The sequence below is a fragment of the Streptomyces sp. NPDC050560 genome (assembly GCF_044457285.1).
Lineage (GTDB): Bacteria > Actinomycetota > Actinomycetes > Streptomycetales > Streptomycetaceae > Streptomyces.
In genome coordinates, this window is the sequence record NZ_JBITGT010000010.1 from 171552 (window position 1) to 286894 (window position 115343).

The following is a 115343-nucleotide window of genomic DNA, read 5'->3' on the forward strand; positions in this document are numbered from 1 at the left end:
GAGACCGACCGCTGGGGCGCCCACGTCGCCACCGCGGACCACGCCGCGGTGCCCCAGGTGGTCTTCACCGACCCCGAGGCCGCTTCCGCGGGCCTCACCCTGGCGGAGGCCGAGGCCGCGGGCCGCCGGGTGCGCGCGGTCGACCAGGACCTCGGGGCGGTCGCGGGCTCCGCGCTGTACGCGGACGGCTACCGGGGGATGGCCAGGATGGTCGTGGACGAGGACACCCGCACCCTCGTCGGCGTCACCTTCGTGGGCCCCGGCGTCGGCGAGCTGATCCACTCGGCCACCGTCGCCATCGCCGCCGAGGTCCCCGTCGACCGGCTCTGGCACGTGGTTCCGTCCTTCCCCACGATCAGCGAGGTCTGGCTGCGGCTCCTGGAGTCGTACCGCGACGGCTCCTGACCGGTACGCGCCGGTGCCGCGCTCCCCGGGGGGGAGGGGAGCGCGGCACCGGCCGCCCGGTACGGGGAAGCGGCGGCCCCGGATACCGCCCTCGCCGCCGCCCCGTTCCCTGCGAACCGCCGCCGCCCGGGCGCCCGCGGTCCAGGGCCGGGCGTGCTTGTCACACGCGCGCTTGGCGCGCCCCTCACACGGCGTCGGAGAGCGCCGCGGCGAGCCGCAGATGCCCCCTGGCCTCCTCGTCACGGCCCATGCGCTCCAGCGTCCTGCCGAGCATCAGGCGCGCGTAGTCCTCCACCGGGTCGCGCTCCAGCACGGCCCGCAGCTCGGTCTCCGCCTTCGCCAGGCGCGCCGAGTGGTAGTAGGCGCGCGCCAGCAGCAGGCGGGGGCCGGTCAGCCCGGGCTCCTCCTCGACCAGGCCGTGGAGGATTCCGGCCGCGATCACATACTCCTTGGCGTCGAAGAACTGCCGCGCCCGCTCCCAGCGCTCCGCAGGACTCCCGTGCCCGTAGTACGTCTCGTCCACAGCTACCTCCTTGTCGTGTCCCCGACCAGAACAGCGGACGGTGCCGCCGCATTCCGCCCCCTCCCGCGCCGCGCGTTCAGGCGCCGCCGCCCCCGCGTTCACCGCCGACCGGGCGGACGGCCTGCCCGGCGCCCACCCGCCGCGCCTCGAAGCCCGCCCCCGGGCCGGGCGGTGGCGATCTCCTCGACTTGGGCCAGCGCCGCGTCCGCCGCCTGCACCGCCCCGGGCAGCGCCACCCGCCGCACCACCGAGCAGGACACGTCGCCCTCGTTCCACTGCTCGCCCGCGAGCTGCGCCGCCATCACGGCGTACCCCCGCGCGAGGACGGCGAACGCCGCGGCGCACGCCACCGCCTCGCACGCCCCCGGTGCGGCCCGCCGCGCGGCGGCCGAGGCGGCGGCGGTGAAGTCGGCCAGGGCGCACAGGATCTCGTGGTCGAGGGAGCGGAAGTACACCTGCCCCGTGCAGTCGAGGACCCGCGAGAACCCCAGGTGCTCCCGCACCCGCCGCTCCACCCGGGCGAGCGCGGCCGTGTCGCCGCCGAGGAGGTCGAGCATGTCCTGCGCGGTGCCGACGGGACCCTTGATGCCGCGCAGCGGATACCGCTCCAGCACCGCGCCAAGACGCCTCCCGGCCGAGTCGAGCACGGCGGCGGCCTCCCCGCGGCCCCGCGGCGGCGGCCCGGACGCGTGGCCGAGCAGGGCCACGAGGCCCGCGGCACGCCCGCCCAGGTGCGCCAGCGACATACGGACCCGGGCCTGCATGACGTTGTCCGTGATGTCGCACGACGTCAGCCCCTTGTGGATGTGCTGGTGCCCCGCCAGCGCGTTGAACTCCTCAAGGCGCGCCTTGAGATCGTGCCGGGTGTGCCGCTCCCGCCGCCGGATGGCGTCGAGGTCGACAAGGCCCACCACGCGCGCATAGGCGGCCAACGCCCCGGCGGGCACCGCGAGACCCTCCTCGCACTGGGCGCGCAGCACCGTGAGCCACAGCCGCCGCTCCAGCACCACCTGGGTGCGCGGCGACCAGATCCCCGTGACGGCGGCCGACACGTACTCGCAGGCCAGCACGTCGGGCGGGGCGGAAGGCGGCGGCACACCCCCGGCCTGCTGCGGCGGGTGTCCGGGGACGGAAGGCATCACCATGCTTGCTGCTCCGGGTCGCGGCGAAGGCGCCCGCAGGGGGGCGGCGCGCCGGGGTGCGGACCTGACCTACCCCGCCGCCCGCGGCCCGCGTCCACTCACAGGAGTGGAGTGGAGGCGAAGCGGCCCCGCCCGGGAGCGCGGACGTCATGGTGCGTGGGCCGCGCGCCCCCCTGTCCGGGGGAACGTCGCAGCCGAGGGGCTTGATTTCCCACAGGTGCGCGCAGACTGCTCCTGACGTGCCCTGCCGGGGCGTCGCCCCACTCCCCCCATGCCCGCCGCCCCGGGCGCCGCGGTCGCGGCCGCGCCGCCCTGCTCCCCGCGTGGACGGCGCGGCCCGGTGGCCCGCGTCCGCGCCGCGCCCCCGACGGGCGGGCACACCCGACCGTACGTGTGGAGGTTCCATGCCCGAGACCACGACACCGGTGGACGCCACCGCGCGACCACCCACACAGGCCGCGCAGGGGCCCGACCCGCGCGCCCTCTGGCCCGCCCTCCAGAGCGCCCGCCGCGAGCGCCGCGACCGGCTGCTCGCCCCCGTCGCGGAGGTCGCCGGGAGACCCGCGGCGCCGCGCCACCTCACCTGGGTCGGCGACCTCCAGCAGGGCGACGGCGGCAAGGGCGCCATGACCGACAGACTGGCGGCCTTCCACCACATCACCGCCCGCGTCCAGGGCGGCGACAACGCCGGGCACACCACCGTCTTCCAGGACGGCCGCGGGGACACCCGCGTCCTCAAGAGCCACCTGCTGCCCTCGGGGCTGCGCCACCCCGGGGTGTTCGGGGTGATCGCCAACGGTGTGCTCGTCAACGCCGAGACCCTCGCCCACGAAGTCGCGGGATTCCGCGCCGGGCTGCCGCCCCTGCGCGGCAGACTCCTGCTCAGCGACCGCGCCCACCTGGTGCTGCCCCTGCACCGCGAGGCCGACGGCCGCCAGGAGGAGGAGCGCGGCAGCGCGCACGCCATCGGCACCACACGCCGCGGCATCGGACCCGCCAACGTCAGCAAGGCCAACCGGATCGGCATCCGCGTCGGCGACCTGCGCGACCCCCGGCTGCTGCGCCGCCGGGTGGAGCAGAACGTCCGCTTCTTCGGCCTGCCCCGCGAGCGCACCGACGAGCAGGTGGCCTGGCTCGGCCACCACCGCGACCTGCTGCTGTCGCTGGCGGGGGACTCGGTGCTGCTGCTGCGCGCCGCCGCGGACGCCGGCTACTCGATCGTGCTGGAGGGCGCCCAGGGGCCGATGCTCGACATCGAGCACGGGGTCTACCCGTACGTGACCACCTCTCCCACCGCCTTCTACTCCGTCGCCGGCGGCACGGGGCTCGACGCCGCCGCGGTCGACCACCGTATCGGCGTGCTGAAGGCGTACCAGACCATGGTGGGCAACGGCCCGTTCGTGACCGAGGACCACGGCGCCCTCGGGGACCGGCTGCGGGAGGCGGGGGACGAGTTCGGGACGACGACCTCGCGGCCCCGGCGGTGCGGCTGGCTCGACCTCGTGCACGCCCGCTGGGCCGTCGAACTCAACGGCTACTCCAGCGTCGTGGTCACCAAGCTCGACGTCCTCGACGGGTTCGACCGTATCGGTCTCTGCGTGAGCTACGAGCCCGCCGCGGGCGGCCACGGCGAGTTCCGGCCCGACCACGCCTACCTCGGCGGCTGTGCCCCGGTGTACTGCTGGCTGCCCGGCTGGCGCACCCCCACCAAGGGCGTGCGGCGCCAGGCCGACCTGCCCGTCGAGGCCCGCGGCTTCCTGCGGTACGTGGCCGACTACCTGGGCGTCGAGGTGACCGCCGCCGGGGTGGGCCCCGCCGAGCAGGACATCGTCGTCACCCCGGGCGGCGAACTCGCGCGCCTCATGGCACCGGCCGCCCCGGGACCCGCCACCCAGCCCGCCGCGGGCGGCTCCGTGCCGGGCCCTCGCCGGGTGGCCGCCCCGTGACCGGGCCGCCCGCCAGCCCGCGGGGACACGGCCCCGCCGACGCCCCAGGCCCCGCGGACGGCGCGGGCGCGCCCGCGCCCCGCAGCCTGTGCGTGTTCTGCGGCGCCAGCCCCGGCACCGACCCGCGCCACCTGCGCACCGCCGCCCTCCTCGGCGCCGAGTGCGCGCGGCGCGGCACCCGGCTGGTGTACGGCGCGGGCGGCATCGGCGTCATGGGCGCGCTCTCGGACGCCGCCCTGGCCGCGGGCGGCACGGTGGTGGGGGTGATCCCCGAGGCGCTGATGGCCCGCGAGTTCGGCCGCGCGGACCTGACGGAGCTGCGGGTGGTGCGCTCCATGCACGAGCGCAAGACCCTCATGCACCGCCTCAGCGACGCCTTCGTCGCCCTGCCCGGCGGATACGGGACGCTGGAGGAGCTGTTCGAGATCACCTCCTGGGCCCAGCTCGGCCTGCACCGCAAACCGGTCGTGCTGCTCGACGAGGCCGGCTTCTTCGACCCCCTGACCCGCATGCTCGACCACGCCCGCGACCAGGGCTTCGTCTCCCCGTCCGAGCGGCGGCTCGTGCGGCGCGCCGCCACCGTCGAGGAGGCGCTGCGGCTGGCCGCCGCGGGAGCGCAGCGGGACGGCGGCGCACCGCCCGGCCCCCTGACGACGGACCAGACGTGACCCCGCGGCGGCCGGAACACCCGCGCCCGCCCCGGCACAGGGCCACCGCGCCCCACCCCGACGACGGAGGAACGCCCGTGTCCGCACCACCACCGCGCTTCCCCTTCTCCTTCCGCGGCGACCGGCTCGCCCCCGAACTGGCCGCGATGGCCGCCGCCGGGCCGGTCGGCCGGGTGACCACCAACACCGGCGACACCGCCTGGCTCGTCGCCGGGTACGAGGAGGCACGTGCGGTGCTGCGCGACCGCCGCTTCAGCCTCGGCCGCACCTCCGACCCCGACTGCCCCCGTCAGGACCCGCTGCTGCCCCCGCCGACCGTCACCGACACCATCGGCCACTTCCGGCGGTCCGGCACCCTCGCCGCACTCCACCGCGGCGTCGGCCCCGAACAGGAGCACCTGACGCGGGCCAGGACCGCCGAGACGGTCCGCGCGGTCCTGCGCCCGTTCCTCGCGGGCCCCGGGCAGCCCGCCGACCTCGTCGCCGGATTCGTCGTCCCGGTCTCCCGCGCCCTCACCTTCGCGCTGCTCGGACTCACCGACGACCCCGGCCTCGACCACACCACCCTCCTCGGCATCTTCCGCACCGGCGCCGCGTCGGAGCACAGCGTGCCCCGGGACTGGGACGCGGGCCGCGCGTACATGTACGGGCAACTGCCGCGGCTGCGCCGGGAGGGCGGGGGGCTGCTCGGCAGGCTCGTCGGGCCCGCGGACCGCTCGGGCGCCCTCACCGAGGAGGAGCTTGCCGACCTCTTCCTCTTCCTGCTCATCTCCCAGTACGGCAACCCCGCCACCTTCCTCGGCGCCGCCTGCGTCGCCCTGATGCGCCACCCGCGGACCATGCGGCGGCTGCGCCGCTCGCCCGGGCTGATGCCCCGCGCGGTCGAGGAACTGCTGCGCTGGACCGTCTTCCTGGGCGACGGCCTGCCCCGTATCGCCCGCGAGGACGTCACCGTCGGCGGCGTCCGCATCCGCCGCGGCGAACTCGTCCTCGTCTCCACCGACGCCGCCAACCACGACCCCCGCGTCTTCCCCGCGCCCTGGCGTCTCGACATCGACCGCGACCCCTGCCCCCACCTGCGCTTCAGCGACGGCCGCCACCGCTGCCCCGGCAGGTCCCTCGCCGTCTTCCAGGCGTCGGTCACCCTGCGGACGCTGCTTGAGGAGACCCAGGAGCTGACGCTCGCGGTGCCCGCGGACGACATCGACTGGCACTCCTACCACGCCATCACCCTGCCCCGCTCCCTGCCGGTGCGCTGGCGCGCCACCCCCCACGGGCCCGCGGCCCACGGCACCGCCCCCCACGACACCGCGGCCCCCACGCCGCAAGAGGCCCCACACCACTGACCCCGCGCCCCGCCCCCACCGGCCGGGTCCGGCCGCCCCGCACCCGCACCCACCTTCCGGAGGAACCATGCTCCCCGCCATGTCCCGCGCCCAGCGCGAGCGCTTCCTCGCCGGGACACACGTCGCCGTCCTGGGCGTGACCGACCACAGGACCGGAGGCTCCGCGCCCCTGCTGACCCCGGTCTGGTACGCGTACGAACCCGGCGGCGAGGTGCTGGTGCAGACCGCGCGGACGGCCGTCAAGGCCCGCCTCCTCCGCGCCGCGGGGCGCTTCAGCCTCTGCGTCCAGGACGAGGGCGCGCCCTACCGCTACGTCAGCGTGGAGGGACCGGTGGTGGGGGAGCGCGACCCGCTGCCGGAGAGCGTGCGCACCACCCTCGTACGCCGCTATCTCCCCGAGGAGCAGGTCGCGGGCTACCTCGAAGCCACCGCGGGCCAGCTCGACGAGGACGTGCTGTTCCACATGCGCCCCGAGCGCTGGCGTACCGCGGACTTCGCCGCCTTCGCCACCCGGTTCTCCTGACACCGCGCCGCCCGCCGGGCGCCCCGCGGCCCACCGGGGAGAGCCCCGCACCCCTTCCCGCGCTCCACGAGAGAGGCCAGACACACCCATGCCCAGCTCCTCCTCGCCCTCCCCGCCGACCGGCCGCGCCCCCACCGCGCCCGCGCTCCCCGGCTACGCCCAGGCGCGCCACCGGCGGCTGCACGAACTCTTCGACGCACGCGCCGAAACGCTCGGCCCCGCGACCGCCGCCCGCCACCACGGCAGGGAGATCAGCTACGCGCGGCTGCGCCGGGACGCCGACACCCTGGCCGCCCGCCTGGTACGGGCCGGGGTCACCCGGGGCACCCCCGTCGGCGTCTGCGGGCGCCGCTCCCTCGAAGCGCTCGTCGCCTTGCTCGGCACCCTCAAGGCGGGCGCCTGCTACGTGCCCCTCGACGACGAGCTGCCGCCCGCCCGGCTGCGGGCCATGGCCGAGGACGCCGACGTGCGCAGCGTGGTCGTCCTGCCGGGCAGCACCTGCCGGGTCCGCGGCGTCAAGGCCCGCGTCGACCTGCCGGGCCTCGACACCGACGCCGCCGACAACACCGACGCGCCCGCGCCCGCGGCCCCGTATGTCCCGGGAGCCGCCACCGACCTGGCGTACGTGATGTTCACCTCCGGCTCCAGCGGCCGCCCCAAGCCCGTCGCGGTGCCGCACCGCGGAGTGGTCCAACTCGTGCTGTCCGAACCGGAACTGCCGCCGCCCGGCCCCGACGACGTCGTCCTGCACGGCTACGCGCTCTCCTCCGACGCCTCCACCATCGAGATCTGGGCCGCCCTCCTCGGCGGCGCCCGCCTCGAACTGGCGGACCGCGAGGAACTCGTCTCCCCGCCCGCGCTCGCCCGCCGCCTGGGCGGCGTCACCGTCGCCTACCTGACCACGGGCGTCTTCCACCACATGGCGCGCTCGGCGCCCGCCGTCTTCGACGGGCTGCGGCTGCTGACCTCAGGCGGCGAGGCCATGGACGCGGAACTCGCCCGCACCGTGCTGCGCACCTGCCCGCGCACCACCCTCGTCAACTTCTACGGCCCCACGGAGAACTCCGTGGTCTCCACCTTCCACCGCGTCGCGGAACTGCCCCCCGACGCCGTCTCCGTCCCCATCGGACGCCCCTACGGCGCCGCCACCTGCCACGTTCTGCGGCCCGACGGCACCGCCGCGCCCGACGGGGAGCCGGGCGAACTCGCCGTCGGCGGCGACGGCCTCGCCCAGGGGTACGTCGGTGACACCGGGACCACGGAGGAACGGTTCACCCGGGTCCCCGCCGCGCCCGGCGCCCGCGTCTACCGCACCGGCGACCGGGTGCGCCGCCGCCCCGACGGGCTGCTCGAATACCTCGGACGGCTCGACCGCCAGGTGAAGATCCGCGGCCACCGGGTCGAGCCCGACGAGGTGGAGGCACGGCTGCGCAGCCACCCGGACGTCGGCGAGGCCGTCGTGGAGCCCGCAGCGAACAGGACCGCCCTCCTCGGCTACGTCACCCCCGCCGTCCCCGGCCGCACCCCCGACCCCGGGCTGCTGCGCCGCTACTGCGCACAGTGGCTGCCCGCCGCGTGCGTACCGCGGCTGACCGTCCTCGACAGGTTCCCGGTGACCGGCGCGGGAAAGGTCGACCGCAAGGCGCTGCTGGCACGCGCCGACTCCCCGCGGCCCGCGGTCCCTGCGCCCAGGGCCGCGTCCGAGCCCCCGGCGGGCGGCCCCGGGCCCGACCCGCTCGCCCTGCTGCTCGCGGAGGTGTGGACCGAGGTGCTGCGGGTCACGCCCGCCTCCGGCGACAGCTTCTTCGACCTCGGCGGTGAGTCGCTGCTGGCCGCCGAGGTCGTCAACCGCACCCTCGCCGCCGCCGGACTCGAACCCGTCCACGGCACCGGCCTCGTACGCGCCCTGCTGGCCGAGCCCGCCTTCGGCGCGTACGTACGGGCGGTGGCACGCGCCGCCGCGAAGACCCAGGCCGTCGACCCGGGCGGAGGCGTCGACTTCGCCGGGGAAGCGGACCTCGGCTTCCCACTCCCTGAACCCACGGGACCGCCGCCGCGGCCGGGCAGCCCCGCGGAGGTGCTGGTCACCGGGGCCACCGGATTCGTCGGCGCCTTCCTCCTCGACCGGCTGCTGCGCACCACCGACGCCCGCGTCCACTGCCCCGTACGCGCCCGCGACCCCGAGCACGCCCGCCGCCGGCTGCTGGGCACCCTCGACCGCTACGGCCTCGACCCGGCGCCCGCGGTGCCCGGCCGCGTCGTCGCCTTCCCCTGCGACCTCACCGCGCCGGGACTCGGCCTCGACCCCGCGCACCAGGGGTGGCTGAGCGGCCACCTCGACCTGATCCTGCACAGCGCCGCCCAGGTCAACTTCCTCTATCCGTACACCGCGCTGCGCGCCGCGAACGTCGGCGGCACCCGGGAGGTCGTACGGCTCGCCGCGCCCCGCAGGGTGCCGGTGCACTTCCTGTCCACCGTCGCCGTGCTGGCGGGCTTCGGCACCGCGGGGGTGCGCACGGTGGGCGAGGACGACCCGCTCGACCACGCCGACCGGCTCACCATGGGCTACGCCGAGAGCAAGTGGGTCGCCGAACGCCTGCTGGCGAACGCCGCGCGGGCCGGCCTGCCCACCGCCGTGCACCGGCCCTACGAGATCACCGGGGACACCGGCAGCGGCGCCTGCAACACCGAGACCGCGATCTGCTCCCTGTTCAGGATGGTGGCCGAGACCGGCAAGGCGCCCGACATCGCGCTGCCGATGGACTTCGTGCCCGTCGACCACCTCGCCGCGGCCGTCCTCCACATCGCCACACGGCACCCGGCCGACGGCCGCACCTACCACCTCACCAACCCCCGCCCCGCACTGCTCGGCGACGTCCTCGACCGCATGGAGCGGCTGGGCTACACCCTGCACCGGCTGCCGTACGCCGACTGGGTCGAGGAGTTGGTGCGGCACGTCGCCGCCCACCCCACGAGCGCCACGGCGCCCTTCCTCTCGCTCTGCGTGGACCGCGGCAGGGGAGCGGAGATCTCGGTGAAGGAGATGTACCTCCAGGACGTCTTCCCGCGGCTGTCCAGGACCAACACCGACGCCGCCCTGTCCGGCAGCGGACTGGTCTGCCCGCCCGTCGACACCCGGCTCATCGACCACTACCTGCGCTACCTGCTCGCCTCCGGCTATCTGCCGCCGCCCCGCTGACCCCAAGAGAACCGGCCGCCCGCCCGCGCCGCCGGGCGGGCCCCGCCGGAGGAGAGGAGGACCCGGTGAACCGACGCGACGCGCTGAGACGGGCCGCGGCGGCCGGTGCCGCGGCCCTGCTGCCCACCGCGGCGTACCCCGCGGTCTCGCACGCCCACACCGAGCGCTACCTGGGCCGCACCATCCGCATCGACACCCCGCACGGCACACCGCGGGTGACGATCGACGGCCGCGAGCTGGAACTGATGGCGATGGGCCCCGACGCCTACCTGTCCCCGCTGTGCCACTACGCCCTCGACCGTGACCCGGTGACGGCCGCAAGGCGCGCCGTGCGACGGCTGCGCGGTGCCGGGCTGCTGCGGCCCGGCGACGGCCGCCCCTGGCCCGAGCTGCCGGGCCCCACCCGGATCGAGCCGCGGGCCCGCCCCCACGTCCGCAGGAACTACCTGGAGCTGACCGCGGAGGAGCGGCGCCGCTTCGTCCGCGCGGTACGGGAGACCAAGCGGCGCGGCAGCTACGACACCCTGGTCGCCGCGCACATCCGGGTCAACTCCGCCGACTACATCCACCACGACCACGGCTGCCGCACCGCCCACCTCTCGCCGTCCCTGCTGCCCTGGCACCGGCAGTTCCTGCTGCTCTTCGAGCGGGCGCTGAAGGAGGCCGACAGCTCGGTGAGCCTGCCGTACTGGGACTGGACCAGGGACCGCGGCGCCGGATCGCCGCTGTGGGCCGACGACTTCATGGGCGGGAACGGGCGCCCCGGCGACGGGCGGGTGACCACGGGCCCGTTCGCCCGCCGCCACGGCTGGCGGCTCGGGACCAACGTCAGGCCCACGGGCGACGAGGTGCCCTGGCTCAACGGCCACTACACCGAGGACGACCGCGACTTCCTGGTGCGCGACATCGGCCCCGCGGGGACGCTGTCCACCGCCCGGCAGTTGGCCGACACCCTGGCGCTGCCGGTCTACGACTGCCCGCCCTGGAACCACCTCAGCGGCCAGGACGCCCCCTACCCCAGCTTCCGCAACCACCTGGAGGGCTACGCGCGCTTCCCCTGGGAGGCGTCGTTCGGCAAGCTGCACGCCGCCGCGCACGCCTTCGTCGGCGGCCACATGGACTTCATCGGCTCCCCGAACGACCCCGTCTTCTTCCTCCACCACTGCTTCATCGACAAGATCTGGGCGGACTGGCAGCGCCTGCACCCCACCGTCCCGCACTACCTGCCCCGCCACCCCACCCCCGACGTGCCGGGGCTGCACACGCCGCTCGCCCCCTGGCACACCATGACCCCCGCCGACCTGCTCGACCACACCAGGTTCTACCGCTACGACACCTGACACCGGCCGCCCCGCAGGAGCACCGGCGGCCGGTTCAACGCGCCCGGCCCCGGCGCTTCGACGGCGCCCGCGAACGGGGCGGCGCGCCGGTCGACTCGCGCTTCAGGAGGGTGCCGGACACCACGATCTGGGTGGGCCGCTCGCGCGGGTCCACCTGGTCGAGACGGCTGACGAGGAGATGCGCGGCGAGCAGCCCCAACTCCCTGATCGGGAACGCGTACGTCGTCACCGGCGCCTGCGCGACCTGGTACCAGTCGGGGTCGCCCATCCCGGCGAGGGAGAGCTGCCGGGGGATCGTGACGCCCCTGCGCCGGGCGGCGAGCAGCGCCCCGAGCACGAAGTGGGAGCTGGCCGCGATGACCGCCGTGGGCGCGGGCCGCAGGTCGAGGAGTTCGTCGAAGCCGCGCTCCCCGCCGGGGACCGAGTACTCGCGGTGCACCACGCGCAGCAGCCCGGGGTCGCGGCCCGCGGCCCGCAGCGCGTCGAGCGCCCCGTTCACCCGGCGGCGGGTGGTGCTGTAGCCGCGCGGGCCCGCGATCATCCCGATCCGCTCGTGCCCCAGGCCGACCAGGTGCTCGGCGATGCGGTGCGCGCCGACGTCCTCGTCGTGCACGATCCCGTCGAACGGCGAGGACGTCGTGCGCCGGAACAGCTCCACCAGCGGCACGTCGGCCGCCCGCTCGTCCACGGTCACGGGCGTCGTCGCCGACGACGGCACGTAGAAGATGCCCGCGACGTGCTGCTCGTAGAAGTGCGCGAGGCAACGCCTGTCGGTCTCCCGGTCGTTGTTCGTGACTTCGAGCAACAGCCCGTAGCCGAGGTCGCGCAGCCGGCTCTGGAGGACGCCCGCGATGCCGTAGTACGACGGGTTGAACACATCCGGGATGATCAGGCCGATGGTGTTGCTCCTGCTGCTGCGCAGTCCGCGCGCGAGCGGGTTGGGCCGGTAGCCCAGCTCGTCGGCCAGCGCCCTGATGCGCTCCCGCAGCTCGGCCTCGACGTACGGATGCCCGCTGAGGGCACGGGACACCGTCGAGGCGGAGACCCCGGCCAGACGGGCCACCTCGCGCATGGTCGTCATCTGCAAACGATACCAGGGGCGTTGCAGAGTCATCGATCTTGACGAATTGACGGCGCACAAACAGACTCCGTTTCATGGCCGCCGATCAGAATGTCGATGACATGTATCGAGCGAAATCCAGCAGATGGGAATTCAGACCCCGTACCAAAGGCTCTGCAAGTTCCGCGGGAGCGCGTGCCGTCGCGTATTTCTTTTCGCTGCCCTCCGCCGTGCTGGTACTGCTTTTCGTCTTCGTGCCACTCGTCATGGTGGTCGTGCAGAGCCTTCAGCACGTGGAGACCGGCAGTGTCGCGGGACCGTACGCCGGATTCGACAACTTCGCCTGGGTCCTCACCGACGGCTATTTCTACCGGGCCCTCGCGAAAAGCGCGGTATGGGTGTTCGGCGGTTTGATCCTTGAGTTCCTGTTCGGGCTGCCGGTCGCGCTGTTGCTGCACCAGAGCTTCCGAATGCGTTCGCTGGCGCGTGCGCTGGTGCTCTTTCCCTATCTGCTGCCGTCCGTCGTCGCGGTGATCACATTCCGTTTCATGTTCCAGGACCTCCTCGGCATCGTGAACCGGGTCCTCATGGCGCTGCATCTGATCGCGGAGCCCGTCACCTGGCTCGGCGACCCCACGCGGGCGATGCTGATGGCGGTCCTCGTGAGCGGCTGGAAGTTCTTCCCGTTCGTGGTCATCGCGCTGCTCGGCGCCCTCCAGTCGATCCCCGACGACCTCTACGAGGCCGCGGCGGTGGACGGGGCCGGCCGGCTGCGCCGGTTCACCAGCGTCACCCTGCCGCATCTGATGCCGGTGCTGCTGCTCGTCGGACTGCTGCGCACGATCTGGAACTTCGACAAGTTCGACGTGGTGTTCATGCTCACCGGGGGCGGTCCAGGCGACGCCACGACGACCGTTCCCGTCGCGATCTACCGGACGGCCTTCCAGGACCTCGACACCGGGCGGGCGGCGGCCATGGGCATCACCCTGTTCGCCATGCTCATGGTCCTCGCGGGGGTCTACCTCTGGTTGATGCGCAGAGCCGAGGAGAAGATGTGATGACCGCATCCGCGTGGAACGTGCGTTGGCGCGGCAGCCGGGCCGTTGAGCGGACCCTGCTCCATGTGTGCGTGGTGGCCGTGGTCCTCGTCGTCGCCCTGCCGCTGCTGTGGATGACGCTGTGCTCGCTGAAGTCCACCCGCGAACTCGTCGGCAGCCCGCCCACCGTGCTGCCCGCGCAGTGGACCATGGACAACTACCGGAGCCTGTTCACGACGACGACGTTCGGCACGTTCTTCGTCAACAGCGCGCTCGTCGCCGTCGGCACGACCGTGATCTCGGTGGTGATCGGCAGCCTCGCCGCGTACAGCATCACACGGTTCAGGTACCGCGCCACCTCGCTGTTCGCGAAGGGCATGCTCCTCGCCTACATGACGCCCTCGGTGCTCATGGCGACCCCGCTGCTCATCGTCCTGCTGAAGCTCGGCCTCGTCGACAGCAGGATCGGCCTGATCGTCGCCGACACCACCTTCACACTGCCGGTCAGCGTGTGGCTGATGCGGTCGTACTTCCGGGCGATCCCCGTCGAGTTGGAGGAGGCGGCCATGGTCGACGGGTGCGGGCGGCTGCGCGCGCTGATCAGGGTGACGTTCCCGCTCGCCATGCCGGGGGCGGTCTCCGTGGCCCTGTTCGTCTTCGCGCACGCGTGGAACGAGTTCCTGTTCGCGCTCATCTTCATCGCCTCGGCCGGCAAGAAGACGCTCCCGGTCGGCATGGAGGAACTGCTCACCCAGAACCAGGTCGAGTACTGGGGCGTGCTGCTCGCGGGCGGTGTGCTGATCACCCTGCCGGTGATCGTGCTGTACGCGGCGCTGCAACGGAAGATCGTCGCCGGGCTCGGCGCGGGCGGGCTCAAGGCGTGACCGGGGACGAGCACCCGGCGGACCAGAGGACAACACGACCGACCGGTCACCGACTGAGGGGAACCGAGGACGAGATGGGAACGCGGATCGAACGGGCCGAGGCCGTCGCCGTCGAGGTGCAACTGCCGGCGACCTTCCTGGGCAGCACATACTCGGTGCCCACCCGCAACACCGTCATCACCAGGCTGCACACCGACGACGGCCTGGTGAGCCAGGTCTACAACGGCGACCCGCCATCGGCCGCGCGGACCATCGCCCACACCGTCACCGAGGAACTCCTGCCCGCGCTCGTGGGCCGGAGCATCTTCGACCACCGGGCGCTCTGGGCGGCCATGGGCGACCGGGTCAGGCACATGCGGGACAAGGCCGTCGGCATGCAGTCCGTCGCCTGCCTCGACACCGCCCTGTGGGACCTCAAGGGCAAGGCACTCGGCACCAACGTGGCCTCCCTGCTCGGCGGGAACGCGACGTCGGTGCCCGCGATGGCGATCGCCGGGTACTACGCCGAGGGCAAGACCCTCGACGACCTCGCGGAGGAGATGCGCGGGCTCGGGGCCGCGGGCGTCGCAGGGTGCAAGGTGAAGGTCGGCGGGCGCACCCCGGCCGAGGACGCCGAGCGCGTCGCCGCGGCACGCGACGGCGGCGGCCCCGGGTTCGCCCTGGCGGTGGACGCCAACCGCGGCTGGACGGTGCGCGAGGCCGCCGACTTCGCCGCGCGCATCGCCCACCTGGACATCAAGTGGTTCGAGGAGCCCTGCCACTGGTACGCGGACGGCGAGTGGATGGGGCAGCTCGCCAGGCGCTGCCCCCTGCCGATCTGCGCCGGTCAGAGCGAGATCAGCAGCCATGGTATGCACCGGCTGTTCGCCGCGGGCGGTGTGGACGTGATGAACTTCGACGCCTCGGAGGCCGGGGGCCCCAGCGAGTGGCAGCGCGCCCACGCGGTGGCGGGCATGTACGGCGCCGGGGTCGGGCACCACGAGGAACCGCAGATGGCCATCCAACTCCTCGCGTCCACCCCGGCACGCACCTATGTCGAGTGCTTCCCCGACCCGGACCGCGACCCCGTCTTCGCCCACATGATGACCGCGGGGCCACGCCTCGGCGACGGTGTGATCTCGGTGCCGCAGCGCGACGGGTTCGGCCTTGAGTTCGACGAGGACTTCGTCGGCCGGCACACCGTGGAGGTGTGCAGGTCATGACCGCGGTGACGCGGCGCCGCTTCCTCACGTCCGCGGGCGGCGCCGCGGCCGGCGGCGCGCTGGCCGGCTGCGGCACCCTCGCCGGGGGCGGGAAGGGCACCCTGCGCTTCTTCCACAACGAGACCGACCCCGCGACCGTGTCGTTCTTCCACCGCGCGATCGCGGCCTACGAGCGCGACCACCCCCGCGTCCACGTCGAGATGGAGCTGGTCAGCACCGACGGGCGCCTTCAGCGGCTGCTCAGCATGCAGGCCATCAGACGGCTGCCGGGCATCTTCAAGATCCTGCCGGAGGAACGCCACATGTTCGCGAAGAAGGGCATGCTGGAGCCCCTCGACGACGTGGTGGACCGGATCGGCAGGGACGACTTCGTCGAGCACGCGCTCATCCCCATCGACGGCGTCATCTACGACATCCCGTACACGCTCGACCCGTTCAGCGACTACTGGTACCGCGACGACCTGCTCACCGCGAAGGGCCTGCGCCCCGCGACGACCTGGCGCGAGTTCGCCGACTCCTCGAAGGAGCTGCGCCGCGGCGCCAAAACCTACGGCACCGCGATCCCGGCGAGCATCGGCAGGGCGGGGGACATCTTCTTCGCACAGGTCCTCTGGTCCCAGGGCGGCACGTTCTTCGACAAGGACTTCGCCGTCAGTCTCGACCGCGGCGACGCCGCCGTACGGGCCCTGGAGATCGTGCGGGACCTCGCCGCCGCGGCGCCGCCCGGCATCAAGTCGTACTCCTACGACGACATGGTCAGCACCTACGTCAGCGGCCAGATCGCCCAGGTCGTCTACGACCCCGGGGTCGTCACCACCGCGCAGAGCACCGCGAAGGACATCCTCGCGAAAACCAGGACGGGCCCCCTGCTCATCGGCGACTCCGGAATCGGAATCGGCTACCAGAACCCCAACCTCTTCACCATCTCCACCAAGGAGTACGGAAATCCGGACGTCCCGGTCGCCAAGGACTTCCTGCGCCACGTCCTCACCGGATCGCGCGCGCTGGAGTTCAGCCTCACCGACTACCCGAACTACGTGCCGCCGCTCGCCAGCATCCAGAAGGAGATCTCCCGGACGAAGAACGTGCTGAACGACGCGTACGGTCCGCTCGTCAAACGGGCCTTCGACCTGCGCAACACCATGGATTTCACCAGGGAGGCCGGGGCGCGCGTGGTGGACGGCGCGCTGGTGACCACCGGCACCGTGAATCCCCACAGCCGCTTCATCAGCGACCGGTTCATCGGCGCGAACCTCATGCAGGAGGCGTTCTCCACGCACACGTCATTGCGGCAGGCAGTCAAGAAGTGGGCAGACGAACTACGGAAGGCGGTAGACGAGTGACTGGAGCGTCGGGGACCGAGGGACTGTCGGTACGCCGCAGGCTCGGGGGCGCGCCGAGCGGCGAGATGGCCGAGTTCGTGTTCGGGCCCTCGGTACAGCGGCAGTTGACCTACAACGCGGTCCACGAGGTGGAGACCCACCTCGCGCACGTGCTGATGCTGGTACGGCAGGGCATCGTCCCGCCCGACGCAGGCGCGGCCCTGCTCGGCGCCCTGGTGCGCCTGGAGGACGGCGGCCGCGCCGAGGTCACCGTCGACGGCACCGAGGAGGACCTGTACACCTATGTGGAGCGGTGGGTCATCGGCGAGGTCGGCGGCTACGCGGGCGGCATGCTCCAGACCGCGCGCAGCCGCAACGACCTGCACACCACGGCCTGGCGGATGGCGCTGCGGGAGCGGCTGCTCGCGGTGTGGGACGCGCTGGCGCACCTGCGCGAGACGCTGCTGCGGCTGGCGGACACCCACGCCGAGACGGTGATGCCCGGGTACACCCATACCCACCACGCGCAGCCCATCACCTTCGGCTACTACCTGCGCTCGTTCGTCGAGGTGCTGCTGCGCGACGGCGAGCGTCTTGTGGGCGCGATGAGCCGGGTGAACCTGTCGCCGCTCGGCTCGGCGGCGCTGTCCGGGACCTCGTTCGACATCGACCGCGCGTTCACCGCCGACCTTCTGGGCTTCACGGCGCCCCTCGACGTCTGCTACGACGGCGTCGCCTCCCGCGATGACGGCTACGAGGCCGCGGGGCTGCTGTCGGGGCTGTGCGCCTCGCTGTCCAGGCTCGCGCTCGACATCCAGCTCTGGTGCACCAAGGAGTTCGGATTCCTCGAATTGAGCGACGAGTTCGGCGTGGCCAGCAGCATCATGCCGCAGAAGAAGAGCCCGGTCGCGCTGGAGCGGGTCAAGGGGCTCTGCGGCTCGGTCATCGGCAACGGCGTCGGTGTGCTCGCGTGCGCGAAGAACACCTCGTTCGCCGACGTCAACGACGGGGCGACGGAGGTCAACGGCCCGCTGATGGAGGCGGCGGTGGGCACCCGCATGGCGCTCGGGCTGCTGTCCGGCATCGTCGGGACGCTGTCGGTGCGCCCCGAGCGGATGCTCGACGAGGCCGCGAGCGGCTTCGGCACCGCCACCGACGTCGCGGAACTGGTGGCCAGGACGGGCGGGTTGTCGTTCCGCGTCGCGCACAACATCGTCGGTGTCGCGGTGCGCCGTGCCCTCGCGGCGGGCAAGGAGGCCAGGGAGCTGACGCCCGACGACCTCGACGCGGCGGGCGCGGAGGTGACCGGCTCCCCGGTCGGCGTCCCCGAGGCGGACCTCGCCGTCGCGCTCGACCCGGTGCACAGCGTCCAGACGCACACCATGCTGGGCGGCCCCGCCCGCGCCCCGCTCGCGGACATCGCCCGCAGGCAGCGGGCACGGGCCGACGCCCAGCACACCGAGATGGCCGCCACCGCCGACCGGGTCGACGACGCACGCGCCAGGCTCTGGTCGCTGGCCAGGCAAACGGCGGCGTGAGGCGCGATCCGGCCGCGGACGGGGACGGGTCCGCGGCCCGGGCCGTACGGGTCACCGTGCGGCGAGCGGCCGCCGCCCTCGAACCGCTCCGGGCCGCGGTGCGAGGGCACGGGCTCCACGTCGTCGGCAACGGGCGGCGGCGCGGCGGGCGGACGGGTCAGTTCGCGAGTGCCCCGTACTGTCGGCAGGCGAGCGGCACGAAGACGAGGGTGAGCAGGGCGGGCCAGATCAGGGCCAGGGCGATGGCGTGGTCGGCGGCCCAGCCGCCCGTGTTCCAGCCGGGGTTGCCGAACAGCTCCCGGATCGCGGTAGCGGTGGCGGTCAGGGGGTTCCAGGTGGCGATGGCGCCGAGCCAGCCGGGCATGGTGTCGGGGGAGACGTACACGCTGGAGAGGAACCCGACCGGCCAGACCACGACCTGTACGGCCACCGCCGACTCCGGTGTCCTGAGCAGGAGCCCGAGGTGGACACCGACCCAGGTGAAGGCCCACCGCAGCCACAGCAGCAGCCCTGCGGCGGCGAGGGCCGGGGCGAGGCCGCGCTCGGGCCGCCAGCCGACCAGCAGCCCTGTGCCGATCATGACGGCCAGGCCGACCAGGGCGTTGAGCATGTCGGCCGCGCTGCGACCGGCGAGCGCGGGTGCGGTGCCGACGGGCAGGGAACGGATGCGCTCGGTGACGCCCTTCGCGGTGTCATGGGCCACCGAGACGACGAGGGATTCGAGCCCGAACAGCATGGTCATGGTGAGCATGCCGGGGATGAGGAAGTCCATGTAGTCGCCGCCCGGCAGGGACATCGCCCCGCCGAAGAGGTAGCCGAACATCAGCACCATCAGGACGGGGAAGAGGAAGCCGAGCAGGATCGACACGGGGCGTTGGCGCCAGTGGGTCAGGATGCGGCCGGCCAGGGTGGCGGTGTCCCGCACGGCGCTCGCGCGGTGCCCGGACGGTGCGGTGATCGCGGCGGTGGGCGCGCTCATGCGGTGATCTCCTCGTCCTGCGGGGGTGTGACGGTGGGGTGTTGTCCTGTGAGGGCAAGGAACACCTCGTCGAGGGTGGGCTTGCGCACGGCGGTCTCGACACGGTCGGGGCCCACACGCGCCTTCAACTCGTCGGGCGTTCCCTCGGCGACGACACGGCCGGCGTCGATGAGCGCCAGCCGGTCGGCGAGCCGGTCGGCCTCCTCCAGGTACTGGGTGGTGAGCAGCGCGGTGGTGCCGGCCGCCACGATCTCCTTGATCATGGTCCACACCTCGTTGCGCGCCCGCGGGTCGAGACCGGTGGTCGGCTCGTCCAGGAAGAGGACCCGCGGCGAGAGGATGAGGGCGGCGGCGAGGTCGAGGCGGCGGCGCATTCCGCCGGAGTAGCCGGCGACCGGCCTGTCCGCGGCGTTGGTCAGCCCGAAGCGTTCGAGCAGTTCGCCGGCCCGCCGCCGGGCGACCGCGGACCGCAGGTGGTACAGCTTGCCGAACAGGACCAGGTTCTGCCGCCCGGTGAGTATCTCGTCCACCGATGTGTTCTGGCCGACGAGGCCCATCCGGTAGCGCGCCGGGCCCGGGTCGGCCAGCACATCGCATCCGGCGACGCGGACCTCGCCCGCGTCGGGGCGCAGCAGGGTGGTGAGGATACGGACGGCGGTGGTCTTCCCGGCCCCGTTCGGCCCGAGCAGCCCGTACACCGTGCCCGTCCGCACCCGCAGGTCCACGCCGTCGAGCGCCGTCCTGCCCCCGAAGCTCTTGCGAACGCCGGTGGCCTCGATCGCCCAGTCGTTCTGGGCCCGCTCCGATATTTCTTCGTATGGCATACGGAGAACCATAGCGCAACATCGTACGCCGTACGAAGCGGTGTAGTCTGACGCCCATGGCGACGGAAGAGGGCAAGGGCGCGACGGACCCCGCGCGGACGATCGCGACGCTGTGGGGCACCCGGCAGCCACCGCGCCGCGGCCCCCGGCACACCCTGACCACCGGGCAGGTCGTCGCCGCCGCCGTCGAACTCGCCGACGCCGACCAGGATCTCGGCCTGCTGTCGATGCGGCGGGTGGCGGAGGCCCTGGGGGTGGGCACGATGTCGCTCTACACCTACCTCGCGTCCCGTGACGAATTGCTCGAAGTCATGCTCGACACCGTCTACGCCGAGGCCGTGACCGAGTTCGGGACCCGCCCCGAGGACGAGGGCTGGCAGGACGGCCTGCGCCGCGTCGCGCGGGTGAACTGGGATCTCGCGCTGCGCCACCCCTGGGTGCTCCAGATCTTCACGGGCCGCCCCCCGCTCGGCCCCCACACCGTCGCCAAGTACGAACTGGAGCTGGGTGTCATCGAGGGTATCGGCCTCGACGACATCGAGATGGACGCCGTCCTCACCCTGGTGCAGACCCATGTCGAGGGCGTCGCCCGCCGGCGGGTGGAGGCGGACCGCGTCGTGCGGCGCACCGGGGTCACCGACGCCCAGTGGTGGGAACGCGTCGCGCCCCCGCTCTCCGAGGTCCTCGACCCCGCACGGTTCCCGCTCGGCTCGCGGGTGGGCCAGGCCGCGGGCGAGGCCCACCAGGCCGCCCACAACCCCGAGCACGCCTACCGTTTCGGCCTCGAACGGCTGATCGCCGGCATCGAGGCCCTGACCGCCGACCGCGGCCGCGAGACCGCCGACTAGCCGGACAGGGCCAGGTACTTGACGGCCGTCAGCTCGTCCAGCGGGTGCTCCGCCACCCGCCGCGCCAGGGCCATCGCCGCAGCCGCCACCTCTGCGGCCGGTACGACCCTGTTGACCAGGCCGTATGTGAACGCCTCGCGGGCGTCGAAGCGGTCGCCCGTGAGGGCCCAGCGGGCGCCCGCCGGGTGGGAGGTGCCCAGCTCTCCCGGCGGGCAGTTGACGGGGATGCCCCAGGCGACCTCCGGCAGGCCGAACACCGCGTCCTCCGCGACGACGCGGAGGTCGGTACGGAGCATGAGGGTCAGGCCGCCGCCCAGGCAGTAGCCGCGCACCGCCGCGATCACCGGCTTCCACAGCGGCTGGGCCCTGTCGGGGCGCACCGCGGCCCGCGGCTTCGCCAGATCCCCCAGCGGCGGCGGGTGCGGAATGGTGTCCTTGAGGTCGGCGCCCGTGCAGAACGCCCGCTCGCCCGCCCCGGTCAGCACCACGGCCCGCACCCGGTCGTCCTCGCCCGCCTCGCGCCAGGCCGCGGAGAGGTCGCGGTAGTCAGGACCCGTCAGGGCGTTGAGCCGCTCGGGCCTGTTGAGCGTGAGGGTCAGCACCGGGCCTTCCCGGGTGACGTCGATGGTCATCGCACCGCTCCTTCCGCGGGGCACGCGCGGGCGCGGCCCCGGATCACTCCGGCAGTGTGCGCCCTCTGGGCAGCGCCTCGGCCGCGAGTTCCCCGCCCGCGAGCGCCCCCGGCTCCTCGGGGTCCTCCGCGCCCAGCGCCTCGCTCAGCCGCTTGCAGACCGCGAGCAGCCGCTCCGTGGGCTGCGAGGGGCCGGGCTCCGGCAACTGGGAGACCGTGCCGAGGATGCTGACCGCGCCCACCAGCTCCCCGGCCTGGAACACCGGCGCCGCGTACGCCCGCAGCCCCGACAGCACCTCCGTGTAGGCGAGCCCGTCCCGGCGCACCGCCTCCAGGGTGCGTTCCCGCTCCGCGAGGTCCGCGGCCGGGTCCTGCTGGCTGTCGAACCGCTCCCGGGCGGTCGGCGAGAACGCGAGGAAGACCTGCCCTGCCGCCGAGTCGAACGCCGGAAGGTGGGAGCCCTCGCGGATCTTCAGCGACACCAACTGGTCGGTGTTGTCGTTCTCCCGCACCACCAGCGGCGCGTCCCCGTCCCAGATGGTCAGCAGCGCCGTGACCTGGGTCAGCCGCACCAGGCGCTCCAGCAGCGGGCCCGCAAGCTCCGCGAGCGGCAGCCCGTTGAGCGCCACGGCGCCGAGCCGCACCAGTTTCGGGCCGAGCCGGTAGCGGCTCCTCCTGGTGTCGTAGGAGAGCATGCCGGTCTGCCGCAGCGAGTGCGCGTACCGGTGCAGGGTGGTACGCGGCCACGGCAGCAGTTCCTGCATCTCCGCGAGGGTCAGCGTGGCCCGCCGTGAGGTGAACAGGTCCAGCACCGCGATGCTGCGCTCCACACTGAGCAGCGGGTCGCCGCGTCCGTCCGCCATGCCTCGTCCTCCTCAAGCCCCGCGCACCGCACGGGCCCGTCGCGTACCGCCGTGACCAGAGGATAGGCGAGCCGGCGCCCGGCTCCCGCGGGGCACGTGCGCTCACCGCGCCACCTCCCCTGAAGGCCCCGGGACCTGCCCGGAAGGCGCCGGGTCGGCCGCAAGACGCCCGGGCAGCGCCTTGCGGTCGGTCTTGCCCGCCGGGGTCTTCGGGATCGCCGCCACGAACCGCAGGGTGCGCGGCAGCTTGAAACCGGCGAGCCTCGCCCGCAGGTGCGCGGTCAGCGCGTCCTCGGTGAGTGTCGAGCCGGAGGCGCGCACCACCAGCGCGGCGACCCGCTCGTCCCACTCCTCGTCCGGCACCCCGAACACCGCGCAGTCCAGCACCTCGGGGTGCTCCACCAGGGCGGCCTCGACCTCCTTCGGGAACACGTTCTCGCCCGCGGTACGCACCATGTCGCGCAGCCGCCCGACGATGCGCAACTGCCCGTCCGCGCCCTTGACGCCCAGGTCGCCGGTGTGCAGCCAGCCGCCCTCGAACGCCGCCGCGGTGGCCCCGGGGTCGTCCAGGTAGCCGAGCATCACGCTCTCGCCGCGCACGCACACCTCCCCGGTACGCCCGTCCTGCACCGGCCGCAGCGCGGGATCGAGCAGCGCCACCGTCACCCCCGGCACCGGGGTGCCGACCGCGTCGAGGGTGTCGGGTACGGCGTCCTCGGGGCGCAGGGTGGCGATGAAGGAGCCCGCCTCGGTCTGCCCGTACACATGCTCAAGGCGTATATCGCGGGCGCCGCGCTCCTCGAACGCGGCCACCGCCCGCGGCACAAGACGGCTCGGCTCGTAGCTCGCGTACATCAGGCGCCGCAGCGACGCCAGGTCGGTGCGGCCGAGCCGGGGCGCGTCGAGCAGCCTGGCCAGCACCAGCGGCACCGCGAAGAGCGAGGTGCAGCGGTGCCGCTCGATCAGCGCGAGCGCGGTGTCGGGGTCGAACTTCCGCATCAGCACCGCCGAGCCGCCCGCCAGCAGATACTGCTTCAGGAAGTCCCAGCCGCCGGTGTGGTAGAGCGGCTGGTAGGCGAGCAGCCGGTCGTCCGGGCGCACCCCGGACGCCAGCGCCGCGCCGAACGCGTCGCCCAGGCTGCGCCGTTGGGAGAGCACCGCCGCCTTGGGGGCGCCCGTGGTGCCCGAGGTGAACAGCAGCAGATGGGGGCTGTCGGGGCCCACCTCGGGGTCGGGCGCGCCCGCACCGGCCGGGAGCGCGGCCCCCGCGGCGGCGACGCAGTCCGCCCAGGTGGTGTCCTCGCCCCCGGTGAGCATGGTGGTGTCCGCGCCGCAGTGGTCCAGGGCGGCGGACAGCACCTCGGCGCGCTCCGCGGAGCCCGCCGCGAGCACCGGGCGCGCCATGCCGAGCGGGACCGCCAGCTCCGCCGCGGTGAGCCGGGTGCTCAGCGGTACGAGGACGGCGCCGATGCGCGCGGTGGCCAGGTAGAGGGCGACCATGTCGGCGCACGGGTCCTCGGCCACCGCCACCGGGTCGCCCGTGTGCACCCCGAGCGCCCGCAGCCCGCGCGCCAGCGCGGTGACCCGTAGGTGCAGGGCGCCGTAGGTGTGTTCCCCCGCGTCGTCGATGAGCGCGGTGCGCTCGGGCCGCCACTGGGCCTGCGCGGCCACCAGGTCCGCCAGGGTGGGCGGCGGCGGTGCGCTCCGCGGGCGTGCCACCCGGGCGGCGATGCCCGCGGGGACCGGTAGCGGCAGGGCGGGGGAGTGGGTGTCACGGGGGCCCGGCACGGCCGCCTGCGGTGTGCCGCGGGCCGGGGCGCCGCCCTCGGGTGCGTGCGGCATCGTCACCGCCCCCGGAACTCGGCGGGGCGGCGCTCGGCGAAGGCCCTGACGCCCTCGGCGAAGTCCTCGCTGTCCTGGAGCAGCCGCACCATGGCGTCCTCCAGGCGCAGCCCGGCGGCGGTGTCCATGTCCCCGGAGCGCAGTGCCAGCTCCTTGGTGGCCTGCACCGCCATCGGGGCGTTGCGGGCGATGCGGTGCGCCAGGCCGAGCGCGGTGGGCAGCACCTCGTCCACCGGGACGACCCGGTTCACCAGGCCCCAGCGCAGCGCGGTCGCCGCGTCGATCCGGTCGCCGGTGAGCAGCATCTCCATGGCGAGCGCGCGCGGCAGTTGCTGCGCGAGGCGCTGGGTGCCGCCGCAGCTCGCCAGGATGCCGTGGCCCACCTCGGGGGTGGCGAACGTGGCCTGCTCGCCCGCCACCCGCAGATCGGTGGAGAGCAGCAGCGTCAGACCGCCGCCGAGGCAGTAGCCGTTGACGGCGGCCACCACCGGCTTGAACAGGTCGAGGCCGCGGTCGGGGCGCAGCTCCACGCCCGGGTTCCACAGGTCGCGCAGCGGATGCGGGCGGGGCAGGAAGTCCTTGAGGTCGGCCCCGGCGCAGAACGCGCGCTCGCCCTCCCCGGTGAGTACGGCGGCCCGCAGCGCGTCGTCGTCGCGAATCTCGATCCACGCGTCCCGCAGCGCGTTCAGCGTGGGCATGTCCAGGGTGTTGTGGCGCTCGGGGCGGCGGATGGTCACGACGGCGACCTGTCCTTCGCGGTCGAGGGTGATGCTCATCGGTTGGCCTTTCGCTGGGCCGTGGTGTGTGCTGCCGCGGCCTTCGGCGGTGTGCGGTGCGGGGTGTCCGGTGTCTCAGCGTCCGCTGTCGTGGAAGCGTCCGGGGCGCTCGTCGTGCCCGGTGCGGGCGCGCAGTTCCGCCTTGCGTATCCGCTGGGTGTGGGTGCGCGGCAGATCGTCCACGATCTCGACGTAGCGCGGCACCATGAACCGGGGCAGCTCCGCGCGGGCGTAGGCGGCGATGTCCGCGGCGAGCCCACCGGGCACCGCGTCCGGGGCGTGCCCGGCGCGCGGCACCACGAACGCCTTGACGTCGTGCTCGCCCCACGGCGACGGCACCCCGATCACGGCCGCCTCCGCGACCGCCGGATGCCCCCCGAGGGCCGCCTCCACGTCGGTGGAGCAGATGTTCTCGCCGCGACGCCTGATGGCGTCGCCCGATCTGTCCACGAAGTAGACCCAGCCCTCGGCGTCGCGGCGGCAGCGGTCCCCGGTGTGGAACCAGAGGTTGCGGGTGGCGTCCGCGGTGACCTCGGGGGCGCCGAGGTAGCCCGCGGTGATCTCCCAGGGGGAGTCGGTGCGCACCAGCAGCTCGCCGGTCTCGCCGTCGGGCACCTCGTGGTCGTCCTCGTCGACGATGCGGATCTGCGCGCCGGGGCGCGCACGGCCGCAGCTCCCCTCGGGGCCGAGTTCCCAGCCGCTGACCACCGGGCAACTGACCTCGGTCATGTTGAACGCGGTGGTCAGCCGCACCCCGAAGCGGGCCGCGAACGCCGCGCGGTCGCGCGGGAAGGGGGCCACGAAGACGTTGCGGAGCGGGTTGTCCGCGTCGTCGGGGGCCTCGGGCACCGACTCCAGGTAGCGTGCCGCGCTGCCCGGCAGCAGCGTCGTCGTACAGCCGTGGGCGCGCACGTCCGGCCAGAAGCCCGAGGTGCTGAAGCCGTCCCTGGTGACGGCGCGGGCGCCGGTGAGGGCCGCCGCGTACACCGACAGCTTGCCGCTGACGTGGAACAGCGGCACCGGCACGTACCAGTGGTCGTCGGGGCCCGCCTCGTCGAGCGGGATGCACCAGAAGGCGGAGCGTTCGAGCTGCCGCCAGGGGATCATGACGCCCTTGGAGCGCCCCGTGGTGCCCGAGGTGTAGACGACGGTGGCGACGGTGTGCTCGCGCAGCTCCGGCTCGGGCGGCGGCGCGGTGTCCGCGGGCGCGGTGGTGGCGGGGCCCGGGGTGCCGTCCGGGCCGCCCGCGCCGGTGAGCACCGTCGGCAGCGCGGGCCCGGGGAGTTCGCCCGGTGCGAACCGCCCGGCCCAGCGGGGGTGCACGGCGGCCGCGGCGGGTGCCGCGTCCGCCACCACGCCCGCGAGGACCCGGCCGTGGTAGGCGGTGTTCAGCGGCACCTCCACCGCGCCCAGCCTGGCGACGGCCATCCACACCACCAGCGCCTCGGGCCCTGTCGGGAACATCGTCACGACCCGGTCGCCTGCACGCACCCCCGCGGTGTGCAGCGCGCCGCGCCACCGGCCGACCAGTTCCTCGAAGCGGGCGTAGGTGACCGGGCCCTCGGCGGTGTCCTGGACGAACACCGCCCCGGGGTCGGTCGCGGCACGCTCGCGCAGCAGTACGGGCAGCGGTACGGCCTCCGCGGTGTGGTCACCGGCGCGCGGTGCGGTCCCGGTCACGCGGTCACCTCCGGTGCCTGGTAGGGGGCGGCGGCGTCGGCCGCGTCGAGCAGCGCGTGGGCGGCGGGGGAGCGGTGCTCGTCCCACAGGTGCCCGACGAGCCCCGCGGCCCGCGCCACCAGCGCGATGCCCCGGCACACCTGCCAGGGGATGCCGACCCCGGTGAGCAGCACCGCGGACGCGCCGTCGACGTTCACCGGCAGCGTCCTGCCGACGACCCGCTCGGCGTGCCGCTGGAGCAGCAGGAACCGCTCGCGCGGTACGGGGTCGAGCCCGGCGGCGTCGGCGACCGCGAACAGCCGCGCGGTGCGCGGGTCGCCGCCGGTGTGCACGGGGTGGCCGAGCCCCGGCAGCCGCCCGCGCCGTGCGCGTGCCTCCTCGGCGAGGTGGCGCGCGTGCTCCTCGGGGTCGCCGTCGGCCGGCCACTCCTGGAGGAGCCTCGCGGCGCCGTCGAGCGCGCCGAGGAAGCGGTCGCCCGCGCCCAGCAGCCCTGCCGCGACCGCCCCCTGGAGCGCCCCGGGGGCGCCCAGGTCGGTGAGCCTCGCGGTGACCGCGGTGGCGGTCATGCCGTGCTCGGTGAGGGCGGTCAGCACCGCGTCGAGGGCGTCCCGGGCGCCGGGCTCGGGCAGCTCCCCGGTGATCTCCAGATGCAGCATGTCGGTGAGGGTGACGGAGCCGATGAGTTCACGGGCCAGGTCACGGCCCTTCACGGTGATGCCGTCGGGTGTGACGGCGGCCATCGTCTGGTGCGGCTGAGGCATTGCGGGTTCCTTCTGCGGGTGGGGTGGTGAAGGGGCGCGGCCCGGCTCACGTGCGCGCGGCGGGTTCCGGCGCGTCGGCCGCCGCCGCCCGGCTCCCGAGCTGGGTCCTTACCGACATCGACTCCCAGGCCGCCCGGTCGGGGCGCGAGCGCCCGAGCAGGGTGGCGAGACAGGCGATGAGGAACCCGGCGGGGATGGAGATGACGGCCGGGTAGTCCAGCTTGATCACGGCGTCGTCGTGCAGCCAGGTCGGCGAGAGCGCGATCACCACGATCGACACCAGCAGCCCGCCCAGCAGCCCCACGACCGCGCCGCGCGCGGTGAACCGCTTCCAGAACAGGGTCAGCAGGATCACCGGCAGGTTGGCGCTCGCGGCGACCAGGAAGGCGAGCCCCAGCAGGAAGGTGATGTTGCGGCCCGAGCCGATCGCGCAGGTGCCGAGGGTCGCGAGGACGCCCATGGCGACCGCGGTGATCCGGGCGACGGCGGGCTCCTGCCGGCGGGCCTTCGCGCTGCCCCGGTGCAGGCTGCCGGTCCACAGGTCGTGCGCCACCGCGCCGGAGGCGGACAGCAGCAGCCCGGAGACCACGGCGAGGATGGTGAGGAAGGCGACCCCGGAGATCACCGCGAGGCTGATGTCGCCCCAGGCGGCGCCCGCGCCGCCCGCCAGCTCCCGCGCCAGGATCGGGGCGACGAGGTTGCCGCCCGCGCCCGCGGCCTCCTTGGCGGCGGCCGAGTTGAGCAGCGCCCTGGCGCCGAAGCCGATCACCACGACCAGGCCGAAGAAGACGCCCATGACGCCGATGGCCCAGCCGAGCGAGCGGCGCGCGGTGTGCCCGTCGCGGACCGTGAAGAAGCGCACCAGGACGTGCGGGAGGCCCGCGGTGCCCAGCATGTAGACGAGGCCGTACGAGACGATGTCGGTGCGGTCGAGCGCGCCCTGGTGGGGCAGCAGCAGCCCGGGGCCGCGGATGGCGTCGCCCGCGGGGGTCCTGCCGGTGGCGGTGTGCAGCAGCCCGCCGAAGTCCCAGCCCGCGTGGGCGAGTACGGCGCCCGACACCACCAGCGCGGCGACCACCAGCAGCAGCGCCTTGACGATCATCACCCAGGTGGCGCCGAGCATCCCGCCCAGGGCCACGTACACCGTCATGAACAGCCCGGTGATCAGCACCGCGGTGGTGAACGAGAGCCCGGACAGGGCCTGCAACAGGGTTCCGGCGCCGACCAGTTGGGCGAAGAGGTAGAAGAACGACACCACGATGGTGTTCACCGCGGCGGAGCCGCGCACCCCCTCGCCCCTGAAGCGCAGCGACAGTACGTCGGCGAGGGTGTAGGCGCCGGAATTGCGCAGCCGCTCCGCGAGCAGGAACAGCACGGGCAGGAACGAGAACAGCGCCGCGAGCAGGATCAGCGTGCCGTCGAAGCCGGTGAGGAAGATCAGCCCCACGGTGCCGAGGAAGGTGCCCGCGGACATGAAGTCGCCCGCCACCGCGAGGCCGTTCTGCGGGGAGCCGATGCCGCGTCCGGCGGCCCAGAAGTCGCCCGCGGTACGGGTGCGGCGCCCGGCCCTGACGATGATGGCCAGCATGGCCACCACCAGGACGCCGAAGACACCGAGGGTCAGGCCGTGGTTCATGTGTCCGACCCCTCCGCCCGGTGCGCGCCGCCGCCGTCGCCTGCGGCGAGGCGCTCTGCCGCGTCGGCCGCGACCGCGTCCTGGAGCGGCACGATCCGCCGGGTGGTGACCCGGAGGTACACGGCCACCAGCGCGAACGCCACGGCGGTCAGCACCAGGTAGGCCAGCAGCCCGCTCGACCCCACCACCGAGAGCGGGGTGGAGAGAGAGCCGGGGCCGAGGGCGACCCAGAGGAAGAAGCCGAGGTAGACCGCCAGCGTGACACCCGTGAGCCACCAGGCGAGACGCCCGCGCTCCCGGCTGAGCCGCTGGAAGTCCTCGGAGGCGTACACGGCGTGTACCGCGTCCGTCTCGGGTGGCTCGTGCGGGGGCACGGCCGGGGCGCCGGATGCGCCGCCGTTGTCGAGGCTCATGGAAGTCCCGCCCTTCTGAAGCATCCTTGCTCCTGCGGTGTTCCGGATTATGGGATGTCATCCCGTCATCCGGTTTCACGACCGTAATGCGGCCGATCTGGGCCGTCAAGGGACCCGGGCAAGGTCCGTTTTTTCCCAGGTGAGCGAGGGAATGGCAGCCGAAGGGCAAGACATTCGCCGCAAAACACACCATTTTTCAAGGCCGCCGCGCCCGACACACGGTGTGGACATACGAGGGCCCACGGTGACGGGTGCGGTTTCGCGCCGCCGCGCGGGTTACGGGGGCGGGGCCCCGTCCTTGATCGTCCGGAGCCGGACGCGGAGTGCGGATGCCAGGCACGCGCGGACGCGGAGTACGGCGGATGCGGAGTGCGGATGCCCGTGACGCGCGGATGCCGGGCGCGCGCGGATTCCCGGCGCCACCGCGCCGGAGTGCCTTCAGGCTTCCGTCGGGCGCGGCAGGGGCCGTGGCGGCCAGGTGGCGAGGGGCGCGAGCCGCGGCCAGCGCGCGTCGGGGGCCGGGCGGGGGAGGAGCCAGGCGCACATCGCGGGTGCGAGCGCCCCGCATCGCTCGGGTGCGCAGTGGGTCGCACCGCGGACGGCCCGTGCGGTGGTGCCCGGCGGCCGGGCATACGCGACCCGCCGGTGCCCGGCATGTCGGGCACCGGCGGTCAGCAGCTCACCCCCGTGGGGCCGTGAAGCGGATTCTCCGTCCGGTCAGCGCACCCGCCCGCGTGGTTTGAGCGGTGTCGGCGGCATCTCGGGTGCCGGCAGCGCGGCCCCGTCGTACCCGGTCACCGCGCCGAACCGGGTGCCGTTCGTCCAGTCGTCCCTGGCCGTCTCGATCTCCTCCTGGGAACGGGCGACGAAGTTCCACCACATGATCAGCTCCTCCGCGAACGGCTCGCCGCCCAGCAGCATCACCGCGGCGTCCGACTCGGCGCGCAGGGGCAGTTCGGTGCGGCCCGAGCCCAGGTAGAGCATCGAACCAGGCAGCACCGGCACGTCGTCGACCCGTACCTCGCCCGCCATCGACAGCACGCCGTACTCGAAGTCCCGTACCAGCGGCAGGGCGGCCGTCGCCCCGGCCGCCAGGGCGAGGTCGGCGCCGACGATGGGGGTGTAGGCGGTGCCGGGGGAGGCGGCGCCGTCCAGGTCGCCCAGGATGACGGTGGCACTGAGTCCCGGCGCGGTGACCACGGGCAGCTCGGTGTGGAGTTCGAAGTGCGGCTCCGTATGGCGGTCGGAGTCGGGGAGGGCCACCCAGAGCTGTGCGCCGTGCAGGAAGCGGGCGTGGGAGCGCGGGCTCTCCTCGGAGTGGCTGATGGCGCGGCCCGAGGTCATCAGGCCGAGCTGCCGGGGGCGGATGGTGGCGAGGCTGCCGAGGGAGTCCCGGTGCAGCACCTCGCCCTCGTGCAGCCAGCTCACCGTCTGGAGCCCCATGTGCGGGTGCGGCGGCACCTGCATGCCCGGCTCGTCGGCGATGTCGTCGGGTCCGTAGTGGTCGACGAAGGCCCAGGCCCCGATCATGCGGCGTCCCAGGTTCGGCAGCAGTCTGCGCACCTCGGTGGCCTCGCCGAGCTGCACCTTCCGGGGGCTCAGCAGCTCGCGGACGGGCTCGGCGACGACGAATCCACGCCCGCCGCACAGGCTGGGGGAGGGCCGCTGGTCAAGGTTGCTCATGTCCCCAACGTAGCCCGGTGGCCGCGTCCGCGGTACGAACCCCGGCTGACCGGTCCGTACCGGGACGGTGCGGTCTGCGCGCGCGGAAGCGGACGCGGCCGCCGCGTGCGGGCACCAGGGTGACCGACAGCAGCCGTGCGGGCTCCGGGGGGCCGGCCGGTTCGGGGACGGCCGCGGCGAGGACCTCGGTCAGGACGGTCTCGATCTCCAACTGGGCGAGGGAGACACCGATACAGCGCCGGACGCCGCCGCCGAACGGGGTCAGCGCGTAGGGCGCGGGGACGGTGCCGAGATGGCGTTCCGGACGGAAGGCGTCGGGTGCCGGCCACAGTTCGGGGTCGACGTGGGTGAGGGGGAACAGCGCGGCCACGAAGGCGCCGCACGGGACGGGCCTGCCGCCGAGTTCGGTGTCGTGTGCCGCGGTGCGCATGGCGTTGTAGACCGCGGGGCGTATCCGGCCCGACTCCTTGACGACCGCCTTGAGCAGCCGGTCGGAGCCGCCGTCGAGGTCGGCGACCAGGTCGTCGCGGGCGCCCGGGTGGTGGGCGAGCAGGTGCAGGGTCCAGGCGATGGTGGTGGCCGTGGTCTCGTATCCGGCCAGGACGAGGCCGGTCAGCTCGTCGAGGAGCTGGGCGTCGTCGAGGCCCGCACCGTCCTCGTCGCGGGCGTCGAGCAGCAGCGACAGGACGTCGTCGCGGTGGGAGCGGTCGGGGGCGGCCCTGCGCGCGGCGATCTCGTCCCGCGTCAGGTCGCGTACGTGTGCGCGCAGCCGGTGGAAGCGGCCGCCGGGGGAGAGCGCTCCGAGGTCGCGGCGCAGCGGCGCGGGCAGGAAGAGCACGGCGATGTTGCCGGTGGCGACGAACGCGTTCAGGGCGTGCCGGAAGGCCGCGACCCTGGCCGGGTCCGCGAGGCCGAAGACGACCCTGAGGATGATGTCGAGGGTCAGCCGCTGCGCCCACGGCCGCACCGGCGCCCCGTCCCCGGACAGCAGGGCGGGCAGGCGGGCGCGTACGAGCCGCCTCACCCGCCGGGCCCAGGCGGCGATGCGGGTGCCGTGGAAGGGCGGGAGCAGGAGTCTGCGGTGCTGGAGGTGGCGGGGCGGCGGGGTGCAGATCAGGGAGCGGTGGCCGACGGCGGGGGCCAGGAGCGCGGCGGCGTCGCCTCCGGTGAAGCGGTCGTGGTCGGTCAGTACGGCGCGGTTGGTCGCAGCGTCGGCCGCGCAGACGAGGGCGCCGCGGTAGGGGAAGGCGCGCACCGAGAAGACCGGTCCGTGGCGCCGCCGCAGCGCGCGTGTGAAGCCCAGGGGGTCGAGGAGCATGCTGACGGTCTGCACGGGGCGCGGGGTGCGGGCGGCCGGGGGGAAGCGCCGGGGGTCCCAGGGCGGTTCCCTCGTGAACGCGTCGCTCATGGCCGGTTGTCCCTTCCGCGGGCGGTTCGGTGGGGCGGTTCAGGGGCCGGGCGGTGGCTGCCGCCAGGGGCCCGCGGGGTCGTCGTGGGCGGCGGCGTAGCGGTCGGTGGCGATGGGGGCCTGGAGGAGGGTGTCGGGGAGCGCGAACGCCTCGACGAGGGTGAGCGCGTGGGGTGCGAGGTCCGCGCCGACGCGGTCGGCGGCGGGGGTGAGCGCGTGCACGTCGGCGGCGGTGAGGCGGCCGTCCGCGAGCAGGAGTCCGGTGTGCGGTGCGAGGGCGCGCAGTGCGAACAGCCGGAAGACGCGGGTGAGCAGGTCCCGGGTGGCGTGGTGGCGCACGCGTTTGGCGGCGGTGAGGAACGCCTGTGCGGCCCGGCGGGTGGCGTGGGCGGCCACCAGGTCGAGGGCGGGGTTCGCCGCGTGGTTCCACTGGGCGAGCGGGCTCTCGCCCGGTCTGTCGAGGTGTGCGCGGGCCCGGCCCAGGCAGTCGAGTTCGCGGTGGACGAGGAGGTCGAGCAGGGCGGTGGGAGCGGTCGCGGTGCCGGTGCGCGGCCCGGGTGGCGACGGGGGTGTGTAGCCGCGCCCCGTGAGCATGTCGGCGGCGGCCCGCTGCCAGATGACGAGGTTGTCCCCCTCGGCGGTGATGGCGCCCTCGATGGCGGCGAGCAGGTCGACGACGCGGTTGGCGGAGAGCAGGCCTTGTGCGCCGCAGCGCTCCCTGCACTCCATGGCGATGTCCCTGGAGCGCCAGGTGATCCAGCCCTTGGCCGCCGCGACCAGCAGCCGCGCCGCGTCGGCGGCCGGTCCTGCCGCGTCGTGGTCGAGGGGGGCGCGGGTGGCCTCGCGGAGCAGGAAGGTGGCCGCGTAGGCGTCGGCCAGGGCGCCCAGGAGCCTGGTGTGGTGGCTGCGGTAGGCGAAGACCGGCACGTCGGGCCCGTGTCCTGGGGCCCGGGTGCGGCGCCTGTGGCCGTACCGCACGGCGATGGTGAGGCAGCAGCGGGCCCCGGCGAGGGTGGCGGCGCTGAGGCAGAGCTTGCCGGCGGTGACGCGCTGGATGGACGCCAGGAACCGGCCGCCCCTGCTGTCGACGGTGCTGTGGAAACCGCCCTCCGCGGTGATGTCCCCGTGGCCGCCGCCGAGCAGCGCGGTGCGCGGCAGCGTCACCTGGTCGAAGGAGGTCATGGCGTGGTCGACGGCGGAGCCCGGTGACTCGGAGAGCGGGCGTATCCGTACGCCGGGCGCGGGCCCCCGCTCGTCGCGCAGGGGCACAAGGAACAGGAAGACGCCCCGGTCCTCGCCGCCGACGAGGAGCCTGGCCGCGACGAGGCCGCTCTTGGCGCCTCCGGCGGGGCCGGTGTTGGGCATGAACTTCTGGGCGCGCGGCGAGGGGGTGTGCAGGACGATGCTGTCGCTGTCGTGGTGGTAGGTGGCGGTGGTTTCCAGCCGGGCGGCGTTGTTCCCGAAGCCGAGTTCGGTGATCAGCACGGCGCCGTAGCGGCTGAGCCGGGTGAACGGGGTGCGGTCGACGGTGCCCCGGGGATCGAGGCGGAGCAGGCTGCCGAGGAAGAGGTTGTAGTGGACGGTCGCGAGGGTGGTCAGGCTGCCGTCGACGACTCCCAGCCACTCGTGCAGCGACACAAGACGGGCGGTGTCGGCCACCAGGTCCTCGGGGGAGTCCACGTGGTCGTTGAGGGCGCGCAGGCGCGCGTAGGCGAGTCCCGAGCGCTCGGTGGCGGAGAGGCCGCCGCGGTAGCGGAAGATCTCACGGTCGAGAACGGCCGTCCAGGGGCGGTGCAGATCGTCGAACCGGCCGTCGAAGAGCACGTCGGTGAGTAAGGGCGCGCGCGGCCCTTCCTCGGCGCCGCCGGGGCCGTCGGACGGTGTGTGCGCTCCGGCGGCGGCGAGGGCGGGGGAATCCCGGTCGAGTGCGCCCATGTGTCACAGGGCGCCGAAGAGGAGACGGCTGGTGTTCCCGGTGTCGTCGCCGCGGTAGTACTCGGCGACGGCGGTCATCAACTGGTCCTCCGTCACCTGGCCGCTGTCGCCGGTCAGTCCGTCGAAGGTCCGGCCCGCCTCGGCCCCGGGGACGCCGATGGCGGCGAAGGCGGTGATGAAGTCGGTGCGTCCGACGACGCCGTCGTCGTCGCGGTCGGCGACGCGGAAGCCGGTCCTGTAGAGCGGGGCGATCAGCGTGTCGAAGTCGCTGCTGACCTGGTGGAGGGCGCCGAGGAACTCCTCCTTGTCGATCACCCCGTCGTCGTTGCGGTCGGCGGTGTCGTAGAGCGAGCGCCAGTAGTTGTCCATCTCGGCGCTGTAGCGGCCGCCCTTTTCCGTGCCCTTCTCGTCGAAGGCTTCGAGGACGCGGTCGGCCATGAGCGTGAAGTCGTCGGCGGCGATGACACCGTCGCCGTTGATGTCCAGCAAGGAGAAAAGCTTTTCGTACTTCTGGTCCAGCAGTACGCCCATTTTGCCCTCCAGTGCTGATGTGTCCCCCGAGACGGATTTGAGAGTACCGTCGAGCGATCGGGTGAATCCAGCGGGCATATAACGCTCTTTCGAGTGAAAGCCCGGTGCGTTTATCGCATAAATCAGGACCGCTTTTCCCGGGTGTTCCGAGGCCGGGGAAAACCCGGAAATCGACCCCCGATCCGGCCTCCTGACGCGCGGTCACCGCCCGGCGTCCGGAAATGGCGCGTTTTAAGTCAGTCGCTTGACGCGTGTTGAGGCGGAGGCGTTCACTGATCAACAGGCACCGGAACGGGACGCTCCGCTGCCCCCGCGGCCACCGACGGCCGCGATCGCGCCGCAGACCGGAGGGAGTCGGCCGTGAGCCCCGAGCACACCGAGGTCACCACCGCCCACGAGGGCGGTACACCGGACCCCGGCTACCCCTTCCCGCTGCCGACCGCGCTCGACGCGCCCCCGGCGTGGGAGCGGCTGCGCGGCGGCTGCCCCGTGGCGCCCGTGCGCTTTCCCAGCGGCGACGGCGCGCTGCTGCTGACCCGGTACGACGACGTGAAGCGGGTGCTCGCCGACCCCCGCGCCACCCGCGACATGGCGGCCGACGACGCCGCGCGGATCACGGCCACCGAGACCGGCGGCGTCTTCAACGACTCCATGGCCACCTCGCTCGCCGCGGCGGGGCACCTCCGCTGGCGCCGCATGCTGAACCGCTGGTTCACCGCCAAGCGCGTGGCCGCGCTGCGGCCCGGCATGGAGACCATGGCGGAACGCCTGGTGGACGCCATGCTCGCGGACGGCGCCCCCGCCGACCTGAAGGCACGCGTGGGCTTCCCGCTGCCGGTGTGGGTGATCTGCGACCTCCTCGGGGTGCCCGAGGCCGACCGGGACCGCTTCGCCCACTGGTCGGACATGATGCTGAACCTCGACCGGTACCGGCAGGAGCAGATCGAGGCGGGCGGCGCCGAGTTCCGCGCCTACATGGCCGCACACATCGACGCCAAGCGCGACGCCCCAGGGGACGACCTGCTCGGCTCCCTGCTCACCGCGGCCGACCCCGACGGCGCGGTCCTGACGGACGATCAGCTCATCGCCACCGGGCAGGCGTTGCTCATCGCAGGACACGAGACCACCGCCAACATGATCGGCAAGATGATGGCGATGCTGCTGGCCGAGCCCGCCCGATGGCGCCGCGTCACCGCGGACCCGACGCCCGCGCTGGTGCGCACCACCGTCGAGGAGATCCTCAGGTACGACGCCAACGCCGGTTTCGGCATGCCCCGTTACCTCACCGAGGACATCGAGGTCGGCGGCGCCGTACTGCCCCGCGGTGCCACCGTGGTGTGCAGCATGGCCGCGGCCAACCGCGACGACGCCGCCTTCGAGGACGCCTCGGCGCTCCGCCTCGACCGCACCCCCAACCCCCACCTGACGTTCGGCGTCGGCCCGCACTCCTGCCTCGGCCAGTCCCTGGCCCGCACCGAACTCGCCACCGTCCTCACCGTCCTCGCGCGCCGTCTGCCGTCGCTCGCCCTCGCGGTGCCCGCGGACGAACTGCGCCCCGTCGAGGGACTGCTCGTAGGAGGTCTGCGTGAGTTGCCCGTACGGTGGTAGGCGTGCAGGCCAAGACGAACCGGGCGGCCGAGACCCGCCGAGCGATCCTCACCGTGGCGGAGCGGATGTTCGCGGAACACGGTGTGTTCGCCGTGTCCAACCGCCAGATCAGCGAGGCGGCGGGCCAGGGCAACAACGCCGCCGTCGGCTACCACTTCGGCACCAAGACCGACCTGCTGCTCGCCATCGTGCGCGAGCACGGGGAGCGGGTGCGCGGACTGCGCGAGGAGATGCTGGACCGGGTCGGCGACTGCGACGACCCACGGCACTGGCTGGCCTGCCTGGTCCGCCCGGCCACCCTCCACCTCGCCGAACTCACCCCGCCCACCTGGTACGCCCGCTTCTGCGCCCAGCTCATGACCGACCCGGTGCTGCGGCGGCTCGTCGCCGACGAGACGTTCGGCCCCTCCACGGAGCGCACCGTCAGCGGCCTCAACCGCTGCCTGCCCGCGCTGCCGCCCCCGGTACGGCTCGAACGCGCCGACATGACCCGTCTCATGCTCGTCCACATGCTCGCCGAGCGGGAGCGCGCACTCGCCGACGGGCTGCCCACCGCACGGCCCGACTGGGAGTCGTTCACCGGCGGCCTCATCGACGCCCTCATCGGCCTCTGGTTCGCCCCCGTCGTCACCGGCCCCTGAACCCCCGCCACCCCGCACCCACACCCCCGCCCGCGGCGCACCGCCGCGGCCCCAGGGCCCGCCCGCACACCGGGCGCGAGCCCCCGCAGGCGAGCCCGGACACCCGGGCGGCCCGAGGAACACCCGCGAAGACCCGAGGAGAAACGGATGAACGTCACCGTGGACCAGGACCGGTGCTGCGGCGCAGGCACCTGCGTGCTGACGGCGCCCGACGTCTTCGACCAGCGCGACGAGGACGGCGTGGTCGTCCTCCTCGACGCCGCCCCCGGCACACCGCTGCACCCCGCGGTCCGCGAGGCCGCCCAGGTGTGCCCGGCCGCCGCCATCGCGGTGAGCCCCGCGTGAGCGCCACGGACCGCGTCCTGGTGGTGGGCGCGTCCGCGGCCGGACTCGCCACCGCGGAGGCGCTGCGCCGCCTCGGCCACCGTGGCCCGCTCACCCTCTGCGGCGCCGAGCCCCACCTCCCGTACGACCGCCCCCCGCTGTCCAAACAGGTACTCGCCGGCGACTGGGAGCCCGGCCGCGCCCGGCTGCGGCCCCCCGACACCCTCGCCGCCCTCGACGCCGGGTTACGCCTCGGCGACCCCGCCGTCGCACTCGACACCGCGGCCCGCACCGTGCACACCGCGAGCGGCGCACGGCTCACCGCCGACGCGGTCGTCCTCGCCACCGGCGCCGCCGCCCGCCCCCTGCCGGGGCCCACCCCCGCCGGAGTACACACCCTGCGCACCCTCGACGACGCCCTCGCGCTGCGTGCCGCGCTGCTCGCCGGGCGGCGGCTCGTCGTCGTCGGCGACGGGGTGCTCGGCTGCGAGATCGCCGCCACCGCGCGCGGCATGGGACTGCACGTCACCCTCGCGGGCATGGGCCCCGCGCCCATGGCGGACCGGTTCGGCCCCGTCGCCGCCCGGTACCTGGCCGACCTGCACCGACGCGGCGGAGTCCACCTGGAGCCCGGCGTGAGCGTCGCAGGCACCACCGAGACCCGCGGACGCGTCAGCGGGGTACGGCTCGCCGACGGGCGGGTGCTGCCCGCCGACGTCGTCGCCGTCGCCATCGGCGCCGTGCCGGGCACCGGCTGGCTCACCGGCAGCGGCCTCGACACCGCCGACGGCGTCGGCTGCGACACCCACTGCCGCGCCGCCGACGGCATCTGGGCGGTCGGCGACGTCGCCCGCTTCCCGCACCCGGAGCACGGCACCCCGCTGCGCCTGGAGAACCGCACCAACGCCACGGAACAGGCGCTGCACGTCGCACGCGCCGTCCTCGGCGACACGAGGCCCTACCGCCCGCTGCCGTACTTCTGGACCGACCAGTTCGGCGTCCGCGTGCAGCTCTACGGCACACCCGGGCCGCTGGACGCGACCGAGGTCGTCGAGGGCGACCCGGCGGCCGGACGCTTCGTCGCCCTGTACCGGGCGGGCGCCGCCGTCACCGGTGTCCTCGGCTGGCGCATGCCGAAACAGGCAAGACGCCACGCCCAGGCGCTCATCGCCCCGGCGGGAAGACCCGCCGCCGCGCCCTCCTGAGCCGTACCGGCTCTCCCCCACCACGCTGCCGTACGGGGTGCCGCCCCGTGCGCGGTCCCGGCTGCCCGCAGCCCCGGCCGCACCCGCCCGGCACCCGAGCCCACCCCCCGAAAGGCAGGACGACACCACCATGACCGAGACCCTCGGCATCCACGGGCCCGAGACGGCCCCCGCCTTCCCGATGAAGCGCGCGAGCGGCTGCCCGTTCGACCCGCCGCCCGAGCTGACGGAGCAGCAGCGGCGCGGCCCCCTCACCCGGGTCGACATCGGCGAAGGCCGTATCGCCTGGCTCATCACCGGCTACGAGGACCAGCGGAAACTGCTCTCCGACCCCCGCGTCAGCGCCGACTTCACCAAACCCGGCTACCCCAGCCCGGTCAAGCGCACCAGCCAGACGAGTTCGGTCGGGTTCATCCTCATGGACGACCCGGAGCACGCCAGGCAGCGCCGCATGGTCACCGCCCCGTTCGCGGTCAAACGCATAGCGGCGATGAGGCCGCGGGTCCAGGAGATCGTGGACGGCCTCATCGACGAACTCCTCGCGGGACCGCGCCCCGTGGACCTGGTGCAGGCGTTCGCGCTGCCGGTGCCCTCGCTGGTGATCTGCGAACTCCTCGGCGTCCCCTACGCGGACCACGACTTCTTCCAGGCCAACAGCAAGGTCGTCATCAACCGCGAGACCTCGGCCGACGAGCGCGACGCGGCGTTCGCCCGCCTCGGCGACTACCTGCGCGACCTGGTCGGCGAGAAGCAGCGCGCCCCGGGCGACGACCTGCTCAGCGAGCTGGCCGAGCGGGTGGACGCGGGCAGCCTCACCCGTGAAGAGGCGGCGGGCATCGGCGTCCTGCTGCTCATCGCCGGCCACGAGACCACCGCCAATATGATCGCGCTCGGCACCCTCGCCCTGCTCGAACACCCCGACCAGCTCGCGGCGTTGCGCGACAGCGACGACCCCGCGCTGGTCTCGTCCGCCGTCGAGGAGCTGCTGCGCTACCTCAGCATCGTGCACAGCGGGCGGCGCAGGGCGGCGGTCGAGGACATCGAGTTCGCCGGGCAGACCATCAGGGCGGGCGACGGCCTGATCTTCCCCACCGACATCGGCAACCGCGACCCGTCCGTCTTCTCCGAGCCCGACACCCTCGATGTCACCCGCGACGCCCGCCGCCACGTCGCGTTCGGCTTCGGCGTCCACCAGTGCCTCGGCCAGACCCTGGCCCGCATGGAACTCCAGGTCGTCTACAGCACGCTGTACCGGCGCATCCCCGCCCTGCGCCTCGCGGCGTCCGTCGAGGACATCCCGTTCAAGCACGACGGCGCCGTGTACGGGGTGTACGAGCTGCCGGTGACCTGGTGAGCGCGGCCGCCGACCGCGCCGCAACCCCCCTCATCCACGGAGCGTGACATGAAGGTCCATCTCGATCAGGACAAGTGCGTGGCGTCGGGGCAGTGTGTGATGGCCGCCCCCGACGTGTTCGACCAGCGCGACGAGGACGGTGTCGCCGTGCTCCTCACCCCCCTGCCGGCGCCGGACACGGAGGACGACGTCCGCCAGGCCGTCGCCGTCTGTCCCGCCCTGGCCCTGCGGGTGACGGACTGAGCACAACGGGCGCCCGCCGGACAGGAGTTGCCCGGCGGGCGCCCGGAAGCGGGCCCCTGGCCGCCGTCGCGGCTCAGGTGCAGGCGAACCGGTTGAACGGCACCTCGTAGCTGGCGTGCGGGTGCCGCTCGGGCGCGCCGTGGTGGCCGCCCGCCGTCGCCCGCGCGGTCACGGTGGCGGTGCCGGTCTCCGTGGTGGGCAGCCCGGAGGGGAACGACGCCGAGACCTCGCGGCCCGGGCGGACGCCGGTGAAGGTCCGCTCGCCGTACGGGGTACGCAGCGTGAGGGAGGCACGGTACGGCGACGCGTTGCGGGCACGCACCGAGACCCGCGTCCCGCCCCTCACACACGCGGTGAGCGCGCTCGAACGCACCGCCACCGCGCCCGGCGGCCGCTCGTGTCCGGGGAGCACCGTCACCGTGAACGCCTTCGCCGGGGCGACGTTGCCCGCGGCGTCGGTCGAGCGGTACTCGACGCGGTGGGTGCCGTAACCGGGCAGCCGCTCGGCGAACGGCGAGGTGGAGAGCCCCCCGGTGCCGAGGTTGCCGTAGATCAGGTCGTCGACGTTTGTCCCCTTCGGGGTGAACAGGAACGGCTTCGCACTGTCGGTGGGCCAGCCGAAGTAGTGGAACCACCCGTCGCCGTCGACCCTGAACTCGGAGGTGAGGGCGCCGGGTTGGTCGTCGTGGGCGGCGAGCGCCAGGCTGAAGGAGCCCCTGACGGTGTAGTGCGGCGTCCCGTCGGCGTTCCGTGACTTCTCCACCGGCCGGGACACCGTGTAACCGGTGGTCGCCGCCGTGTTGTCGACCGTCCACCGCCGGGTCTCGGGAGCCGCCTTCCGGTCGCGCGGATCGCTGACGGCGGCCTCGACGGTGTGCGTGCCCCGGGAGAGCAGGAGGGAGCCGAGGGCGAGTGAGGTGGTGTGGCCGACGACGCGGTGGTCGAGGCGCCAGGTGATGCCGAGGGCGTGGTCGCGCGGATGGCCGGGGTCCACCCACAGCACGTCGGTGGCGCCCACGGGGGCTTCGCCGGGGGTCGCGAGCGTGATGCGCGGGCCGGGCCGCGCGCCGCCGGGGCCGCGCGACGCCCCGACGGTCCACTCCCGCACGGCGGTCATCCTGTCGCTGTCGCGCAGCGCCGGGTCCCGGACGAAGCCGGTGTCGTCGACGACCTTCACCCGCACCGTGTCGCCGGGGCGCGCGTGCAGCTCGCGCAGGCCGACGCTGCGGGCGCCGCGGGCGGCGCGCACCTCGCTGCCGTCGACGCTCCAGGAGACGTCCAGCTCGTGGTCGACCGGGTGCACGGTGTCGACCCACAACTCGTTGTCCCCGCCCACCGGCCGGTCCACCGGGGTGGAGTCCTCGACCAGGTCGACGGCGCCGGAGAGCCCGGCGGTCATCTGCTCCCTGCTCACCTGGTCCATGGAGTAGCCGAGGGTCTTCATCATGGAGTGCTGACTGGGCCGCCAGACGCCCTCGGTGTAGTACATGCCGCCCTCGAAGCGGCCGATGGTGCCGCCCGACTCGCTGCGCTCCCCGAGCCAGCGCCACCACTTGGCGTGCCGGTCGCGCATCTGGTCCTCGGTCAGCAGCGTGTGGTGGACCGAGTCCGGCTCGCCGCCGGTGTACGTGCCGCTGCTCTCGCCGCGCGAATAGTAGTCGTACTCGTCCTGGAGGCCACCGAAGGAGTGGCCGAGTTCATGCGGGGCGATCAGCGCGGACAGGGAGTTGCCGCCGGTCGCGGTGGCGTACGAGCCGCCCGCGCCGCCGTAGGTGTCGCTGTTGGCGAGGGCGAGGACCTGGTCGGCCCGCGGCGCGAGCGCGGCGTACTTCTGCGCGGCGTCGTCGTCCATCACCAGCAGCCGCTGGATGCCGGAGTCGGAGCAGCCGCTCCACAGCTTCATGCCGAGCGGGGTGTCGCGCCGCGGGGAGTCCACGTCGGGGTCGCAACTGATCCCCGACTCCTCGGACGGTGTCTCCACCACGTACACGTTGATGTAGTTCCGGTAGCTCTTGTACGGCTGGAGGCCCCACAGCACGTTGAGCTGCCGGTCGACCTGGTCGAGGAACGTCGGCATCTCGGCGGCCGTGTAGCCGTCGCCGAGCACCACGAGGTTCCAGCGGTTCGCGGGGTCGCCCGTGACCTGGACCGGGACCACCTTCGCGTCGTCGGCGGCCGTGGCGCCCTTCCGTCCTGTCCCGGCGGACCCGTCGAGTGCCGGCGCCCCCGGCGCCCCCGCCAGCAGGGCGACGGCCAGCGCCGTCGTGACAAGCGATGCCAGCAACCGTCTCACCAGGAACACCCCTCGACTCGTGCCGCGGCCCGCCGGGCACACCGCCGTCGGCGGGCCCCGGGCGTAAGTGAAGTGACGCGGAATCACTCATGTGATCGATTCAAGCTAGAGGGTGTGCCCGGGCCTGACAAGGCGCGTCCGCGGCCACCGACGGTCACGGGGCCGGGCCCCCACCGCCACGGGGCCGCGGGCTCCCGGCCGCCGGGCGCCCCCGGTCAGCCGGGCAGTTCGCCCCCGGTGGCCTTGAGCCGTACGCCCGTCGCCCCGATCTCCCGGGCGCCCGCCATCAGCGCGGCGAGCGTACGCGCCGCTGCGGCGTGCCCGAGCCCGTGCGGCGGCCGGATGTTGGAGACGCAGTTGCGCGCCGAGTCGGGCACCGGTGGCCTGGGCGACCAGGTGAGGTAGGCGCCCAGGCTGTCGGCGCTCGACAGCCCAGGGCGCTCGCCCAGCAGCACAAGCACCATCCGCGCGCCGAGCGCCCGCGCCACATGGTCGCCGAGCGCCACCCTGGCCTGGGTGGCGATGACCGGGGGCCCCACCGTGGTGCCCGCGGGCAGCGCCGCGAGCAACTGCCGCAGCACGGCGAGAGCGTGGCGGTGCACCGCGGTCGCCGAGAGCCCGTCGGCCAGCACCACCATCAGGTCGACGGGCCCGTCGGGCGCGGGCAGCACGGTGTCCTCGGCGAGCCGCCTGCCCAGGTCGGGGCGGGTCAGATAGGTGGCGCGGTCGGGCGCGGCCGACGCCACCCGCACCGGCGCGGGCAGCCCCCGACCGGCGGCCACCTCCGCGGCGGCGGCGAGCAACGCCTCGGCGTCCAGCGGGAGATGGACCGCGTCGCGGGCGAGCGCGTGCGCCGCGTCCGCTTCGAGCACCGCGCGCGTGGGCACCCCGTTGCCCGCCCGCCCGAGGCCGATCCTGGCGGGCGTCGCCCGGCGCAACGGCTCCCAGAAGCCCCCACCCGAAGCACCCGAGGCACCGGACACGCCCGAGACACCTGACGTATCCGAGGCACCTGACGCACCCGGGGCCGCCCCGCCGCCTCCCGCGCTCCCGGCGCTCATGCCGCGCCTCCCGTGATCGCGCGCAGGGGCGAGGACGCGGGATCGACCTCGGCCACCCCGCCCTGCGCGTCCAGCAGCCCCACCCGCGCCAGCCACTCCTCGAACTCCGGCGCGGGGCGCTTCCCGAGCACCTTGCGCACGTACAGGGCGTCGTGGAACGACGTCGACTGGTACCCCAGCATCACGTCGTCCGCGCCGGGCACCGCGATCACGAAGGTGCAGCCGGCCACCCCGAGCAGCGTCAGCAGGGTGTCCATGTCGTCCTGGTCGGCCTCGGCGTGGTTGGTGTAGCAGACGTCCACGCCCATCGGCACCCCGAGCAGCTTGCCGCAGAAGTGGTCCTCAAGACCGGCCCGCACGATCTGCTTCCCGTCGTACAGGTACTCGGGCCCGATGAACCCCACCACCGTGTTGACGAGCAGCGGGTCGAAGGCGCGCGCCACACCGTACGCACGCGCCTCCAGGGTCTGCTGGTCGACGGGGCGCCCGCCGGTGCCGAGGTGCCCGCCCGCGGAGAGCGCGGAGCCCTGCCCCGTCTCGAAGTACATGACGTTGCCCCCGACGGTGCCGCGGCCCAGGCCCTCGGCGGCCGACCTGGCCTCCGCGAGCACCGGGAGCGCCACGCCGAAGCCCGCGTTCGCGGCCTGGGTGCCCGCGATCGACTGGAACACCAGGTCGACGGGCTCGCCCCGGGCGATCAGGTCGAGCGTGGTGGTGACATGGGTGAGCACACACGACTGCACCGGGATCGCGTAGCGCTCCCTGACCTCGTCGAGCAGCCGCAGCAGCCGCGCCACCGTGCGCGGGTCGTCCGAGGCCGGGTTGACGCCGATGACCGCGTCGCCCGAGCCGAGCAGCAGCCCGTCGAGTACGGCGGCGGCCACCCCCTCGTGGTCGTCGGTGGGGTGGTTGGGTTGCAGCCGGGTGGCCAGGGTGCCGGGCAGCCCCAGCGTCGTACGGAACGCCGTGGTGACCCGGGCCGCGGCGGCGACCGCGATCAGGTCCTGGTTGCGCATCAGCTTCGAGACCGCCGCGGCCATCTCGGGGGTGAGCCCCGGCGCGAGCGCGGCAAGCGCCGCGGCGGCGCCGGGGCGCGCGGCGAGGTCGAGCAGCCACTCCCGGAAGCCGCCGACCGTGAGGTGTGAGACGGGCGCGAACGCGTCGGCCCGATGCCCGTCGAGGATCAGCCGGGTCACGTCGTCGGACTCGTACGGCACCGGCGGCTCGTCGAGGAAGGCGGCGAGCGGCACGTCGGCCAGCACCCATCGGGCCGCCGCGCGCTCGGCGCCGCTCAGCGCCGCGCACCCGGCGAGTACGTCGCCCGAGCGGTGCGGCGTGGCCTTCGCCAGCACCTCGACGAGCCCGTCGAACTCATACGTGTGCCCGTGCAGGGCCTGCTTGTGGCGCACGACTCCTCCTCGCTGCCCGTCCCGCACCGACGCGGGACGTCGATGTTTCCACGGGAGGCGCGCGAACGCCCGCGCGACACCGGGCCACCGGCGCCCGCGGGCGCGCCGGGCTCAGCGCCGCGGCAGGGAGCGCAACTGCTCGGCGAGCGGCCCGAGGCCCACGTCGGCCCTGCGCTCGTCGACGGTCTCGGGGGATCTGATCTCGTACGGGCGCATGGTGCCGGGGTTGATCCGGGTGCCGTAGAACTGCGGCTGGCCCAGCTCCACCGCGCAGTGGTCCGCGATGAAGGCGTGGTGCACCGCGGGGCAGAGCCCGTCCGCCGCCGCGTCGGCGACCAGGTCGCGGCAGCGGACCTGGAAGCCCAGGTCGCCCGCGTGCAGCAGGATCATCAGCGCCGCGGTGGAGGCGGGCTCGCCGACCAGCGCCGCGGTGGGCCAGCCGTACTCGGCGACCGCGGCCTTCAGCGCCGTGCCGTTGTCGCCGCGGCAGCGCTCGATCATCCGGCGCACCCCGGCGGGCACCGGGCCCGGCTGGTGGGCGCCGAGCGTCAGCACCCGGTCCTCCTCCGCCCGCCGCAGCAGCTCCGCGGCGAGGGAGGCGGGCGGCCGCCTGCCGGCGTCGGGACGCGTCATGGCGTCGGTGCCCGCTGCCGTGCTCACAGGCGGTCCTTCGCGCTCAGCGAGAACCACACCTTCTTGCCGACGGAGCCGGGGTCGGGCGGCGCGGTCCCCCAACTGTCGGCGAGCGCCGAGACGATGGCCAGGCCGCGGCCGGACTCCGCGCCCTCGTCGGCGTCCCGGGAGCGCGGCAGCACGGGGGACGGGTCGGCCACCGACACCCGCAGCTCATGGCAGCAGAACTCGACGGTGACCATGATGAGGACGGGGCGCCCGCGCCCCGCGTGCCGCACCGCGTTGGCGAACAGCTCGTCGGTGGCGAGGACCGCGGCGTCCAGCAGGTCGGGCGCCCCCCACTGCCGCAGCCGGTCCGCGACCAGCCGCCGTACGCGGGACGCCTGGGAGGGATGGGCGGGGACCGCGCTGTGTACCGTGCGCGGCCTGCTGACCGGGATCAAGAATGCCCCGCCGTTCCGCCTGGCAGGGCGGCGCGTGGCCGCCGCCTGGCTCCCGTCCCGGCGCCGGCCGGGGCCCCAGGCCGCCGGTGGCGGGGCGTTCTTGCAGCCGTCATGGATGATCCTTCGGGTGGCATGGTGGGGGAGCGGAACCGGTGAGGGTCCCGACCGAAGCCAACACCTGAGACCCGGAGCGCTGCCAGGGGGTGTTCGGGTTGTCCGGTTGCTGAGGCGTAGTGGTTGGGGGGCGCGAGGCGCCTGGCGATGTGTTTCGATGACCGGGTGGACACCAGCGAGCGGCCGTCCGGCGACCCGCGGGGCCCGGCGCGCCTGCCAGGACTGGCGGGAAGACGCGTCCTGGTCACCGGCGGCAGTCGCGGGCTCGGCGAACAGATCGTACGACTCCTGCTGGCCACGGGCGCCCGGGTGGCGACCTGCGCCCGCGGCGCCGAGGGCCTCGGGGCGCTGGCGGCGAGCCTCGGCGCGGGGGAGCGGGCGCGGCTGCACACGGAGGCGCTCGACGTCACGGAGCCCGGCCGCCTCGAAGCGTTCGTGCACGGTATGAAGAAACGTTTTGATGGTGTTGACGGCGTAGTGGCGTGTGTGGGAGGAGCCCGCGGCGGGGACCTCGGCGCCTCCACCCCCGAGGACTGGGCCGCCACCTGGGACCTCAACGTCGGGCACACCACCCGGCTGGTGCGCGCCGCGGTGCCGCACCTGCGGGCCGCGGGCGGCGGCTCGGTCGTGGTGGTCGCGTCCATCTCCGGCTGGAAGCCGGGACCCGGCGCCCAGTACGGCGCCGCCAAGTCCGCCCAGATCCATCTGACCGCCTCCCTGGCTCGTGAACTGGGTCCCGACCACATCCGGGTGAACGCCGTCTCGCCCGGCTCGATGCTGGTCCCGGGCCGTCGCTGGGACCGGATGCGCCGCGAGGACCCGGCCGCCTTCGCGGCGTTCCTCGCGGCCGAGCTGCCGGGCGGCGCGCTGGTCACACCGCTCGAAGTGGCCAGGGTGGTCGTGTTCCTGCTGTCCGACTGGGCGAGCGGGGTCTCCGGCGCCCATCTGCCCGTCGACCGGGCGCAGAACGCGCCCGCCCCCGACGGCTACTGACCGCTCGGCGCGCATCAGGCCGCCGCCCCGAGCACCGGCCGCGCCGCGCGCACGAACTCCTGCACCGAGGGCTCGGCGCGCCGCGGCGTGAGCCGCGCCCTGAAGTCCCTGAGCGCCTGCACCGACCGCTCGCTGTGTACGGAGCCCAGCGCTTCGAGCGCCTCGGTGGCGGTGCCCACGGCCTCGTCCAGCCTGTTCTGCTGGAGCTGCGCGGTGGCGAGCACCGAGCGGCTGATGGCCTGCCGCCGACGGCGCCCCGCGTTGGCCCGCACCGACTCGGCCGCGGTGCGCTCCGCCTGCTCGCCGAGGCCCAGGTCGCGGAAGCAGGCCGCGGCCTCCGCCTGAAGGTAGTGGTGGTCGAGGAAGCGCACCCACGGCGACTCCTGCGCGGGCCCCGGGCTGCGCTCCCACTCCCGCTCGGCCGCGCTCAGCGCGCGTGTCGTCTCCGGCTGGTGCCCCAGGGCGGCGTGCCCGCGTGCCGCCATCGCGTACAGCCGCATCAGACCGAGCGGGCTGCCCGAGCCGCGCGCCGTCGCGATGCCGACCCGGGCCAGCGCCACCCCCTCGTCGGGGCGGCCGAGCCCGGTGGCGAGGTGGGAGAGCCCGGCGAGTATCTGCCCCCCGAGCACCCGGTCGTGGCCCTCCGCGCACAACCGCAGACCCTGGATCATGTACCGCTGCGCGAGGCCGTACTCGCCGGTGTCGTACGAACTCCATCCCGCCATCGCGGCCAGCCGCGCCGCCGCCGCGAACAACTGCCGCTGCTGCCCCGCGGGCATGCCGCGGCGCTGGAGCATCGGGACGACCTCGGTCGACAGGTAGTGGACGATGCTGGTGCGCACACCGCCGCCGCCGAAGCTGTTGTCCATCTGCTCGAACATGCCGATCATCGCGCGCACCTGCTCGACCGGGCCGCCGTCGGTGACCGCGGTCAGGACGGCGCCGCCCGCCTGCTCCTGGTCGGTGCGCTCGTGCAGCCAGAGCAGCCACTCGCGCTGGGGCACCGCGAGCGCCGCGGCGACGAAGGGCACCGAGCCGAGCAGGGTGCGCCGGGAGATGTCGGTGGAGCCGAGTTCTGCCAGGGTGTGCAAGGTCTCCGCCACATCCTCGCGGTAGGCGAGTGCCCGGCCCACGACCGGGCGCTGCTGGTCGGAAAGGAAGCCGAGGTCGGCCGGTGTGACGGCGCGCCCGAGCCGGTCCGACAGCACCGCCGCGATCAACTCGGGTGTGGTGCCCCGGGGTTGCTGGCCCTGGAGCCAGCGGGTCACGGACGCCTTGTCGTAGTGCGGCTCCGCGCCCTGCCGGCGCCCCAGCTCGTTGACCCGGTGGGCGAGTGACGCGTAGGAGCACCCGGCGTCTCTGAGAGCCGCCGCCAGCGCGGTGTTGGGCGCCACCGCGCCCTTCGCCGGTCGCGTGGTCCGTCCGTTGGTCGCCGTGGTCATCCAGATATCGCCCTCGTGGTCGTACGCGGCCGGGTCCTCCGGGCCCCGGCCCGCCTCCGGTTGCCGCTGCGCCGACCCCCGAACTCGGCGGTGTGCCAACGGGCCCCCGGGGAGCGTGCGTTGGTAACCGCCTACGGCGCAGTGTGCAACAGGTCACTCGATCACTATGATGGCGGACAAGTGCGATCCGCAAGCAGCGTTCTGATAATTTCAGGTTGAACCGCAACGGGACTGTTTGGCGCAGGTACGGCGTGGCACACTGGCACGCTGTGACACCAGGACCGGGAGGCAGCACGTGAGCGAAGGCCGCTCCGGTGGCAGTGCTCCCACCGTTCTGCGCATGGTCCTCGGCAAGCGCCTCAAGCAGTTGCGGGAGCAGGCCGGGGTCTCGTTCGAGGAGGCGGCGCGCACCATTGACGTCACTCCTCTGACGGTGCGCAGGATAGAGAAGGCCGAGGTCGGGCTGCGCCTCCCGTACGTGAAGGACCTGCTGACCGCATACGGGGTCGACGAGAAGGAGCGCGACGACTTCCTCGTGATGGCGAGGAAGGCCAACGAACCCGGGTGGTGGTACAAGTACCGCGATGTGCTGCCCGACTGGTTCAAGGCGTATGTGAGCCTGGAGAGCGAAGCCACCGTCATCCGTATCTACGAACCCCACTACGTCCCCGGCCTGTTCCAGACCGAGGAGTACGCCACCGCGCTGCTGCGGGTGGGTTTTCCCAACGAGAGCGAGGAGGGCATCGCACGCCGGGTGGACCTGCGGATGCAGCGCAAGGGCCTGCTCGACAAACCGGAGTGCCCGGCGATCTGGGCCGTGCTCGACGAGACGGTCCTGCGCAGGCCGGTGGGTGGCGCCGAGGTGATGCGGGCTCAGATAGACCGTCTCCTCGAAGCGCTCGACCTCCCCAAGGTGCGGGTGCAGATCATGCGGTACGCCGCCGGGGCGCACCCCGGTGCCTTCGGGCCCTTCCACTACTTCCGCTTCGGTTTCACCGAACTGCCCGACGTGGTCTACACGGAGGACCTCGCGGGGTCGGGTTACTACGACCGCCCCGGTGAGGTCGTCGCCTATCTCGAAGTCATGGACCGGATGGCCGTGCAGGCCGAGCCGGTCTCACGGACCAGAGACATCCTGGCCGAAATGCGTAAGGAGTTGTGATCATGTCAGAGGACTCCATTTACAGCGGCATGCCCGCGGGCGACCTCGGGACCGAGGGCTGGCACAAGCCCTGGAGCGGTACCAACGGCGGAAGCTGTGTCGAGGCGAAGCGGCTGCCGGACGGCGGTGTCGCGCTGCGCCAGTCCACCGACCCCCAGGGCCCCGCCCTCGTGTACACCCGCAACGAGATGGTCACCTTCCTCGAAGGCGTGAAGTCGGGCGAGGCCGACTTCCTCATCGCCTGACACCGCCCGGCGACCGACCGCCGCCCGCTCCTCTCCCCTTTTTCCCGCCCCTCCTCTCTTTCCCCTGCCCGTTTTCGCGGGCCGGGGCGCGGGGGCTGGGGGCCGTGGGGCGGGCGGCGGCCGTCGTCACGGGGGTGGTGAGCGGGGTGTGCTGCACTACGCCCGCACAACCGGACAACCCCCCGAGCGCCTGACGGACGGACCGCTCCGGTGGCAAGACTGGGGTGGTGACCACCCGATGGCCGACCCACAGCCCGTACGGCACACCCGGGGCGGTGTGCGGCACACCGCCGCCGCGCACTACCGCCGCACCGCACCGGCGTGTGTCGTGAACCTCCTTGACGCCACGGCCAGTTGCCGCACCCTCCTTGTCGAGGGCCCCGCGGGGCCCGGCAGGGACGCGGTGCTCGCCGAGCTGTCCGACGCCGGCTTCACGGTGCTGCGGCCCCCACGCGAACTCGACCGCCTCGACCCCGCACGCTCCTACCGCGAACTCCTCGACACGCCGGGCCGCATCGCGCTCGACGGCGGTCCGCTCAGGGAGTTGGTGTACGGCCCGCTGCGCCGCGGGCGCGCCAGGGTCACCTGGATCGAGGCGCTCGACTTCGCGGACGCGGTCGCCGAGCGCGACGGCGCCCTCGTCCATGTGCCCGGCGCCGACCCGGCCGAGGGCGCTTCGAGCGGCGAGGAGGCGGCGGCGCAGCACGCCTACGAGCGCGCCGCGACCACCCTGGCGCAACATCTGCCCCTGGTCACCGTGGCCTCGGGGGAGTGCGCGGCCCAAGACGGCCGCACCGCACTGTCAACCCCGGGTTGACACCACGCAAACTGTCAACCTATGGTTGACGCATGGAAAAGCCGACTCCCGTCTCGAACTCCGTACGCCTCGACGACCTCATCCAGGCCATCCGCACCGTCCACACCGACGCGCTCGACCAGCTCACCGACGCGGTGCTCGCCGCGGAACACCTCGGGGAGGTCGCCGACCACCTCATCGGGCACTTCGTCGACCAGGCCCGCAGGGCCGGCGCCTCCTGGAGCGACATCGGCAAGAGCATGGGGGTGACCCGGCAGGCCGCCCAGAAGCGGTTCGTGCCGAAGGGCTCCGAGAGCGACCTCGACCCCTCCCAGGGGTTCAGCCGCTACACCCACCGTGCGCGCAACGTCGTGGTCGCCGCCCAGAACGAGGCCAGGGCCCAGGGGCACGACAAGATCCGTACCGAGCACCTGGTCATCGCCCTGCTCACCGAGCCCGAGGCGCTGGCCGCCCAGGCCATGGTGGGCCAGGGGGTGGCGCTCGACGCCGTACGGGACGCGGCACGGGCGACCCTGCCGCCCGCCGCCCCCAGCCTCCCCGCGCTGATCCCGTTCTCCGCCGACGCCAAGAAGGCGCTCGAACTCACCTTCAGGGAGGCCCTGCGGCTCGGGCACAACTACATCGGCACCGAGCACATCCTGCTCGGGCTCCTCGAACAGGAGGGCGGCGACGGTGTGCTGACCGGGCTCGGCATCGACAAGGCCACGCTCGAAGGCCAGATCAAGGACGCCCTCGCCAAGATCATGGAGGACCGCGCCAAGGGCTCGGCCTGATCCGCCGCCCCGCCCCACCGTCCCGCCCCGTGTGCCCGTGCGGGGCGGTCGGCGTGCACGCGCCCGACGCCGCCCGACGTCACGCGCGGCGCACCGTACGCAAGCCCTTTGCATGGGATAGCGATTTTGCGCGCAAAAATAAGAAAGTTGCGCTGAATCATAGACTCCCTGCATGGAGGGTCCCTACTCTCTGCCTCGTCCGCGCACCCCACGAACGCAAGGACGTAGGCCAGTGATCCCTCTTCCCGGACGGCGCCGCGCCCGCGGCGGCGCAGCGGCGGCAACCCCCCTCGTCGCACTCCTGTGCACCGCCATGACGGCCACCGCCGTGCTCGTCGGCGTCGCACCGGCCGCGCACGCGGCGGCGGTGCCCACCCTCAACCCCACCCAGGTGCCGGGGCGCGGCGCCACCGTGCCCTTCGTCGAGCAGGAGGCCGAGTACGCCGACACCAACGGCACCCTCGTCGGGCCCGACCGGCTCTACACCAAGCTCCCCTCGGAGGCGTCGGGGCGGCAGGCCGTCACCCTCGCGCCGGGCCAGTACGTCGAGTTCACCCTCACCGAGCCCGCCGACGCGGTCTCGTTCCGCTACTCGCTGCCCGACAGCGGCGACGGCGCGGGACAGGACGCCACCCTGGACATCAGCAGCGGCGGCAGCACCCTCAAGAGCGTGCCGGTGACCTCCAAGTACGCCTGGTTCTACGGGGGTTACCCCTTCAACAACAACCCGGGCGACACCAACCCGCACCACTTCTACGACGAGGCGCGCACCCTGCTCGGCACCACGCTCCCGGCAGGCGCCAAGGTCCGCTTCCAGACCCCGTCGGACGCGCCCGCCCTCACTCTCGACCTCGCCGACTTCGAGGACGTCGCCGCCCCCGCGCCGAAGCCCTCAGGAGCCCTCGACGTGGTCGCCGACTTCGGCGCCGACCCCACCGGCGCCGACGACTCCACCGCGCAGATCCAGCAGGCGGTCGACGAGGGCGCCGCCCAGGGCAGGGAGGTGTACATCCCCGAGGGCACCTTCCAGGTGCGCCGGCACATCGTCGTCGACCACGTCACCCTCGGCGGCGCCGGGCCCTGGTACAGCGTGCTCACCGGCCGCGACCCCGACGACCGCACCCAGGCCGTGGGCGTCTACGGCAAGTACGCGGCCGACGGCGGCAGCAGCGACGTCCACCTCAAGGACTTCGCCATCATCGGCGACATCCGCGAACGCGTCGACGCCGACCAGGTCAACGCGATCGGCGGCGCCCTGTCCGACTCCACCGTCGACGACATCTGGATGCAGCACACCAAGGTCGGCGCCTGGATGGACGGCCCGATGGACAACCTCACCATCGAGAACTGCCGCATCCTCGACCAGACCGCCGACGGGGTCAACTTCCACACCGGGGTGACCAACTCCCGGGTCACCAACACCTTCGTCCGCAACACCGGCGACGACGGGCTCGCCATGTGGCCGGAGAACACCCCCAACGTGAAGGACGAGTTCACCCACAACACCGTCGTCCTGCCCATCCTGGCCAACAACATCGTCACCTACGGCGGCAAGGACATCACCCTCTCCGACAACGTGATGGCCGACACCGTCACCAACGGCGGCGGCCTCCACGTCGCCAACCGCTACCCCGGCGTCAACTCAGGCCAGGGCACGGCCGTCTCCGGCACCCTCACCGCCGCGCGCAACACCCTGATCCGCACCGGCAACAGCGACTTCAACTGGAACTTCGGGGTCGGCGCGCTCTGGTTCGACGGGCTCAACGAACCCATCGACGCGCGCCTCGACATCAGCGACACCGACGTCCTCGACAGCTCCTACGAGGCGATCCAGCTCATCGAGGGCGCCACCGACGGCCTGCACTTCAGCAACGTCGCCATCGACGGCACCGGCACCTACGCCCTCCAGGTCCAGGCCCCGGGCACCGCCTCCTTCGACCATGTCACCGCCACCGGCGTGGCCCAGGAGAACCCGATACACAACTGCGTCGGCGAGGGCTTCAACATCACCCAGGGCGAGGGCAACTCCGGCTGGTACACCGACCAGCCCGAGTGCACCGGCACCTGGCCCGCGCCCCAGTGGACGTACGACGGCCGCCCGTCCGGCTCCTGACGCCCCGTCAGGCCGACCGCACACCCGCGGCGGCGCGGACACCCGGCACACCCCGGGCGCCCGCGCCGCCGCGGTGTCGCCGACAGCCGGTCAACTCCCCAGCGTGGCACGGAGCGAGGGCTGGAGGCGGTCGCCGTGGGCGCGCACCATGTCGTCGCACAGCTCCCAGATCCGCTCCACCGGCAGCGCCGCCGCGGTGGCCGGGTCGACCATCGCGGCCTGCCGCACCGCACGCGGGTCGTCCTCGACCGCGGCCCTCACCACCAGGTCGTTCATGCTCAGATACGTGCGGTTGAGCGCGGCGCACTGCGGCGGCAGCGCGCCCGCCCTGGTGGGTGCCACCCCCGCGCCGTCCACGAGGCAGGGCACCTCGACGGTGCCGTCGGCGGGCAGGTTCTCGATCAGGCCGTGGTTGGGGACGTTGCCGTAGACCGTGCGGGGCGTGCCGGTGGTGATGCTGTGGATGATCTGCGGCGCGTACTCCATGGTGGCCTCCACGGACAGCGGCCGCCCCGCGGCGAGCGCGTCCCTGGTCCGCTCGTACTCGGCCACGTTGTCGTCGACGATGCCGAGATAGGCGCCCACCGGCAGCCGCAGCCGCTCGACCTCGCTGTCGTGGTGGAGATACCAGGGCACGTACTCGGACGAGTGCTCCGACGTCTCGGTGGGGTAGTAGCCGAGCCGCCGGTACATGTCGACGCGCACCCGGCGCCGCAGCCCGGGGTCCCTCTCGACCGCGGCGTCGAGCAGTGGGTAGAGATCCGTGCCGTCCCGCTCGAAACGCAGCACCCACGCCTGGTGGTTGACGCCCGCGGCCCGATAGGTGACGTCCTCGTACTCCACCCCCACCAGGTCGGCGAGCCCCCGCATCGTCCAGTACACCGAGTGGCACAGGCCCACCACCCGGGTGAGGCCCGTGGCCCGGGTGAGGTACTGCACGTTCATCGCCATGGGGTTGGTGTAGTTCAGCAGCCAGGCGTCGGGGCAGACCGCCGCGATGTCCTCGCCGAGGCCCTTCAGCAGCGGGAACGTGCGCAGCGCCCGGAAGACGCCCCCGATGCCGAGGGTGTCCCCGATGGTCTGCCGCAGCCCGTGGCGTGCCGGGACCTCGAAGTCGGTACGGGTCGCCTCGCCCATGCCGACCTGCACGATGTTGATGACGAAGTCGGCGCCCTCCAGGGCCGGACGGCGCTCGGCGTGCGCCGTGACGGTCGGCGCGGCGCCGCGCTCGCGGGCCAGGACGCGCGCGGCGCCCTCCGCGGTGGCGAGCCGCTCGGGGTCGATGTCGTGCAGCGCGACATGGACGTCCCGCAGCTCCGGGAAGGCGAAGATGTCCGCCAGCAGTCCCTGGGTGAAGACGACGCTGCCCGCGCCGATGAAAGCGATCTTGGTGGTGCTCATGAGGGGTTCTCTCTGTTGCGGGTGGTGACGGCCGCGCGGGCCTCGTCCCAGGTGGGCTGGGCGGCGGTGCCGCCCGGTGCGCGGGTGGAAAGGGAGCCGCAGACGGCGGCGAGCGCGAGCGCGTCGGCCGTGGGCAGCCCGGCGAGGAAGGCGGCGACGAAGCCCGCGTCGAAGCTGTCGCCCGCGCCGACGGTGTCCACGGGGCGCACCGCGAGCCCCGGCGCCCGTACCGGGGCGTGCCCGTCGTGCGCGAGGCCGCCCGCGGCGCCGTCCTTCACGGCCACCAGCGGCCCGCGCGCCGCCAGCGCCCCGGCGGCGGCCTCGGTGCCGGACACCGCACCGCCAACCAGCGCCCGTGCCTCCGCCGCGTTCGGCAGCAGGATGTCGATGTGCGGCAGGACCGCGGCGAGGCCGTCCGGGTCCCAGGCCCCCGCGGGGTCGTCGTTGGTGTCGAGGGAGGTGGTGGCGCCGTGCCCGTGCGCGGTGCGCAGCAGTCCTGGCAGCGCCGCGGCCAGCCGGGGCAGCAGGAAGTACGAGGCCGTGTGCACATGCCGGCTTGCGGCGAGCAGCCGGGGCGGCACGTCCTGGGGCCCCGTCGCGGCCAGGGTGCCGGGCGCCGTGAGGATGGCCCGGTCGTCGCCGCGGGTGAGGACGGCGGTCAGCGGGGTGGGCAGCCCGGGGTCGACGCCGAGCGCGCCGGTGTCGACGCCACGCGCCGCCAGCGCGTCCCGTACGAACCGGCCCGCGCCGTCGTCCCCGACCCGCGCGGCGAGCGCCACCCGAAGACCGAGCCTGGCGGCCCCGCAGGCCATGATCGCGGCAGAGCCGCCGAGGGTGAGCCCGCCCGAGGCCACGAGCTGTTCGCGCTGCCCGAAGGCGAGCGGTGCGTCGAGGGGGCCGAGGACGACGTCGGGGTTGGCGTCCCCGACGACCAGCAGATCGAAGTCGTGCGGCATCCGTGTTCCTGAGGTGGGCCCGGGGTGTCCCGGGAGTGCGGTGCGGCGGGCGGGCGTACGCGCTCAGCCCTTGAGCCCGCTCGACGTGATGGACTGGATGAAGGTCTTCTGGGCGAAGAGGAAGGCAAGCAGCACCGGCAGCACGGTGATCACGTTGCCCGCCATCACCGCCGACCAGCGGGTGTGGTGCTGCCCCTGAAAGGTCGTCAGACCCAGTTGCAGGGTGTACTGGGCGTCGTGGTTGATGGCGATCAGCGGCCAGGTCAGATCGTTCCAGGTGGTGAGGAACGTCAGCACCGCGACCGTGCTGAGCGCGGGCCGCGACAGCGGCAGCACGATCCGCAGCAGCACCCGCAGCCGGGAGCAGCCGTCGATCCACGCCGCCTCCTCCAGCTCCCTCGGCAGCGACAGGAAGAACTGCCGCAGCAGGAACACCGCGAACGGGGTGACCAGCGACGGCACGATCAGCGCGCCCAGGGTGTCGATGAGCCCCAGCCGCTTCATCACCAGGAACGTCGGGATCATCGTGAGCTGGAACGGGATGGCCATCGTCGCCAGCATCAGCACCAGCAGCGCGCGGGAGCCGGCGAACCGCATCCGGGCGAAGGCGTAGCCGCCGAGCGAGCCGAGCAGCAGATTGGAGACGACCGCGACCACGGAGACGAGGAACGAGTTGGCGAACCAGCGCGGGAACATCGCGTCGCCCAGCACGAACCGGTAGCCGTCCAGATGGATGCCCGAGGGCCACAGCGCCGGGGGAAAGCGGTTGATCTCCGCGTCGCTCATCACCGAGCTGACCAGCAGCCACAGCAGCGGCAGCGCGAAGAGCAGCGCCATCGGCGCGAGCAGCAGGTGCCAGGCGCTGAACGGCAGCCTGCCGCGGCGGCGGCCGGGCTGCGCGGGGGAGGCGGCGCGCTCCCCGGCCCGCGCGGGCGGTGCGGCGGTGGCGGTCATCGCGCGACCCCCTCGGCGCGCGCCCCGGGGCGCCTCCTGGCCAGCCGGGTGCCGACCCCGACCACCAGCAGCGCGAGGGCGAGCACATAGGCCGCGGCCGCCCCGTAGCCGGCGGTGAAGTTCTTGAACGCCTGCTCCCAGACGAAGTACACGATGACCGTCGTCGAGCCGAGCGGCCCGCCCTTGGTCGTCACGTACACCAGGTCGAACACCTGGAGCGAGTTGATGATCTGCCACAGCACGAGGAACACGGTGACGGGGGTGAGGGTGGGCAGGGTGACGTGCCGCAGCAGGTTCCACCTGCCCGCGCCGTCGAGCCGGGCCGCCTCGACGAGCGAGGCCGGCACGTCCTGGAGCGCGGCGAGGTAGACCACCACGCAGAACCCGGTGCCGCTCCACAGCGAGATCACCAGCAGCGCCGGCAGCGCCTGCCCCGGATCGGTCAGAAAGCCCTGCGGGGACACCCCGAGCTTGTGCAGCACCGAGTTGGCCGCGCCGAACTCGGGGTCGAGGATGAACGAGAACAGCACCCCCTGCGCCGTCGCCGAGACCACGAACGGCACGAACACCAGCGTCCGGTAGAGCCCCACCAGGCGGATGCGCCGGTTCAGCACCATCGCGAGCAGCAGCCCGAGGCAGATGCTCAGCGGCACGTACAACGCCGTGAACAGCAGGGTGTTGCGGACCGCTTGCCCGAAGTGCGGGTCCTGCGCCAGCGCGCGGTAGTTGTCGAGGCCGACCCATCTGCTGGGCGTGACCAGGTCGTCGGCGCGGAACGACAGCAGCAGCGACCACACCACGGGCACCACGCTCAGCCCCAGGATGACGAGCACCGACGGCGACACGAAGCCCCACGCCACCGAGGTCTCACGGCGCCGCCTGCGGCGTCTGGCGCGGTCCGTGAGCCGGGCGCGGTCGGTGTCGGTCAGGCTGAAGGGGGCGGGCACGGGCGCCATGGGGTCGTTCCTCTCGACGTGCTGTCAGCGCGGGATGATCAGTGCGGCGTTGGCCTCGTCCGCGCAGGTGCGCAGCGCCTTCTGCGGGGTGCTCCTGCCGAGGAGCACGGCGGTGACGGCCTGGCCGAGCGCCTGGGAGATCTGCGGGTACGCGGGGTGCACGGGTCTGACCCGCGCGGTCTCCAGCGCCTTGGTGAACACCGGGAGCCCCGGCACCTTCCCCTCCTGGGCCCGCCACGCGGGCAGCGCCTCGGTGCGCCTGCTCAGCGGCAGGCTCCCCGCGTCGATGTCCCAGCGCACGTCCTGCCCGGGCTGCATCAGCCACCGCACGAAGGTGCGCGCGGCCTGCACCCTGGCCCGGCCGTTGTCGAACACCGTCCAGGTGTCGGGCCCCGAGATCGTGATCGGGCGGCCGCTGTAGCTCGGCAGCGGCACCACCTCGTAGTCGACCTTCGCCTCCCGGATGACCGGGAGCTGCCAGGGCCCGGTGACGACCATGGCCATCCGCCCGGACGCGAACACCTGGTACATCTGCTCGCTGCCGGACTTGGGGTCGATGTAGACGCTCTTGTCCCGGGCCAGGGTCGCCACCGTCTCCAGCGCCCTGGCCCCGGTCTTCTCGAACCCGATGCTTCTGCCGTCCCCGCCGACCACGTCCCCGCCGAGGTCCCACACCATGGGCCACAGCCGCCACACCGTGTCCTCGTCGCCCGTGCCGGGCCAGCCCGTGCCGAAGACGCCCTTGCCCGAGTCGGTGAGCTTTCTGGCGGTGCTGGTGAAGTCGTCCCAGGTCCAGCCCGCCTCGGGCAGCGGCAGACCGGCCTCGCGGAACAGCTTCTTGTTGCAGACCACCGCCAGCGCGTCGAGCACCGCGGGGGTCGCGCGTATCCGGCCGTTGAGCGTCATCGCCTCGCGGGCCGAGGGCCAGTAGCTGGTCCACGGTACCGGGGACGCGCGCACCATGTCCGTCAGGTCCACCACCGAGGGGCTGCGGGCCACGTTGGCCAGGTCAGAGCCGAAGATGTACGCGATGTCGGGGAAGGCTCCGGCGGCGAGCGCCGCGGTGATCTTCTGGAGCATCGCGTCGGCGAGCACCCCGCCGCCCGGCCTCACCCGGATGCCGGGGTGGGAGCGGTTGAAGTCCGCCACCAGCGCCTCGATCGCCTTGCGGCCGGTCTCCTGCTGCCCGTGCCACAGCTCCACCGTGACCCGCCCGTCGGCCCCCACCCCGTCGCTCCCGCCGCCACCGCCGCACCCGGCGAGCGCTCCCGGGGCGGCCGCGCCCAGGGCGAGGGCGCCGCCGCGCCGCAGCACGGTGCGGCGGGCGGGGGCGGCGGGGCGGCGGTGGCCGGCCATCTGGACCTCCAGGAAGGACGCGCCGGACGGGTCCGGCGGGCGTGGTGCGAGGGGTGGTTCAGCAGGTCTCGCGGACGTAGCCGTCGCTGCCCGCGGGGAGCACGTCGAGGTCGCGCCTGACGATGCTCAGCTCGCCGCCCCAGCCCTGGCAGGCCGCGGCGAGGCCCTTCGCGGTGTACTCGATGTCGATGACGTGGTTGCCGAAGGCGTCGGTGTAGTCGCCGCACTCCTTCCACTGCCCGCACTCCTCGGCGACCGCGAAGTCGAGCCCGGTGGCCCCGCGGTCGCCCGCGAGGTCCGTGGTGTTCTTCTGGGCCGCGGCGAGGCCGCGCTCGTGGGCGTGCGCGGACAGCAGCGCGATGTACGACTCGGCCTCGTCGGAGGTGAGGTACTCGGGGAAGCGGTCGTAGGTGTCGTAGTTGTCGGGCTCGATCGCCTGGAAGCCCTTGTCGGCGCAGGAGTCGATCCACTCGCCGACCTTGTCCGCGATCCGGCGGCGCTTGTCGGCGGTGCGGATGTCGAGGACGGCCTCGTCCCAGTCGTCGTCGTACACGACGTTCCCGTCCGCGTCCCGCAGCAGCAGGTCGGAGTCCCAGTCGGACTCGGCGCCCTCCTGGGCCTGGAAGGCGTTGACGTAGCAGATGTTGTACAGCCCGGCCGCCGGGTCGGCCGAGTGGTCACGGCTGACGACGGTGACTCCGGCGGGCGGCGGGTAGGCGGCGCCGATCTGGTAGTCGAAGTCGGCTCCCGCCGGGGGGAGCGTCACCGCTTGGGGGGCGGCCACCGCGTCGGAGGAGAGGGCGAGGGCGAGCGCCACTCCCGCGCCGAGGGCCGCGGCGGCCAGGCTGCGGGGGGCGCGGGACGGGGGGATGCGATCGATGGTCATCATCGAACTCCGCGGTATGGGGGTACGGCCCCGCCTCGGACGCGGATGGCGGTCCTGGCGACTCGGTCCGGGCTCGCGGCGCGGTCGCCGCATACCGGCTGGGCGTACATCTGGCGCCGGATGTTCATATCCGACATGGCGAGGACTAAAGCAAGCACAATTGACCATGTCAAGGGATCGCACGTGCGCGGTGAACCAGAAACAAGCCCGTAACCCGCGCGGCTATGCTCAAGAGATGCTGAAACCTGAGCGCCATGCCCGGATTCTTGAGCATGTCTCCGAGAGAGGCAGCGCCGACGTCAACGAGCTGTCCCGGCTGCTCCAGGTCTCCGGCGCCACCGTACGGCGCGACCTCCAGTACCTCGACGAGCTGAACCTGCTGCGCCGCACCCATGGCGGCGCCGCCGTCGGCAGCTTCAGCCTCGAAGTGCCCGTGCAGCACCGCGCGGAGCGCCGCAAGCCGGAGAAGCGCGCCATCGCCAGGGCGGCGGCCGATCTGGTGCCCGACGGCGCGGTCGTCGGCATGACCGGCGGGACCACCTGCACCGAGATCGCCCGGGTCCTCGCCGAACGCGGCCCGATCACCATCGTGACCAACGCGGTCAACATCGCGGCGGAACTGGTCATGCACCGGGACGTCACCCTGGTCGTGGTCGGCGGCAACGCCCGCCCCGAGAGCTACGAGCTGGTCGGGCCCATCGCCGAGAAGACCCTCGCCGACTACCACACCGACATGACCTTCCTCGGCGTGGACGGCATCAGCGCGAGCCACGGCTGCACCACGCACGACCAGCTCGAAGCCGCCACCGACCGGGCCTTCGCGGCGAGCAGTTCGAGCACCGTCGTGGTCGCCGACCACTCCAAGATCGGCCGGGTCACCTTCGCCAGGATCTGCCCGCTGACCGGCGTGCGGGACCTGGTCACCGACGGTGCCTCGCCCGAGCCCGAGCTGGCCGCGATCTCGGCCGCCGGGGTCCGGGTCACCGCGGTCTGACCAGGCCGCGCGACGGCCCGCGGGCGCCGGACGCCCGCGAGGAGCCAGGGCGCGTGAGCGAAACCGCACCCTGCTGCGCAAAAATGCTCATGAGCGGCCTTGAATGCTCAGATACTTGCGCTTAGGCTTCCACAGGACTTCAGGAGCGCCGGACCGCCGCACCCCGTACATCCTCGGACCCGGCCATCGCTCCACCACCGTCATCCGGGGCACCGCCCGTATCCGTCTTGAGGGGCTGAGGACCGTGCACGAACTGCGCATCGGCGTCGTGGGCTGCGGCCAGCGCGCCCCGGTCGCGGCGCTCGCGAACCGGCCGGGCACCGCCCGCGTGGTGTCCTGCGCGGACCCCTCGGCGCGCGGACGCGCCGACGCCCGCGCCCTGTTCGGACCCGACGCCGCCCTGCGCGCAGACCACCGCGACATGCTCGGCGACGGACTCGACGCCGTCTTCGTGCTCACCCCCGACGACCTGCACACCGGGCCCGTGCTCGACTTCCTCGACGCGGGCGTCGCCGTCTTCGTCGAGAAGCCGCTCGCCATCACCCTCGCCGACTGCGACCGGATGCTGGAGCGCGCACGGGCCACCGGCACCCGCCTCTACGTCGGTCACAACCTGCGCCATCTGCCGGTGCTGCGCAGAATGCGGGAGCTGATCGACGAGGGCGCGATCGGGCGGGTGCGCGCCGTGTGGTGCCGTCACTTCGTCGGCCACGGCGGCGACTTCTACTTCAAGGACTGGCACGCAGAGCGCGCCAGGACCGGCGGCCTGCTGCTCCAGAAGGGCGCCCACGACCTCGACGTCATCCACTGGCTCGCCGACGGCTACTCCCGCGGCGTCACCGCCCTCGGCGACCTCGCGGTCTACGGCGCGAGCGAGCGCCGCACCGCCCCGGCCCCGGCCGACCCGGACGGGACGGCGCCGCGGATGCCGGACTGGTACGACCCGGGCCTGTGGCCGCCCACCGCGCTGCGCGGCCTCAACCCGGTCGTCGACGTCGAGGACGTCAGCATGATGCTCACCCGCCTCGACAACGGCGTCCTCACCAGCTACCAGCAGTGCCACTTCACCCCCGACTACTGGCGCAACTACACCGTCATCGGTGACGAGGGGCGGATGGAGAACTTCGGCGACGGCGTCGACGACGACCGCGCCGAGATCAGGGTCTGGAACACCCGGCGCTCCGGCTACCGCGCGGACGCCGACCTGGTCGAGCGCACCGCCCCCATGGGCGGCGGCGGCCACGGCGGCGCGGACGGCGCGCTGGTGGCCGAGTTCCTGCGGTTCGCCGCCGAGGGCGGCCGCACCGACACCTCGCCCGTGGCCGCGCGCGAGGCGGTCGCCGCCGGGCTCGCCGCCACGGAGTCCCTGCGCGCGGGCGGCACCCCGGTACGGGTACCCGCGCCCGACCCCGCCCTCGCCCGCTACTTCGCCGGCCACCAGCGGGAGCCGCGCCCCGGCCCCCCGCCGCCCGCGTGAGCACCCGCCGCCCGGGCCGCCCGCCCGCGCCCACCACCCCCGTACGCCCCGTACACCTCGTACGCCCCCGCAAGCCACCGCACAAGGAGCACCCCATGTCCTTCAGCGACGAAGAGATCGCCCGCCAGCCAGAGGCATGGCGCAAGGCGGCCACCGCCGCCTCCGCCGCAGGCGCCGTCTTGCCCGCGCCGGGGGAGCGGGTCGCCGTCGTCGGCTGCGGCACCTCCTGGTTCATGGCCGAGGCGTACGCGGCCCTGCGGGAGTCCCGCGGCCTCGGCACCACCGATGTGTTCGCCGCCTCCGAGTTCCCCCGCGGCCGCGACTACGACCGTCTTGTCGCCATCACCCGCTCCGGCACCACCACCGAGATCCTCGGGCTCCTGGAGGACAGCAGGGGCCGCTTCCCCACCACCGCGCTCACCGCGGACACCGGCACCCCGGTGGTGGACGCCGCGGACCACGTCGTCGACCTCGGCTTCGCCGACGAACGCTCCGTGGTGCAGACGCTGTTCGCCACCACCGCGCTCACCGTGCTGCGCAGCGGCCTCGGGGAGGACGTCGAACCGCTCGCCGCCGCCGCCGAGTCGGTGCTCGCCGCGCCCCTTGACGACCGGTGGGTCGCCGCCGAGCAGATCACCTTCCTCGGCCGCGGCTGGGCCCACGGCGTCGCCCGCGAGGCCGGCCTGAAGATGCGCGAGGCCGCCCAGGCGTGGACCGAGGCGTACCCGAGCATGGAGTACCGGCACGGCCCGATCAGCATCGCCGCCCCCGGCCGCCTGGTCTGGCACTTCGGGCCGGACGCCGCCGGGCTGCGCGCCGACGTCGAGCCCACGGGGGCGCTCTTCGTGGACCACCCGGAGGACCCGCAGGCCGACCTGATCCGCGTCCAGCGGCTCGCGGGGGCCGCGGCCCTCAGCCGCGGCCTCGACCCCGACCGCCCCCGCAACCTCACCCGCTCGGTCATCCTCGCCGGTGGCGCGGCCGAGGGGAGCGGCACGCCGTGCTGAGCACCACCGCGGACCTCGTCGGCGAGGCCGCCGCGGCGGGCACGGGCGTCGCCGCGTTCAACGTGATCCTCCTCGAACACGCCGAGGCGATCGCCCGCGCCGCCGAGACCACGGGGCTGCCCGCGATCATGCAGATCAGCCAGAACGCGGTGCGCTTCCACGGCGACGTCGCCCCGCTCGCCGCCGCGGCACGGGCCATCGCCGAGGCGAGCGGTGCCCGGCTCTCGCTCCACCTCGACCACGTCGAGGAGGAGGCACTGCTGCACCGCACCGCCGAGTGCGGGGCCAGCTCCGTGATGTTCGACGCCTCGAAGCTGCCCGACGAGGAGAACACCGCCGCGGCCCGGGCCGCCGCCGCATGGGCCCACGCGCGCGGGCTTTTCGTCGAGGCCGAACTCGGCGAGATCGGCGGCAAGGGCTCCGCGCACACCCCCGGGGTGCGCACCGACCCGGGCCAGGCGGCCGAGTTCGTCGCCGCGACCGGCGTGGACGCGCTCGCGGTCGCCGTCGGCAGCAGCCACGCCATGCGGGAGCGCACCGCCGCCCTCGACCTCGCACTCATCGCCAGGCTGCGGGACGCGCTGCCCGTCCCGCTGGTGCTGCACGGCTCCTCCGGCATCCCGGCCCCGGCGCTGCGCGCCGCCGTCGAGCACGGCATGACGAAGATCAATATCGGGACGCTGCTCAACATCGCGCTCACCGGCCCGATACGGGCCGTCCTCGCGCGCGACCCCGACGTCGTGGACCCCCGCCGCTATCTGGCCGGGGCCCGCGACGCGGTGACCGAGGCGGTCGCCGACTGCCAGCGCGCGGTGAGCGGACGCGGCTGACACCGCTACGCGCGCGGGGACGGGCGGCGGCCCTCGGCCCCCGGTGGCACCCGGCACCCGGAAGGCGGCGCGGTACTCGCCCGGCGTGATGCCCTGCCTCCCCGCTGGCGAAGACTTTTTCCACCGTCCCCCCGCCGTCGCGAACCGCCCCGCCGTCGCGAACCGCCCCGCCGCGACGGGCCGAAACCCGCTGCGCGGGCCCGCCCCACCCGTCCGCGCCCCCATGCCACGGGGCGGCCGTCGTCGCCCGTCCGCGGGGTCCCCGCGCGTATCGGCCGCGCCGCCGTGCCGCCCCCGCCGCGGCGGCCACGGGCACCCCGCAGCGCCCCGTTCCGGCGCCCGCGCCGGACGGTGCCCGCCGTATGAACTCTTGTCGTATGCGATTGGATGTGCTTGCATACAAATGCCTACGGAGTGACCCGTGGATGCGCGAACCGGCTCCAGGGAGGCGGTCCATGAACGGCACCACAGTCCCCATCCAGCCAAAACGCCGCCGGTGGCGCGTCCCTCGCCCCGGCCCCCGGTTCCTGATCGGCCTCGCCTCCCTCGTGGGAGTGCTCGCCCTGTGGCAGGTGCTCGCCGAGGCCGGGGCCCTCACCCCGCTCTTCTTCAGCTCCCCCGCGGCCGTCGCGCGGGAGGCGGCCGACCAGCTCGGCGGCGGCGAATTCTGGGACCTCGCCGGGCGCAGCGCCCTGGAGTTCGCCATCGGCTTCGGCCTCGCCGCGGTCGTCGGGGTGACGCTCGGGGTGTGCGCCGGCTGGTTCCGCGGCTTCGGCTACTTCGTCGAGCCCTGGCTGAACTTCTTCTACGCGCTGCCGAGGATCGCGCTGACACCGCTGCTGCTCATCGCGTTCGGCATCGGGCAGACCGCGATCATCGCGGTGATCTTCCTCGGGGCGGTCTTCGAGATCACCCTGAACACCTCCAACGGGGCCCGGGTGGTGGACCGCAGACTCCTCGACGTCGCCCAGAACTTCGGCGCCGGCCGCCGGCGCGTGTTCACCGGCATCGTCCTGCCGAGCGGCGTCCCCTTCATGATCGTCGGTCTGCGGCTCGGCGTGGCCAGGGCGCTGATCGGCGTCGTCATCGGCGAACTCTTCGCCGGCGGCGAGGGGCTCGGCCAGGAGATCTCCCTGGCCAGCAACGCCCTCCAGACCCCGGAGGTGCTCTTCATCACCGTCTTCTTCCTGCTGATCGCCATCGTGATGACCGAGGGGCTGCGCCGCGTCGAGCGGATGCTCGGCTCCTGGCGCAACGACATGGGAGGTGTCCGCTGAGATGAGCAGGGCCGTCGAAGAGACCGGCACACCCGCCGCCCCGGCACCAGGACCCGCGGGCCTCGTCGCCCGGGACGTCTCCGTCACCTACACCCGCAAGCGCACGGGGGAGCAGGTCAGGGCGGTGCAGGGCCTCGACGTGGCCGTCGCGCCACGGGAGTTCCTGAGCATTGTCGGGCCGAGCGGCTGCGGCAAGTCCACCTTCCTCAAGGTGGTCGCCGGGCTCGCCGAGCCGAACGCGGGCTGCATCACCCTCGCGGGCCGCCCGCTCGCCGAGGCCGCCGACCGCAGGGCCATGGTGTTCCAGGACGCCTCCCTCTTCCCCTGGTACTCGGTGCTGCGCAACCTCACCTACGGCCTTGAGTGCCGCGGCACCCCCGCCAAGGAGGCGCGCTCCGCGGTGCGCCCGCTGATCGGCAAGGTCGGCCTCACCGGCTTCGAGAAGCACTACCCGTACGAGCTGTCGGGCGGCATGCAGCAGCGGGTGAACCTGGCCCGCGCGCTCGCCGTCGACCCCGAGATCCTGCTGATGGACGAGCCGTTCGCCGCGCTCGACGCCCAGACCCGCGAGATCATGCAGGCCGAACTACTGCGCATCTGGACCGAGACCCGCAAGACCGTGGTCTTCGTGACCCACCAGATCGACGAGGCCATCTACCTCTCCGACCGGGTCGTCGTCATGAGCGCGCGCCCCGGCCGGATCATCCTCGACGTACGCGTCGCACTGCCGCGCCCCCGGGGCCTCGACATCAAGGAGACACCCGAGTTCCAGGCCCTGCACCGCCAGATCTGGGGCCTGCTCGAACAAGAGGTGCGCGCCAGCATGCGGCTGCGGGACCGGGCATGAGCGGCACCGTGGCCACCCGCGGGAGCGCGCCCCGCCGACCCCTCGGTCTCCGCGGCACCCCCGCGGAGAAGGGGCGCTGGAAGCGCCCGGTGTACGGGCTGCTCGGCGTCGTGCTGCTGCTCGGGGTCTGGGAACTGCTCGCCAGGGTCGGGGTGGTCGACGCCCTGCTCTTCAGCAGGCCGAGCGATGTCGCCGGCTCCTTCGCCACCGCCGTGGGGCAGGGGGCGGTGGTGCACGACATCGGGGTGAGCGCCGTCGAGATCGTCTGCGGGCTGCTCGGCGCCGTCGCCGTCGGGGTGCCCGTCGGCGTCCTCTGCGGCTGGAACAAGTGGGTCTTCTTCGCCGTCGACCCCTGGCTCACCATCCTCTACGCCCTGCCGATCGTCGCCCTCGCGCCCCTGATGATCAACGTCGTCGGCATCGGGCTCGGCGCGAAGGTGCTGCTCGTCTTCCTCTTCGCGGTGTTCCCCGTCGCCATCAACACCCTCACCGGGGTGCAGGCCACGTCCAACCAGTACCTGGGCGTCGCCCACGTGTACGGCGCGCGCCGCGCCATGGTGCTCCGCTCGATCCTGCTGCCGGGCGCCCTGCCCTACATCCTCACCGGGCTGAGGCTCGCCGGGGGCCGCGCCCTGGTCGGCATGGTCGTCGCCGAGTTCACCGCCTCCGAGGAGGGCATCGGCTTCCGCCTCCAGGTGGCGGGGTCCAGCCTCCAGACCGGGCTGCTGCTGTCCCTGGTCGTCCTCCTCGGCCTCGTCGGCGTCCTCTACAGCGCCGGCATCCGCGCCCTCGACAACCGGCTGTCGGCATGGCGGCGCGACCGGTGACCCCGCCCGACCCCGGCCGACCGACCCGTACCGCCGCCACCGGCAAGGGAGCCAGCATGAGCAGGCCACGGACGGCCCGCACCGCCGCCGTCGCGGGCGCCCTGGCGGCCCTCCTCGCGGCCGCCGGATGCGCCAAGCCCGACGGCGGCCCCCCTGGCCCGTCGCGGGGCGGCCTCCCGGGACCCGAGATGACCTCCATCACCATCGGCGTCTCCTCGGCGGACCCGCACCAGTTCGCCCTCCAACTCGCCATCGACCTCGGCATCTTCAAGAAGTACGGGATCAGGGCTGAGGGCCGGCTGCTCAACGGGGTGCAGCCCACCACCCAGGCGCTGCTGTCCGGGCAGCTCGCCGCCGCCACCGACAACTCCACCGCCACCATCACCTCGCTCGCCACTTCCCGCCCCCTCGTCGACGTCGGCGTCACCATCAACGCCTTCCCGGACGTCATCTACGGCGGCAAGGGCATCGGCAACGCCGCTGACCTGCGCGGCAAACGGGTCGCCATCAGCCAGCTCGGCGGCCAGTCCAACAACGAGGCGTTCATCGGCATGCGCGAACTCGGCCTGAAACCGGGGGAGTTCCACCTCACCCAGGTCGGCTCCCAGGGCGCCAGGATCTCCGCACTCGAAGCCGGGACCGTCGCCGCCGCACCCGCCGACCCCGGCCTGGACGCCGAGTTGGCGAAGTCCGGCATCAGACCCCTGATCGACCTGCGCGAAGCCGAGGACCGGGTGCCCGGCTCCAACATCGAGATGCAGCGGTCCTTCACCCGGAAGTACCCCAACCTCACCACCATCATCGTGGCCGCCGCCCTGGAGGCGGTGCAGCGGGAGTTCACCGACACCGACACCGTCGCGCACCTCTACGCGAAGTGGGCCAAGATCAGTGACGCGGAGTCCCGCAAGCAGTGGCACGACTACCTCGGCGCCCACCTCGCCCAGCGCGACCTGCGCGCCCATGTGCCCGGCTATGAGCTGGCGAAGCAGGTGCTCACCGACTACAACCCCGACATCGAGCACGTCGACGCCTCGAAGTCGTACGACGGACGGTTCGTCGACCGGCTCCAGCGGCTCGGCTTCCTGAAGAGAGTCGGGGTGCCCGGCGCCTCCTGAACAGGCCCGCGCCCCGTCCCCCCACCCCGTACCCCCGGCGTGCGCACCCGCCGCGCAGGAAGGACCGTACGACATGGCACTTGAGACGTTCTCCCGCTCCCTCACCGTGGCCGCCGCGAGGCCCCGGGCCTGGGAGGTCCTCACGGACGTCGAGACCCTGGCGGGCTGGGTCGGCATCGTCCACGACGTCACCGAGCTGAGCAGGCTGGAGAAGTACCGCGCCGTGCTCCAGGACCGGGTGGGGCCCTTCCGCCTCACCGCCCGCCTCGCCGTCTCCGTGGCGGTCGAGGAGGAGGGCCGCCGCATCGCCGTGACCGCCTCGGGCCGCGACCGCGCCGTCGACTCCCGCATCAGCGTCGACGCGGTGCTCGAACTCGCCGACTCCGGCACCGGCACGGCCCTCGACGTACGCGGCAAGTACCAGGTCACCGGCAAGGTGGCCGCCATGGGCGGCGGCATCGTGCGCAAGAAGGCCGACCGCATCCTGGAGGACTTCTTCAGCAGCGCGGAGAAAGCGCTCGGCTGACCGCACCCCGCCGCGGACACCCACGCCCCCACCCACTCCAGGGAGCCACCATGCCAGAACCCGTGGACCTCCACCGGCTCACCGCCGCCCTCGGCGACGGCGAACTGGTCGAGACCGGCGCGGACTTCGCCCGCTCCATCCCCGAGGACTGCCTGATCGCCCGGCTCGGCATCGCCCTGGCCCGGGTCGGCAGGGGCCGCGCCGAGGCCACCATGACCGTGGCGCGCCACCACCTCAACCAGCGCGGCGTCGCCCAGGCGGGCGCGGTGGTGGCGCTCGCCGACGCCGCCGCCGGCTGGGCCAGCTACTCCGCCGTGCCGCACGGCGGCTTCACCACCCTCGACCTCACCACCCACCTGCTGCGCCCCGCCCGCGAGGGCGACCTGCTCACCGCCACCGCCACCCCCGTACGCCTCGGCCGCACGGTGCAGGTCATCGACGTCCTCGTGACCCGCACCGGGGACACCGGCGGGGCCGCGCCCCCCGCGGTGGCGCGCTTCACCTGTAGCCAGCTCGTACGAGAGGCGGTACGGCGTTGACGCGCACCCATGCCACCCCCCACCCACCTGGCACACCCGACCCCCTCGGCGGCCTGATGCGGCCGCTGCCGGAGCGCACCGTCCCCGCCGTCCTGGCCAGGGGCGCCGCCCGCCGGCCCGACAAGGCCGCCGTCGAGACGGAGACCGGCACCCACACCTACCGGAGCCTGTACGAGGACGCCCGCCGCGTCGCCGCCGGGCTCGCCGCGCTCGGCGTCGGCGCGGGCGACACCGTGGCGCTGATGCTGGGCAACACCGCCGAGCACGTCCTCACCTGGTTCGGCGCCTCCTGCCGCAACGCCGCCGAGGTGCCGCTGAACACCTCCTTCACCCCCACCCAGCTGGCCTACGTACTGGCGCACAGCGCGGCACGGGTCGCCGTCGTCGACGCCGAGTACCTGCCGCTCTTCGCCGAACTCACCACCGCCATACCGGCGTTGGAAACCCTCGTGGTCTGCGGGGAGGGCGCCGCCGACATCCCGGGCGCCCCCTGGCGCACCGTGCCCTTCGCCACCCTGCTCTCCCACGCCCCCGCGCAGCCGTCCCCCGTGGGCCCCGGAGACACCCTCGGCATCCTCTACACCTCGGGCACCACAGGCATGCCGAAGGGCGTCGTGGTCAGCCAGGCGCAGACGTACGGGCGGATGTGGCCGGGCGGCCCCGGCACCCCCACCGCCGACGACCGCACCCTCGTCGTGCTCCCGCTCTACCATGTGATCGGCCAGTGCCGTGGCCTGTACAACACCCTCATCGCGGGCGGTACCGCCGTACTGCGGCCGAAGTTCTCCGCCTCCCGCTTCTGGGACACCTGCCGCGCGCAGCGCATCACCTTCGCCCCCCTCGTCGGCGTCATGGTGTCGTACCTGCTCGCCAGGCCCCAGGGCGCCGACGACCGCGACCACCCCGTGCGGCATATCGCGCTCGGCACCACGAGCCCCGAACTCGACCGCTTCCGCGAGCGGTTCGGCGTCCCACGGCTCTCCGTCAGCTACGGCCTCACCGAGGCGGGCGGCGTCCTCGTGGGGGAGGCGGAGACGGCCGGCTGCGGCAGGCTGCGGCCCGACTTCGACGCCCTCCTCGTCGACGAGAACGACCTGCCCGTCGCCCCGGGCGAGGTCGGCGAGCTGCTGCTGCGCTCCCGCGAGCCCTGGGGCACCATGACCGGCTACCACAAGATGCCCGCCGAGACCGCGGCGCGCTGGCGCAACCTCTGGCTGCACACCGGCGACCTGATGTGGCGCAGGGACGACGGCACCTACATGTTCTCCGGGCGGCGCTCGGAACGGATCAGGGTACGCGGCGAGAACGTCTCCCCCTCCGAGGTGGAGCGCGAGCTGGCCGCCCACCCCGCGGTGGCCGAGTGCACGGTGCTCGGGGTGCCCGCGGACGGCGCAGACGCCGCGGTGGGGGAGCAGGAGGTAATGGCCGCGCTCGTCGCCGCGCCGGGACACACCGTCGACCTCCCCGCCCTCGTCGCCCATCTGGAGCGCAGCCTGCCGCCGTTCGCGGTGCCCCGCTACTTCAGGCTCTACGACCGGTTGCCCCGCACCGACGCCACCCACCGGGTACGGCGCTCCGCGATCGCCGCGGAGCCGAGGACCACCGCATGGGACAGGCGGGCCCCGGACGGGCCACGAGCGCGCGCCACCCGCTGACAGGACCGCAGGAGAGGAAGACACACGCATGGACGCACTGGTCATCGGCGGCACGGGCCCCACCGGCCCCTTCATCATCGAGGGCCTCGTCGCGCGCGGCTACACCCCGGTCATCCTGCACCGCGGCACCCACGAGGTCGACTTCGCCCGGCCCTTCGAACACCTCCACGCCGACCCGCACTTCGCCGAGCCGGTGCGCGAGGCCCTGGCGGGGCGCACCTTCGACCTGGTCATCGCCTCCTACGGGCGGCTGCGCCTGCTCCTCGACCCGCTCGCGGACCGCACCGGCCGGCTGATCACCATCGGCGGCACCGTCTACCGCCGCACGGAGCTGTCCCGCGCCGCGGACGAGACCGCGCCGCGGGACCTCGGCCACAAGCTGGTCGCCCGCGTCCAGGAGACCGAGGAGGCCATACTCGCCCGCCACGCCGACGGCACCTTCAACGTCACCCACCTGCGCTACCCCAACCTCTACGGGCCCCGCCAACTCGCCCCGCGCGAGTGGAGCGTGGTGCGCCGCATCCTCGACGGCCGCACCACCGTGCCGGTCATGGACGGCGGCCTCACTCTGGAGAGCCGCGCCTACGTGGAGAACGCCGCCCACGCCGTCCTGCTCGCCGTCGACAGACCGGAGGCCGCCGCGGGCCGCGTCTACCACGTGGCCGACGAGGTCACCCCCACCGACGGCGAACGCGTTCACGCCGTCGCCCGCGCGATGGGCGCCGAGATCGGGCTCGTCAGCTACCCGCCCGAGGCCGGGCGCCCCGCGCACTTCTGGGGCGGCGGCCGCAACCTGGAGTCGATGGGCAGGCCGGGCCCCCCGCCGACCCACCACAAACTCCTCGACACCACCCGCATCAGGACCGAACTCGGCTACCGCGACCCCGTCGGCTTCGAGGAGGCCATGGCCCGCACCGTCGCCTACTACCGCACCCACCCCCTGGAACGCGGCGGCGACGACGAGGCACGCATCGGCGACCCCTTCGACTACGAGGCGGAGGACCGCTTCATGCGCGAACTGTCCCGCTTCACCGCCCGCACCGGGAGCCTGACCTTCGACGGGGTGACGCTCCGGCACTCCTACGACCACCCGAAGCAGGCGACCCCCGCGCCGGAGAGGGGGAGGTGATGGCCCGTGTCGTCAGGCCCGCCACCCTCGCGGAAGCCGTCGCCCTCGTACGGGACTCCGACGGGGACGCCAAGTACCTCTCCGGCGGCACCGCGCTCGTCCTCCTCGTCAGCCTGCGCACCCTCAGCCCCACCACCCTCGTCAGCCTGCGCGGCATCGACGACGTCCCCGGCCTGCGCACCGTCGCGGAGCGCGACGGCGTGCTGCACGCCGGGGGAGGGGTGACCCTCGCGGAACTCGCCGCCCACCCCCTCGTACGGCGCAGGCTGCCGGGGCTCGCCACCGCCGCCGACGTCGTCGGCAACATCCGCATCCGCAACTGCGCCACCGTCGGCGGGATGCTCGCCGAGGCCGACTACGCCTCCGACCCCCCTGCCATGCTGACCGCGCTCGACGCCCGGGTGCTCGTCCACGACGGGGAGCACGAACGGGCCGTGCCCGCCCACGAGTTCATCACCGACTTCTACACCACCTGCCTCGAACCCGAGGAGGTCGTCACCGGCGTCACGGTCCCGCTGCCCGACGGCGACGCCCGGTCGGTGTACCTGAAGTTCTCCAGCAGGTCGGCCGAGGACCGCCCCTGCGTCGGGGTGGCCGCCGCCGCCACCTTCGAAGGCGACGACGTCACCGCGCTGCGCGTCGTGGTGGGCGCGGTCGCCGGGTTCCCCCAGTGGTTCCCCGAGATCACCGCCCCCCTCCTCGGCGCCCCGCTGACCGCCCCCGCGGTGCGCTCAGTCGCCGACGCCCACGCGGACGCCGTCGACCCGGTGGACGACCTGCGCGGCTCCGCCTGGTACCGGCGCGAGGTGGTCAGGGCCCAGGTCGCACGGGCCCTGACCGCGCTGGGCACGGGGGAGGCGCCGTGAACGGTTTCGGGGACACCGCGGCCCGCCACGACGGGCCCGAGGAGCGCCGGGTGGCGGGCGACGCCGTCGACCGGGTCCGCGGCACCTTCCCGTTCGCCGTGGACCGCGGCGTCGAGGGCGCCGCCCATGTGTGCGCCGTGCGCAGCCCGGTGGCGCACGGCCGACTCCTCGGCATCGACACGGCCGACGCGCTGGACGCGCCCGGGGTGCTCGCCGTCATCACGGGCGAGGACGCCCGCGCCCTTCTCGGCGACGGCCTCTTCCACGGCGAGAACCGCGCAGACCAACCGGTCCTCGCCGTCGACCGGGTGCGCTACGCGGGCGAGCCGATGGCGCTCGTGGTCGCCGGGACCAGGGCGCTCGCCGAGAGCGCCGCCCGCGAGGTGGACGCCGACATCGAGGAACTCGACCACGTCGTCGACCAGGACGAGGCGGCGGAACCCGGCGCCCCGCTCCTGCACGACGCCTGGCCGCTCAACGACTGCGGCTCCTACGACCTCGTGCTCGGCGACGCGCGCACCGCGATGGCGGGCGCCGCCCACGTCCACACCCGCACCTACCGCTCACCCACCGCGAGCCACGCCGCACTGGAGCCCCATGTGGCGACCGCCCGCTGGAGCGGCGGGAACCTCGACGTGTGGACCGGCACCCAGGCGCCCTACGTGGTGCGCGACCGGCTCGCCGGGATCTTCGGCACCGAGCCCGGGCGGGTGCGCATCACCGCGGACAACATCGGCGGCGGCTTCGGCTCCAAGCTCGACATCCGCCTTGAGGCCATGGCCGCGCTCGCGGCCCGGATCACGGGCCGGGCGGCCCGCATGGAGATACGCCGCGACGAGGTGTTCGCCACCGCCGCCAAACACGCCGCCACCGTCACCGTCACCACCGGCGCCGACGAGGACGGCAGACTCGTCGCCCGCATCATCGACATCGTCTACAACGCCGGTGCCTACGCGCTCACCACACCACGCTCCATCCGCTCCGGGATGATCCGCTCCCCGGGCCCGTACCACATCCCGAACGTGCTGGTGCACGCCGTCGGCCGCTACACCAACACGGTGCCCACGGGCCCGTTCCGCGGCGCCATGACCGGGCAGGTGTGCTGGGCGGGCGAGAGCGCACTCGACGAGCTGGCCCAGGAGATCGGCATCGACCCCTGCGAGCTGCGGCGCCGCAACGTCCTGCGGGACGGCGACCGGTTCGCCACCGGCGAGGCCATGCACGACATGCGCTACACCGACCTCCTCGAAGCCGTCGCGACCGGCATCGGCTGGGACACCCCGCTGCCCCCCGAGCGCGACGGCGTCGCCCACGGGCGCGGGATCGCCCTCGTCATCAAGAGCACCCGCACCCCCTCGCGCTCCGAGGCCGACGTCGTGGTGGACGGCGAGGGGCGGGTCGCGATCCGCACCAGCTCCGTCGAGATGGGCCAGGGCGCCCACTTCACCCTGACCGAGATGGCGGCGCGCGTCCTGGGCATGGACCCGGCGGAGGTCGCGGCGACCGTGGTGGACACCGCGCACACCCCCTTCGACACCGTCACCAGCTCCAGCCGCACCACCCTCGCCATGGGCCTCGCCGTCGAGGCCGCCGCCCGCGACCTGCGGGCCCGTATCGACGAGGCGTACGCCGAACTCACCGGCCTCAAGGGCCCGTTCACCCACCGCGCAGGCGGGGTGGAGGGCGTGGGCCCGGCGATGACGTATGCGGAGATCATGCTCAAGAGCCGGCTGCCCGGCCTCACGGGACACGGCGAGTACCGCACCCCGAAGGGCTACGGCGTCCTCGACCCGGTCACCTCCCAGGGGCTGCACACCGTGAGCTGGCACCAGGGCGCGGTGGGTGTGGAGGTCGCCGTGGACACCAGGACAGGACGGGTCCGCGTGGTGCGGGCGCACGGGGCGTCCTTCGCGGGGCGCGCCATCGACGCGGAGCGGATACGCAAGCAGACCGAGGGCGGCATGATCTTCGGCATGGGCCAGGCGCTCATGGAGGAGGTCGTCTTCGACGGCGGCGAGCTGGCCAACGGCAACTTCTCCGACTACCAGCTCCCCTCCATCCTCGACACCCCCACCGCCCTCACCAGCACGCTCTTCACCGACGACGCACCGGACGCCACCCCGCACGGCGTCGGCGAGAACACCGTCCCGCCGATGGCGCCCGCCGTCGCGGGCGCCGTGTACGCGGCGACCGGCGCCAGGGTCCGGGAGCTGCCGCTGACCGGCGAACGCGTCCTGCGCGCCCTCGCCGCCGCCCGCGAGGGGAGCAACGACCAGTGATCACCGTTGAGTTCACCTTCAACGAGAAGCCGGTGTCGGTCACCGTGCCCGAGGACGAACTGCTCCTCGACACCCTCAGGGACCGCCTCGCCACCACCAGCGCCCGCTACTCCTGCGGTATCGGGGTGTGCGGCGCGTGCACCGTCACGATGGACGGCAGGGCGGTCAGCTCCTGCCTCCAGCTCACCCAGATGGCCGCGGGGCGCCGGGTGCGCACCGCCGACCACGTGCTGGACGAGGACGGCACGGGCCGCGCGGTGCGCGACGCGTTCGTACGGGCCCGCGCCTTCCAGTGTTCGTACTGCATCCCCGCGATGGCCCTCACCGTCGCCGCCGCGCTCGACGACGACCCGGGCGCGGACGCCGGGGCGCTGCGCCGCCAGCTCGCGGGAAACCTCTGCCGCTGCGGCAGCTATCCGCAGATCGCCGAGGCCGTCGGCGACCTCACCGCACCCAAGGAGAGCACATGAGTCGGCTGCGCGTCACCGTCGCCACCGGTGACTACGACATCACCAGGCCCCTGCTCGACGGGGCGCTCGCCCCCGCGGGGCTCGACCTCGTCGGCGTCACCATGCCCTCGCCGCAGCGGCACTGGCGGATGCTGACGCACCGCGAGTTCGACGTCGCCGAGCTGTCCCTCGGCTCGTTCTGCGCCCGGCTGAGCCGGGGCGAGGACGACCTCGTGGGCCTGCCCGTCTTCCCGCACCGGCGCTTCCGGCACGGGTACGCCTTCGTCTCCGCCGCGTCCGGCATCAGGGCCGCCGCCGACCTCGCCGGCCGCACTGTGGGGGTGCGCAGTTGGCAGACCACGGCGGGGGTGTGGCTGCGCGGCATCCTGGAGGAGTACCACGGGCTGCCGCTCGACTCCGTGCACTGGCTCGCCCAGGACGGCGAGGACGTCCCGCTCGACCTGCCCGACGGCCTGGAGCTGACCAGGGTGGCCGCGGGCGAGAAGGTCACCGACCTGTGCGCCGCGGGCCGCATCGAGGGCCTGATCTATCCGGAACTGCCCCGCCAGGTGCTCGCGGGGGACGGCACCATCGAGCGCGTCTTCGACGACCCCAAGGCGGCCGAGCAGGACTACTTCCGGCGCACCGGCATCTTCCCCGTCATGCACGTGGTCGCGGTGCGCGCCGAGTTGGTGGAGTCCTATCCCTGGCTGCCGCGCACCCTCTGCGAGGTGTTCGAGGAGTCGAAGCGGCTCGCCCTGCGGCGGCTCGACAACCCCCGCACGGTGAGCCTGGCGTGGCTGCGCGCGCTCCAGGAGGAGGAGCGGGAGCTGCTCGGCCCCGACCCCTGGCACTACGGCGCCGACGCACTCAACTACCGCACCCTGGACACCTTCCTCGGCTACGCACGCCGCCAGGGCGTGACCGCCCGCCCGCTGAGCGCGGCCCAGCTCTTCCACCCCTCGGTGCGGGAGCAGATCCCCGCCTACGTGTGACGCCCCCCCGGGGCCTGCCGCCGACCGGCCGGTGCGAGGGGCGTTCATGTGCCCGTCGGGTGAACGGACTTGGCCTGCGGTGGATCTGACGCGCTGTCGGCCGGTGCCGTAGGATGCCGAGCCGGAAGCACGTCCTCCCACCGGAGGTGGTGGCATGACCGGCCGGCCCGTACCGCGGCCCACCGTCGACTCCAGCAGGCCGCACCCGGCGCGGGTCTACGACTGGCTGCTCGGCGGCAAGGACAACTACCCCGTCGACCGTGAGCTGGCCGGGCGGCTGCCGGAGCGCGCCCGCCGCGGCTGCGTCCTGAACCGGGAGTTCATGCACCGCGCCGTCGCCTGGACGGCCCGCCAGGGCGTCGGGCAGTACCTCGACATCGGCACCGGCATCCCCACGCCGCCCAATCTGCACCAGGTCGTCCAGGAGGTCATCCCGTCGGCCCGCGTCGTCTACGCCGACAACGACCCGCTGGTGATGCGGCACGCCCACGCGCTGATGATCAGCACCCCCGAGGGCGCCACCGACTACGTCGAGACCGACGTCCGCGAGCCCGAGCGGATACTGGAACACGCGCGCGGTTTCCTGGACTTCGGGCGTCCCGTCGCCCTGTCGATGATCGCGCTCATGCACTTCATCGTCGACGAGGACGACCCGTACGGCGTCGTGCGCACCCTGACCGGCGCCCTCGCGCCCGGCAGCTATCTGATCCTCACCCACGGCACGCACGACTTCCACCCCACCACCGCGGGCGACTTCGACCGCACCTACCGCGACGGCGGCGGGTCACCCCTCCAACTGCGCAGCCTCGACGAGGTCAGGCGCTTCTTCACCGAGTCGGGCCTCGATATGGTCGAGCCGGGCGTGGTCGAGGCCACCCGCTGGTACAAGGAGGCCCCGATAGCCCACGAGGGGAACATGCTCTACGTCGGTGTGGGGCGCGTCCCCGGCTGAGCGGGGGCGGGCGGCGACAGCAGCGCGGCGCCGCGCTCGGCGGCCACCACGTCCGCGTACTTGAGGTCCATGTCGAGCAGCGCGATGTCCCCTGAGGCCGTGACGCGGTCGAAGCAGCCGTCGGAGACGACGGCCACCGGGAAGTTGTACGAGAAGGCGTCGACGACGGTGGCGCGCACACAGCCGCTGGTGGTGCCGCCGCACACCACGAGGGAGTCGGTGCCCAGCTCGACGAGGCGGCTGAGCAGCGGGGTGCCGAAGAACGCGCTCGGCTTGGTCTTGCGCAGCACCGTGTCACCGGCCTCGGGCGCGATCGGCGGCACGATCTCGTGCACGTCCTCGGTGTCCTCGTGGGCCCGCCGGTTCTTGGCGGCCCAGCGTCCTGGGCCCGAGGCGCCGCCCGTGGTGCCCCGGGTGTAGATCACGGGCACACCGCCCGCGCGGGCCGCGGCGATGAGCCGCTCGATCACCGCGACCGCGTCCCAGGCCGACTGCCCGCTGCTGTTGCGGAAGCGCACCATCGAGTCGAGGATCGGCTCGGGCCGGTCGCCGCAGAACGCGACGGTGACGTCCACCACCAGCAGCGCGGGCCTGCTGCCCGGGCTGCCCTCCCTGCCGAAGCCGCCCGCCGCGATCACCTCGCGGTCCAGGTCGGTGAGGTAGGAGTCGTACGCGCTCGTGTCCATGCTGGCCCTTCCGGTCCTGGGGACGGGAGGGCGGCGCGCTCAGGCGTCCGCTGCGCCGGTCCCGTCGTCGTCTGCGTACATCAGGAGGCGGGTGTTGCGGGCGCCCGTCATATGGTGCTCCGCGATGCGGGCGGCGCGCTCGCTGTCGCCCTCCTTGATCGCCTCGATGAGCCGGCTGTGCTCCTCCAGCACGGTCTGCCAGCGGTTCTGGTAGGTGAGGGTGGTCTTGCGGTAGCGGATGAGGTGGGCGTGCAGCCGCTTCAGCAGGTCGATGAGCGTGGCGTTGTGGCTCATCGACCAGATGACCTCGTGGAACTTCCGGTTGGTCGTCGCGAGGCGGTCGGGGTCGTCCGGCGGGATGCTCTGCATCGTCTCGTGCAGTTGCTCAAGGCGCATCAGGTCGAGGGCGGTCCGCTTCTCGGCGGCCGAGCGCGCCGCGGCGGTCTCCAGGATGATACGGACCTCGTAGATCTCCAGGATCTCCTCGGGGCTGCGCCTGCTCACCTGCATACCGCGGCTGCCGCGCTCCACGAGGCCGTCCTGTTCGAGGCGGCGCAGCGCCTCGCGCACCGGGGTCCGGCTGATGCCGAACTGGGCGGCAAGCGCCGTCTCCACCAGGGACTCACCCGCGGAGTACTCCCCGTTGATGATGCCCTCGTGCAGGCGCGCGTAGACGCTGGATGTCACCCTGCCTCCTCCTGTCCGGCTGACGAGAGCGGTCATGTCTCGTCGGTCCACTGGTAACTGAGCCCGCGTCACATGAACTGCCGCGCCTGCGGAACACCCACCCGGTGGGGCGTGCCGGCCCGCACACCACAGGGCGTTTCGCCAGTGTAAACGACCGTGTGCCGGTGTATCCACTGCGGTCCACGGCGGCACCGCGCACCGCCGCCGCGGCACCGGGCGCCCGCGCCGTCGGCCGACGGCGTCAATGTACCGGTCGACGTGCCCGCCGCCCGCCTCCGTCCCGCCGTGGCGGTGCCCCCCGCCGTGCGCCACCTCCTCCCTCCCGCACCCTCTCGGTGTTGTGCACTAAGGTATACACTTGCATCCTGGTGAATGTCATCCGCTGTCGAGCAGGACGTATCCACGCCTCTGGGGTCGGAGATCTATGTGCGCGCATATCAGTGACGGCCTGCCGGTACGCGAGAAGGACACCTCAGGGCCGCCGGTCGGCCAGCCACCGCCGCCCTGGGCCACGGCGCCCTGGGACCTCGTCGTCATCGGCGGCGGGAACGCCGCGGTGGTGGCCGCCATGGCCGCGGGCGACCTCGGCGCCCGCGTCCTCGTCGTCGAGCGCGCCCCCCGGTGGCAGCGGGGCGGCAACACCCGCCACACCCGCAACATCCGCTGCGTCCACACCAAGGACGACTTCAACACCGGCGACTACGGCTTCGACGAGCTGTGGGGCGACCTGTGCAAGGTCGGGGAGGGCCCTGCCGACGAGCGGCTCGCCCGCTTCACCGTCGCCGACTCCGAGTCCGTCCTGCCCTGGATGCACGCCCACGGCGCCCGCTGGCAGAAACCCCTGCACGGCACGCTCCACCTCGGCCGCACCAACCGCTTCTTCTTCGGCGGCGGCAAGGCCCTCCTCAACAGCTACTACCGCGAGATCGACCGGCGCCCCGAAATCAGCGCCGTATACGAGGCGAAGGTCGAGGAGTTCGAGTTCGAGGGGCCCCGCTGCACCGCGGTGCTCGTCGCCCACGGCGGCGCCCTGCACCGGGTGCGCGCCAAGGCGGTGGTGTGCGCGAGCGGCGGCTTCGAGGCCAACCTGGAGTGGCTCAGACGCTACTGGGGCGACGCCGTCGACAACTACGTGATCCGCGGCACCCCCCACAACGACGGCAACGTCCTCGCCCTGCTCTACGCGGCGGGCGCCGCCAGCGCGGGCCAGGAGCGCGGCTTCCACGCCATCGCCCTCGACGCCCGCGCCCCCCGCTTCGACGGCGGCATCGCCACCCGGCTCGACACCGTCCCCTTCGGCATCGCCGTCAACACCACAGGGCGCCGCTTCCACGACGAGGGCGAGGACGTGTGGCCCAAGCGGTACGCGAGCTGGGGCCGCCTCATCGCCGACCAGCCGGGCCAGTACGCGGTGTCGCTCTGGGACGCCAAGGTCAACCACCTCTTCCTGCCCCCGATGTACGGCGTCGAGCGCGCCGACACCATCGCCGAACTCGCCGGGCGCATGGGGCTCGACCCGGACACCGTCGGCCGCACCGTCGACGAGTACAACGGCGCCGTCGTCCCCGGCGGCGCCTTCGACCCCGCCCTCCTCGACGACTGCCGCACCAAGGGCCTCACCCCGGCCAAGACCCACTGGGCGCAGCGGCTCGACACACCCCCGTACTACGCCGTCGGGATGCGCCCCGGCATCACCTTCACCTACATGGGAGTCGCGATCGCCCCCGACGCCCGGATCAGGCGCGAGGACGGCACCCCCTTCGACAACGTCTACGCGGCGGGAGAGATCATGTCGGGCAACATCCTCAGCACCGGCTACATGGCCGGATTCGGGATGACCATCGGCAGCGTCTGGGGCCGCCAGGCCGGGACGGAGGCCGCGCGCCGTGTCCTCTGACACCGGGGTCCCCACCGCCCAGGGCCGCACCAGGCTGCCCCTCGTCTTCGAGGAGGCCGGACGGCAGCTCGGCATCTGCAACGCCTGCCGCTACTGCGAAGGCATGTGCGCGGTGTTCCCCGCGCTCGAACGCCGCACCGTCCTCGGCCGCGGCGACATCAGCCAGATCGCCAACGTCTGCCACGACTGCCGCGCCTGCTTCGACGCCTGCATGTACAGCACCCCGCACGAGTTCGGGCTGAACATCCCCCGGGCGCTGAGCGCCGTACGCGCCGAGGACTACCGCCGCTATGTGTGGCCGCACCGCGTCCCCCGGCTGCTGCGCGGCTGGCCCGGGGTGTTCTCCGGCGCGTTCGTCGCCTGCGTGGTGGTGATCCTGCTCGCGGCGGCGCACACCGGCTGGCGGGGGCTCGTCACCGACGGCTCGGGCGCCTCGTCCCCGTACGACCTCATCGCCTACGGCCCGCTCCTCGCCCTCATCCTGCTGCCCGCGCTGTACTCGGTGCTCGTCATGCTCGGCGCCGCGCGCGCCTACTGGCGCGAGGTGGGCGGCGCCCCCGACGGGCTGAAGGGCGGCGCCGTCGCGCGCGCCGTCTGGTACGCGGCCACCCTGCGCTATCTGCGGGGCGGGGGAGAGGACTGCTACTACCCCGAGGACGAGAAGCCGTCCGCGGGCCGCAGACGGCTGCACGCGCTCGTCATGTACGGCTTCGGGCTCTGCATCGTCTCCACCTCGGCCGCCGCCGTGATGCAGGACTTCCTCGGCGTCGAACCGCCCTACGACGTGTTGTCGGTGCCGGTGGCCACGGGGTTCGTCGGCGGTGTGGGGCTCGTCGTCGGGAGCGCCGGGCTGCTCATGCTGAAGGCGCGCTCCTCCGCCGTCACCTCGTTCGCGCAGATGACCGTCAAGGACTACGGGCTGCTGGTGGCCCTCACCTTCCTCGCCCTGAGCGGGCTGCTCACCCTGTTCGTGCGCGCCACCCCCGCCTACGGCCTCGTCTACCTGGTCCATCTGGCGTCGGTGGCGCTGAGCTTCGCGGCGGCGCCGTACAGCAAGTTCGTGCACCTCGTCTACCGCTTCCTGGCACTGGTCAGGGACAATCTGGAGAGCGGGCGGACGTGACGGCGCGCGGGCGCGCCCCGCGCCCCGCGGGCGGCGCACCCCCGGCCGGCACCCGGCACCCGAGGAGGACCGCACGATGTGGGCCCAGCGGATGAGCGCCCCCGGGGTGTTCGAGACGGTCGACGCGCCCGCCCCCGGCGAAGTCCCCGACGGCGGAGTGCTGCTGCGCACCCTCGCGGGCGGCATCTGCGGGAGCGACGTGCCGAAGGTGCTCGGCGTCAAGGGCGCCGTCCTCGGCCCCCGGGGCGAGTTCGCGCCCGGCCGCCCCGGCTACCCGCTGCACGAGGTGGTGGGCGAGGTGGTCGCGAGCCGCTACCCCGGGGCCGCCGTCGGCAGCCGGGTCGTCGGCTGGGCGGCGCGCTCCGACGCCCTCGCCGAGTACGTGCTCACGGACGGCGAGCAGGTCCATGCCTACCGCCCAGGGCTCGCACCGTCCACCGCGGTGCTGCTCCAGCCGCTGGCCTGTGTGCTGTACGCGCTCGACCGGGTGCCGGTGGCGGGGCGCGACGTGGCCGTGCTGGGCGCGGGGCCGATCGGGGCGCTCTTCGCGCACTGCGCCAAGCGGGCCGGCGCCCGCCGGGTCACCGGTGTCGACCCCGTCGACCGCGCGTCGCTCCCGCCGCTGCTCGGCTTCGACGAGACCGTCCGCACCACCAGCGGCAACTGGGCGCGCCACCTCTCGCAGGGCGAGCGACCCGAGGTGGTGATCGAGGCGGTGGGACACCAGGTGTCCACCCTCGACCACGCGCTGCGCGCCGCCGCACCCGGCGGCACCGTCCTGCACTTCGGCATCCCCGACGACGAGGTGTACCCGCTCAACATGGAGCTTCTGATGCGCAAGAACCTCGCCCTTGTCGGCGGGGTCACCCGGGAGCGCCGCCGCAGCCTCGCCCGCGCCGACCGGCACCTCGCGAGCCACCCTGGCCTGCCCGCGGCCCTGGTCACCCACCGCTTCGAACGGGCCACCGTACAGCGGGCGTTCGACGTCGCGGTGCGCGCCTCGGCCGACCGGATGAAGGTCGTGCTCGACCTGGCGGAGTGAGACGGAGGACACAAGGGCGGCGCCACGCGAGAGCGCGGCGCCGCCCGCCCGTGCCAGCCCCGGGGCGCTACGCCCCCTCGCCCCCCTGCCCCTGCCCGTCGCGCTCCCGCTCCTCGCGGCGCGCCCGGCCCTCCCTGATCAGCCGCCACACCCGCTCAGGCGTCAGCGGCAGCGTGTCGGGCCACACCCCGGTCGCCTGCTGCACCGCCGCCGCGACCGCGCCGCCCACCGGGATACGGGCGCCCTCGCCCACGCCCTTGGCGCCATAGGGGCCCGTGCCGTCCCTGCGCTCGAAGATCACCGAGTCGAAGCGGCGGGGGATGGCGTCGATGTGCGGCACCCGGTACTCGATCAGATTGGGGTTGCGCAACTGCTCGCCGTCGTAGACCAGTTCCTCGCTGAGCGCGCCGCCGATGCCCTGCATCGCGGCACCGAGGTCCTGGCCCTCCACCCCCACCGGGTTGATGGCGAAGCCGACGTCGGCGACGGTGACGAGCTGGTCGACCCGGGTCTCGCCGGTGTCGGGGTCGATGTCGACCGTGACCCCCACCATCCCGATCTCCCAGAACGAGGGCTGCTTGGCCAGCTCGCCCTCGCGGCGCACCACCCCGTGCCCGGTGATCTCGCCGCCGCCACCGCCGTACCACTTCTTGACGACGGGCCCGTAGCCCTCGGCGCGCCCGTCCTCGTGGACCAGCCGCCCGTCCTCGCACCGCACGTCCTCGATGTCGCAGTCCCAGTTGGCCGCGGCCATGGAGCGCAGTTGGCGCACCGCGTCGGCGCAGGCGCGCTGCACCGCGAGCCCGGTCATGGTGGTGGTGCGGCTGCCGCCGGTGGTCCGCTCGAAGGAGGTGCCGGCCGAGTCGGACTGGAAGACCCGCACCCGGTCCATGTCGAGGCCCAGCTCCTCGGCGGCGATCTGGGTGAGTACGGACCTGCTGCCCTGCCCCATCTCGGTGGAGCCGCTGAGCACCAGCGCCGAGCCGTCGGGGGAGATCTTCACCTGGGCCGTCGAGGTCGGGTAGGCGCCGCCCTCGTTGGCGCCGCAGCCGTACCCCTGGCCCTGGAGGACGCCCTCGCGCGGCTCGATGCGCACCAGCTCCACCACCTTCGCCCAGTCGTCGCCGAGGTCGGCGTCCATGGGCCGCTTGCCCCTGAGGAAGGTCCCGCCGCGCGGCACCAGGTTGCGCGCCCTGATCTGGTCGCGGCCGACGCCGAGTTCGTCCGCCGCCTGGTCCATGTTGGTCTCCCCCGCCAGGTTCACCTGGAAGGCGCCGAGGGCGCGGTAGGACGAGGCGGGGACGGTGTTGGTGTACACCAGCCTGCCGCGCACCCGCAGGTTCGGGATGCTGTACGGGCCGAAGCAGCGGTGCACCGCCTTGGAGAGCACCGTGGAGCTGTTGTCGATGTAGGCCCCGGTGTCCATCACGATGTCGACGTCCCTGGCGAGCAGCCTGCCGTCCGCGTCGAACGCGCTGCGCACGACGGTGGCGGCGGAGTCGGCGCGCGTGGTGTAGATGGACTCCTCGACGCTGAGGTCGAGTTTGACCGCGCGCCCCGCGAAGTGGGCGCCGACGGCCGTCAGCGGCTCGACCTTCGTATACGACTTGGAGCCATAGCCGCCGCCGATGTACGGCACCGTGATCCGCACCTTGCTGTGCGGCAGGTCGAACACCCGCGCAAGATCCTTGATCACCATGAAGGGGTGCTGGGCGGTGCTCACCACGTCCAGGTAGCCGTCGGTGAAGCGGGCGCTCGTGTTGTACGGCTCCATGGCGTAGGCGTAGAGCGGCGGGTGGTAGGTGCGGGTCTCGACGACCCGGTGGGCGGTGGCGAACGCGGCGTCCACGTCGCCCCATTCGAGCCCGAGGGTGTTGGCGACGTTCGGCTCCTCGGGGGAGCGGGTGACCTTGACCTGGCTGACGGAGTCGCCGGTGTAGGTGTCCTCGTGGATGACGGGGGCGCCGGGGCGCAGCGCCGCGTCCGCGTCGAGCGCCGCGGGCAGGTCGTCGTACTCGACCTCGACGAGCCGGGCCGCGTCCCCCGCGCGGTGCCGGTCGGTGCCGATGACCAGGGCGACCGGCTCCCCGTAGTAGCGGACCTTGTCGATCGCGAGGACGGGATGGTCGGGGACCATGTGCCCGAAGCGGGGGAAGAGCCCTCCGAGGTCGCCGCCGGTGACGACCGTGACGCAGCCCGGCGCCTCCAGCGCGGCCTTGGTGTCCACGGACCTGAGCGACGCGTGCGCCCGGTCGGAGCGCACCACCACCGCGACCAGGGTGTCGGGCAGGGTGACGTCGATGGAGTAGCGGGCGTCGCCGGTGACCTTGGCGCGCGCGTCGACGCGCTCGACCGGCTTGCCGACGTGCCGGAACGGCTCCCCGTTCGCCTTGCGGTGGCCGGCGCCCGCGGGGTGCCTGGGTCCTGGGGTGTGGGTGCCGGCGCGGCGCCGCGCCGCCTGCTCCACGGCCTCGACGATGGGCAGGTAGCCGGTGCAGCGGCAGAGGTTGCCCTCAAGCTCGTGCAGGATCTCCTCGCGGCTCGGGTCCGGGTTGCGGTCGAGCAGCGCCTTCGCCGCCATCACGAAGCCGGGCGTGCAGTAGCCGCACTGCATGGCCGTGCAGTCCACGAACGCCTCCTGGACCGGGTCCAGGGTGTCGCCGTCCGCCAGGCCCTCCACGGTGGTGATCTCGGTGCCGTCCGCGTCGGCGGCGAGCACCGTGCAGGAGCTGACGGGGCGGTCCCCGCACAGCACCGTGCAGGCGCCGCACACCTGCGACTCGCAGGAGACCTTGGTGCCGCGCAGGCCCTGCCGCTCGCGCAGGAACTCCGCCAGCGTCAGCCGGTTGGGCACGCTCTCGCGGACCCGGCGGCCGTTGACGGTGGTGTCGATCGGTGTCTCAGTCACCGTGGGTCTCCCTCATCGTCCGCGCGGCGCGGGTGATGAACACGCCCGCGAGGTGCCGCTTGTACTCGTCGGACCCGTTCAGGTCCTCGATGGTCTCCACCCCGGGCAGGAGCGCGTCGGTGTCGACGGCGTCGGGCGCGGGCGCCGTGAACGTCTGGGGCCGCTCCCCGACGGCCCCGAGCACGATGCCGAGGCCGTCGTCGGGCCGCGACCTGTCCCAGGTCATGGCCACGCAGACGGTGGGGTACTCGGTCGGCTGGTGGCGTACGTAGACCTGCGCAGCGGGCGCCCGGGGGACCCGCACCGCGACCAGGATCTCGCCGTCGTCGAGGTCGGAGTCCATGGCGCCGAGCACCACGTCGCCCACCGGCACCGTCCTGGTGCCTTCGGCGGACCGCAGGACCAGCTCGGCGCCGAGCGCGAACAGCGCGGTGTTGACGTCGGATCTGGGGTCGGCGAAGCAGATGTTGCCGCCGATGCTGCCGGTGGCGCGCACCCGCATGTTGCCGAGCCCGGCGCAGGCGGCCGCGAGGATCGGGGCGGCGGCGCGCACCTCGGGGGAGGCCGCTATCTCGCGGTGCCGGGTGGCGGCGCCGATGGTCAGCCCCTCCTCGCCGGCGGTGACACCACAGAGTTCCGGGAGCCGCTTCAGGTCCACGAGCAGCGGCGGCGCGATCAGGCCGATCTGCATGGCGGCGACCAGCTCGGTGCCGCCGACGTACGGGACACCTCCGTCGGCCACCTGCCGCATCGCCTCGTCGAGGGTTTTCGGACGGGAGAGTTCGAACGCGGGGATCACGGCGACCGGCCTTTCAGGAGGGGCTTCCGAGGGAATGACCAACGGGGAGAACACACATGGGCCCGCTCGTATACACATGTACACGGTAGATTCCGGAGGGGCGTGCGGCAAGGGTTCTGCGCGGGTCGGGGCGACCGGTCGAGGGGTGGCGTCCCGCCCTACGGAACCCGGCGCCCCGGCCGTGTGGCGCCCGTGTTACGAGCACCGCTCCGGCCTTGTTGCGAGTATTGACAGGGTGACCGGCATTCGAAAGTATGCAGTCGTGTACAGACTGACTGTATACCAGTGTGTGCAGTAGGCGCGGAATTCGTCGGTGCGCCTCGGTATTCGCCGGTGTCAGGCACCGCTCGTCGGCGTTCCCGGGCGGTCGGCGGCACCGGCAGACACGAGTGCGCGGGCGACCGCCCGCCCCCACGAGAACCGTCCCCGTGACACGAAGGACCACCGTGTCACGGCGGGACGCATAAACAGGACGTACATAACGGAGGGTTGCATGGGAGTTCGTTCCCGGTGGTCGAAACCCGGCGGCACGCGCCGCGGCCCCGTAGGGATCGCCGCCGCCGCGCTCGTCCTGGCGCTGACGGCGGGCTGCGGTGCGGGCCCCAATTCCGTGGACGCCGCCTCGGGGTCCTACAAGGACGCGGTGTCACGCACCAACAAGGAACTCACGGACGTATACCGCCAGATCAAGGGGCTCGACCCCGCCGCCAGGAAAAAGAAACTGATCGAGCTGGCCGGGCGGGAGGGCGGCGACATCACCTGGTACACCGCCGCGGCCGACGACGACACCACCCCCCTCATCAAGGAGTTCAAGAAGGAGACGGGGCTGACCGTCAAGGTCTACCGGGCCTCCTCCGCCACCGTCCTCGCCAAGTCGCTGGAGGAGAAGAAGGCGGGCCGGGTGCGCGGCGACATCCTCAACTACTCGGGCCTCGACCCCACCATCGGCGCCCACCAGGGCATTTACGCGCCCCTGCACACCATCTACGCCGACCGCATGGTCAAGGGCACCGTCCACACCAACTGGATCGCCGACCAGCTCTACCCGTTCGTCGTCGCCTGGAACACCGACAAGGTGAAGCCGTCCCAGGTCCCCAGCACCCTCAAGGACGTCCTCACCCGCTTCGGCGACGGCCAGCTCGCCTTCGAGTCCACCGACTCCAACTGGCTCTTCGGCGTCGTCCAGGAGCTGAAGCGCGAGGGCATGACGGAGAAGGCCGCCATCGACCTGGTCGCCGACGCGGCCCGCAAGGGCGTCCCCGTCACCGGGCACACCCTCATCTCGGAACTCCTCTCCTCCGGACAGTTCTCCGCCGCCGCCATGACCTACCACTACCGCTCCGCGCGCCAGCACCAGGACGGCGCCCCCGTCGCCTGGGAGCCGCAGCCGCAGCCGGTCATCACCACCGTCTCGGGCACCGCGATCTCGGCGACCACCCAGCGCCCCGCCGCCGCCCTGCTCTTTCTGGAGTTCCAGCTCACCGGCGAGCAGAAGTACTGGGAAACGGCGGGCCGCACCACCACGAACACCGACTACTCAGGCGGCATTTCACAGACCAAGTACCACCTCGACCTCATCGACGACGAGACCCTGTACAAGAACCTGTCGAAGTGGGACAAGCTGTATGCGGACATGATGCAGTCGTCGGGACGCCCGCCGCGCGAGTAATCGCGACGCCCACGGAACACCCAGGAAACCACCGCACCGCGGCTCGGACAAACACCGGGAACCCCGTGGAGAAACCGCCCGGAAAGGGCTCTTAGAAAGGCGCAATGGAGGCGTAATCCATGTCCGTCACGGAACTGACGAAAACTCCGGCGCCGACCAAGCAGGCGCCGGCCGCGAGACGCCGACCGAAACAGGCGACTTCGCGTTATGCGCTGCTCGCCGTGGTCGTCGTGGTCATCGGCTGGTTTGTCATCAACCCGCTCGTCTATCTCTTCCGCGGCACCTTCCAGGGCGGCCACGGGGAACTCACCACGCATTACCTCACCGACGCGTTCGGCGCCGGCGGCACGGGCGCCATGCTCCGCGACACCCTGATCTTCGGCGTCGGCGCCGCCGTCTTCGCCACGGTCGTCGGCTCCGCCCTCGCCTTCCTCGTGGCCCGTACCGACGTCCCGCTGAAGAGCCTGGTCACGGCCGCGTCCCTGGTGCCCCTGATCATCCCCGGCATCCTGCACACGGTCGCCTGGCTCATGCTGCTCAGCCCGAAGATCGGCACCCTCAACCCCTGGCTGAAATACGTCGGCCTCGGCGGGCTCAACGTCGGGTCGATGCCCGGCATGATCTTCGTCCAGGGGCTGCACACCGTCCCGCTGGTCTTCCTGCTGATGCTGCCCGCCTTCAAGGCCATGGACCCCTCCCTCGAAGAGGCCGCCGCCATCTCCGGCTCCTCGGTGGGGGAGTCCCTGCGCCGCGTCACCCTGCCGATGGTGCGCCCCGCCCTCTGGGCCGCGCTGCTCATCGCCCTCGTCACCAGCATCGAGGGCTTCGAGGTGCCGCTCGTCCTCGGCAGCCCCGAGGGCATCAACGTGCTCTCCACCAAGATCTGGTTCGAACTGCAGACCTTCCCCGTCGACTACGGCGGCGCCGGCTCGTACTCCATGCTGCTCATCGTCATCACCCTCGCCGGCAGCTACCTCTACAACCGCTTCTCCCGCAACGGGCGCAAGTACCAGACCGTCACCGGCAAGGGCTACCGCCCCCGCACCATCGGCCTCGGACCGCTGCGCTGGGTCAGCGCCGGCTTCGTCGGCGTCTACTTCCTCCTCGCCGTGCTCGCCCCGGCCCTCCTGCTGCTCTACGTCTCCGTCCAGCCCTTCTACCGCCGCCCCAGCCTCTCCAACCTGGCCCACTCCAGCTTCTCCAACTACACCAAGCTCTTCGACAACCCCGTCGCGCCCCGCGCCCTCGAACACTCCCTGCTGCTGAGCGCCGGAGCCGCCACCCTCGTCATGCTCTTCATGACCCTCGCCGCCTGGGTCGTCGGACGCACCAGAATCCGCGGGCGCTGGCTCGTCGACGGACTCTCCTTCACCCCCATGGCACTGCCGGGGGTCGTCCTCGGCGTGGCCCTGATCTTCGTGTACCTGCGCTCCCCGATCCCCGTCTACGGCACCATCTGGATACTGCTGCTCGCCTACGTCACCAAGTACATCCCCTACGGCATGCGCTACACGTCGAGCGCCATGGTGCAGATCGGCCAGGAGCTGGAGGAGGCGTCCGCGGTCTCCGGCGCCGGGCTGCTGCGCACCCTGCGCCGCGTCGACCTGCCGCTGCTGCTGCCCGGACTGCTCAGCGGCTGGATCTTCATCGTGGTCTCCGCGATGCGGGAGCTGTCCACCTCGCTGCTCGTGTACTCGCCGGGGCACGAGGTGCTGCCGGTGCTCATCTGGTCCCAGTACTCGGACGGCCAGTTCGGCGCCCTCGCCGCGCTCGGCGTGGTGATGATCGTGATCCTCGTCCTGCTGGTCTTCCTGCTCCTCGCCATCGGCCGCAGGACCAGGGGCGGCATCAGCCTCGACGCCATGTGACACCCACCGCGCCCCCGCCGGAGCACCCCGCGGGGGCCACCGCACCCCGCCCCGCGCCGTGCCCCTTCCCTCCCCCTCCCCTTCCCACCCTCTCGACCGGCCGCGCACGCCGCCCTGACCTCAGCCTTCGGAGCACCTGATGCTGGACATAGAGAACCTGGTCAAGATATACGCGACCTCGCAGAAGAAGCGGTTCGGCAGGGAACGGGCCGTGGACGACGTCAGCCTCACCGTCGGCGCGGGCGAGTTCTTCACCCTGCTCGGCCCCTCAGGATGCGGCAAGACCACCCTGCTGCGCTGCGTCGGCGGCCTTGAGGACCCCACGTCGGGGGCCATCAGGGTGGGCGAGCGCACCCTGTTCTCGTCCGCCGACGCCACCAACGTCGCCGTCAACCGCCGCGAACTCGGCATGGTCTTCCAGTCGTACGCGATCTGGCCGCACATGACCGTATTCGCCAATGCCGCCTACCCCCTCACCGCGGGCCGCCGCAGGGCGTCCAAGGCGGAGATCGCCGAGGAGGTGGGCCGCACCCTGGACGTGATGGGCCTCGGCGAACTCGCCGACCGCCCCGCCACCGCGCTCTCCGGCGGCCAGCAGCAGCGCCTCGCGCTCGCCCGCGCCCTCGTCCACCAGCCCCCGCTGCTCCTGCTCGACGAGCCGCTCTCCAACCTCGACGCCAAGCTCCGCCAGAGCATGCGCGGCGAACTCATGCGGCTTCAGAAGGAGATGGGCCTCACCGTCCTCTACGTCACCCACGACCAGAGCGAGGCGCTCGCGATGTCCTCCCTCATCGCCGTGATGAACGAGGGCCGTGTCGAGCAGATCGGCACCCCCAGGGAGATCTACGAGCGCCCCACGAGCTGGTTCGTCGGCGACTTCGTCGGCTCCGCCAACTTCGTCGACGGCGTCGTCGGCGAGAGCACCGACGCGGGCCTGTGCACCCTGGAGACCCCGCTCGGGGCCCTCACCTGCGAGCCGGGGAACACCGTCCACAAGGGGCAGAAGGGCAGGGCGCTGCTGCGCCCCGAGCGCATCGGGCTCGCCGCCGCCGACCCGGCGGCCGACCCCAGGCGCCGCGGCGTGGTGCGCAGCGCCGTCTACGAGGGCGACGGCGTCGACTACGAGATCGAGGTCGCCGGGCAGTTCCTCAAGGTCCGCTCGGGGCCGCACGCCTTCTACTCCGGCGGCGACGAGGTCACCCTGCGCTGGTCCGACGAGCCCTGCGCGCTCGTCGACCACGCCGCCGGCTGACCGCACCGCACCGCACCGCACCCCGCGCCGCCCGCGGGACGCGCCGAGCGCGCACCCCGCCGCCGAGAAAGGAACCGCCCATGACCGAGCCCCGCGTCTGGGACCCGTACCTGACAGCACAGGACCGCGCCCACACCCGGCGCCAGCAGCGCGCACCGCGCGGCACGGGCGAGCACCCCGCGCTCATCCTCGTCGACGTCTACGCCCGCGCCTTCGGCGACCGCCCGGAACCGCTCCTCGACACCCTGGAGCGCTGGCCCAACAGTTGCGGGCTCGCCGGCTGGGAGGCCCTGCCGCACCTCGCGGCCCTGCTGGAGGCCGCCCGCGCCGCGTCCGTCCCCGTCGTCCACATCACCGCCGACGCCGCCGTCCCCGCCTGGCGCGCGGCACGCGGCGGCGCCGCCCCCGACCCGCGGCAGCTCGAAGCGGGCTACGCCATCAAGGAGGAGGTCGCGCCCCTGCCCGGCGAACCCGTGCTGCGCAAGGCCGCCCCCAGCGCGTTCTTCGGCACTCCGCTCGCCCCGCTGCTGCGCCAGTGGGGCGTCGACGGGGTGCTGGTCGCGGGGGAGACCACCAGCGGCTGCGTGCGCGCCACCGTCGTGGACGCCTGCTCCCACCGCTTCGCCGTGACCGTCGTCGAGGAGTGCGTCTTCGACCGCACCGAGGCCGCCCACGCGATCAACCTCTTCGACATGGCGCAGAAGTACGCCGACGTACGCGCGGTGCAGGACGTCACCGAGGAACTGCGCACCCGCTTCCCCCGAAAGGACGGCTGATGGGCGCCACCCACACCCCGCTCGACCTCACCCTGGCCCTCGGCGCCTCCGACCTCAACAGGGCCCTGCTCGACGGCGCGGTGGGCATCCAGGGCGCGGGCGTGCGCTGTCTCACCTTCCCCTCGCCCGAGCGGCACTGGCGGATGTTCAGGCGCGCCGAGTTCGACGTCGCCGAGGCGTCCTTCGGCGCCTACCTCTCCGTGCGCGAGAAGCGCCCCGAGGAGTTCGTCGCCGTACCGGCGTTCCCGCACCGCCGCTTCCGCCACTCCTACGTGTTCACCGCGGCCGGCTCGCCGCTCGCCTCGCCCGCCGAACTCGCCGGGCGCCGCGTGGGGTTGCGCACCTGGACCAACACCGCCGGGGTGTGGACCAGGGGCATACTCCAGGACGAGTACGGGCTCGACCTGCGGGGCGTGGAGTGGGTGGTGCAGGACGCCGACACCGCGGGGGAGGTCCCCGACGGCTTCCGTATCACCCCGGTGCCCGAGGGCCGCACCGTCGTCGAGATGACCGCCAAGGGCGAGATCGACGCGCTCGTCTACCCGGAGCTGCCCGACGTCCTCGACACCCCGGGCGGCCTGCGCAGGCTCTTCGCCGACCCGGGAGCCGAGGAGCGGGGCTACTTCGCCCGCACCGGCATCTTCCCGATCATGCACACCGTGGTGTTGCGCCGCGAACTCACCGAGAAGAACCCCTGGCTGCCGTACGAGACGCTGCGCGCGTTCCGCGCCGCCAAGGACAGGGCGCTCGCCGAGGTCGCCGACCCCCGCAGGACCTGCCTGGCATGGGCGAGGGACGCGTACGAGCAGCAGGTCGCGCTGATGGGCCCCGACCCCTGGGCGTACGACGTCGAGGGCTCGCGCGCCGCCGTCGCCACCCTCGCCCGTTACGCCGTGGAACAGGGCATCGTACGGCGCGCTCCCGAGCCCGAGGAGCTGTTCCACCCGGGGACGCTCGACGAGCCGCCCGGGTACGTCCGGCGGTGACCGGCGTCACCGCCCGCTCCGCGCGCGGCGGGCGCGTCAGACGGCTCGCCGGGCGCTGCGGGCTCGACTCGCACTGGGCGTTCGTCTCGGCGCTCACCCTGGTCTACTGGCTCGCCCCGCAGTCGGTGCGGGTGTTCTACCCCCTCAGGCTCCAGCAGCTCGGCGCCTCCGACCTGGTCATCGGGCTCGCGGTCGCGTCCTCGTCGGTGGCGGGGCTGCTGCTCGCGGTGCCCTCCGGCTACCTCCTCGACCGCTTCGACCACCGCCGGGTGCTGATCGCCACCACCGCGGGACTCGCCGTCACCAGCGCCCTGTTCGCCTGGGTGCCCTCGGTGCCGCTGATGGTGGCCCTGATGTTCACCCAGGGCATGTTCCAGATGTGGGTCTGGCTCGTGCTCCAGGCGCTGATCACCGGGGTCGGCACCGGGCCCAGGGGCCGCCGCCAGCTCTCGATGTTCTCGCTCGCCTGGGGCGTCGGGCTCGCGGCCGGGCCCTCGGCGGGCGCCTGGGTGTACGGCGCCTGGGGGTTCGCCCCGGTCAGCCTGGTGTGCGGGGCGCTGTGCGCCGCCGGGGTGGGAGCGGCGTACTTCGTGCCGTGGCGGGGACGCCGTGCCGAGGGCGGGGGACCGCTGCGGCCACCGGACGACACCGCGGAGGAACCGAAAGACACCGCGGAGGAACTGAAAGACACCGCGGAGCGAGCGGACGGCTCCGCGGCGCAGGGCGACGCACGGAAACCCGGCCGGGCGCCGCGCACACCGCCCGCCGAAGCCGCGGACGGCGCGCGGGAGTCCGGTGGCGCGGACCCGGCGCCGGACCCCGGCGGACCCGATGCACCGGTGCACGGCGGCGGCTTCGCCGCCAGCCTGCGGCACACCTTCGGCGACGCGGTGGTCTTCGGGGTGATGGTGTCGACCTTCGTCAACAACTACGTGCAGTCCCTGCGGCTCTCGTTCTACCCGCTCTTCCTCGAACGGGAGGGTGTGCCCGTCGGCTTCGTCGGTGTGCTGCTCTCCTGCCTCGGCGGCTCCTCGCTCGGGGTGCGCATCGTGCTGCCCGCGCTGGTACGGCGCCTCGGGCATGTGCGGCTGCTGCTCGGCGGCACCTGGACCGCCATCGCGGGCATCGCGGTGACCCCGCTCAGCACCGACACGGCGGTGCTGGTCGTGGGCGCCCTGATGATCGGCTGCGGCCTCGGCACCAACCCGCCCATCACCGTCAACCTGCTCGCCGCCGCCGACCACGAGAACCACGGCCTGGCCGCCGGGTTCCGCATGGTCGCCAACCGCTCGGCGCAGGTGGTGCAGCCCGTCGTCTTCGGCGGCCTCGCGGGCGCCGTCGGCCTCGCCGCCGCCTTCCCCGTCTCCGGGCTGCTGCTCGGCGCGGGCACCGTCTGGATGGCACGCCGCCTCGCCAAGGCGGGCATCACATGACGGGCCATCAGAAAACCGCCATCACCACGCACTTGACCCACCGACCCGCAGAGGCGAAGGAGGCCCGGCCGTGCTGACCGTCTACGTGGGCGCCGCGGCCCGCACCTTCCACCACGGCACCGCACACCACCTCCCCAGGGCGGTACTGGTGCGCGACGGCCGCGTCGAGGGCTTCGCCGACCCCGACCGCAGGGACACCAGGGCCGACTGGGGCGGCGCCCGGGTGCACGACCTCGGCGGCGCCGTGCTCGCGCCGGGCTTCTTCGACGCGCACAACCACCAGCCCAGCGCCGCCCGGGACCGCGGCCAGGTCCGCACCGCGCACGTCACGGGGCTCGACGGGCTGCGCGCCGCGCTCGCCGCCGCCGCCCGGGAGCGCAGGCCGGGGGAGTGGATCTCCACGGAGCACCCCCTCACCCTCTCCCAGCTCGACCCCCCTGAACTGCCCACCGCCGCCGACCTCGACCCCGTCACCCCGCACCACCCGACGGCCGTCCGCTTCGGGGCGCACACCATGGTGCTCAACACCCGGGCCCTGCGCCTGAGCGGCCTCGCGGCGCTGCCCGCCGACCCGCCGGGGGGCGTCCTCGACCGGGACCCGCACACCGGCGCACCGCTCGGCCCGGTGCGCGAGTACGGCGCGCTGCGGTACGTGCTCGCCCACCTCACGGGCCCCGACGACCTGCCCGCCGCGCTGCGCGCCACCCAGCACGAGTACGCACGCGCCGGTATCACCGCTCTCCGGGTCACCGGCTTCCGGCCGGGCGACCGCGAACTCTACGAGGCGCTGCTCGCCGCCGACGGCCGGCTCGCCCACCGGGTGGCGGGCGGCCCGCGCCTCGACCCCACGACGCCGCTCGCCGAGCGGCTCGCCGCCGTCGACGCCTGGGACCCGGCGGGCCCGCACTCCGAGTGGCTGCGCCCCGACGCCGTGAAGATCTTCGTGGACGGTGGTGTCGAGACCGCGCTCGACGGCACCACCCACCTCTTCACGGGCCCCGGCGACCTGCTCACCCTCGTCCGGCACGCCGTGGCACGCGGCTGGTCGGTGGCCTGCCACGCCGTCACCGCGGACGCCGTCGGCCTCGCCCTGGACGCGTACGAGAGCGTCGGCGGCCCGGCGCCCGGGCGGCGGTTCGCCGTCGAGCACGGCTTCCTCGCCACCCCCGCGCAACTCGCCCGCGCGGCACGGCTCGGGGTGTGGCTGTCCGCGCAACCCGCCGTCGCGCACATCGAGTCCGCGCTCGTCCACGCCCGGCTGCCCGACCCCACGGGCGCCTTCCCCCTGGCCTCCGCGCTCGCCGGGGGCGTGCGCTGCGCCCTCGGCAGCGACTGGAACGCCACCCCCGGCACCCGGCTGCGCCCCTTCGACCCGCTCGCCTCGGTGCGTGCGGCCGTCACCAGGGCGGGCGCCGACGGCAGGAGCCTCGGCGCGGACGAGGCCGTCGACACCGCCACCGCCCTGTACCTGCACACCCGCGCCCCGGCGCTGCTCGCGGGGCTCGACGACGTGGGCGGCCTGTGGCCGGGGGCCCGCGCCGACCTGGTGGCCCTCGGCGCCGACCCCGTCGAGGACCTCGGCGCGGCCCGGGTGGTGGGGGTCGTCACCGGTGGCGAGCCGCTTCCCGACACCCCGGGGGAGCGGTCCGCGCCACCCCTCCACGCACCCCCGCACGCACCCTGACGGAACACCAACTCCACCGCAGATAAGGGGCCTTGGCGCACCCACCCGGCAGGGCCCCGCACTCCCTTGACAAAGGTATTCCACCGAACTTTACTGTATGCAATTGAGTACAGCGGGATGCCAGACCGTGGACGGAAGCACCGTCCGAGACGAAGGGCATACGCATGACAAGATCACTCACTCCCCGACCCCGCAGTTGCGACGGTCCTGGCGCCGCCCGCCTCCCGCACCGCGTCCGCAGGACCAGGACCGCCCTCGCGGCGGTCGCCGTCATGGCTCTCGTCCCGCTCGCCGCGGGGTGCGGCGGCTCCTCGTCGTCCGCCTCGTCCGGCGGGAGCAAGGGCACCATCCGCCTCGTGGTCAGCGAGGGGAACTCGCTGCCGTTCATCGCCGCGGAGGCGGGCGCCAAGCTCGGCGTGTGGAAGGACAAGGGCATCAACGTCAAGATCATCGACGCCACCTCCTCCACCGTGGGGCCCACCATGGCCAGCGGCGACGCCGACATCAGCCTCCAGGCAGGCAACAAGGCGGCGGCCGACATCATCCAGGGCCTCAAGGCCAAGCTGGTCGCCGGCTGCGTCCTGCCCTGGGACCAGTACCTGGTCGCCGCGCCCTCGTCCAAGGCGAAGTCGGCGGCCGACCTCAAGGGCAAGAAGTTCGGCATCAGCGGCTTCGGCTCCGCCTCCCACTTCGCCACCCTGCGCGTCGCCAAGTCGCTCGGCTGGAACAGCTCCGACTACCAGATCGTGCAGATGGGCAGCCTCCAGAACCTGATCGCGGGGCTGAAGAACCACACCATCGACGCCTTCATCTGGAGCATCGACCCGGTCATCACCGCGCAGCAGCAGGGCTACGGCAAGAACCTGGGCAGCGTCGCGAAGCTCGTCGGGCCCAACGCCTTCGAGGCGTTCTCCGTGAACAGCTCCGTGGCCACCTCGCGCCCGAGCGACGTCAAGGCGTTCTTCAAGGGCTACTACGAGGCCGTCTCCATCCTCCAGAAGGACCCCGCGAAGGCCAAGGACGTCGTGGTGAACGACTGGAAGAGCGATCCTGAGGTCGCCGACAAGACCGTGCCCGCGCTGCTGCCGCTGCTCTCCAAGGACGGCAAGATACCCGCCGCCAACCGCAAGGGCCTCGGCGACGCCATCCGCCTCGCGGTGAAGAACGCCGGGAACTTCGACGTCGACTCCGTCTACTCGTACTGGCAGGACCTGTGATGCGGGTGCCTTTCAGGCCCGGCCGCACCCCCGCCCAGCGGGTCGCGGACACCGCGCTCGCCGGCCGGCTGCTCGTCCTCGTGGTGTGCGTGGTGATCTGGGACCTGGTGGTCAGGGTCGGCCTCGTGGACCCGCTGTTCCTCGCGCCGCCCGGGGACGTGGTGGCCGCCGTCGGCGACCTGTTCGGCCAGCGCGACGTCCTCACCGCGTTCGCCGAGACCGGGCAGACGATCCTGATCGCCTTCCTCATCGGCGCGGGCGCCGGGCTCGCCGCGGCCTGCCTCCTCGGCGCCTCCGCCACCGTCCGCAGGGCGTACCTGGCACCGCTGACGTTCGTGCTCTCCACCCCGAAGTCGATCTTCCTGCCGGTGTGCACGCTGATCTTCGGCATCAGCAACTCGTCGGCCGCCGCCTTCGGCGTCTTCGAGGCGTTCTTCTACGTGGTCGTCAACGTCCTCGGCGGCCTCGACCTCGTCGACCCGCGGCATGTGCGCGCCGCCCGCGCCTTCCGGGCGCCCCGCCGCCACCTGTACGCGGACGTCATCCTGCCCTCCGCGCTGCCCGGCATCTTCGCGGCGCTCTGGTACGGCATCAAGCACGCCTTCCTCGGTGTGATGATCGCCCAGCTCTGGGCCTCCCAGGGCGGGATCGGCAGCCTTATCCGCAACTACTCCGCGCAGCTCAAGACGGCGTACGTGCTCGCGATCGTGCTGGTCATCACCGTGGTGGCGGTGGTCGCCGGCGCGCTGTGGACCCGTCTCGAAGTGCGGATGAACCGCTGGCGCACGGCCGGCTCCGCCGCCACCGCCTCCGTGTCGATCGCCGCCTGACCCCGCACCGCACCCTCCCGCACCCGCACCCGCCCGGCCGCCGACCGTCCAGCAGCCACCCCCGAGGAGACACCCCATGAGCCTGAGAGCCGAGGGCATTTCGATCACCTACGAGAGCGCCGACGGCCGGCGCAAGCGGGCCGTCTCCGACGTGGACATCACCATCGCGACCGGGGAGTTCGTCTCCGTCATCGGCCCCAGCGGGTGCGGGAAGTCGACGCTGCTGCACTGCGTCGGCGGCATGCTCGCGCCCACCGCGGGACGGGTCACCCTCGACGGCGCCGAGGTGCGCGAACCCGACCCGGCGCGGGCCGCGTTCGTCTTCCAGGACTACAGCCTCTACCCCTGGAAGAGCGTCCTCGACAACGCCGCGATCGGCCTCAGGTTCGCCGGTGTCGACCGCCGCACCCGGCGCGAGCGCGCCATGCGGCAGCTCGAACTCGTCGGCCTCGCCGAGGTGGCGCACTCCTACCCGAGCGAGCTGTCCGGCGGCATGCAGCAGCGGGTCGCGGTGGCCCGCGCGCTGACCATGGAACCCGACATCCTGCTCATGGACGAGCCGTTCGGCGCGCTCGACGAGCAGTCGAGGCGGCGCCTGGGCGTCGAGATGTCCCGCATCCTCACCGCCGCGGGCAAGACCGTGGTCATGGTCACCCACAGCCTCGACGAGGCGGTCTACTGGGCCGACCGGGTCCTGGTGCTCAGCCGCGGCCCCGGCAGGGTGATCCAGGACATCCGCGTCGAGGGGCCGCGCCCCCGCACCCTCGACTTCATGACCACCCCCGCCTTCGACGCCCAGCGGGTGCGCCTGTTCACCCTCCTTGAGCACGAGTACGACGAGGCCGAGCGCACCGCCGACCGCCCCGCAGCCGAGGAGCCCCCCGGCGCCGGGACGAAGCTCGCCAAGGACGCCGCGGCCTCCGGCGGCCCCAGGTGAGCCCCGTCAAGGCCGACGCCGCCCCGCGACCCGCACCGCCCGGGGCCGACGGCCGCGCGCCCCGGCGCACCGGGCCCCGGCTCGGCCGCAGCCGGGCCCGCCGCCAGCTCCTCGCCGTCTGGCTGCTGCGCGCCCTGCTGCTGGTCGTCGTGGTCGGCGCCTGGTGGTACGCGACCGGCCCCGGCGGGGTCTCCCCGCTGCTGCTGCCCAAGCTCGGCCCGGTGGGCGACCGGCTCGGCGCCCTGCTGGGCACCGGGCAGCTCTGGTCCGACCTCGGGCTCACCGTCGTCGAGATCCTGCTGGCGTTCCTGGTCTCGGCCGCCGCGGGCGTCCTCGTGGGCTTCTGGGCCGGCCGCACCGAGCTGCGCGCCCGCATCGTCGAGCCCCTGGTGGCGTGGGGCTACATGGCGCCGCTCGTGCTGTTCTACCCGCTGTTCATCGCCTGGTTCGACATCGGCATGACCTCCAAGGTGCTCTACGGCGCGCTCTCCGGCTTCTTCCCCATCGCCTTCAACGCGCTGCGCGGCTTCCGCGCCGTCGACCCGCGCCATCTGCGGGTGGCCCGCGCCTTCGGCGCCTCGGCCGTGCAGACGGACTGGCTGGTCAAGAGCAGGGCGGCGCTGCCGATGGTGATGGCGGGCGTGCGGGTCGGCGCGGCACTGGACATCATCGCGGTGATCCTCGCGGAGATGCTGGCCTCCTCGCGCGGGCTCGGCTACGAGCTGGCGCAGGCGTCCCAGACCCTCCAGATCCCCGACGTGTTCGCGCTGATCCTGATCCTGCTCGTCTTCGTGGCGCTCATGCAGCTCGCCATCCAGAAGGCGGGCACGCCCCGGCACCAGCAGTGACCGACCGTTCCCCTTCGGGGCCGCGGCACCCGCCGCTGCCCCCATGGCAGGGACCCGAGGGCCCCCGCCGCCATCCCCCGAGGAGGGCGTATGCAGGACTCCTATGACGTCGTGGTCGTCGGTGCCGGGAACGCCGCGCTCTGCGCGGCGCTCTCGGCCCGCGAGGCGGGCGCCTCCGTGCTCGTGCTCGAACGCGCCCCGCGCGGCGAGCACGGCGGCAACACCGCCTTCACGGCGGGGGCGATGCGGTTCGCCTACCGGGGCGTGGCGGACATCGCGGAGCTGGTCCCCGACCTCACCGAGGAGGACAGGACCCGCACCGACTTCGGCACGTACACCGAGGAGCAGTTCTACGACGACCTCTGCCGGGTCACCGAGTACCGCGCGGACCCCGACCTCGCCGACACCCTCGTCGGCCGCTCCTTCGACACGCTGAAGTGGATGCGCTCCAAGGGAGTCCGCTTCACTCCCATCTACGGCCGCCAGGCGTTCCAGGTCGACGGCAGGTTCACCTTCTGGGGCGGCCTCACCCTGGAGACCGTCGGCGGCGGACCCGGGCTCGTCGAGGCCCTGGGCAAGGCCGCGGACGAGGCCGGCATCGAGACCGCCTACCGGGCGCGCGCGCTCTCCCTCGTCCTCGACGACCGCAGCGTCACCGGGGTCACGGTGCGCCTGACCGACGGTGTACGGGAGATCGGCGCCGGGGCCGTGGTGCTCGCCAGCGGCGGCTTCGAGGCCAACGCCGAGATGCGCACCCGCTACCTCGGCCCCGGCTACGACCTGGCCAAGGTCCGCGGCACCCAGTACAACACCGGCGACGGCATCACGATGGCGCTGGAGGCCGGGGCCATGCCCTGGGGCCACTGGTCGGGCGCGCACGCCGTCGGCTGGGACCGCAACGCGCCCGACTTCGGCGACCTCGCGGTCGGTGACGGCTTCCAGAAGCACAGCTACCCGTTCGGGATCATGGTCAACGCGCGCGGCGAGCGCTTCGTCGACGAGGGCGCCGACTTCCGCAACTACACCTACGCGAAGTACGGGCACGTGATCCTCGCGCAGCCCGGCCAGTTCGCCTGGCAGGTCTTCGACAGCAGGACCGCCCATCTCCTCCGCGACGAGTACCGGATCAAGCAGGTCACCAAAGTCGCCGCCCCGACCCTGGAAGAACTGGCCAGGAAGATGGAGGGTGTGAACGCCGGGGCCTTCCTCGACACCGTGCGCGAGTACAACAAGGCGGTCGACCAGGACACCCCCTTCGACCCCAACGTCAAGGACGGGCGCCGCACCCGGGGCCTGTCCGTCGACAAGACCAACTGGGCCAACGTCCTCGACGAACCCCCGTACGAGGCGTACCAGGTCACCTGCGGAGTCACCTTCACCTTCGGCGGAGTGCGGATCACACCCGGCGGCGCCGTACTGGACACCGACGGCGAGGCGATCCCCGGGCTCTACGCCTGCGGCGAGCTGGTCGGCGGAATCTTCTACTTCAACTACCCGGGCGGCTCGGGACTCACCAACGGGTCCGTCTTCGGCCGTATCGCCGGTACGAGCGCGGCCGCCGCCGGGCGGCGCTCCGGCTGACCCACACCCCGGGCACCTGCGGGAATCGTGGCGCCCCGGCTGTTGCCCACACGTGAGGGCAACTGTATCCTGCCGTATACAAGGAGGTTCGCGTGGCCGAGTTCGAGTTCGACGAGACCGTTTCACTGGCCGCTGCACCCGAGGTCGCCTGGGACCTGATGACCGACGTGCCCCGCCTGACCCGGTGGATCAGCGTGGTCCACGACGCCAGGGAACTGGAGCCGCTGCGCCACTACACCGCCGTCATCCAGGACAAGGTCGGCATGTTCAAGCTCCGGGCCGAGCTGGACATCACCCTGACAGGAGTGGACGAGGGCAAGCGCGTCGTCGCCCACGCCGAGGGCCAGGACCGCCAGGTCGGCTCCCGCATCACCGTCGACGCGGAGGTCCTGCTCGAAGCCGCCGAGGACGGCACCGCCACCGACGTCCGCGTACACGGCCGCTACGCCATCACAGGCAACGCGGCGACGCTCGGTTCGAGCGCTATCCGCCGCAAGGGCGACAAGGTCGTCAAGGAGTTCTTCCAGCACCTCGGCTCGGAGACCCGGGCCGCCTGACCTGGCCCCCGCCCGACACCCGCCGCGCCCAGGGGAACGGCCCGCACCGCCCCGCCGCGCGAGAGCGCCGCCGCGCCCGCCCCGCGCCCCGCCCTGCCCGCACGGCGGGCCGCACGCCCGTCGCACGTCCCACCCAAGGAGTTGTGAAGTGGCCATACCCGCATACGACCTCGTCGTGAAGTCGTCGGTGATCGTCACCCCGTCGGGAACCATCAGCGGTCAGATCGCGGTGCGCGACGAGAAGATCGTCGGCATCCTCGCCCCCGGCGACGACCTCCCCGCCAAGAAGACCATCGACGCCGGCGCCGACCCCGTCATCCCCGGGCTCATCGACACCCACTGCCACTTCCGCGACCCCGGGTACACCCACAAGGAGGACTACTACCACGGCACCGTCGCGGCCGCCGCGGGCGGTGTGACCACCGTCTTCGACATGCCCAACGTCAACCCGCCCACCACCACCGCCGACCGCCTCAAGGCCCACCTCGACAACGCCCAGTCCAAGGCCGTCGTCGACTTCGGGCACAACGCCTCGGGCGTCGTCCCCGAGAACATCAAGGAACTCGCCGACGCGGGCGCCACCGCCTTCAAGGTGTGGATGATGAAGGACATCGGGCGCGACTACCCGCACCCGCCGGGCACCTCCCTCACCAACAGGGGCGTCCTCTACCGCGTCTTCGAGGAGGTCGCGGAGACCGGCCTCCCGCTCTACATCCACCCCCACGACCACGACCTCTACGAGCTGTTCGTCGAGCGCTCCCAGCGGCAGTGGGGCATGGACTTCCGCTCCTACGCCCGCGCCCTGCGCGGCGGCAACGGCGTCGTCCTCAACACCGCCATCGCCACCATCCTGGAGTTCCAGCGCTCGGTCGGCACCAAGCTGCACGTCCTGCACCTCTCCACCCGCGGCGGCATCAGGATGGTCGCCGACGCCAAGGCCGAGGGCCGCGACGTCACCGCCGAGGCCAACCCCTTCGCCCTCTTCGTCACCAACGACTGGGACACCATCGAGAAGAAGGGCCCCTACGCGCTCGGCTTCTGGGTCCCCGAGGACGACAACCCCGCCATGTGGGGAGCCGTCAAGGACGGCACCATCGACGTCATCGGCAGCGACCACGGCCCCCACACCAAGGAGGAGAAAGAGGTCGGCTGGGACGACATGTACACCGCCCCCGGCGGCAGCCCCATGATCGAGCAGTACCTCAGGCTGCTGCTCACCGAGGTCAACAAGGGCAACCTCAGCCTGGAGCGCGTCGTCGAGATGTGCGCCTCCGCTCCCGCCCGCCTCACCGGCTACGACGGCCGCAAGGGCGCCATCGTGCCCGGCGCCGACGCCGACCTCGTCATCCTCGACATGGACCACGAGGAGACCCTGCACGCCTCCCACGCCCACTACATGTGCGGCTGGATGCCCAGCGAGGACTTCGAGACCAAGGGCCGCCCCCGCATGACCGTGCTGCGCGGCAAGGTGATCATGGAGGACGGCAACGTCACCGCCGCCAAGGGCTCGGGCCGGCTGCTGCGCCCCCAGCGCTGACCCGCTCCGTCACGCACCGCCACCGCACACGCCAGGAAAGGGACGCAGACCCATGACGGAGGCACGGCAGGCCCCCACGACCGCCCAGGTGATGGCCGAGGCCCTCGCGGCCGCGGGGGTGGCGAGCATCTTCGCCTACCCCGGCGACCCGATCATCGAGCTGATGGAGCGCTCCCGCGCCGCCGGGCTCGACGTCGTACTCGCCCGCCGCGAGGGCACCGCCGCCTTCATGGCCGAGGGCCACGCCATGGCGACGGGCGCCCCCGCCGTCTGCCTCTCGACCCTGGGCCCCGGCTCCAGCGCCCTCGTCAACGGCGTCGCGGCGGCCACCACCGACCGGGTGCCGATGATCGCGATCTCCGGGCAGATCGAGGCCTCGCGCGAGCAGTTCTTCACCCACCAGGTCCTCGACCACAAGCAGCTCTTCAGCCCCGTCACCAAGTGGGCGGGGCGCGTCGAGGCCGCCGCCGCGTCCACCACCCTGCGCAAGGCGCTCAGCCTCGCCGCCGCCGAGCGCCCGGGCGCCGTCCACCTCACCGTCGCCGGGGACACCAGCGCCAGGCCAGCCCAGGGCGGCTTCACCCCGCCGCCCACCGCCGCCTCCCTCACCACCATCGGCGTCACCCGCACCCCGGGCGCCCCCGACCCCGGCGCCCTCGTCGCCCGCGCCCGCCGCCCCGTCGTCCTCGCCGGGATCGGCGCGGTGCGCGCCGGAGCCACCGCCGCCCTCGTACGGTTCGCCGAGACCACCTCCACCCCCGTCGTGGTCTCACCCATGGCCAAGGGCGTCGTCCCCGAGGACCACCCGCTGTTCGCGGGCGTCCTCGACATGGCCTGCAACCAGGTCCTCTGGGAACTCCTCGGCTCCGCCGACCTCATCGTCGCCGCCGGCTTCGACGCCGTGGAACTCATCAAGCCCTGGACCGTCGACACCCCGGTCCTGCACATCGACGCCCTCCCCAACACCGACCAGATCTACGCCGCCGAGGTCGAGTGCACCGGAGACACCGGCGCCGTGCTCGACTGGCTCTCCGACGGCTTCACCGGCCAGCCCCGCTGGTCCGAGGCCGACGTCGCCGCCCACCGCGCCCGGCTGCGCACCGCCTACTACGAGGGCCGCGTCGACGGCCGGCTCAACCCCACCGACGTGGTCGACGCCGTGCGCGCCGCCGCACCGCGCGGCACCCTCGCCACCACCGACGTCGGCTCCCACAAACTCCTCGTCGGCCAGGGCTGGCAGGCCCACGCGCCCCGCGAGGTCCTCATGACCAACGGGCTCTCCTCCATGGGCTTCGGCGTCCCCGCCGCCATCGGCGCCAAGATCGCCCGCCCCGACCGCCCCGTCGTCGCCCTCGTCGGCGACGGCGGCTTCGCCATGACCGCCACCGAGGTCAGGCTCGCCGCGTCGATGGGACTGCCGGTGGCCTTCGTGGTCTTCACCGACGGCAGCCTCAACCGCATCGAGCTGAAACAGATGGAACGCGGCTACCCCAGCACCGCCACCCGTATCGAGGACATGGACCTGGTGGCCCTCGCGGGCGCGATGCACAGCCACGGCGTACGCGTCACGACGGCCGCAGAGCTCGACAAGGCGCTCGAAGGGCTCGAAGGACTCGACGCCCCCCTGGTCATCGAGGCCCGCGTCGACCCGAGCCAGTACCAGTCTCAGTTCTAGGTGTTCCAGGTCCCTGTTCTAGGAGGAACGATGGTCGTCGACGACTTCGCCGACTTCGCGGTACGCAGCCGGGCCACCCCGCTGCCCGAAGAGGTCGCCCAGGCCGCGACCCGCGCCCTCGTCGACTGGTACGGGGCCACCCTCGCGGGCTCCGGCATGCCGCCCGCCGCCGCGCTGCGCCGCGCACTCGCCGCGCTCGGCGCCCCGGGACCCGCCCGGCTGATCCCCGACGGGGCGTCCGCGGACGCCCGCACCGCCGCCCTCGTCAACGGCACCGCCTCGCACACCGCGGAACTCGACGACATCTGGCGCGACGGCATCTACCACCCCGGCTCGCCCACCGTCGCGGCCGCACTCGCCGCCGCCGAGCAACTCGGGGCCTCCGGGCAGCAGTTGCTGCGCGCCATCGCCGTCGGCTACGAGATCGGCTGCCGTATCGCCGCCGCCGTGCAGCCCTCCCACTACACCTTCTGGCACACCACGGGCACCGTCGGCACCCTCGGCGCCGCCGCGGCCGTCGCCGAACTCCTCCAGCTCGACCGCACCGCCTTCGCCCACGCGCTCGCCACCGCCACCACCAACGCCGCCGGGCTCCAGCAGGCGTTCCGCTCCGAGAGCATGAGCAAGCCGCTGCACGCCGGGCACGCCGCCCAGTCAGGACTCGTCGCCGCGTTCGCCGCCAGGGAGGGCTTCACCGGCGCCCGCGACGTCCTCGAAGGCCCCGCGGGCTTCGGCGCCGCCATGTCGGAGGACGTCGACTGGGCCGACGCCGTCGCCAGGCTCGGCACCACCTGGGCCGTCACCAGGCCCACCGTCAAGAACCACTCCGCCTGCGGACACACCTTCGCCGCCGTCGACGCCGCCCTCGAACTGCGCGCCGCGGGCGTCGACCCCGACACCGTCCGCGCCGTCGAGGTGGACACCTACACCACCGCGACCCGCGTCGCCGGCAACGCCGACCCCGCCACCGCGTTCGAGGCCAAGTTCAGCATGGCCTACTGCGTCGCCGCCGCCTTCCGGCTCGGCACCGTACGGCTCGCCGCGTTCACCGGGGAACGGCTCGCCGACCCCGGTCTCAGGGACCTCGTCGCCCGCACCACCGTGCGCCCCTCCGCCGAGTTCGACAAGGACTTCCCAGGGCTCAGGCGCGCCCGCGTCACCGTCCACCTCGCCGACGGCACCTCACCCACCCGCACCCGCAACACCCGCAAGGGCGACCCGGACGACCCGCTCAGCGACGCCGAACTACGCGCCAAGTTCGACGAGTTGGCCCGCCCCGTGCTCGGCCCCGAGGCCGCGGCGGAACTCGGCGCCCGGCTCTGGGCCGTCGGCGGGGCCGACGACGTACGCGACCGCCTCGCCCCGGCGAAGGCCGCACACCGGGGGGAGGCGGCATGAGGCAGGCACGGCTCTTCGTCGACGGCGCCTGGACCGAGGGCGCCACCACCACACCCCTCGCCGACAAGTACGACGGCACCGCGCTCGCCGACGTCCACCTCGCCGACCGGGCACAGACCGGCGCCGCGCTCACCGCCCTCGCCACCGCCTGGGAGCGCACCCCCTGGCCGCACTACGACCGCTACCTCGTCCTGTCCCGCGCCGCCGCACTGCTCACCGAGCGCACCGCCGACCTCGTCGAGGCGGTCGTCGACGACACCGGCTTCACCCTCGCCGACGCCCGCCGCGAGGTGGCGCGCGCCGTGCAGACCATGACGCTCTCCGCCGAGGAGGCCAAGCGCATCCACGGCGAGGTCGTCCCGCTGCACGGCGCCCCCGGCACCGGCGGCCGCCTCGCGTTCACGGTGCGCCACCCGCTCGGCGTGGTCTGCGCGATCACCCCGTTCAACTCGCCGCTGAACACGGTCGTCCACAAGGTCGCCCCCGCGCTCGCCGCGGGCAACGCGGTCGTCCTCAAGCCGTCCTCGCTCACCCCGCTCAGCTCCGGGCTCCTTGTACAGCTCCTGCTCGACGCGGGACTCCCCGAGGGGCTGATCGCCCTCGTCCACGGCGGCGGCTCCACCGTCGGCCAGTGGCTGCTGGAGAGCCCGGTGCCCGCCTTCTACGCCTTCACCGGCAGCACCGGCGTCGGCGAGCACATCGTCAGGACGGTGGGACTGCGCAAGACCCAGCTCGAACTCGGCAGCCTCGCCAGCACCCTCGTCTGCGACGACGCGGGGCTCGACAAGGCCGTCGCCGCCTGCGCGGGCGCCGCCTTCCGCAAGGCGGGCCAGGTCTGCACCTCCGTGCAGCGCCTCTACGTCCAGCGCGGCATCCTGCCCGCCTTCACCGAGGCCCTGCGCGCCGAGGTCGCCTCCCGCGGCTACGGCGACCCGCGCGCCGACGGCACCATGACGGGCCCCGTCATCAGCGTCCCCGAGGCCGACCGCATCGAGAGCTGGATCAACGCCGCCGTCGGCAAGGGCGCCACCGTCGTCACCGGCGCCGAGCGCACGGGACAGGTCATCGCGCCCACCGTCCTCACCGACGTCGACCCCGCCACCGACGTCATGTCCCAGGAGGTGTTCGGACCCGTCGTCAGCATCGTCCCCTTCGACGACCTCACCGCCGCCGTCGCCGCCGCCAACGCCACCCCCTACGGGCTCGCCGCCGGCATCTTCACCGCCGACATCGGCAACGCCCTCACCGCCGCCGAGCACCTGCGCATGGGCTCCGTCCACATCAACGAGACATCGAGCAGCCGCGTCGACCTGATGCCCTACGGCGGCGTCAAGGACAGCGGCATGGGGATCGAGGGCCCCCGCTACGCGATCGAGGAAATGACCGAGCAGCGACTGATCACGATAGGCAGGCCATGAAGAGCGAGACCGTCGAGTACTTCAGCGGCCCCGACCGGGTACGCGCCCTGTGGCGCACCCCGGACGCCCCGGGCCCGCACCGCGCCGTCATCCAGGGGCCCGGATGGTACGGGCTGAAGGACGCGAAGGCGTACGACCGCTACCACGAGGCGTTCACCGCCGCCGGGTTCGCGGTGCTGTCCATCGACTACCGCGGCTTCGGCGAGTCCGAGGGCGAGCGCGGCATCGTCAACCCCGCCCACCAGCTCGACGACCTCATGAACGGGGTCTCGTACCTGACCACCCGCGACGACGTCGTGCCCGGCGCGATCGGCGCCTACGCCACCGGCGGCACCGGCGGCGGCAACGTCGTCCTGCTCGCCGCCGCCGACCCCCGGGTGCGCGCCGTGATCAGCCAGGTCCCGGTCGCCGACGGCCGCGACTGGCTGCACCGCATGCGCACCGAGTGGGAGTGGATCGCGTACCTGCGCGCCCTGGAGGAGGACCGCCGCACCCGGGTGCTGACCGGCGAGAGCAAGATGATTCACCCGCGCGACGAGGTGATGGTGCAGACCCCGGAGCGCCGGGCCTCCGGCTTCAAGAAGGACGTCGACGGCAAGAACCCCACCACCGTGCCCTTCGCCATGGTCGAACCGCTGCTGCGCTACCGCCCGGTGGACGCCGCCCGCGGCCTGACCACCCCACTGCTCGTGGTCGCCGTCGAGGACGACGCCACCACCCCCACCGACCACGCCGAGGCGATCTACGAGGCCGCCGCGGGACCGAAGAAGTACCTCCTCCAGCGCAACTCAAGCCACTACGCGGCCTACGCACAGCACGCGGACGCGGTCATCCCGCAGATGACCGACTGGTTCGAGCGCCATCTGCGCCCGCTGGGCGACGTGACCGTCCTGGAGGACCCCGGCCCGCGCACCGCCACCACCCTGGGAGAATGATGCGAACCGGACTGCTGCTGCCCCACTTCGGCGAACACGCCGACGCGCAGAAGATCGTGGAGGGGGCCCGGCTCGCCGAGCGGCTCGGCTTCGACTCCGTCTGGGTGCGCGACCACCTGCTCTTCGAACCGCACGGCGAGTTCGAGAAGCCCGACCCCACCTTCTACGAGGCGTTCACCGTGCTCACCGCGGTCGGCGCCGCCACCGAGCGGCTGATACTCGGCACCGGGGCCCTCATCCCGTTCCGGCACCCGCTGGTCACCGCGCAGATCGCCGCCACCATGACCCGGTTCTTCGGGCCCCGGCTCGTCCTCGGCATGGGCAGCGGCAACTTCGACCACGAGTTCGAGGCCCTGGGCCTCGGCGGGGTGCCGAGACCCCAGCTCGTCCAGGACAACTTCGCCATCCTGCGCGACATCTGGCAGCGCGAGGGCGTCTCCTGGCACAAGGAGCCGTTCGACTTCGACGGCGCCACCGTCAAGCCCTGGCCGACCGGCGGCCCCATCCCGCTCTGGTACTGCGGCACCACGCCCAAGTCGGCCAGGATCGCCGCGGCCGGCTGCGACGGCTGGCTGCCGGGGCGCATCTCCCTGGACACCCTGCGGGCCCGCGTCGACACCCTCACCACCGTCTCCGCCGCGCACGACCGCCCGCGGCCCACCGTCGGCATCATCCCCACCACCTCGGTGGCCCGCACCCGCGAGGAGGCGCTCTCCAGAATCAACGTGGACGGGCTGCTCGCCTGGGCCAACAACTCCCGGTTCTGGGTCAAGCCGGAGTCCGGCAGGTTCGAGACCGTGCAGGACCTCGCGGGCGTCCTCGTCCACGGCACCCCTGACGACATCGTGGAACAGGCACTCGAACTGCGCGCGGCCGGCGTCGACGACCTCGTCTTCGACTTCCGGCTGTCCTTCCCGCTGTGGGAGGAGCAGATGCACCTGCTCGGCGAGGAGGTGCTGCCCAGGCTCCGGGAGGCGGCCGTGCCCGCCGCCTGAGCCCCGCAGCCCGGGGACGCCCAGCGGCGCGCCGCCGCCCGCCGGGCCGCGGCGCGCTCGGGTGAAAAGCGGGGGGTGGAGCGTTGCGCGGCGACGGGCGCACTCGCGGGCCTCATCTAATGAGTCCGCGCGATCGCCGCGCACACCCCGAAGGAGCCCCCCATGCGCCTGCGCGTTCCGCGCCGCCTCACGGTCTTCGCCGCGGCGGCCGCCCTCAGCCTCCCGCTCGTCTCCGCCTCGGCCCAGTCCACCGCCCCCGCCGTCCCCGACCATGTGGGCGTGGCGGCGGGGCCCGTGCCCGGCGCGCAGATCTCGCCCTGGGGCGACGCCCATGTCGGCCTGAGCGCCGAGATGCTGCGCTGGATGGACAGCGAGGACATCACCCTCGAAGCCGCCGGGCCGTTCCGCCTGGACGCCGACGGCCGCGGCTTCCAGATGCCGGTGGGGGCCGCCGCGCGCAGGGGGCTCGACGAGCGCGGGCGCATCGTCTACGCGGGCGGGCTCCGCTTCCACCACCGCAGCACCGGCAAGACACTCACCCTGGAGCCCACGTACATCACCGTGATGCCGCACCCCCGTTGGGCCGCGGCGGTCCGGGTGGGCGGGCGCACCGTCACCCGTGAACTGCCCTTCGGCGACACCCGTTACGACGAGGTGGTGGCCAAGGGCCGCCCCAGCCCGACCGGCTTCAGGACCGAGCGGGCGCCCTTCTACGTGACCGCGGAGGCGTCCCGTCTTTTCGCCGACGAGACCGGCCACTCGGGCCCCCGTGTCGGCAGCCCCTTCGGCGTCCTCACCCCGAACTTCGACCGCGTGCCCGGCGGCGCCACCACGCCCGCCCCCGGCGTCCCCCGCTACTGACGCGCCGTCAGCACGGCGCGGCGGCCGGGAGGGCGGGGGAGGGGCGGCCGGGAGGGTGGCGGAGCGCGGGGCTCATCTGGGCACCAACTGGAAGCGTGAGCCGTCCTGTTCGATGCCGCCGTGCCTCGGCAGATGGAGCCGGAAGGAGATGTGCGCGGGGCGGTAGCGGCTGGTCACCGCCAGCACCGTAGCGCCCCTGTCGTCGGTGACCGTGCCGTTCATCACGAACACCGGGGCGCCCGGTGGCTCGCACAGCAGCCCCGCCACGCGCGCGTCGAGCCGGGAGACGTCCAGCAGGAAGCTTCCTCCTCCGAGGGAGACCGCGAACTGCTGCTCCAGCACGGAGTAGACGGAGACCGCGTTCAGATCGAGGTCGCGCAGGCCCGCGAAGCGCGGGAAGGGCAGGTGCAACTCCTCGAAGGCGACCGGTTCGCCGTCGGCCCTGCGCACCCGGTCGATCCTCAGCAGCCGCTGCACCCCCGGCGGGAACGTCGCCCCCGCGGGCGCCCCGCGCACATCGGTCTCCGCGACCGCGACCACGTCGGACGAGGGGCGTCTGCCCTCGGCGAGCATCTGCTCGGTGAAGCCGACGAGTTGGGAGAGCGGGTAGTCGGAGCGGCGCACCTTGACGAAGGTGCCGCGGCCCGAGGTGCGATACACCAGGCCGTCCCGCACGAGCCGCGCCACGGCCTGCCGTACCGTCCCCCTGCTGACCTGTAACTGGGTGGCCAGATCCACCTCGCGCGGCAGCATCTCCTCCTGGGAGAGGTGCGCGGCCATGATCAGGCGGCGCAGCTCTCGGTAGATCTGCTCGTGCAGGGGAACGGCGCTGCTCCGGTCCAGGCTGATCGCTGCGAACATGCTCTGATGCAGAGCCACCGGCGTCATATGTTCAATCTTACGGGCGGTGACCGCACGGTGACAGGGCCGGGGTTGGGTTCCGGCCAGTCGACGGCCGCGCCCCCGCGGACCGGTACGCGCCCGGCGCCCCCGTGAGCGGCGCCGAAGCCCGCGCGCGTGCCCCGGGACCCCCCGGTCACCCACCCCGGGGCACGCGCGCACCCCCCGTCGCTCAGGCCCCTGAGCGCTCCAGGATGCGCTGCGCCACCCGTACCGAGTCCACCAGCGGGTGCAGCGCGAGCGCGCGCAGCGCGGCCGTGCGGGAGCCGGTCACCGCTGCCTCGATGGCGGCGCGCTCCACCGCCTTGACCGAGAGCATGAGCCCCAGTTGGTCGGGGGCGACGGCGGTCGGTGCGAGCGGGCGCGCGCCCGCCGCGTCCACCAGGCAGGGCACCTCGATGACCGCGTCCGCGTCGAGCGCGGGCACCGCCGTGCGGTTGGGGACGTTGAGGATCAGCGTGCCGCGCTCGCCGCGCGCGATCGCCCGCATCAGGGTCAGCGCCACCTGGTCGTAGCCGCCGCCGTCGAGGTCGCAACTGTCGCGCTCCCAACCGCCCGAGGCGGCCCGGCTCTCGGCCATGTAGGTCTCCTCGCGCTCCCTGCGGGTGCTCTCCCACGCCTCGAACTCCCCGCCCTCGCCGAGCCCGTCGTAGAACCTGCTCTGCTGCTCGCGCAGGAACTCGCCGCGGGTGGCGGCGGCGCCGCGCACCGAGGCCACCGCCTCCCGGTTGAAGTAGTAGTAGTGCAGGTACTCGTTGGGCAGCGCGCCCAGCGTCCGCAGCCAGTCGGCGCCGAACAGCTTGCCCTCCTCGAAGGACTCCAGGCGGGCCGGGTCGCCGAGCAGTTCCGGCAGCCGGTCGCGGCCCGCCACCGTGAGGTGCCGCAGCCAGCCGAGGTGGTTGAGGCCCACGTAGTCGTAGTCGGCGGTGTCCGGGTCCACGCCGAGCGCGCGCGCCGCCCGGCGGCAGAGGCCGACGGGGGAGTCGCAGATGCCGATCACCCGCTCGCCGAGGCCCCGTTCGCGCAGGACCCGGCCCATGGCCTCGGTGACCATCCCCGCGGGGTTGGTGAAGTTGATGACCCAGGCGTCCGGGGCCACCGCGGCGATACGCTCCGCGATCCTGATCGCCACCGGCAGCGTACGCAGCCCGTACAGCACCCCGCCCGCGCCCACCGTCTCCTGGCCGAGCACCCCCTCGTCCAGCGGGACCCGCTCGTCGCGGGTGCGGCCTTCGAGGCCGCCGACGCGGATCGCGGAGAACACGAAGTCCGCGCCGCACAGCGCCTCGTCGAGGTCGGTGGTGGCGCGCACCGCGGGTCCCGGGCCGCCGCCCGCCTCGCGCTGCCTGGCCAGCACCCTGCCGATCGCGTCGAGACGGCCGCGGTCGGTGTCGTGCAGCACCAGTTCCGTGCAGACCCCGGCGCTGTCGCCGGTGGCCGCGGCGCGGGCCGCGTCGTCGAGCAGCGCGCGGTGCACCAGCGGCACCCTGAACCCGCCGCCGCCCAGCACAGTGAGCCTCATCCCTGAACAACCTCCACTCCGGCTTCGCGGAACACAGCGAGGGTGGCCGGGTCCGACGCCTCGTTGGTGACCAGTACATCCAGCTCCCCGGTGCCGCAGACGCGGGCGTTGCCGGTCCCCGGGAACTTCTTCGCCGTCGCCAGCAGGACGACCTGCCGGGCCGCCGACAGCATCGCCCGCTTCACCGGCACCTCCACGTCGGTGGTGTCGAGCACCTGCCCGCCGGGCAGCACCCCGCTCGCGCCCAGGAAGAGCCGGTCGGCCTGGATCTGGGCCAGCGCCGACTGGGTCAAGTACCCGACGAGCGAGCGGTAGTTGGGCCTGACCTGGCCGCCGAGCAGCACCATGGTGATCCCCGTGTCGTCACGCAGCTCCTCGTACACCGCGAGGTTGCTCGTGACCACCGTCAGCTCCCTGCCGTGCAGCAGCCTGGCGAGCTGGAGGGTGGTGGTGCCGATGTCGAGGAGCACCGTCTCGCCGTCCCTGACGAGGGCCGCGGCGCGGCGCGCGACCGCCTCGCGGGCGGCCCGGTCCTCGACCTCCTCCTCGGCGAACGGCCGCTCGGCGGGGCCGCGGGCCACCGCGCCGCCGTAGACCCGGGTCAGCAGCCCCGCCTCGCTGAGGTCGGTGAGATCGCGGCGCGCGGTGGCCTCGCTGATCTCCAGACGCCTCGCGACCTCCCTGATCGGGAGCACCCCCTCGGCACGGAGGATGCGCAGCAGCGCCTCGTGACGGGTCTCTCGCAACATGGTCCGCAATCTAACCCGGATGACCGACTGTGCGCGAGTATGAGCGAGGTATTGCAATCTGGCGCGCTTCGGTGCAGGGTTTCGCTCACACAGGGGGCTTTTCGGCCACGCGGCCGCGGCAGCGCGACAAGCCGGGAAGCCGAGCACGTCACGTACACCGAGCACACCGGCGCCCGCCGGGCACACCCGCCGCACGGCGCACGCCGGGGCGGCCGGGGCCCGGAGCACGGCAGCCGGCAGGGCACGGAAGGGGAGCGGCAGTGAGCATGACGGGGAGCGCACGCCCGGCGCCGCTCCAGACACCCATGGACCCGCTGGCGGCGGTGCGCCATGAGGCGGCGGAGCCCCAGGACGTCTTTCTGACCGGCACCGTCTTCCTCGACATCATCTTCACGGGGCTCGACCACGGGCCCGTGCGCGGCACCGAGTCCTGGGCCCGCGGCATGGGTTCGAGCCCGGGCGGCATCGCCAACATGGCCACC

101 protein-coding genes and 1 pseudogene (2 of these 102 cut by a window edge) are annotated in these 115343 nt (G+C 73.4%); 66 read left to right on the top strand and 36 right to left on the bottom strand.

Annotation, left to right across the window (positions count from 1 at the left end; all coding sequences use genetic code 11):
• Positions 1-405: the final stretch of a dihydrolipoyl dehydrogenase family protein gene (locus ACIBIW_RS23820; RefSeq protein ID WP_399339014.1), read on the top strand. It extends 1041 nt beyond the left edge of the window; 405 of the gene's 1446 nt are visible here — the last part of the coding sequence; its start codon lies beyond the left edge, outside the window; it ends in the stop codon at positions 403-405.
• Positions 406-589: 184 nt separating this feature from the next.
• Here ACIBIW_RS23820 and ACIBIW_RS23825 read toward each other — a convergent pair whose 3' ends face one another.
• On the bottom strand, positions 590-928 hold the full coding sequence (locus tag ACIBIW_RS23825; RefSeq protein WP_399339015.1) for a tetratricopeptide repeat protein: 339 nt from the start codon (positions 926-928) through the stop codon (positions 590-592).
• Positions 929-1026: 98 nt separating this feature from the next.
• Positions 1027-2073: an adenylosuccinate lyase gene (locus ACIBIW_RS23830; protein ID WP_399339016.1), complete on the bottom strand. Its 1047-nt coding sequence runs from the start codon at positions 2071-2073 to the stop codon at positions 1027-1029.
• A gap of 401 nt (positions 2074-2474) precedes the next feature.
• On the opposite strand from ACIBIW_RS23830, the gene ACIBIW_RS23835 reads away from it, so the two are divergent.
• The 6 genes from ACIBIW_RS23835 to ACIBIW_RS23860 all read left to right on the top strand — a co-directional run bounded on the left by ACIBIW_RS23835 (position 2475) and on the right by ACIBIW_RS23860 (position 11092).
• Positions 2475-4016, top strand: coding sequence for an adenylosuccinate synthetase (locus ACIBIW_RS23835; RefSeq protein WP_399339017.1), 1542 nt, complete (start codon positions 2475-2477; stop codon positions 4014-4016).
• Positions 4013-4684, top strand: coding sequence for a TIGR00730 family Rossman fold protein (locus tag ACIBIW_RS23840; protein WP_399339018.1), 672 nt, complete (start codon positions 4013-4015; stop codon positions 4682-4684). The genes ACIBIW_RS23835 and ACIBIW_RS23840 overlap by 4 nt, the downstream gene beginning before the upstream one ends.
• Positions 4685-4761: 77 nt before the next feature.
• Positions 4762-6030 carry a cytochrome P450 gene (locus ACIBIW_RS23845; protein ID WP_399339019.1) on the top strand — a complete coding sequence of 423 codons (1269 nt, stop codon included), beginning with the start codon at positions 4762-4764 and terminating at the stop codon, positions 6028-6030.
• Positions 6031-6109: 79 nt separating this feature from the next.
• Positions 6110-6553 carry a pyridoxamine 5'-phosphate oxidase family protein gene (locus tag ACIBIW_RS23850; RefSeq protein ID WP_399339020.1) on the top strand — a complete coding sequence of 148 codons (444 nt, stop codon included), beginning with the start codon at positions 6110-6112 and terminating at the stop codon, positions 6551-6553.
• A gap of 88 nt (positions 6554-6641) precedes the next feature.
• The gene (locus tag ACIBIW_RS23855) at positions 6642-9752 is read left to right on the top strand and encodes an amino acid adenylation domain-containing protein (RefSeq protein ID WP_399339021.1); all 3111 of its coding nucleotides are present in this window, start codon (positions 6642-6644) and stop codon (positions 9750-9752) included.
• A gap of 65 nt (positions 9753-9817) precedes the next feature.
• A complete protein-coding gene (locus ACIBIW_RS23860) occupies positions 9818-11092 on the top strand; it encodes a tyrosinase family oxidase copper chaperone (protein WP_399339022.1) in 1275 nt (424 codons plus the stop codon).
• A gap of 34 nt (positions 11093-11126) precedes the next feature.
• Here ACIBIW_RS23860 and ACIBIW_RS23865 read toward each other — a convergent pair whose 3' ends face one another.
• Positions 11127-12173, bottom strand: a complete 1047-nt coding sequence (locus ACIBIW_RS23865; protein ID WP_399339023.1) for a LacI family DNA-binding transcriptional regulator — start codon at positions 12171-12173, stop codon at positions 11127-11129.
• Positions 12174-12382: 209 nt separating this feature from the next.
• Between ACIBIW_RS23865 and ACIBIW_RS23870 the strand changes: the two genes are divergently transcribed.
• The 5 genes from ACIBIW_RS23870 (at position 12383) to argH (ending at position 18135) form a co-directional block, all read left to right on the top strand.
• Positions 12383-13210 (top strand): carbohydrate ABC transporter permease, encoded by an 828-nt coding sequence (locus ACIBIW_RS23870; RefSeq protein WP_399339024.1) that lies wholly within the window; start codon positions 12383-12385, stop codon positions 13208-13210.
• Positions 13210-14073, top strand: coding sequence for a carbohydrate ABC transporter permease (locus ACIBIW_RS23875; protein ID WP_399339025.1), 864 nt, complete (start codon positions 13210-13212; stop codon positions 14071-14073). The genes ACIBIW_RS23870 and ACIBIW_RS23875 overlap by 1 nt, the downstream gene beginning before the upstream one ends.
• A gap of 74 nt (positions 14074-14147) precedes the next feature.
• Positions 14148-15275, top strand: a complete 1128-nt coding sequence (locus ACIBIW_RS23880) for a mandelate racemase/muconate lactonizing enzyme family protein (RefSeq protein ID WP_399339026.1) — start codon at positions 14148-14150, stop codon at positions 15273-15275.
• Complete coding sequence (locus ACIBIW_RS23885; protein ID WP_399339027.1) at positions 15272-16618, top strand: ABC transporter substrate-binding protein; 1347 nt, start codon at positions 15272-15274, stop codon at positions 16616-16618. The genes ACIBIW_RS23880 and ACIBIW_RS23885 overlap by 4 nt, the downstream gene beginning before the upstream one ends.
• Positions 16615-18135, top strand: a complete 1521-nt coding sequence (gene argH / locus ACIBIW_RS23890) for an argininosuccinate lyase (protein WP_399339028.1) — start codon at positions 16615-16617, stop codon at positions 18133-18135. Before ACIBIW_RS23885 ends, argH begins: the two co-directional genes overlap by 4 nt.
• 157 nt (positions 18136-18292) lie before the next feature.
• Here argH and ACIBIW_RS23895 read toward each other — a convergent pair whose 3' ends face one another.
• Positions 18293-19114 carry an ABC transporter permease gene (locus ACIBIW_RS23895; RefSeq protein ID WP_399339029.1) on the bottom strand — a complete coding sequence of 274 codons (822 nt, stop codon included), beginning with the start codon at positions 19112-19114 and terminating at the stop codon, positions 18293-18295.
• Between the two features lie 83 nt (positions 19115-19197).
• Positions 19198-19938 (bottom strand): annotated as a pseudogene (locus tag ACIBIW_RS23900) (ABC transporter ATP-binding protein); the annotation flags it as partial.
• 56 nt (positions 19939-19994) lie between these two features.
• Here ACIBIW_RS23900 and ACIBIW_RS23905 point away from each other — a divergent pair.
• A complete protein-coding gene (locus ACIBIW_RS23905; RefSeq protein ID WP_399339030.1) occupies positions 19995-20786 on the top strand; it encodes a TetR/AcrR family transcriptional regulator in 792 nt (263 codons plus the stop codon).
• Here the strand turns inward: ACIBIW_RS23905 and ACIBIW_RS23910 are convergent.
• The 12 genes from ACIBIW_RS23910 to ACIBIW_RS23965 form a co-directional block, all read right to left on the bottom strand.
• Entirely contained in the window at positions 20783-21418 is a 636-nt protein-coding gene (locus tag ACIBIW_RS23910; protein ID WP_399339031.1) for an enoyl-CoA hydratase/isomerase family protein, read from the bottom strand. The two genes, ACIBIW_RS23905 and ACIBIW_RS23910, sit on opposite strands and share 4 nt — an antisense overlap.
• Before the next feature lie 43 nt (positions 21419-21461).
• Entirely contained in the window at positions 21462-22280 is an 819-nt protein-coding gene (locus ACIBIW_RS23915; protein WP_399339032.1) for an IclR family transcriptional regulator, read from the bottom strand.
• Between the two features lie 102 nt (positions 22281-22382).
• Complete coding sequence (locus ACIBIW_RS23920) at positions 22383-24122, bottom strand: class I adenylate-forming enzyme family protein (protein ID WP_399339033.1); 1740 nt, start codon at positions 24120-24122, stop codon at positions 22383-22385.
• 2 nt (positions 24123-24124) lie between these two features.
• Positions 24125-24898 carry an enoyl-CoA hydratase/isomerase family protein gene (locus ACIBIW_RS23925; RefSeq protein WP_399339034.1) on the bottom strand — a complete coding sequence of 258 codons (774 nt, stop codon included), beginning with the start codon at positions 24896-24898 and terminating at the stop codon, positions 24125-24127.
• 75 nt (positions 24899-24973) lie between these two features.
• On the bottom strand, positions 24974-26578 hold the full coding sequence (locus ACIBIW_RS23930; RefSeq protein ID WP_399339035.1) for an AMP-binding protein: 1605 nt from the start codon (positions 26576-26578) through the stop codon (positions 24974-24976).
• Positions 26575-27339 (bottom strand): citryl-CoA lyase, encoded by a 765-nt coding sequence (locus ACIBIW_RS23935; protein ID WP_399339036.1) that lies wholly within the window; start codon positions 27337-27339, stop codon positions 26575-26577. The genes ACIBIW_RS23930 and ACIBIW_RS23935 overlap by 4 nt, the downstream gene beginning before the upstream one ends.
• 46 nt (positions 27340-27385) lie before the next feature.
• Entirely contained in the window at positions 27386-28975 is a 1590-nt protein-coding gene (locus tag ACIBIW_RS23940; RefSeq protein WP_399339037.1) for a cation acetate symporter, read from the bottom strand.
• Positions 28972-29388 carry a DUF485 domain-containing protein gene (locus ACIBIW_RS23945; protein WP_399339038.1) on the bottom strand — a complete coding sequence of 139 codons (417 nt, stop codon included), beginning with the start codon at positions 29386-29388 and terminating at the stop codon, positions 28972-28974. Before ACIBIW_RS23945 ends, ACIBIW_RS23940 begins: the two co-directional genes overlap by 4 nt.
• Positions 29389-30105: 717 nt before the next feature.
• Positions 30106-31071 carry a pirin family protein gene (locus tag ACIBIW_RS23950; RefSeq protein ID WP_399339039.1) on the bottom strand — a complete coding sequence of 322 codons (966 nt, stop codon included), beginning with the start codon at positions 31069-31071 and terminating at the stop codon, positions 30106-30108.
• A complete protein-coding gene (locus tag ACIBIW_RS23955; protein ID WP_399339040.1) occupies positions 31058-32479 on the bottom strand; it encodes a cytochrome P450 in 1422 nt (473 codons plus the stop codon). The genes ACIBIW_RS23950 and ACIBIW_RS23955 overlap by 14 nt, the downstream gene beginning before the upstream one ends.
• A 39-nt stretch (positions 32480-32518) precedes the next feature.
• Complete coding sequence (locus ACIBIW_RS23960) at positions 32519-34414, bottom strand: acyl-CoA dehydrogenase (protein WP_399339041.1); 1896 nt, start codon at positions 34412-34414, stop codon at positions 32519-32521.
• A 3-nt stretch (positions 34415-34417) separates the two neighbouring features.
• Positions 34418-34945 carry an EF-hand domain-containing protein gene (locus tag ACIBIW_RS23965; RefSeq protein WP_399339042.1) on the bottom strand — a complete coding sequence of 176 codons (528 nt, stop codon included), beginning with the start codon at positions 34943-34945 and terminating at the stop codon, positions 34418-34420.
• 360 nt (positions 34946-35305) lie between these two features.
• On the opposite strand from ACIBIW_RS23965, the gene ACIBIW_RS23970 reads away from it, so the two are divergent.
• The 6 genes from ACIBIW_RS23970 (at position 35306) to ACIBIW_RS23995 (ending at position 40320) form a co-directional block, all read left to right on the top strand.
• Positions 35306-36553 carry a cytochrome P450 gene (locus ACIBIW_RS23970; protein ID WP_399339043.1) on the top strand — a complete coding sequence of 416 codons (1248 nt, stop codon included), beginning with the start codon at positions 35306-35308 and terminating at the stop codon, positions 36551-36553.
• A gap of 2 nt (positions 36554-36555) precedes the next feature.
• The gene (locus tag ACIBIW_RS23975) at positions 36556-37194 is read left to right on the top strand and encodes a TetR/AcrR family transcriptional regulator (RefSeq protein WP_399339044.1); all 639 of its coding nucleotides are present in this window, start codon (positions 36556-36558) and stop codon (positions 37192-37194) included.
• A 147-nt stretch (positions 37195-37341) separates the two neighbouring features.
• Positions 37342-37539, top strand: a complete 198-nt coding sequence (locus ACIBIW_RS23980; protein ID WP_399339045.1) for a ferredoxin — start codon at positions 37342-37344, stop codon at positions 37537-37539.
• On the top strand, positions 37536-38723 hold the full coding sequence (locus tag ACIBIW_RS23985) for an NAD(P)/FAD-dependent oxidoreductase (RefSeq protein WP_399339046.1): 1188 nt from the start codon (positions 37536-37538) through the stop codon (positions 38721-38723). Before ACIBIW_RS23980 ends, ACIBIW_RS23985 begins: the two co-directional genes overlap by 4 nt.
• Before the next feature lie 130 nt (positions 38724-38853).
• On the top strand, positions 38854-40077 hold the full coding sequence (locus tag ACIBIW_RS23990; protein ID WP_399339047.1) for a cytochrome P450: 1224 nt from the start codon (positions 38854-38856) through the stop codon (positions 40075-40077).
• Between the two features lie 48 nt (positions 40078-40125).
• Positions 40126-40320 (top strand): ferredoxin, encoded by a 195-nt coding sequence (locus ACIBIW_RS23995; protein WP_399339048.1) that lies wholly within the window; start codon positions 40126-40128, stop codon positions 40318-40320.
• Between the two features lie 73 nt (positions 40321-40393).
• On the opposite strand, the gene ACIBIW_RS24000 is transcribed toward ACIBIW_RS23995, so the two are convergent.
• The 5 genes from ACIBIW_RS24000 to ACIBIW_RS24020 form a co-directional block, all read right to left on the bottom strand.
• A complete protein-coding gene (locus tag ACIBIW_RS24000; RefSeq protein ID WP_399339049.1) occupies positions 40394-42604 on the bottom strand; it encodes a M64 family metallopeptidase in 2211 nt (736 codons plus the stop codon).
• A 224-nt stretch (positions 42605-42828) separates the two neighbouring features.
• Positions 42829-43596, bottom strand: a complete 768-nt coding sequence (gene eutC / locus ACIBIW_RS24005; protein WP_399339050.1) for an ethanolamine ammonia-lyase subunit EutC — start codon at positions 43594-43596, stop codon at positions 42829-42831.
• Between the two features lie 74 nt (positions 43597-43670).
• Positions 43671-45083, bottom strand: a complete 1413-nt coding sequence (locus tag ACIBIW_RS24010; protein ID WP_399339051.1) for an ethanolamine ammonia-lyase subunit EutB — start codon at positions 45081-45083, stop codon at positions 43671-43673.
• A 111-nt stretch (positions 45084-45194) separates the two neighbouring features.
• Complete coding sequence (locus ACIBIW_RS24015) at positions 45195-45716, bottom strand: DUF6624 domain-containing protein (protein ID WP_399339208.1); 522 nt, start codon at positions 45714-45716, stop codon at positions 45195-45197.
• A gap of 23 nt (positions 45717-45739) precedes the next feature.
• On the bottom strand, positions 45740-46159 hold the full coding sequence (locus ACIBIW_RS24020) for an ATP-binding protein (RefSeq protein WP_399339052.1): 420 nt from the start codon (positions 46157-46159) through the stop codon (positions 45740-45742).
• A gap of 279 nt (positions 46160-46438) precedes the next feature.
• Here ACIBIW_RS24020 and ACIBIW_RS24025 point away from each other — a divergent pair, with 279 nt between their 5' ends.
• Positions 46439-47266 (top strand): SDR family NAD(P)-dependent oxidoreductase, encoded by an 828-nt coding sequence (locus ACIBIW_RS24025; protein ID WP_399339053.1) that lies wholly within the window; start codon positions 46439-46441, stop codon positions 47264-47266.
• A gap of 14 nt (positions 47267-47280) precedes the next feature.
• Here ACIBIW_RS24025 and ACIBIW_RS24030 read toward each other — a convergent pair whose 3' ends face one another.
• A complete protein-coding gene (locus ACIBIW_RS24030) occupies positions 47281-48708 on the bottom strand; it encodes a hypothetical protein (RefSeq protein WP_399339054.1) in 1428 nt (475 codons plus the stop codon).
• Positions 48709-49048: 340 nt separating this feature from the next.
• On the opposite strand from ACIBIW_RS24030, the gene ACIBIW_RS24035 reads away from it, so the two are divergent.
• The 5 genes from ACIBIW_RS24035 to ACIBIW_RS24055 all read left to right on the top strand — a co-directional run bounded on the left by ACIBIW_RS24035 (position 49049) and on the right by ACIBIW_RS24055 (position 53818).
• Positions 49049-49870: a helix-turn-helix domain-containing protein gene (locus tag ACIBIW_RS24035; protein ID WP_399339055.1), complete on the top strand. Its 822-nt coding sequence runs from the start codon at positions 49049-49051 to the stop codon at positions 49868-49870.
• A gap of 2 nt (positions 49871-49872) precedes the next feature.
• Positions 49873-50115: a DUF397 domain-containing protein gene (locus ACIBIW_RS24040; RefSeq protein WP_399339056.1), complete on the top strand. Its 243-nt coding sequence runs from the start codon at positions 49873-49875 to the stop codon at positions 50113-50115.
• A gap of 238 nt (positions 50116-50353) precedes the next feature.
• Positions 50354-50932: a hypothetical protein gene (locus ACIBIW_RS24045; protein WP_399339057.1), complete on the top strand. Its 579-nt coding sequence runs from the start codon at positions 50354-50356 to the stop codon at positions 50930-50932.
• A 32-nt stretch (positions 50933-50964) separates the two neighbouring features.
• Complete coding sequence (locus tag ACIBIW_RS24050; RefSeq protein ID WP_399339058.1) at positions 50965-51705, top strand: Clp protease N-terminal domain-containing protein; 741 nt, start codon at positions 50965-50967, stop codon at positions 51703-51705.
• Between the two features lie 313 nt (positions 51706-52018).
• Positions 52019-53818, top strand: coding sequence for a glycosyl hydrolase family 28-related protein (locus ACIBIW_RS24055; RefSeq protein WP_399339209.1), 1800 nt, complete (start codon positions 52019-52021; stop codon positions 53816-53818).
• A gap of 90 nt (positions 53819-53908) precedes the next feature.
• On the opposite strand, the gene ACIBIW_RS24060 is transcribed toward ACIBIW_RS24055, so the two are convergent.
• From ACIBIW_RS24060 to ACIBIW_RS24085, 6 genes are all read right to left on the bottom strand, one after another.
• Positions 53909-55219, bottom strand: a complete 1311-nt coding sequence (locus tag ACIBIW_RS24060) for an alpha-glucosidase/alpha-galactosidase (protein WP_399339059.1) — start codon at positions 55217-55219, stop codon at positions 53909-53911.
• Entirely contained in the window at positions 55216-56175 is a 960-nt protein-coding gene (locus tag ACIBIW_RS24065) for a carbohydrate kinase family protein (RefSeq protein WP_399339060.1), read from the bottom strand. Before ACIBIW_RS24065 ends, ACIBIW_RS24060 begins: the two co-directional genes overlap by 4 nt.
• 63 nt (positions 56176-56238) lie before the next feature.
• Positions 56239-57129 (bottom strand): carbohydrate ABC transporter permease, encoded by an 891-nt coding sequence (locus ACIBIW_RS24070; RefSeq protein WP_399339061.1) that lies wholly within the window; start codon positions 57127-57129, stop codon positions 56239-56241.
• Entirely contained in the window at positions 57126-58085 is a 960-nt protein-coding gene (locus ACIBIW_RS24075; RefSeq protein WP_399339062.1) for a carbohydrate ABC transporter permease, read from the bottom strand. Before ACIBIW_RS24075 ends, ACIBIW_RS24070 begins: the two co-directional genes overlap by 4 nt.
• Positions 58086-58109: 24 nt before the next feature.
• The gene (locus ACIBIW_RS24080; RefSeq protein ID WP_399339063.1) at positions 58110-59441 is read right to left on the bottom strand and encodes an ABC transporter substrate-binding protein; all 1332 of its coding nucleotides are present in this window, start codon (positions 59439-59441) and stop codon (positions 58110-58112) included.
• Between the two features lie 58 nt (positions 59442-59499).
• Positions 59500-60327: an endo alpha-1,4 polygalactosaminidase gene (locus ACIBIW_RS24085; protein ID WP_399339210.1), complete on the bottom strand. Its 828-nt coding sequence runs from the start codon at positions 60325-60327 to the stop codon at positions 59500-59502.
• A gap of 235 nt (positions 60328-60562) precedes the next feature.
• On the opposite strand from ACIBIW_RS24085, the gene ACIBIW_RS24090 reads away from it, so the two are divergent.
• From ACIBIW_RS24090 to ACIBIW_RS24170, 17 genes are all read left to right on the top strand, one after another.
• A complete protein-coding gene (locus ACIBIW_RS24090; protein ID WP_399339064.1) occupies positions 60563-61321 on the top strand; it encodes a DeoR/GlpR family DNA-binding transcription regulator in 759 nt (252 codons plus the stop codon).
• Positions 61322-61565: 244 nt separating this feature from the next.
• The gene (locus ACIBIW_RS24095) at positions 61566-62798 is read left to right on the top strand and encodes a Gfo/Idh/MocA family protein (protein ID WP_399339211.1); all 1233 of its coding nucleotides are present in this window, start codon (positions 61566-61568) and stop codon (positions 62796-62798) included.
• Positions 62799-62893: 95 nt separating this feature from the next.
• Positions 62894-63805, top strand: coding sequence for an SIS domain-containing protein (locus ACIBIW_RS24100; protein WP_399339065.1), 912 nt, complete (start codon positions 62894-62896; stop codon positions 63803-63805).
• The gene (locus ACIBIW_RS24105; RefSeq protein WP_399339066.1) at positions 63799-64635 is read left to right on the top strand and encodes a class II fructose-bisphosphate aldolase; all 837 of its coding nucleotides are present in this window, start codon (positions 63799-63801) and stop codon (positions 64633-64635) included. The genes ACIBIW_RS24100 and ACIBIW_RS24105 overlap by 7 nt, the downstream gene beginning before the upstream one ends.
• A 455-nt stretch (positions 64636-65090) precedes the next feature.
• Positions 65091-65912, top strand: coding sequence for an ABC transporter permease (locus tag ACIBIW_RS24110; RefSeq protein WP_399339067.1), 822 nt, complete (start codon positions 65091-65093; stop codon positions 65910-65912).
• Position 65913: 1 nt separating this feature from the next.
• Positions 65914-66759, top strand: coding sequence for an ABC transporter ATP-binding protein (locus tag ACIBIW_RS24115; protein WP_399339068.1), 846 nt, complete (start codon positions 65914-65916; stop codon positions 66757-66759).
• The gene (locus ACIBIW_RS24120; protein WP_399339069.1) at positions 66756-67586 is read left to right on the top strand and encodes an ABC transporter permease; all 831 of its coding nucleotides are present in this window, start codon (positions 66756-66758) and stop codon (positions 67584-67586) included. The genes ACIBIW_RS24115 and ACIBIW_RS24120 overlap by 4 nt, the downstream gene beginning before the upstream one ends.
• A gap of 56 nt (positions 67587-67642) precedes the next feature.
• Positions 67643-68701, top strand: coding sequence for an ABC transporter substrate-binding protein (locus ACIBIW_RS24125; protein ID WP_399339070.1), 1059 nt, complete (start codon positions 67643-67645; stop codon positions 68699-68701).
• Between the two features lie 73 nt (positions 68702-68774).
• Positions 68775-69227 (top strand): CoxG family protein, encoded by a 453-nt coding sequence (locus ACIBIW_RS24130; protein WP_399339071.1) that lies wholly within the window; start codon positions 68775-68777, stop codon positions 69225-69227.
• A gap of 50 nt (positions 69228-69277) precedes the next feature.
• Positions 69278-69766 (top strand): PaaI family thioesterase, encoded by a 489-nt coding sequence (locus tag ACIBIW_RS24135; protein ID WP_399339072.1) that lies wholly within the window; start codon positions 69278-69280, stop codon positions 69764-69766.
• Positions 69763-71421 carry an AMP-binding protein gene (locus ACIBIW_RS24140; RefSeq protein ID WP_399339073.1) on the top strand — a complete coding sequence of 553 codons (1659 nt, stop codon included), beginning with the start codon at positions 69763-69765 and terminating at the stop codon, positions 71419-71421. The genes ACIBIW_RS24135 and ACIBIW_RS24140 overlap by 4 nt, the downstream gene beginning before the upstream one ends.
• Positions 71422-71449: 28 nt before the next feature.
• Positions 71450-72550, top strand: a complete 1101-nt coding sequence (locus ACIBIW_RS24145; RefSeq protein WP_399339074.1) for an NAD-dependent epimerase/dehydratase family protein — start codon at positions 71450-71452, stop codon at positions 72548-72550.
• The gene (locus ACIBIW_RS24150; RefSeq protein WP_399339075.1) at positions 72550-73416 is read left to right on the top strand and encodes an FAD binding domain-containing protein; all 867 of its coding nucleotides are present in this window, start codon (positions 72550-72552) and stop codon (positions 73414-73416) included. Before ACIBIW_RS24145 ends, ACIBIW_RS24150 begins: the two co-directional genes overlap by 1 nt.
• Entirely contained in the window at positions 73413-75695 is a 2283-nt protein-coding gene (locus tag ACIBIW_RS24155; RefSeq protein WP_399339076.1) for a xanthine dehydrogenase family protein molybdopterin-binding subunit, read from the top strand. The genes ACIBIW_RS24150 and ACIBIW_RS24155 overlap by 4 nt, the downstream gene beginning before the upstream one ends.
• Entirely contained in the window at positions 75692-76165 is a 474-nt protein-coding gene (locus ACIBIW_RS24160; protein ID WP_399339077.1) for a (2Fe-2S)-binding protein, read from the top strand. The genes ACIBIW_RS24155 and ACIBIW_RS24160 overlap by 4 nt, the downstream gene beginning before the upstream one ends.
• A complete protein-coding gene (locus tag ACIBIW_RS24165) occupies positions 76162-77139 on the top strand; it encodes an ABC transporter substrate-binding protein (RefSeq protein ID WP_399339078.1) in 978 nt (325 codons plus the stop codon). Before ACIBIW_RS24160 ends, ACIBIW_RS24165 begins: the two co-directional genes overlap by 4 nt.
• Positions 77140-77293: 154 nt before the next feature.
• Entirely contained in the window at positions 77294-78091 is a 798-nt protein-coding gene (locus ACIBIW_RS24170; RefSeq protein WP_399339079.1) for an SAM-dependent methyltransferase, read from the top strand.
• Here the strand turns inward: ACIBIW_RS24170 and ACIBIW_RS24175 are convergent.
• Together ACIBIW_RS24175 and ACIBIW_RS24180 are read right to left on the bottom strand one after the other, a co-directional pair.
• A complete protein-coding gene (locus ACIBIW_RS24175; protein WP_399339080.1) occupies positions 78061-78777 on the bottom strand; it encodes an isochorismatase family protein in 717 nt (238 codons plus the stop codon). The genes ACIBIW_RS24170 and ACIBIW_RS24175 overlap by 31 nt on opposite strands.
• Before the next feature lie 39 nt (positions 78778-78816).
• Positions 78817-79464, bottom strand: a complete 648-nt coding sequence (locus ACIBIW_RS24180; RefSeq protein WP_399339081.1) for a GntR family transcriptional regulator — start codon at positions 79462-79464, stop codon at positions 78817-78819.
• 424 nt (positions 79465-79888) lie between these two features.
• On the opposite strand from ACIBIW_RS24180, the gene tcuA (ACIBIW_RS24185) reads away from it, so the two are divergent.
• The 3 genes from tcuA (ACIBIW_RS24185) to ACIBIW_RS24195 all read left to right on the top strand — a co-directional run bounded on the left by tcuA (ACIBIW_RS24185) (position 79889) and on the right by ACIBIW_RS24195 (position 83526).
• A complete protein-coding gene (gene tcuA / locus ACIBIW_RS24185; protein ID WP_399339082.1) occupies positions 79889-81361 on the top strand; it encodes an FAD-dependent tricarballylate dehydrogenase TcuA in 1473 nt (490 codons plus the stop codon).
• Positions 81351-82484, top strand: coding sequence for a tricarballylate utilization 4Fe-4S protein TcuB (gene tcuB / locus ACIBIW_RS24190; protein ID WP_399339083.1), 1134 nt, complete (start codon positions 81351-81353; stop codon positions 82482-82484). Before tcuA (ACIBIW_RS24185) ends, tcuB begins: the two co-directional genes overlap by 11 nt.
• A 76-nt stretch (positions 82485-82560) precedes the next feature.
• Positions 82561-83526, top strand: coding sequence for a zinc-binding dehydrogenase (locus tag ACIBIW_RS24195; protein ID WP_399339084.1), 966 nt, complete (start codon positions 82561-82563; stop codon positions 83524-83526).
• Between the two features lie 67 nt (positions 83527-83593).
• Here ACIBIW_RS24195 and ACIBIW_RS24200 read toward each other — a convergent pair whose 3' ends face one another.
• Together ACIBIW_RS24200 and ACIBIW_RS24205 are read right to left on the bottom strand one after the other, a co-directional pair.
• Positions 83594-86434, bottom strand: coding sequence for a molybdopterin-dependent oxidoreductase (locus tag ACIBIW_RS24200; protein WP_399339085.1), 2841 nt, complete (start codon positions 86432-86434; stop codon positions 83594-83596).
• Positions 86427-87233: an FAD binding domain-containing protein gene (locus ACIBIW_RS24205; RefSeq protein WP_399339086.1), complete on the bottom strand. Its 807-nt coding sequence runs from the start codon at positions 87231-87233 to the stop codon at positions 86427-86429. Before ACIBIW_RS24205 ends, ACIBIW_RS24200 begins: the two co-directional genes overlap by 8 nt.
• Before the next feature lie 493 nt (positions 87234-87726).
• Between ACIBIW_RS24205 and ACIBIW_RS24210 the strand changes: the two genes are divergently transcribed.
• From ACIBIW_RS24210 to ACIBIW_RS24305, 20 genes are all read left to right on the top strand, one after another.
• Complete coding sequence (locus tag ACIBIW_RS24210) at positions 87727-88902, top strand: ABC transporter substrate-binding protein (protein ID WP_399339087.1); 1176 nt, start codon at positions 87727-87729, stop codon at positions 88900-88902.
• Between the two features lie 119 nt (positions 88903-89021).
• Positions 89022-90770 (top strand): ABC transporter permease, encoded by a 1749-nt coding sequence (locus ACIBIW_RS24215; RefSeq protein WP_399339088.1) that lies wholly within the window; start codon positions 89022-89024, stop codon positions 90768-90770.
• Positions 90771-90909: 139 nt separating this feature from the next.
• Positions 90910-92022 carry an ABC transporter ATP-binding protein gene (locus ACIBIW_RS24220; protein WP_399339089.1) on the top strand — a complete coding sequence of 371 codons (1113 nt, stop codon included), beginning with the start codon at positions 90910-90912 and terminating at the stop codon, positions 92020-92022.
• An 80-nt stretch (positions 92023-92102) separates the two neighbouring features.
• Entirely contained in the window at positions 92103-92798 is a 696-nt protein-coding gene (locus tag ACIBIW_RS24225) for an isochorismatase family protein (RefSeq protein WP_399339090.1), read from the top strand.
• Entirely contained in the window at positions 92798-93784 is a 987-nt protein-coding gene (locus tag ACIBIW_RS24230) for a PhnD/SsuA/transferrin family substrate-binding protein (RefSeq protein ID WP_399339091.1), read from the top strand. Before ACIBIW_RS24225 ends, ACIBIW_RS24230 begins: the two co-directional genes overlap by 1 nt.
• Positions 93781-95217 (top strand): MFS transporter, encoded by a 1437-nt coding sequence (locus ACIBIW_RS24235; protein ID WP_399339092.1) that lies wholly within the window; start codon positions 93781-93783, stop codon positions 95215-95217. Before ACIBIW_RS24230 ends, ACIBIW_RS24235 begins: the two co-directional genes overlap by 4 nt.
• 70 nt (positions 95218-95287) lie before the next feature.
• The gene (locus tag ACIBIW_RS24240) at positions 95288-96901 is read left to right on the top strand and encodes an amidohydrolase (protein ID WP_399339093.1); all 1614 of its coding nucleotides are present in this window, start codon (positions 95288-95290) and stop codon (positions 96899-96901) included.
• A gap of 164 nt (positions 96902-97065) precedes the next feature.
• Positions 97066-98118, top strand: coding sequence for an ABC transporter substrate-binding protein (locus ACIBIW_RS24245; protein ID WP_399339094.1), 1053 nt, complete (start codon positions 97066-97068; stop codon positions 98116-98118).
• Positions 98118-98948 (top strand): ABC transporter permease, encoded by an 831-nt coding sequence (locus tag ACIBIW_RS24250; protein WP_399339095.1) that lies wholly within the window; start codon positions 98118-98120, stop codon positions 98946-98948. The genes ACIBIW_RS24245 and ACIBIW_RS24250 overlap by 1 nt, the downstream gene beginning before the upstream one ends.
• Positions 98949-99024: 76 nt before the next feature.
• A complete protein-coding gene (locus ACIBIW_RS24255) occupies positions 99025-99885 on the top strand; it encodes an ABC transporter ATP-binding protein (RefSeq protein ID WP_399339096.1) in 861 nt (286 codons plus the stop codon).
• Positions 99882-100733, top strand: coding sequence for an ABC transporter permease (locus tag ACIBIW_RS24260; RefSeq protein WP_399339097.1), 852 nt, complete (start codon positions 99882-99884; stop codon positions 100731-100733). Before ACIBIW_RS24255 ends, ACIBIW_RS24260 begins: the two co-directional genes overlap by 4 nt.
• A 90-nt stretch (positions 100734-100823) precedes the next feature.
• Positions 100824-102314, top strand: coding sequence for an FAD-dependent tricarballylate dehydrogenase TcuA (gene tcuA / locus ACIBIW_RS24265; protein ID WP_399339098.1), 1491 nt, complete (start codon positions 100824-100826; stop codon positions 102312-102314).
• Between the two features lie 92 nt (positions 102315-102406).
• Complete coding sequence (locus tag ACIBIW_RS24270; RefSeq protein ID WP_399339099.1) at positions 102407-102871, top strand: CoxG family protein; 465 nt, start codon at positions 102407-102409, stop codon at positions 102869-102871.
• Between the two features lie 148 nt (positions 102872-103019).
• A complete protein-coding gene (locus ACIBIW_RS24275) occupies positions 103020-104408 on the top strand; it encodes a dihydroorotase family protein (RefSeq protein WP_399339100.1) in 1389 nt (462 codons plus the stop codon).
• 52 nt (positions 104409-104460) lie between these two features.
• Positions 104461-106083 (top strand): thiamine pyrophosphate-binding protein, encoded by a 1623-nt coding sequence (locus ACIBIW_RS24280; RefSeq protein WP_399339101.1) that lies wholly within the window; start codon positions 104461-104463, stop codon positions 106081-106083.
• A gap of 30 nt (positions 106084-106113) precedes the next feature.
• Positions 106114-107481, top strand: a complete 1368-nt coding sequence (locus tag ACIBIW_RS24285; protein ID WP_399339102.1) for an MmgE/PrpD family protein — start codon at positions 106114-106116, stop codon at positions 107479-107481.
• Positions 107478-108899, top strand: a complete 1422-nt coding sequence (locus ACIBIW_RS24290; protein WP_399339103.1) for an aldehyde dehydrogenase family protein — start codon at positions 107478-107480, stop codon at positions 108897-108899. The genes ACIBIW_RS24285 and ACIBIW_RS24290 overlap by 4 nt, the downstream gene beginning before the upstream one ends.
• A complete protein-coding gene (locus ACIBIW_RS24295) occupies positions 108896-109834 on the top strand; it encodes an alpha/beta hydrolase (RefSeq protein ID WP_399339104.1) in 939 nt (312 codons plus the stop codon). Before ACIBIW_RS24290 ends, ACIBIW_RS24295 begins: the two co-directional genes overlap by 4 nt.
• Positions 109831-110829, top strand: a complete 999-nt coding sequence (locus ACIBIW_RS24300; protein ID WP_399339105.1) for an LLM class flavin-dependent oxidoreductase — start codon at positions 109831-109833, stop codon at positions 110827-110829. Before ACIBIW_RS24295 ends, ACIBIW_RS24300 begins: the two co-directional genes overlap by 4 nt.
• A gap of 162 nt (positions 110830-110991) precedes the next feature.
• Entirely contained in the window at positions 110992-111690 is a 699-nt protein-coding gene (locus ACIBIW_RS24305; protein ID WP_399339106.1) for a hypothetical protein, read from the top strand.
• A gap of 72 nt (positions 111691-111762) precedes the next feature.
• Here the strand turns inward: ACIBIW_RS24305 and ACIBIW_RS24310 are convergent, their stop codons facing one another.
• The 3 genes from ACIBIW_RS24310 to ACIBIW_RS24320 form a co-directional block, all read right to left on the bottom strand.
• Positions 111763-112551, bottom strand: coding sequence for a GntR family transcriptional regulator (locus ACIBIW_RS24310; protein ID WP_399339107.1), 789 nt, complete (start codon positions 112549-112551; stop codon positions 111763-111765).
• A gap of 211 nt (positions 112552-112762) precedes the next feature.
• The gene (locus tag ACIBIW_RS24315; RefSeq protein ID WP_399339108.1) at positions 112763-114112 is read right to left on the bottom strand and encodes a 6-phospho-beta-glucosidase; all 1350 of its coding nucleotides are present in this window, start codon (positions 114110-114112) and stop codon (positions 112763-112765) included.
• Positions 114109-114861, bottom strand: a complete 753-nt coding sequence (locus ACIBIW_RS24320; RefSeq protein ID WP_399339109.1) for a DeoR/GlpR family DNA-binding transcription regulator — start codon at positions 114859-114861, stop codon at positions 114109-114111. The genes ACIBIW_RS24315 and ACIBIW_RS24320 overlap by 4 nt, the downstream gene beginning before the upstream one ends.
• Before the next feature lie 266 nt (positions 114862-115127).
• Here ACIBIW_RS24320 and ACIBIW_RS24325 point away from each other — a divergent pair, with 266 nt between their 5' ends.
• On the top strand, positions 115128-115343 hold the 5' end (the start) of the coding sequence (locus ACIBIW_RS24325) for a carbohydrate kinase family protein (protein WP_399339110.1). Its footprint extends 888 nt past the window's final position; the window shows 216 of its 1104 coding nt (coding positions 1-216); it begins with the start codon at positions 115128-115130; the stop codon falls past the right edge of the window.

Bases quoted from the DNA above. Each gene is read 5' to 3' on its own strand.
- ACIBIW_RS23830 (WP_399339016.1), bottom strand. From the start codon at position 2,073: ATGGTGATGCCTTCCGTCCCCGGACACCCGCCGCAGCAGGCCGGGGGT.
- ACIBIW_RS23835 (WP_399339017.1), top strand. From the start codon at position 2,475: ATGCCCGAGACCACGACACCGGTGGACGCCACCGCGCGACCACCCACA.
- ACIBIW_RS23850 (WP_399339020.1), top strand. From the start codon at position 6,110: ATGTCCCGCGCCCAGCGCGAGCGCTTCCTCGCCGGGACACACGTCGCC.
- ACIBIW_RS23855 (WP_399339021.1), top strand. From the start codon at position 6,642: ATGCCCAGCTCCTCCTCGCCCTCCCCGCCGACCGGCCGCGCCCCCACC.
- ACIBIW_RS23865 (WP_399339023.1), bottom strand. From the start codon at position 12,173: ATGACGACCATGCGCGAGGTGGCCCGTCTGGCCGGGGTCTCCGCCTCG.
- ACIBIW_RS23875 (WP_399339025.1), top strand. From the start codon at position 13,210: ATGACCGCATCCGCGTGGAACGTGCGTTGGCGCGGCAGCCGGGCCGTT.
- ACIBIW_RS23880 (WP_399339026.1), top strand. From the start codon at position 14,148: ATGGGAACGCGGATCGAACGGGCCGAGGCCGTCGCCGTCGAGGTGCAA.
- ACIBIW_RS23885 (WP_399339027.1), top strand. From the start codon at position 15,272: ATGACCGCGGTGACGCGGCGCCGCTTCCTCACGTCCGCGGGCGGCGCC.
- ACIBIW_RS23895 (WP_399339029.1), bottom strand. From the start codon at position 19,114: ATGAGCGCGCCCACCGCCGCGATCACCGCACCGTCCGGGCACCGCGCG.
- ACIBIW_RS23905 (WP_399339030.1), top strand. From the start codon at position 19,995: ATGGCGACGGAAGAGGGCAAGGGCGCGACGGACCCCGCGCGGACGATC.
- ACIBIW_RS23910 (WP_399339031.1), bottom strand. From the start codon at position 21,418: ATGACCATCGACGTCACCCGGGAAGGCCCGGTGCTGACCCTCACGCTC.
- ACIBIW_RS23915 (WP_399339032.1), bottom strand. From the start codon at position 22,280: ATGGCGGACGGACGCGGCGACCCGCTGCTCAGTGTGGAGCGCAGCATC.
- ACIBIW_RS23920 (WP_399339033.1), bottom strand. From the start codon at position 24,122: ATGCCGCACGCACCCGAGGGCGGCGCCCCGGCCCGCGGCACACCGCAG.
- ACIBIW_RS23925 (WP_399339034.1), bottom strand. From the start codon at position 24,898: ATGAGCATCACCCTCGACCGCGAAGGACAGGTCGCCGTCGTGACCATC.
- ACIBIW_RS23935 (WP_399339036.1), bottom strand. From the start codon at position 27,339: ATGCCTCAGCCGCACCAGACGATGGCCGCCGTCACACCCGACGGCATC.
- ACIBIW_RS23940 (WP_399339037.1), bottom strand. From the start codon at position 28,975: ATGAACCACGGCCTGACCCTCGGTGTCTTCGGCGTCCTGGTGGTGGCC.
- ACIBIW_RS23945 (WP_399339038.1), bottom strand. From the start codon at position 29,388: ATGAGCCTCGACAACGGCGGCGCATCCGGCGCCCCGGCCGTGCCCCCG.
- ACIBIW_RS23950 (WP_399339039.1), bottom strand. From the start codon at position 31,071: ATGAGCAACCTTGACCAGCGGCCCTCCCCCAGCCTGTGCGGCGGGCGT.
- ACIBIW_RS23955 (WP_399339040.1), bottom strand. From the start codon at position 32,479: ATGAGCGACGCGTTCACGAGGGAACCGCCCTGGGACCCCCGGCGCTTC.
- ACIBIW_RS23960 (WP_399339041.1), bottom strand. From the start codon at position 34,414: ATGGGCGCACTCGACCGGGATTCCCCCGCCCTCGCCGCCGCCGGAGCG.
- ACIBIW_RS23965 (WP_399339042.1), bottom strand. From the start codon at position 34,945: ATGGGCGTACTGCTGGACCAGAAGTACGAAAAGCTTTTCTCCTTGCTG.
- ACIBIW_RS23980 (WP_399339045.1), top strand. From the start codon at position 37,342: ATGAACGTCACCGTGGACCAGGACCGGTGCTGCGGCGCAGGCACCTGC.
- ACIBIW_RS23990 (WP_399339047.1), top strand. From the start codon at position 38,854: ATGACCGAGACCCTCGGCATCCACGGGCCCGAGACGGCCCCCGCCTTC.
- ACIBIW_RS23995 (WP_399339048.1), top strand. From the start codon at position 40,126: ATGAAGGTCCATCTCGATCAGGACAAGTGCGTGGCGTCGGGGCAGTGT.
- ACIBIW_RS24015 (WP_399339208.1), bottom strand. From the start codon at position 45,716: ATGACGCGTCCCGACGCCGGCAGGCGGCCGCCCGCCTCCCTCGCCGCG.
- ACIBIW_RS24030 (WP_399339054.1), bottom strand. From the start codon at position 48,708: ATGACCACGGCGACCAACGGACGGACCACGCGACCGGCGAAGGGCGCG.
- ACIBIW_RS24035 (WP_399339055.1), top strand. From the start codon at position 49,049: ATGGTCCTCGGCAAGCGCCTCAAGCAGTTGCGGGAGCAGGCCGGGGTC.
- ACIBIW_RS24040 (WP_399339056.1), top strand. From the start codon at position 49,873: ATGTCAGAGGACTCCATTTACAGCGGCATGCCCGCGGGCGACCTCGGG.
- ACIBIW_RS24045 (WP_399339057.1), top strand. From the start codon at position 50,354: ATGGCCGACCCACAGCCCGTACGGCACACCCGGGGCGGTGTGCGGCAC.
- ACIBIW_RS24050 (WP_399339058.1), top strand. From the start codon at position 50,965: ATGGAAAAGCCGACTCCCGTCTCGAACTCCGTACGCCTCGACGACCTC.
- ACIBIW_RS24055 (WP_399339209.1), top strand. From the start codon at position 52,019: ATGACGGCCACCGCCGTGCTCGTCGGCGTCGCACCGGCCGCGCACGCG.
- ACIBIW_RS24060 (WP_399339059.1), bottom strand. From the start codon at position 55,219: ATGAGCACCACCAAGATCGCTTTCATCGGCGCGGGCAGCGTCGTCTTC.
- ACIBIW_RS24065 (WP_399339060.1), bottom strand. From the start codon at position 56,175: ATGCCGCACGACTTCGATCTGCTGGTCGTCGGGGACGCCAACCCCGAC.
- ACIBIW_RS24070 (WP_399339061.1), bottom strand. From the start codon at position 57,129: ATGACCGCCACCGCCGCACCGCCCGCGCGGGCCGGGGAGCGCGCCGCC.
- ACIBIW_RS24075 (WP_399339062.1), bottom strand. From the start codon at position 58,085: ATGGCGCCCGTGCCCGCCCCCTTCAGCCTGACCGACACCGACCGCGCC.
- ACIBIW_RS24080 (WP_399339063.1), bottom strand. From the start codon at position 59,441: ATGGCCGGCCACCGCCGCCCCGCCGCCCCCGCCCGCCGCACCGTGCTG.
- ACIBIW_RS24085 (WP_399339210.1), bottom strand. From the start codon at position 60,327: ATGACCATCGATCGCATCCCCCCGTCCCGCGCCCCCCGCAGCCTGGCC.
- ACIBIW_RS24090 (WP_399339064.1), top strand. From the start codon at position 60,563: ATGCTGAAACCTGAGCGCCATGCCCGGATTCTTGAGCATGTCTCCGAG.
- ACIBIW_RS24100 (WP_399339065.1), top strand. From the start codon at position 62,894: ATGTCCTTCAGCGACGAAGAGATCGCCCGCCAGCCAGAGGCATGGCGC.
- ACIBIW_RS24110 (WP_399339067.1), top strand. From the start codon at position 65,091: ATGAACGGCACCACAGTCCCCATCCAGCCAAAACGCCGCCGGTGGCGC.
- ACIBIW_RS24115 (WP_399339068.1), top strand. From the start codon at position 65,914: ATGAGCAGGGCCGTCGAAGAGACCGGCACACCCGCCGCCCCGGCACCA.
- ACIBIW_RS24120 (WP_399339069.1), top strand. From the start codon at position 66,756: ATGAGCGGCACCGTGGCCACCCGCGGGAGCGCGCCCCGCCGACCCCTC.
- ACIBIW_RS24125 (WP_399339070.1), top strand. From the start codon at position 67,643: ATGAGCAGGCCACGGACGGCCCGCACCGCCGCCGTCGCGGGCGCCCTG.
- ACIBIW_RS24130 (WP_399339071.1), top strand. From the start codon at position 68,775: ATGGCACTTGAGACGTTCTCCCGCTCCCTCACCGTGGCCGCCGCGAGG.
- ACIBIW_RS24135 (WP_399339072.1), top strand. From the start codon at position 69,278: ATGCCAGAACCCGTGGACCTCCACCGGCTCACCGCCGCCCTCGGCGAC.
- ACIBIW_RS24145 (WP_399339074.1), top strand. From the start codon at position 71,450: ATGGACGCACTGGTCATCGGCGGCACGGGCCCCACCGGCCCCTTCATC.
- ACIBIW_RS24150 (WP_399339075.1), top strand. From the start codon at position 72,550: ATGGCCCGTGTCGTCAGGCCCGCCACCCTCGCGGAAGCCGTCGCCCTC.
- ACIBIW_RS24165 (WP_399339078.1), top strand. From the start codon at position 76,162: ATGAGTCGGCTGCGCGTCACCGTCGCCACCGGTGACTACGACATCACC.
- ACIBIW_RS24170 (WP_399339079.1), top strand. From the start codon at position 77,294: ATGACCGGCCGGCCCGTACCGCGGCCCACCGTCGACTCCAGCAGGCCG.
- ACIBIW_RS24175 (WP_399339080.1), bottom strand. From the start codon at position 78,777: ATGGACACGAGCGCGTACGACTCCTACCTCACCGACCTGGACCGCGAG.
- tcuA (WP_399339082.1), top strand. From the start codon at position 79,889: ATGTGCGCGCATATCAGTGACGGCCTGCCGGTACGCGAGAAGGACACC.
- ACIBIW_RS24195 (WP_399339084.1), top strand. From the start codon at position 82,561: ATGTGGGCCCAGCGGATGAGCGCCCCCGGGGTGTTCGAGACGGTCGAC.
- ACIBIW_RS24210 (WP_399339087.1), top strand. From the start codon at position 87,727: ATGGGAGTTCGTTCCCGGTGGTCGAAACCCGGCGGCACGCGCCGCGGC.
- ACIBIW_RS24215 (WP_399339088.1), top strand. From the start codon at position 89,022: ATGTCCGTCACGGAACTGACGAAAACTCCGGCGCCGACCAAGCAGGCG.
- ACIBIW_RS24220 (WP_399339089.1), top strand. From the start codon at position 90,910: ATGCTGGACATAGAGAACCTGGTCAAGATATACGCGACCTCGCAGAAG.
- ACIBIW_RS24225 (WP_399339090.1), top strand. From the start codon at position 92,103: ATGACCGAGCCCCGCGTCTGGGACCCGTACCTGACAGCACAGGACCGC.
- ACIBIW_RS24230 (WP_399339091.1), top strand. From the start codon at position 92,798: ATGGGCGCCACCCACACCCCGCTCGACCTCACCCTGGCCCTCGGCGCC.
- ACIBIW_RS24245 (WP_399339094.1), top strand. From the start codon at position 97,066: ATGACAAGATCACTCACTCCCCGACCCCGCAGTTGCGACGGTCCTGGC.
- ACIBIW_RS24250 (WP_399339095.1), top strand. From the start codon at position 98,118: ATGCGGGTGCCTTTCAGGCCCGGCCGCACCCCCGCCCAGCGGGTCGCG.
- ACIBIW_RS24255 (WP_399339096.1), top strand. From the start codon at position 99,025: ATGAGCCTGAGAGCCGAGGGCATTTCGATCACCTACGAGAGCGCCGAC.
- tcuA (WP_399339098.1), top strand. From the start codon at position 100,824: ATGCAGGACTCCTATGACGTCGTGGTCGTCGGTGCCGGGAACGCCGCG.
- ACIBIW_RS24280 (WP_399339101.1), top strand. From the start codon at position 104,461: ATGACGGAGGCACGGCAGGCCCCCACGACCGCCCAGGTGATGGCCGAG.
- ACIBIW_RS24285 (WP_399339102.1), top strand. From the start codon at position 106,114: ATGGTCGTCGACGACTTCGCCGACTTCGCGGTACGCAGCCGGGCCACC.
- ACIBIW_RS24290 (WP_399339103.1), top strand. From the start codon at position 107,478: ATGAGGCAGGCACGGCTCTTCGTCGACGGCGCCTGGACCGAGGGCGCC.
- ACIBIW_RS24295 (WP_399339104.1), top strand. From the start codon at position 108,896: ATGAAGAGCGAGACCGTCGAGTACTTCAGCGGCCCCGACCGGGTACGC.
- ACIBIW_RS24300 (WP_399339105.1), top strand. From the start codon at position 109,831: ATGATGCGAACCGGACTGCTGCTGCCCCACTTCGGCGAACACGCCGAC.
- ACIBIW_RS24305 (WP_399339106.1), top strand. From the start codon at position 110,992: ATGCGCCTGCGCGTTCCGCGCCGCCTCACGGTCTTCGCCGCGGCGGCC.
- ACIBIW_RS24310 (WP_399339107.1), bottom strand. From the start codon at position 112,551: ATGTTCGCAGCGATCAGCCTGGACCGGAGCAGCGCCGTTCCCCTGCAC.
- ACIBIW_RS24315 (WP_399339108.1), bottom strand. From the start codon at position 114,112: ATGAGGCTCACTGTGCTGGGCGGCGGCGGGTTCAGGGTGCCGCTGGTG.
- ACIBIW_RS24320 (WP_399339109.1), bottom strand. From the start codon at position 114,861: ATGTTGCGAGAGACCCGTCACGAGGCGCTGCTGCGCATCCTCCGTGCC.